This window comes from Streptomyces sp. NPDC043870 (assembly GCF_056435785.1).
On the sequence record NZ_JBWKDT010000009.1, the window covers coordinates 93,483 to 208,513 of the forward strand.

The 115,031-nt window shown below is 70.5% G+C and carries 101 protein-coding genes and 4 pseudogenes (2 of these 105 cut by a window edge); 38 read left to right on the forward strand and 67 right to left on the reverse strand.

Annotation, left to right across the window (positions count from 1 at the left end; all coding sequences use genetic code 11):
* From AC0699_RS14360 to AC0699_RS14375, 4 genes are all read left to right on the forward strand, one after another.
* On the forward strand, positions 1-652 hold the final stretch of the coding sequence (locus AC0699_RS14360; RefSeq protein WP_478659706.1) for an amino acid adenylation domain-containing protein. The gene continues 6,572 nt to the left of window position 1, outside the view; 652 of the gene's 7,224 nt are visible here — the last part of the coding sequence; the start codon falls outside the window, past its left edge; the stop codon is at positions 650-652.
* A 58-nt stretch (positions 653-710) separates the two neighbouring features.
* Complete coding sequence (locus AC0699_RS14365; RefSeq protein ID WP_478659708.1) at positions 711-1,505, forward strand: thioesterase II family protein; 795 nt, start codon at positions 711-713, stop codon at positions 1,503-1,505.
* Positions 1,506-1,642: 137 nt separating this feature from the next.
* Positions 1,643-1,837: an MbtH family protein gene (locus AC0699_RS14370; RefSeq protein WP_478659710.1), complete on the forward strand. Its 195-nt coding sequence runs from the start codon at positions 1,643-1,645 to the stop codon at positions 1,835-1,837.
* On the forward strand, positions 1,834-2,589 hold the full coding sequence (locus AC0699_RS14375; protein WP_478659712.1) for an SDR family NAD(P)-dependent oxidoreductase: 756 nt from the start codon (positions 1,834-1,836) through the stop codon (positions 2,587-2,589). Before AC0699_RS14370 ends, AC0699_RS14375 begins: the two co-directional genes overlap by 4 nt.
* On the opposite strand, the gene AC0699_RS14380 is transcribed toward AC0699_RS14375, so the two are convergent.
* Positions 2,567-5,836: a non-ribosomal peptide synthetase gene (locus AC0699_RS14380; RefSeq protein WP_478659714.1), complete on the reverse strand. Its 3,270-nt coding sequence runs from the start codon at positions 5,834-5,836 to the stop codon at positions 2,567-2,569. The two genes, AC0699_RS14375 and AC0699_RS14380, sit on opposite strands and share 23 nt — an antisense overlap.
* A gap of 139 nt (positions 5,837-5,975) precedes the next feature.
* On the opposite strand from AC0699_RS14380, the gene AC0699_RS14385 reads away from it, so the two are divergent.
* Both AC0699_RS14385 and AC0699_RS14390 read left to right on the forward strand, forming a co-directional pair.
* A complete protein-coding gene (locus tag AC0699_RS14385) occupies positions 5,976-7,148 on the forward strand; it encodes an acyl-CoA dehydrogenase family protein (protein WP_478659715.1) in 1,173 nt (390 codons plus the stop codon).
* A gap of 1 nt (position 7,149) precedes the next feature.
* Positions 7,150-8,223, forward strand: a complete 1,074-nt coding sequence (locus AC0699_RS14390; RefSeq protein WP_478659717.1) for an acyl-CoA dehydrogenase family protein — start codon at positions 7,150-7,152, stop codon at positions 8,221-8,223.
* On the opposite strand, the gene AC0699_RS14395 is transcribed toward AC0699_RS14390, so the two are convergent.
* The 8 genes from AC0699_RS14395 to AC0699_RS14430 all read right to left on the reverse strand — a co-directional run bounded on the left by AC0699_RS14395 (position 8,220) and on the right by AC0699_RS14430 (position 15,756).
* Positions 8,220-9,101, reverse strand: a complete 882-nt coding sequence (locus tag AC0699_RS14395) for a [LysW]-aminoadipate kinase (protein ID WP_478659719.1) — start codon at positions 9,099-9,101, stop codon at positions 8,220-8,222. The two genes, AC0699_RS14390 and AC0699_RS14395, sit on opposite strands and share 4 nt — an antisense overlap.
* Positions 9,098-10,144 carry an N-acetyl-gamma-glutamyl-phosphate reductase gene (gene argC / locus AC0699_RS14400; RefSeq protein WP_469769694.1) on the reverse strand — a complete coding sequence of 349 codons (1,047 nt, stop codon included), beginning with the start codon at positions 10,142-10,144 and terminating at the stop codon, positions 9,098-9,100. Before argC ends, AC0699_RS14395 begins: the two co-directional genes overlap by 4 nt.
* Positions 10,137-10,313 (reverse strand): lysine biosynthesis protein LysW, encoded by a 177-nt coding sequence (locus tag AC0699_RS14405; RefSeq protein WP_469769695.1) that lies wholly within the window; start codon positions 10,311-10,313, stop codon positions 10,137-10,139. The genes argC and AC0699_RS14405 overlap by 8 nt, the downstream gene beginning before the upstream one ends.
* A 2-nt stretch (positions 10,314-10,315) precedes the next feature.
* Complete coding sequence (locus AC0699_RS14410; RefSeq protein WP_478659722.1) at positions 10,316-11,341, reverse strand: transketolase family protein; 1,026 nt, start codon at positions 11,339-11,341, stop codon at positions 10,316-10,318.
* 173 nt (positions 11,342-11,514) lie between these two features.
* Positions 11,515-12,372, reverse strand: a complete 858-nt coding sequence (locus AC0699_RS14415; RefSeq protein ID WP_478659724.1) for a transketolase — start codon at positions 12,370-12,372, stop codon at positions 11,515-11,517.
* Between the two features lie 86 nt (positions 12,373-12,458).
* Complete coding sequence (locus tag AC0699_RS14420) at positions 12,459-13,769, reverse strand: DegT/DnrJ/EryC1/StrS family aminotransferase (protein WP_478659726.1); 1,311 nt, start codon at positions 13,767-13,769, stop codon at positions 12,459-12,461.
* 5 nt (positions 13,770-13,774) lie between these two features.
* The gene (lysX, locus tag AC0699_RS14425) at positions 13,775-14,653 is read right to left on the reverse strand and encodes a lysine biosynthesis protein LysX (RefSeq protein WP_478659728.1); all 879 of its coding nucleotides are present in this window, start codon (positions 14,651-14,653) and stop codon (positions 13,775-13,777) included.
* Positions 14,650-15,756 (reverse strand): M20/M25/M40 family metallo-hydrolase, encoded by a 1,107-nt coding sequence (locus AC0699_RS14430; RefSeq protein ID WP_478659729.1) that lies wholly within the window; start codon positions 15,754-15,756, stop codon positions 14,650-14,652. The genes lysX and AC0699_RS14430 overlap by 4 nt, the downstream gene beginning before the upstream one ends.
* Before the next feature lie 554 nt (positions 15,757-16,310).
* Between AC0699_RS14430 and AC0699_RS14435 the strand changes: the two genes are divergently transcribed.
* From AC0699_RS14435 to AC0699_RS14445, 3 genes and pseudogenes are all read left to right on the forward strand, one after another.
* Positions 16,311-17,447: a PP2C family protein-serine/threonine phosphatase gene (locus tag AC0699_RS14435; RefSeq protein WP_478659731.1), complete on the forward strand. Its 1,137-nt coding sequence runs from the start codon at positions 16,311-16,313 to the stop codon at positions 17,445-17,447.
* A gap of 212 nt (positions 17,448-17,659) precedes the next feature.
* Positions 17,660-17,820: pseudogene (locus AC0699_RS14440) on the forward strand (helix-turn-helix domain-containing protein); the annotation flags it as partial.
* 233 nt (positions 17,821-18,053) lie between these two features.
* Positions 18,054-19,499 (forward strand): glyceraldehyde-3-phosphate dehydrogenase, encoded by a 1,446-nt coding sequence (locus AC0699_RS14445; RefSeq protein WP_478659733.1) that lies wholly within the window; start codon positions 18,054-18,056, stop codon positions 19,497-19,499.
* 306 nt (positions 19,500-19,805) lie between these two features.
* Here AC0699_RS14445 and AC0699_RS14450 read toward each other — a convergent pair whose 3' ends face one another.
* Both AC0699_RS14450 and AC0699_RS14455 read right to left on the reverse strand, forming a co-directional pair.
* Complete coding sequence (locus tag AC0699_RS14450; RefSeq protein WP_478659735.1) at positions 19,806-21,809, reverse strand: ABC transporter ATP-binding protein; 2,004 nt, start codon at positions 21,807-21,809, stop codon at positions 19,806-19,808.
* Positions 21,810-22,483: 674 nt separating this feature from the next.
* A complete protein-coding gene (locus AC0699_RS14455) occupies positions 22,484-23,050 on the reverse strand; it encodes a nucleoside deaminase (RefSeq protein WP_478659737.1) in 567 nt (188 codons plus the stop codon).
* A gap of 426 nt (positions 23,051-23,476) precedes the next feature.
* On the opposite strand from AC0699_RS14455, the gene AC0699_RS14460 reads away from it, so the two are divergent.
* The gene (locus AC0699_RS14460; RefSeq protein ID WP_478659739.1) at positions 23,477-23,707 is read left to right on the forward strand and encodes an Lrp/AsnC ligand binding domain-containing protein; all 231 of its coding nucleotides are present in this window, start codon (positions 23,477-23,479) and stop codon (positions 23,705-23,707) included.
* 395 nt (positions 23,708-24,102) lie between these two features.
* A complete protein-coding gene (locus AC0699_RS14465; protein ID WP_478659957.1) occupies positions 24,103-28,185 on the forward strand; it encodes a molybdopterin-dependent oxidoreductase in 4,083 nt (1,360 codons plus the stop codon).
* Between the two features lie 117 nt (positions 28,186-28,302).
* Here AC0699_RS14465 and AC0699_RS14470 read toward each other — a convergent pair whose 3' ends face one another.
* From AC0699_RS14470 to AC0699_RS14500, 7 genes and pseudogenes are all read right to left on the reverse strand, one after another.
* Positions 28,303-30,261 (reverse strand): ABC transporter permease, encoded by a 1,959-nt coding sequence (locus tag AC0699_RS14470; protein ID WP_478659741.1) that lies wholly within the window; start codon positions 30,259-30,261, stop codon positions 28,303-28,305.
* An 87-nt stretch (positions 30,262-30,348) separates the two neighbouring features.
* Entirely contained in the window at positions 30,349-31,158 is an 810-nt protein-coding gene (gene modA, locus AC0699_RS14475; RefSeq protein ID WP_478659743.1) for a molybdate ABC transporter substrate-binding protein, read from the reverse strand.
* 102 nt (positions 31,159-31,260) lie between these two features.
* Entirely contained in the window at positions 31,261-31,653 is a 393-nt protein-coding gene (locus AC0699_RS14480; RefSeq protein ID WP_453657605.1) for a TOBE domain-containing protein, read from the reverse strand.
* A gap of 177 nt (positions 31,654-31,830) precedes the next feature.
* Positions 31,831-32,340, reverse strand: a complete 510-nt coding sequence (locus AC0699_RS14485; protein ID WP_478659745.1) for a molybdopterin-dependent oxidoreductase — start codon at positions 32,338-32,340, stop codon at positions 31,831-31,833.
* A 147-nt stretch (positions 32,341-32,487) separates the two neighbouring features.
* Complete coding sequence (locus AC0699_RS14490; protein WP_478659959.1) at positions 32,488-32,868, reverse strand: molybdopterin cofactor-binding domain-containing protein; 381 nt, start codon at positions 32,866-32,868, stop codon at positions 32,488-32,490.
* Positions 32,860-33,729, reverse strand: a pseudogene (locus AC0699_RS14495) ((2Fe-2S)-binding protein); the annotation flags it as partial. The pseudogene AC0699_RS14495 and the gene AC0699_RS14490, both read right to left, overlap by 9 nt.
* Positions 33,726-34,559: an FAD binding domain-containing protein gene (locus AC0699_RS14500; protein ID WP_478659747.1), complete on the reverse strand. Its 834-nt coding sequence runs from the start codon at positions 34,557-34,559 to the stop codon at positions 33,726-33,728. The gene AC0699_RS14500 and the pseudogene AC0699_RS14495, both read right to left, overlap by 4 nt.
* A gap of 227 nt (positions 34,560-34,786) precedes the next feature.
* Between AC0699_RS14500 and AC0699_RS14505 the strand changes: the two genes are divergently transcribed.
* On the forward strand, positions 34,787-36,220 hold the full coding sequence (locus AC0699_RS14505) for a PucR family transcriptional regulator ligand-binding domain-containing protein (protein WP_478659749.1): 1,434 nt from the start codon (positions 34,787-34,789) through the stop codon (positions 36,218-36,220).
* Positions 36,221-36,233: 13 nt separating this feature from the next.
* On the opposite strand, the gene AC0699_RS14510 is transcribed toward AC0699_RS14505, so the two are convergent.
* Both AC0699_RS14510 and AC0699_RS14515 read right to left on the reverse strand, forming a co-directional pair.
* Positions 36,234-36,629, reverse strand: a complete 396-nt coding sequence (locus AC0699_RS14510; RefSeq protein WP_478659750.1) for a TOBE domain-containing protein — start codon at positions 36,627-36,629, stop codon at positions 36,234-36,236.
* A gap of 84 nt (positions 36,630-36,713) precedes the next feature.
* Entirely contained in the window at positions 36,714-37,643 is a 930-nt protein-coding gene (locus tag AC0699_RS14515) for an SDR family oxidoreductase (protein WP_478659751.1), read from the reverse strand.
* 122 nt (positions 37,644-37,765) lie between these two features.
* On the opposite strand from AC0699_RS14515, the gene AC0699_RS14520 reads away from it, so the two are divergent.
* Positions 37,766-38,332, forward strand: a complete 567-nt coding sequence (locus tag AC0699_RS14520; protein ID WP_478659752.1) for a TetR/AcrR family transcriptional regulator — start codon at positions 37,766-37,768, stop codon at positions 38,330-38,332.
* A 293-nt stretch (positions 38,333-38,625) separates the two neighbouring features.
* A pseudogene (locus AC0699_RS14525) lies at positions 38,626-38,850 on the forward strand (SbtR family transcriptional regulator); the annotation flags it as partial.
* Positions 38,851-38,867: 17 nt separating this feature from the next.
* Here AC0699_RS14525 and AC0699_RS14530 read toward each other — a convergent pair.
* Positions 38,868-40,028 carry a magnesium and cobalt transport protein CorA gene (locus tag AC0699_RS14530; RefSeq protein WP_478659753.1) on the reverse strand — a complete coding sequence of 387 codons (1,161 nt, stop codon included), beginning with the start codon at positions 40,026-40,028 and terminating at the stop codon, positions 38,868-38,870.
* Between the two features lie 166 nt (positions 40,029-40,194).
* On the opposite strand from AC0699_RS14530, the gene AC0699_RS14535 reads away from it, so the two are divergent.
* Complete coding sequence (locus tag AC0699_RS14535) at positions 40,195-41,316, forward strand: winged helix DNA-binding domain-containing protein (protein WP_478659755.1); 1,122 nt, start codon at positions 40,195-40,197, stop codon at positions 41,314-41,316.
* A 66-nt stretch (positions 41,317-41,382) separates the two neighbouring features.
* Here the strand turns inward: AC0699_RS14535 and AC0699_RS14540 are convergent, their stop codons facing one another.
* The 3 genes from AC0699_RS14540 to AC0699_RS14550 all read right to left on the reverse strand — a co-directional run bounded on the left by AC0699_RS14540 (position 41,383) and on the right by AC0699_RS14550 (position 43,894).
* Positions 41,383-41,925: a GNAT family N-acetyltransferase gene (locus tag AC0699_RS14540; protein ID WP_478659757.1), complete on the reverse strand. Its 543-nt coding sequence runs from the start codon at positions 41,923-41,925 to the stop codon at positions 41,383-41,385.
* 168 nt (positions 41,926-42,093) lie between these two features.
* Complete coding sequence (locus AC0699_RS14545; RefSeq protein ID WP_478659759.1) at positions 42,094-42,741, reverse strand: LysE family translocator; 648 nt, start codon at positions 42,739-42,741, stop codon at positions 42,094-42,096.
* A gap of 316 nt (positions 42,742-43,057) precedes the next feature.
* Positions 43,058-43,894, reverse strand: coding sequence for a helix-turn-helix transcriptional regulator (locus AC0699_RS14550; RefSeq protein ID WP_469769713.1), 837 nt, complete (start codon positions 43,892-43,894; stop codon positions 43,058-43,060).
* Positions 43,895-43,998: 104 nt separating this feature from the next.
* Between AC0699_RS14550 and AC0699_RS14555 the strand changes: the two genes are divergently transcribed.
* Together AC0699_RS14555 and AC0699_RS14560 are read left to right on the forward strand one after the other, a co-directional pair.
* The gene (locus tag AC0699_RS14555) at positions 43,999-45,687 is read left to right on the forward strand and encodes an AMP-binding protein (RefSeq protein WP_478659762.1); all 1,689 of its coding nucleotides are present in this window, start codon (positions 43,999-44,001) and stop codon (positions 45,685-45,687) included.
* Positions 45,684-47,285 carry an AMP-binding protein gene (locus tag AC0699_RS14560; RefSeq protein ID WP_478659764.1) on the forward strand — a complete coding sequence of 534 codons (1,602 nt, stop codon included), beginning with the start codon at positions 45,684-45,686 and terminating at the stop codon, positions 47,283-47,285. The genes AC0699_RS14555 and AC0699_RS14560 overlap by 4 nt, the downstream gene beginning before the upstream one ends.
* Here the strand turns inward: AC0699_RS14560 and AC0699_RS14565 are convergent.
* Together AC0699_RS14565 and AC0699_RS14570 are read right to left on the reverse strand one after the other, a co-directional pair.
* Entirely contained in the window at positions 47,276-47,791 is a 516-nt protein-coding gene (locus AC0699_RS14565; RefSeq protein WP_478659765.1) for a GNAT family N-acetyltransferase, read from the reverse strand. The genes AC0699_RS14560 and AC0699_RS14565 overlap by 10 nt on opposite strands.
* Positions 47,792-47,911: 120 nt before the next feature.
* Complete coding sequence (locus tag AC0699_RS14570) at positions 47,912-48,826, reverse strand: hypothetical protein (protein ID WP_478659767.1); 915 nt, start codon at positions 48,824-48,826, stop codon at positions 47,912-47,914.
* A 249-nt stretch (positions 48,827-49,075) separates the two neighbouring features.
* Between AC0699_RS14570 and gcl the strand changes: the two genes are divergently transcribed.
* The gene (gcl, locus tag AC0699_RS14575) at positions 49,076-50,863 is read left to right on the forward strand and encodes a glyoxylate carboligase (protein ID WP_478659769.1); all 1,788 of its coding nucleotides are present in this window, start codon (positions 49,076-49,078) and stop codon (positions 50,861-50,863) included.
* A gap of 78 nt (positions 50,864-50,941) precedes the next feature.
* On the opposite strand, the gene AC0699_RS14580 is transcribed toward gcl, so the two are convergent.
* Positions 50,942-52,573, reverse strand: a complete 1,632-nt coding sequence (locus AC0699_RS14580) for a phospholipase D-like domain-containing protein (RefSeq protein WP_478659771.1) — start codon at positions 52,571-52,573, stop codon at positions 50,942-50,944.
* A gap of 430 nt (positions 52,574-53,003) precedes the next feature.
* On the reverse strand, positions 53,004-53,153 hold the full coding sequence (locus tag AC0699_RS14585) for a hypothetical protein (RefSeq protein ID WP_478659772.1): 150 nt from the start codon (positions 53,151-53,153) through the stop codon (positions 53,004-53,006).
* Positions 53,154-53,618: 465 nt separating this feature from the next.
* Between AC0699_RS14585 and AC0699_RS14590 the strand changes: the two genes are divergently transcribed.
* Both AC0699_RS14590 and AC0699_RS14595 read left to right on the forward strand, forming a co-directional pair.
* Entirely contained in the window at positions 53,619-56,297 is a 2,679-nt protein-coding gene (locus tag AC0699_RS14590) for a SpoIIE family protein phosphatase (protein WP_478659774.1), read from the forward strand.
* A 229-nt stretch (positions 56,298-56,526) separates the two neighbouring features.
* Entirely contained in the window at positions 56,527-57,660 is a 1,134-nt protein-coding gene (locus AC0699_RS14595; protein ID WP_478659776.1) for an ABC transporter substrate-binding protein, read from the forward strand.
* Positions 57,661-57,690: 30 nt separating this feature from the next.
* Here the strand turns inward: AC0699_RS14595 and AC0699_RS14600 are convergent, their stop codons facing one another.
* The 3 genes from AC0699_RS14600 to AC0699_RS14610 form a co-directional block, all read right to left on the reverse strand.
* Positions 57,691-58,470 carry an immunity 49 family protein gene (locus tag AC0699_RS14600; RefSeq protein ID WP_478659778.1) on the reverse strand — a complete coding sequence of 260 codons (780 nt, stop codon included), beginning with the start codon at positions 58,468-58,470 and terminating at the stop codon, positions 57,691-57,693.
* 95 nt (positions 58,471-58,565) lie between these two features.
* Complete coding sequence (locus tag AC0699_RS14605; RefSeq protein WP_478659780.1) at positions 58,566-61,247, reverse strand: hypothetical protein; 2,682 nt, start codon at positions 61,245-61,247, stop codon at positions 58,566-58,568.
* Between the two features lie 272 nt (positions 61,248-61,519).
* On the reverse strand, positions 61,520-62,053 hold the full coding sequence (locus AC0699_RS14610) for a hypothetical protein (protein ID WP_478659782.1): 534 nt from the start codon (positions 62,051-62,053) through the stop codon (positions 61,520-61,522).
* A gap of 177 nt (positions 62,054-62,230) precedes the next feature.
* Between AC0699_RS14610 and AC0699_RS14615 the strand changes: the two genes are divergently transcribed.
* Positions 62,231-65,224 carry an AfsR/SARP family transcriptional regulator gene (locus AC0699_RS14615; protein ID WP_478659784.1) on the forward strand — a complete coding sequence of 998 codons (2,994 nt, stop codon included), beginning with the start codon at positions 62,231-62,233 and terminating at the stop codon, positions 65,222-65,224.
* Between the two features lie 75 nt (positions 65,225-65,299).
* Here AC0699_RS14615 and AC0699_RS14620 read toward each other — a convergent pair whose 3' ends face one another.
* Positions 65,300-65,755, reverse strand: a complete 456-nt coding sequence (locus AC0699_RS14620; RefSeq protein ID WP_478659786.1) for an N-acetyltransferase family protein — start codon at positions 65,753-65,755, stop codon at positions 65,300-65,302.
* 265 nt (positions 65,756-66,020) lie between these two features.
* Between AC0699_RS14620 and AC0699_RS14625 the strand changes: the two genes are divergently transcribed.
* Together AC0699_RS14625 and AC0699_RS14630 are read left to right on the forward strand one after the other, a co-directional pair.
* The gene (locus tag AC0699_RS14625) at positions 66,021-66,362 is read left to right on the forward strand and encodes a peptidoglycan-binding domain-containing protein (RefSeq protein ID WP_478659788.1); all 342 of its coding nucleotides are present in this window, start codon (positions 66,021-66,023) and stop codon (positions 66,360-66,362) included.
* A 197-nt stretch (positions 66,363-66,559) separates the two neighbouring features.
* Positions 66,560-66,991, forward strand: coding sequence for a hypothetical protein (locus AC0699_RS14630; protein WP_478659790.1), 432 nt, complete (start codon positions 66,560-66,562; stop codon positions 66,989-66,991).
* A gap of 62 nt (positions 66,992-67,053) precedes the next feature.
* Here the strand turns inward: AC0699_RS14630 and AC0699_RS14635 are convergent, their stop codons facing one another.
* The 11 genes and pseudogenes from AC0699_RS14635 to AC0699_RS14685 form a co-directional block, all read right to left on the reverse strand.
* Positions 67,054-67,230 carry a hypothetical protein gene (locus AC0699_RS14635; RefSeq protein WP_478659791.1) on the reverse strand — a complete coding sequence of 59 codons (177 nt, stop codon included), beginning with the start codon at positions 67,228-67,230 and terminating at the stop codon, positions 67,054-67,056.
* A 2-nt stretch (positions 67,231-67,232) separates the two neighbouring features.
* Positions 67,233-67,571 carry a DUF397 domain-containing protein gene (locus AC0699_RS14640; RefSeq protein WP_478659793.1) on the reverse strand — a complete coding sequence of 113 codons (339 nt, stop codon included), beginning with the start codon at positions 67,569-67,571 and terminating at the stop codon, positions 67,233-67,235.
* A 214-nt stretch (positions 67,572-67,785) separates the two neighbouring features.
* The gene (locus AC0699_RS14645) at positions 67,786-67,998 is read right to left on the reverse strand and encodes a hypothetical protein (protein WP_478659795.1); all 213 of its coding nucleotides are present in this window, start codon (positions 67,996-67,998) and stop codon (positions 67,786-67,788) included.
* Positions 67,999-68,428: 430 nt separating this feature from the next.
* On the reverse strand, positions 68,429-69,271 hold the full coding sequence (locus AC0699_RS14650; protein ID WP_478659797.1) for a helix-turn-helix domain-containing protein: 843 nt from the start codon (positions 69,269-69,271) through the stop codon (positions 68,429-68,431).
* Positions 69,268-69,801, reverse strand: a complete 534-nt coding sequence (locus AC0699_RS14655) for a DUF6879 family protein (RefSeq protein ID WP_478659799.1) — start codon at positions 69,799-69,801, stop codon at positions 69,268-69,270. The genes AC0699_RS14650 and AC0699_RS14655 overlap by 4 nt, the downstream gene beginning before the upstream one ends.
* Before the next feature lie 2 nt (positions 69,802-69,803).
* Positions 69,804-70,007, reverse strand: coding sequence for a hypothetical protein (locus AC0699_RS14660; RefSeq protein ID WP_478659801.1), 204 nt, complete (start codon positions 70,005-70,007; stop codon positions 69,804-69,806).
* 1,158 nt (positions 70,008-71,165) lie between these two features.
* Positions 71,166-71,420: a hypothetical protein gene (locus tag AC0699_RS14665; protein ID WP_478659803.1), complete on the reverse strand. Its 255-nt coding sequence runs from the start codon at positions 71,418-71,420 to the stop codon at positions 71,166-71,168.
* The gene (locus AC0699_RS14670) at positions 71,417-71,614 is read right to left on the reverse strand and encodes a hypothetical protein (protein WP_478659806.1); all 198 of its coding nucleotides are present in this window, start codon (positions 71,612-71,614) and stop codon (positions 71,417-71,419) included. The genes AC0699_RS14665 and AC0699_RS14670 overlap by 4 nt, the downstream gene beginning before the upstream one ends.
* A gap of 74 nt (positions 71,615-71,688) precedes the next feature.
* Positions 71,689-71,892 carry a hypothetical protein gene (locus AC0699_RS14675; protein WP_478659807.1) on the reverse strand — a complete coding sequence of 68 codons (204 nt, stop codon included), beginning with the start codon at positions 71,890-71,892 and terminating at the stop codon, positions 71,689-71,691.
* A 143-nt stretch (positions 71,893-72,035) separates the two neighbouring features.
* Positions 72,036-72,620, reverse strand: a pseudogene (locus AC0699_RS14680) (N-acetylmuramoyl-L-alanine amidase); the annotation flags it as partial.
* A 216-nt stretch (positions 72,621-72,836) separates the two neighbouring features.
* Positions 72,837-73,220 carry a hypothetical protein gene (locus tag AC0699_RS14685; protein ID WP_478659808.1) on the reverse strand — a complete coding sequence of 128 codons (384 nt, stop codon included), beginning with the start codon at positions 73,218-73,220 and terminating at the stop codon, positions 72,837-72,839.
* A gap of 220 nt (positions 73,221-73,440) precedes the next feature.
* Here AC0699_RS14685 and AC0699_RS14690 point away from each other — a divergent pair, with 220 nt between their 5' ends.
* The 3 genes from AC0699_RS14690 to AC0699_RS14700 all read left to right on the forward strand — a co-directional run bounded on the left by AC0699_RS14690 (position 73,441) and on the right by AC0699_RS14700 (position 75,562).
* Entirely contained in the window at positions 73,441-74,148 is a 708-nt protein-coding gene (locus AC0699_RS14690; RefSeq protein ID WP_478659810.1) for a hypothetical protein, read from the forward strand.
* A gap of 546 nt (positions 74,149-74,694) precedes the next feature.
* Positions 74,695-74,826, forward strand: coding sequence for a hypothetical protein (locus AC0699_RS14695; RefSeq protein ID WP_478659812.1), 132 nt, complete (start codon positions 74,695-74,697; stop codon positions 74,824-74,826).
* Positions 74,827-74,899: 73 nt separating this feature from the next.
* Positions 74,900-75,562 carry a phosphotransferase gene (locus AC0699_RS14700; protein ID WP_478659814.1) on the forward strand — a complete coding sequence of 221 codons (663 nt, stop codon included), beginning with the start codon at positions 74,900-74,902 and terminating at the stop codon, positions 75,560-75,562.
* 181 nt (positions 75,563-75,743) lie between these two features.
* Here the strand turns inward: AC0699_RS14700 and AC0699_RS14705 are convergent, their stop codons facing one another.
* The 17 genes from AC0699_RS14705 to AC0699_RS14785 form a co-directional block, all read right to left on the reverse strand.
* Positions 75,744-75,920 (reverse strand): hypothetical protein, encoded by a 177-nt coding sequence (locus AC0699_RS14705; protein WP_478659975.1) that lies wholly within the window; start codon positions 75,918-75,920, stop codon positions 75,744-75,746.
* An 877-nt stretch (positions 75,921-76,797) separates the two neighbouring features.
* Positions 76,798-78,264, reverse strand: coding sequence for a catalase (locus AC0699_RS14710; protein WP_478659816.1), 1,467 nt, complete (start codon positions 78,262-78,264; stop codon positions 76,798-76,800).
* Between the two features lie 215 nt (positions 78,265-78,479).
* Positions 78,480-79,373: a 2-hydroxy-3-oxopropionate reductase gene (locus AC0699_RS14715; RefSeq protein ID WP_478659819.1), complete on the reverse strand. Its 894-nt coding sequence runs from the start codon at positions 79,371-79,373 to the stop codon at positions 78,480-78,482.
* Positions 79,374-79,413: 40 nt separating this feature from the next.
* Positions 79,414-80,271 carry a TIM barrel protein gene (locus AC0699_RS14720; protein ID WP_478659821.1) on the reverse strand — a complete coding sequence of 286 codons (858 nt, stop codon included), beginning with the start codon at positions 80,269-80,271 and terminating at the stop codon, positions 79,414-79,416.
* Positions 80,272-80,508: 237 nt separating this feature from the next.
* A complete protein-coding gene (locus tag AC0699_RS14725; protein ID WP_478659823.1) occupies positions 80,509-81,396 on the reverse strand; it encodes a hypothetical protein in 888 nt (295 codons plus the stop codon).
* A 60-nt stretch (positions 81,397-81,456) separates the two neighbouring features.
* Complete coding sequence (locus AC0699_RS14730) at positions 81,457-82,008, reverse strand: hypothetical protein (RefSeq protein WP_478659825.1); 552 nt, start codon at positions 82,006-82,008, stop codon at positions 81,457-81,459.
* On the reverse strand, positions 82,005-83,285 hold the full coding sequence (locus AC0699_RS14735) for an MCE family protein (protein WP_478659827.1): 1,281 nt from the start codon (positions 83,283-83,285) through the stop codon (positions 82,005-82,007). The genes AC0699_RS14730 and AC0699_RS14735 overlap by 4 nt, the downstream gene beginning before the upstream one ends.
* Positions 83,282-84,586, reverse strand: a complete 1,305-nt coding sequence (locus tag AC0699_RS14740; RefSeq protein ID WP_478659829.1) for an MCE family protein — start codon at positions 84,584-84,586, stop codon at positions 83,282-83,284. Before AC0699_RS14740 ends, AC0699_RS14735 begins: the two co-directional genes overlap by 4 nt.
* Positions 84,583-85,716, reverse strand: coding sequence for an MCE family protein (locus AC0699_RS14745; RefSeq protein ID WP_478659831.1), 1,134 nt, complete (start codon positions 85,714-85,716; stop codon positions 84,583-84,585). Before AC0699_RS14745 ends, AC0699_RS14740 begins: the two co-directional genes overlap by 4 nt.
* Positions 85,717-85,787: 71 nt before the next feature.
* The gene (locus AC0699_RS14750) at positions 85,788-86,780 is read right to left on the reverse strand and encodes an MCE family protein (RefSeq protein WP_478659833.1); all 993 of its coding nucleotides are present in this window, start codon (positions 86,778-86,780) and stop codon (positions 85,788-85,790) included.
* On the reverse strand, positions 86,777-87,820 hold the full coding sequence (locus AC0699_RS14755; RefSeq protein WP_478659835.1) for an MCE family protein: 1,044 nt from the start codon (positions 87,818-87,820) through the stop codon (positions 86,777-86,779). Before AC0699_RS14755 ends, AC0699_RS14750 begins: the two co-directional genes overlap by 4 nt.
* Positions 87,817-89,064, reverse strand: coding sequence for an MCE family protein (locus tag AC0699_RS14760; protein ID WP_478659837.1), 1,248 nt, complete (start codon positions 89,062-89,064; stop codon positions 87,817-87,819). The genes AC0699_RS14755 and AC0699_RS14760 overlap by 4 nt, the downstream gene beginning before the upstream one ends.
* 5 nt (positions 89,065-89,069) lie before the next feature.
* The gene (locus tag AC0699_RS14765; RefSeq protein ID WP_478659839.1) at positions 89,070-89,897 is read right to left on the reverse strand and encodes an MlaE family ABC transporter permease; all 828 of its coding nucleotides are present in this window, start codon (positions 89,895-89,897) and stop codon (positions 89,070-89,072) included.
* A gap of 2 nt (positions 89,898-89,899) precedes the next feature.
* Positions 89,900-90,670, reverse strand: coding sequence for an MlaE family ABC transporter permease (locus AC0699_RS14770; RefSeq protein WP_478659841.1), 771 nt, complete (start codon positions 90,668-90,670; stop codon positions 89,900-89,902).
* On the reverse strand, positions 90,667-91,599 hold the full coding sequence (locus AC0699_RS14775; RefSeq protein ID WP_478659843.1) for an ABC transporter ATP-binding protein: 933 nt from the start codon (positions 91,597-91,599) through the stop codon (positions 90,667-90,669). The genes AC0699_RS14770 and AC0699_RS14775 overlap by 4 nt, the downstream gene beginning before the upstream one ends.
* 177 nt (positions 91,600-91,776) lie before the next feature.
* Positions 91,777-92,799, reverse strand: coding sequence for an RNA polymerase sigma factor (locus AC0699_RS14780; protein WP_478659845.1), 1,023 nt, complete (start codon positions 92,797-92,799; stop codon positions 91,777-91,779).
* 52 nt (positions 92,800-92,851) lie between these two features.
* Positions 92,852-93,931, reverse strand: coding sequence for a lytic transglycosylase domain-containing protein (locus tag AC0699_RS14785; RefSeq protein WP_478659847.1), 1,080 nt, complete (start codon positions 93,929-93,931; stop codon positions 92,852-92,854).
* Positions 93,932-94,145: 214 nt separating this feature from the next.
* Between AC0699_RS14785 and AC0699_RS14790 the strand changes: the two genes are divergently transcribed.
* The 7 genes from AC0699_RS14790 to AC0699_RS14820 all read left to right on the forward strand — a co-directional run bounded on the left by AC0699_RS14790 (position 94,146) and on the right by AC0699_RS14820 (position 100,050).
* On the forward strand, positions 94,146-94,397 hold the full coding sequence (locus AC0699_RS14790) for a YkoF family thiamine-binding protein (protein WP_453668054.1): 252 nt from the start codon (positions 94,146-94,148) through the stop codon (positions 94,395-94,397).
* Positions 94,394-94,771: a helix-turn-helix domain-containing protein gene (locus AC0699_RS14795; protein WP_478659849.1), complete on the forward strand. Its 378-nt coding sequence runs from the start codon at positions 94,394-94,396 to the stop codon at positions 94,769-94,771. Before AC0699_RS14790 ends, AC0699_RS14795 begins: the two co-directional genes overlap by 4 nt.
* A 155-nt stretch (positions 94,772-94,926) precedes the next feature.
* A complete protein-coding gene (uraD, locus tag AC0699_RS14800; protein WP_478659851.1) occupies positions 94,927-95,439 on the forward strand; it encodes a 2-oxo-4-hydroxy-4-carboxy-5-ureidoimidazoline decarboxylase in 513 nt (170 codons plus the stop codon).
* On the forward strand, positions 95,436-95,846 hold the full coding sequence (gene uraH, locus AC0699_RS14805; protein ID WP_478659853.1) for a hydroxyisourate hydrolase: 411 nt from the start codon (positions 95,436-95,438) through the stop codon (positions 95,844-95,846). The genes uraD and uraH overlap by 4 nt, the downstream gene beginning before the upstream one ends.
* Positions 95,847-95,851: 5 nt before the next feature.
* Positions 95,852-96,775: a factor-independent urate hydroxylase gene (gene pucL / locus AC0699_RS14810; protein WP_478659855.1), complete on the forward strand. Its 924-nt coding sequence runs from the start codon at positions 95,852-95,854 to the stop codon at positions 96,773-96,775.
* A 243-nt stretch (positions 96,776-97,018) separates the two neighbouring features.
* Positions 97,019-98,410 carry an 8-oxoguanine deaminase gene (locus tag AC0699_RS14815; RefSeq protein ID WP_478659857.1) on the forward strand — a complete coding sequence of 464 codons (1,392 nt, stop codon included), beginning with the start codon at positions 97,019-97,021 and terminating at the stop codon, positions 98,408-98,410.
* A gap of 242 nt (positions 98,411-98,652) precedes the next feature.
* On the forward strand, positions 98,653-100,050 hold the full coding sequence (locus AC0699_RS14820; protein WP_478659859.1) for a nucleobase:cation symporter-2 family protein: 1,398 nt from the start codon (positions 98,653-98,655) through the stop codon (positions 100,048-100,050).
* Between the two features lie 49 nt (positions 100,051-100,099).
* Here AC0699_RS14820 and AC0699_RS14825 read toward each other — a convergent pair whose 3' ends face one another.
* Entirely contained in the window at positions 100,100-100,900 is an 801-nt protein-coding gene (locus tag AC0699_RS14825) for a chitosanase (RefSeq protein ID WP_478659961.1), read from the reverse strand.
* Positions 100,901-101,248: 348 nt separating this feature from the next.
* Here AC0699_RS14825 and AC0699_RS14830 point away from each other — a divergent pair, with 348 nt between their 5' ends.
* Positions 101,249-102,970, forward strand: coding sequence for a peroxidase family protein (locus tag AC0699_RS14830; protein ID WP_478659861.1), 1,722 nt, complete (start codon positions 101,249-101,251; stop codon positions 102,968-102,970).
* A gap of 75 nt (positions 102,971-103,045) precedes the next feature.
* Here the strand turns inward: AC0699_RS14830 and AC0699_RS14835 are convergent, their stop codons facing one another.
* The 3 genes from AC0699_RS14835 to AC0699_RS14845 all read right to left on the reverse strand — a co-directional run bounded on the left by AC0699_RS14835 (position 103,046) and on the right by AC0699_RS14845 (position 105,918).
* Positions 103,046-104,146 carry a catalase family protein gene (locus tag AC0699_RS14835; protein WP_478659863.1) on the reverse strand — a complete coding sequence of 367 codons (1,101 nt, stop codon included), beginning with the start codon at positions 104,144-104,146 and terminating at the stop codon, positions 103,046-103,048.
* Between the two features lie 162 nt (positions 104,147-104,308).
* Complete coding sequence (locus AC0699_RS14840; protein ID WP_478659865.1) at positions 104,309-105,103, reverse strand: hypothetical protein; 795 nt, start codon at positions 105,101-105,103, stop codon at positions 104,309-104,311.
* A gap of 194 nt (positions 105,104-105,297) precedes the next feature.
* Positions 105,298-105,918, reverse strand: coding sequence for a TIGR03086 family metal-binding protein (locus AC0699_RS14845; RefSeq protein ID WP_478659867.1), 621 nt, complete (start codon positions 105,916-105,918; stop codon positions 105,298-105,300).
* Between the two features lie 146 nt (positions 105,919-106,064).
* Between AC0699_RS14845 and AC0699_RS14850 the strand changes: the two genes are divergently transcribed.
* The 3 genes from AC0699_RS14850 (at position 106,065) to AC0699_RS14860 (ending at position 110,017) form a co-directional block, all read left to right on the forward strand.
* Positions 106,065-108,221 carry a hypothetical protein gene (locus AC0699_RS14850; RefSeq protein WP_478659869.1) on the forward strand — a complete coding sequence of 719 codons (2,157 nt, stop codon included), beginning with the start codon at positions 106,065-106,067 and terminating at the stop codon, positions 108,219-108,221.
* Positions 108,222-108,354: 133 nt separating this feature from the next.
* A complete protein-coding gene (locus AC0699_RS14855) occupies positions 108,355-108,948 on the forward strand; it encodes an NAD(P)H-dependent oxidoreductase (protein ID WP_478659871.1) in 594 nt (197 codons plus the stop codon).
* A 136-nt stretch (positions 108,949-109,084) separates the two neighbouring features.
* On the forward strand, positions 109,085-110,017 hold the full coding sequence (locus AC0699_RS14860; protein WP_478659873.1) for a fibronectin type III domain-containing protein: 933 nt from the start codon (positions 109,085-109,087) through the stop codon (positions 110,015-110,017).
* Between the two features lie 446 nt (positions 110,018-110,463).
* Here AC0699_RS14860 and AC0699_RS14865 read toward each other — a convergent pair whose 3' ends face one another.
* The 3 genes from AC0699_RS14865 to AC0699_RS14875 form a co-directional block, all read right to left on the reverse strand.
* Positions 110,464-111,579, reverse strand: coding sequence for an NADAR family protein (locus AC0699_RS14865; RefSeq protein ID WP_478659964.1), 1,116 nt, complete (start codon positions 111,577-111,579; stop codon positions 110,464-110,466).
* A 17-nt stretch (positions 111,580-111,596) separates the two neighbouring features.
* On the reverse strand, positions 111,597-113,228 hold the full coding sequence (gene aceB / locus AC0699_RS14870) for a malate synthase A (RefSeq protein WP_478659875.1): 1,632 nt from the start codon (positions 113,226-113,228) through the stop codon (positions 111,597-111,599).
* 235 nt (positions 113,229-113,463) lie between these two features.
* Positions 113,464-114,075 (reverse strand): nucleotidyltransferase family protein, encoded by a 612-nt coding sequence (locus tag AC0699_RS14875; RefSeq protein WP_478659877.1) that lies wholly within the window; start codon positions 114,073-114,075, stop codon positions 113,464-113,466.
* A 663-nt stretch (positions 114,076-114,738) separates the two neighbouring features.
* Here AC0699_RS14875 and AC0699_RS14880 point away from each other — a divergent pair.
* A protein-coding gene (locus AC0699_RS14880; protein ID WP_478659879.1) for a DUF5955 family protein crosses the window boundary here: on the forward strand, positions 114,739-115,031 show its 5' portion. 46 nt of this gene lie beyond the right edge of the window; 293 of the gene's 339 nt are visible here — the first part of the coding sequence; its start codon is at positions 114,739-114,741; the stop codon falls past the right edge of the window.

The window sequence follows — 115,031 nt, forward strand, 5'->3', positions numbered from 1 at the left end:
GCTGAGCGCGGTCGCACGGGCCCACGGCGCGACGGAGTTCATGGTCCTGCTCGCCGCCGTGCAGACCGTCCTCGGCCGGACCGGCGAACAGGACGACTTCGGCGTCGGCACGCCGGTCTCCCAGCGGACACGGCCCGAACTGGCGCCCCTGATCGGCTTCTTCGTCAACACCATAGTGCTGCGCGCCGACCTCTCCGGCGACCCGACCTTCGCCGAGCTGCTGACGCGGACCCGCGACATCGCCCTGGCCGGGTACGCCCACCAGGAGGTGCCGTTCGACCGGTTGGTCGAGGAACTGCTGCCGGCCCGCACCCCGGGGCGCAATCCGCTCTTCGACGTGGTCTTCCACGTGGACGACGCCTCCGGCACGGTGCCGGCGCTGCCCGGGCTCGACGTGCACCTGACCGATGTCGACACGGGCACCGCGAAGTTCGACCTCGATATCGCCGTGGTCCCCCGAGACGGGGTCCTGACCTGCACGGTGGAGTTCAGCACCGACCTGTTCACCACGCCCACGGTGACACGGCTGGTGGCCGGGCTGCGGGAAACGCTGGGCGCGGCATTGGCCGATCCAGGACGGCGACTGTCCGAGCTGCCCGGGCCGACGGCACTCCCCGGGCGTTCTGGGGATTCCGGGCCGGACGGCGGATGACCAGCACCAGAGTGAGCCCGCACAGCGACGAGACGGATTCGATCATGGGGGTGGGAGGATGAGCGCCGGCGTCGACAAGACCGGTGTATCCGACGACGTGGACCGCTGGTTCCTCGGCGGACTCGGGCGGTCGTGGCGCGGGACCCAGCTGCTGTGCCTGCCGCACAGCGCCGGCAACGCATCGAGCTACCGCACCTGGCTGGCCCCGGTCGAGGCCGATGCGGGCGCCGACGCGGGCATCGACGTGGTCCCCGTACAGCTCCCGGGCCGGGAAACCCGGCTCTTCGAACCGCCGTTCACGGATCAGCCGACGCTGATCACCGCGCTGGCCAGCGTTGTCGAGCGGTCCGGCTTCCGGCGCATCGCGCTGTTCGGACACAGCATGGGCGCCGTGCTGGCCATCAATCTGTGCCGCGCGCTGGAGGCGGCGGGCACCCCGGTCGCCCATGTCTTCGTCTCCGGCCACGCCGGTCCGGCCCAGCGGCCGACGGCCGCCTTCCCGACCGACGTCTCCGACGAGACCGTCATGGAAGCCCTCGGCGCCGCCGGCTCACCGAGCCATCAGATGCTGCTGAACCACCCCGAACTGAGGGAGCTGGTGATTCCCGTCATGCGGGCCGACCTCCAGCTGGTCATGACCGGTATCGCCGCAGGGTCGCCGGTGCAGGCGCCGATCACCGCACTGAACGGCGGGGACGACGACTCGCTGGACGGGCGGGATCCCAGCGGATGGGCCGCCCTCACCACAGGGCGATGCGTGTCGCATCGCCTGCCCGGAAACCACTTCTACCTGGCGGAGCAGGGCGACGAGGTCGCCCGCATCGTCCAGGGCGTCCTGGCGGACGGGGCCTAGACCCTGTCCGGGCGGTCTGCGATGGGCCCGGGCGGATGGACGGCCGGCCGGGCTCCGTTGCAGTCGTCCGGACAGGACCTGGGCCGTGTGTTCCGCACCTCCACCGTCTCACCACCTCCACCACTGAGAGGATCCACATGTCGTCGTACACCGTCGTCGTCAACGACGAGGAGCAGTACTCGATCTGGTCGGCGGACCGCGAGATCCCGGCCGGATGGCGGGAGACCGGTATGCGCGGATCGAAGGAGGAGTGCCTGGCCCACATCGACGAGGTCTGGACCGACATGCGCCCGCTGAGCCTGCGTCTGCGGATGGAGTCGACGAGCCGATGACATCCTCACGTGTCGCAGTCGTCACCGGCGCCGGGCGCGGCATCGGTGCAGCCACCGCCCTTCGGCTGGCCGCCGACGGTGCGGCCGTCGGTGTCCTCGACATCGACGAGGACACCGCGGCGGACACCGCCGACCGCATCCGTGCGGCCGGTGGCACCGCCGTCCACGTCGTCGCCGACGTCGGCGATCCCGATCAGGCCGGCGCCGCGCTGGCCACCGTGGCCGCCCAACTCGGTCCCCCGGTGATCCTCGTCAACAACGCCGGCGTCATCAGGGACCGGCCGCTGCAGGACCTGACACTCGACGACTGGAACACCGTCATCGACGTGAACCTCCGCGGCGCGTTCCTGATGTGCCAGGCGATCCGGCCCCATCTCGTCGCGCAGCGCTGGGGACGCATCGTCAACCTGTCCAGCTCCTCCGCGCTGGGCAACCGCGACCAGGCCAACTACTCGGCCGCGAAAGCCGGCATCGACGGTCTGACCCGGACGCTCGCGATCGAACTGGGATCGCACGGGGTGACGGTGAACGCCGTGGCCCCCGGCTACATCGTCACCGACATGACCGCCGGAACGGCCGCGCGCATGGGCGTGGACTTCGAGAAGCTCCAGCGCATGGTGGCCGCGCAGACACCGGTGCAGCGGGTGGGCCGGCCGGCCGATGTGGCGAACGCCGTCGCGTTCCTGGTCGGGGAGGACTCCGGCTTCATCTCCGGCCACATGCTGTACGTCACCGGGGGCCCGATGCGCTGACCGTGTCCGCAGCCGCCAGCGCCGCTGCGAGCTCCGCCACCGTACGGTGCTGGAACAGCATCAGCGGCGGCACCTCGGCACCGCACCGCTCGGCGAGGGCGGCGGCCACATGGAGGGTGTCGAGGGACGTGCCGCCGAGGGCGAAGAAGTCGTCGGTCACGCCGGCCGGCGACCGGCCGAGGACGGCGGTCCAGACGTCGCTGACCGCGGCCTCCCACCCGGTGCGGGGAGCCCGGTCGCCCGACGCGGCGTCGCGTCGGCGTACGGGGTCCGGCAGCGCGCGCCGGTCGACCTTTCCGTTGCCGGTCAGCGGCAGCCGGTCCAGCGACACGAACGCCCCGGGGATCAGCGGTTCGGGCAGCCGCTCCCGAAGATGGGCGCGCAGCGCCGCGCCGTCCACATCGTCCACACCGTCCGCCACCACGTACGCCACGAGTCCGGCCGCCATTCCGCTGCCCCGGACGGTCACGAACGCGTCGCGCACGCCCGGATGCCCCACCAGCGCCGCCCGGACCTCACCTGGTTCGATACGGAAACCACGCAGCTTGACCTGATCGTCGATGCGCCCGGCGAACTCGATGGTGCCGTCGGGAAGCCGGCGGGCCAGATCTCCGGTTCGGTACAGCCGGCCGCCCGGCGGCCCGAACGGGTCGGGCACGAACCGTTCCGCGGTCAGCGCCGGCCTCCCCAGATAGCCCCGGGCCACACCGGCCCCGCCGATGAGCAACTCGCCGAGGACGCCCACCGGCACCGGATTGCCGTCGGCGTCCACGACGTAGGCACGGGTGCCGCCGATGGGCCGGCCCACCGGAACCGGGAGCCCCGTGTCGAGCTGATCCAGGGCGACCGGATGTGTGGTGGCGAAGGTCGTCGTCTCGGTCGGCCCGTAGCCGTTGACGATCCGCAGCCCGGGCACCGCCTCCAGCAGGGTGCGCAGATGCGGGACCGACAATGCCTCGCCGCCCACCACCAGGGTGCGCACCGACGCCAGGGCCTGTGGGTGGACGTCCGCGACCAGATTCGCCAGCTGCGCGGTCAGCCACAGTACGGTGACGCCCAGCCGGTCCAGCTCCGCGCCCAGCTCGCGTGGACCGACGGGCCCGGGCGGATGGACGGCCAGCCGGGCTCCGTTGCAGAGCGCGTTCCACATCTCGAACGTGGACGCGTCGAACGCGGTGGGGGCGAGCATCAGCAGGGTGTCCCGTGGGCCGGTCTCGACCTGGTCGAGACCGCACACGAGCCGTACGACGCAACGGTGGGTGACCGCGACCCCTTTGGGGACGCCCGTGGAGCCCGATGTGTAGATGACGTACGCGAGATGGTCCGGCGCGATGTGAACCGCCGGCGGATCCGACGACTGCCGTTCGGCACCGGGCGGCGGCACGTCGATGAGCAGTCGCTCCAACTCGATGGGATACCGGCCGGACAGCTCCTGATCGGTCACCAGCAGACGTACCGAGCTGTCGTGGTGGACGAACGCGATCCGCTGCGGGGGATGGGCCGGATCGACCGGTACGTACGCACCGCCTGCCTTGAGCACCGCCAGCAGCGCCACGACCTGCTCCGGCCCGCGCGGCAGCAGCACCGCGACCCGGTCGTCCGGGCGGATGCCGAGGGCGACGAGGCGGTTCGCCAACCGGTTGGCCTCGGCGTCGAGTTCGGCGTACGACCGCTCATACGGCGGGCTCCACAGGGCCGTGGCGCCGGGGGAGGCGGTCACCTGCCGGGCGAAGAGGTCGACCACCGTCGCCGCCGGTGTGTCCGCCGTCCGGTTGACGGCCTCGACGACGTCCTGCCGCTCCGCCTCGCCGAGCATGTCCAGTCCGGACAGCGGCCGGTCGGGGTGGGCGAGCGCGTGGACGAGCAGTCGCTGGAAGTGGCCTGCCATGCGCTCCGCCGCGTCCGCGCTGAACAGGTCGGCGTTGCAGGTGAACGCTACGGGGTACGCGTCGTCGTCGCCGCTGTCGACGACGGTGACCGCCACATCGAACACCGAACGCGGCTGCGCGGCGACGGCCGGCCGCAGGCAGTGCGACCCCTGCTCGTCCCGTGCTTCCTGCTCGTCCCGCGTTTCCTGCTCGTCCCCGGCCGGTGCCGTCCTCGGCCATACGTCAAGGGCGACCTGGGCGATCGGATGCCGGCTCAGGTCCCGATCAGGTGCGACGGCCCCGACGAGCCGCTGGAACGGCAGACCGCCGTGGTCGACCGCGGCCCGGGTGGCCTCGCCTGCCCGGTCGACCAGTGCCCGCAGCGAGGGCGTGCCGGACCCGTCGATCCGCAGCACCAGCAGATTGGACAGGTACCCGACCACCTGCTCGGCCCCGGCGGGCCTGGCGCCCGGCGTCTGCGTGGCGAACACGACGTCACGCGAGCGCGAGTAGCGCGCGAGAAGTGCGGCGAGCGCGGCAGCGAAGACCGTGAACGGCGTCGTACCGTCGGCGGTTTGTGTGCACAGCTCCCGCACGGGCCGGCGGGGAACGGTGACGACGACGGTGCGGCCGCGCTGGGTGTGCACCGGCGGCCGGAGCCGGTCGCCGGGCAGCTCGGCCCCGGCGGGCAGATCCCTCAACCCGGCCTGCCAGAAAGCAAGCTGGTCGTCCTGGTCGCCCGGTCGGGGCCGCTGCACAGGGACGGCCGGGGGTGACGCCACGGAGTGCGGCGTGCCGGTGACGGCCGACCGGTACAGCGCGGTGAGATCGGCCGACAGCAGTCCGGCGGAGTGGGGGTCGCAGACGATCCGGGGCACCGCGACCGTCAGAAGATGTTCGTCGGTGCCGTGTTCGGTCACGTTTCTCGTCACGATGGCGCGCAGGAGCGGACCGCGGCGGAGGTCGAACGGCTGACGCGTCACGTCGTCCACGGTGCCGACGACGGCTGCGGCGTCCGCGGCTTCCACGGCGTCCGCGGCGTCCAGGGTGGTCGTTCGGTCGCGGCCCTCGGGTTCATCGGTGGCCAGGGTCAGTTCGTAGTCGTCCGCGGTCGCCGTCGACTGCCGTGGTACGACCTCGTCGGAAGTGAAACGCGTCCGCAGCGCCGGGTGGCGCCGCACCAGTGCCGTCAGCGCCGCGCGCAGCGCCGTAGGGTCGGGGCGGCCGCATATCCGCCACGCCAGAACGACGTTGTCCGCGGGACCGGACAGGCACCGCTCGGCGATCCATTGCCGCTTCTGCGCATCGGACAGCGGTGCCCGGTCCCGGCCGGCCGAGCCGGCTGCCTCGGTGTCGACCGGTGCGGCGCCCGCCGTCACTGCGCCCTCCTCCTGGGTCGGGACATTCGATCACCGTAGCAGCCGAGATCGAACTGGACGGTGACTTTCGAACCGGTGCACTAGGCTTCGTCGGAGCGCGCTCGCAGGGAACCGGAAGGCTCTGAATACGGGGGGACATATGGAATTCGGCCATTCCGCCGATGAATGGGAGTTCCGCGACCGGGTCCATACCGAACTGGAATCCGTGGAACTCGTCGCCGAACTGGCGCGGTTGCGTTGCAGCGACGAACGGGAGTCGGACGAACGGGAGTTGTACCGGCTACTCGGCGAGCGGGGACTGCTCGGAGTCGACTGGCCCCGCGGTTATGGCGGACAGGGACGCAGCACCGTGCACGCCGCCATCGCCGTGGAGGAGATGATGCGGGCCGGAGTGCCCGACACGCTGTATGTCAACGGTATTCAGACCGTGGGAAATCTGATCCTGCTCACCGGCAGCGAGGAACAGAAGCAGCGCGTTCTGCCGTTGCTGGCGAGCGGCCGGGGCTTCGCGAGCGTTCTCTACACCGAGCCCGGCGTCGGTTCGGATCTGAGTGCCCTGACGACCCGGGCGGTCGCGGTCGACGACGGCTTCCGCATCGACGGCGTCAAGATCTTCAACCTCAAGAGCGGCATCACCGATTTCGGGCTCTGTGCGGCACGTACCTCCACCGAGGTGTCGCGGTACGAAGGCATCACGCTGTTCCTGCTCGACATGCGCGCACCCGGGGTCCACGTCGAACGCCTGGACACCATGGCCGACGAGCAGTTCCACCGGGTCGAGCTGGACGGTGTCCTCGTCACCGAAGCCGATGTCGTCGGTGGGATCGGCAACGGCTGGGCGGCGCTGGCCGAGGCACTGCCGCTGGAACGCACGGGATTCGACTTCGCCCTGCGCGCCGAACGGTGGTACCGGGCCGGCTGCTCGGGACTCACCGGCGCGGACGCCGCGCCGGAACCCGGACCCAGCGCCGACTGGCTGGCGGAAGTCGGACGGCACGGGGCCGCCGCCACGGCGGCACGCCTGCTGGCCTGGCGCTGCGTCGGGGCGGCCGACGCCGACCGGTACGACGAGGTCCGGACGTCGGCGGCAAAGTGGTACGCGAGCGAGCAGGCGGCGGCGATCGCCCGCTGGGCCGCGGTGCGCCACGGGTTCGACGCGCCGCCGGAACTGGCGGCACTGCTCGACAGCGCCTATCGGGAGGCGCCGGGCCTGACTCTCTCCGGCGGCACATCGGAGATGATGCTGCAGACTCTCGCCGGTTTCCTGCTCGCCGGTGAGCCGTCGGCTCCCGGCCGCCCGGCGGTGGTCTGACATGCGGCTCGAAATCGACGACGTACAGCGTGACATGGCGTTGGCCGTGCGCGCCGGGCTCGAACCGGTGGCCGGTCCCACGGGGGAGCTCGATCCCGCCGACGTACACGCCTGTCTCGCAGGCCTGGAGCTCTTCGCGCTGGAACTGCCGGCCGAGGCCGGCGGGCTGGAGTTCGGACCCGCCGACGCGGTACCGGTCTGCGAGGAACTGGGGCGTTGGGCCGCCCCCGACGCGTACCGGACGAACACGCTCTTCGCCGACCTCGTCACGTCGGCCGGAGCAGGCGTGGAGGGCAGCGGGCACGGGTCACCCCTCAGGAGCGACCTGCTCGCCGCGGTCGCTGCCGGAAAGGTCACCGTGAGCCAGGCCGCCGGCGCCGGCGTGACCGCGGCAGCGGTGCCCGACGGTCTCCGGCTCACCGGGGAATGCGCGCTGCCGGACCCACTGCCGGACCCGGGCTTCCACCTCGTTCCGGCCGGCCGTGACGGAACGGCCGTGCTCGCCGCGGTCGCCGCCGACGACCCCGGCATCACCACCCGGGCCACCCGGCGCGACGGGGTGCGCCGCCTGTGCCTGACGGGCGCCACGGCGCTCACACTGTCCGGGCCGCTGCACGCCACGGACGGCGTACCCGCACCTCTGCTCGTACGCGCTCGCCTCCGGCAGGCCGCCTACCTGCTGGGGCTCGCGGCCGGCGCGCATCGGCTCGCGGTCGCCCGGGCGGCGAGCCGGCAGCAGTTCGGGCGCGGCATCGGTGAGAACCAGGCAGTCGCCTTCCCCCTGGCCGAGCAGTTCGCGCACCTCGAGGCGGTGCGACTCCTGGTGCACCAGGCGGGCCGGGCCGACGGCCGGGACGCGGCGCTCGGCGCCACACAGTCGCTCGCGTACGCGGCGGAACTCGCCCTGCGGGTCACCGCTCACGCGGTGCACGTCCACGGCGCGGCCGGCATCACCCGGGACTCCCCGGTCCAACGGCACTACCGGGCCGCAGCCATCGAGGCGACCCGATGGGGCGCACCCGCCTCGTTGTGGCGCGAGGCCGGAACGCTCCGGCTGACCCCGGACAGGCCCTAGGCGGACGGCGGCTGAGCCGGCGGCGGAGGTCCGGGCAGTGTCACGCGGGTGCCGGGACCTCCGCCGGACGCGGTCCCCGGCGCACTCGCCGAGAGGCCGTCCGCGATCCGCACCTGCGCCACACCGCCGGCGAGCGCCTCGCGGGCCGCGACGAGTTTGATGGTCATGCCGTCCGTCACCCAGGCCGGCGCCGCGGCACCCGCCGGCGGCAGACGGTACGTGTCGAGCACGCTCGCCGGATCGCCGGGGTCGCGGAGCACGCCGGGCGCACCGGTCAGGAAGACCAGGCTGCGGGCCCGGAGCGCGACCGCGACGGCGGCCGCGGCGCGGTCGGCGTTGGTGTTGACCGGCTCCCCGTCCTCGGCGAGCGCCGGGGGCGACACGACAGGCACCACGCCCGCGGCGAGAAGGCCGTGCAGCAGCCCGGCGTTGACGTCGACGATGCGGCCGCCGCGGTCGTCGCGCACAACGGTGAGCCGCCCCTCCACGACGGCGCGCACGGCGGCCCTGCGGCGGGCTCGCAGCAGCCCCGCGTCGAGGCCGGTGAGCCCCACCCCGAGGACGCCGTGCCGGGCCAGGGCGGCGACCAGGGCGGGCTTGACCCGGCCCGCCAGCGCCAGCGTCAGCACATCAAGGGTCGCCGTGTCGGTGTAGCGGGTCACCACACCGTCGGGTGCGGTGAGGTGCCGCAGCCGCACGCCGAGCTGCCCCGCGAGCCGCTCCATCTCCGCGGACCCGCCGTGGACCAGCACCACCTTCTCGCCCGCCGCGGTCAGCCGGGCGACGTCCGCGCAGAGCCGGGACACGTCCACGGCGCCGCTGCCCCCGCACTTGACCACCAGGATCCCCGGCTCCGGGCCGGACGGGTCAGTGCTCACAGCGGGTGCAGTCCGGCGAACTCCAGACCCAGCCGCTCCGGCCAGCCCTGGCGGATGTTGACGCACTGCACCGCGTTGCCGGCCGCACCCTTCATCAGGTTGTCCAGCGCCGCCACGGCAACCACCTGCCCGTTGTCCTCGTCGAGGGCGAAACCGACGTCGCAGAAGTTCGAGCCGCTGAGCATCTTCGGCTCGGGGAGCCGGTACAGCCCCCTGCGCTGGGCGACGACCCGCACGAAGGGCTCGGTGCCGTAGCAGTCGCGGTACACCCGGCGCAGATCCGGCTCGCGCACCTCTGTGACCAGCGAGGCACGGCACAGGACCTGTGCGCCGCGCACCGCCTCCACCCCGGTCGCGCTCATGCTCACGCTCAGGCCGGTGGCCTGCGCCACCTCCGCCTCGTGCCGGTGTCCGGCGGGTGCGAACACCCGCATGGCGCCGCTGCGTTCCGCGTGCAGATTCATCCGCCCCGCGCCGGAGCCCGAGCCGCTGGACCCGATCCGGCCGTCGACCGTCACGCGCGCGTCGACCAGGCCGGCCGCCGCCAGCGGATACAGGGCGAGAATCGCCGCGGTGGCCATGCAGCCGGGGACACTGATGCGGTCGGCATCCGCGAGTTCCTTGCGATGCCGCTCCGGCAGTCCGGTGACGAAGTCCGGCAGCAGCCCGGGGGCGGTGTGCGCGGCACCGTAGTACCGCTCGTACACCTCCGGGTCGCGCAGCCGGAAATCGGCGCTGAGGTCGACCAGGCAATCGGCCCGGTCCTTCCACTGCGCCATCATGTGCATCGTCTCGCGGTGCGGGGTCGCCAGGAACAGCACGTCGCACCGGGGCGCGTCGTCCCAGCCGACGAACGTCAGGTCGGTCAGGCCCCGCAGGTTGGGGTGCGCACCGTCCACCCGCTTCCCCGCCAGACCGCGGGAGACCGGCGCGACCAGATCGAGGAAGGGGTGGCCGAGCAGCAGCCGGCACAGCTCCCCTCCGATGTATCCGCTCGCGCCGACGACTCCCGCCCGCAGGACACGGCCGTCCGCGTCACTCACCCCAGTCCTCTTCCACCTCCGGCGCCAGCGCCAGCAGGACCGGCTCCACGCTGAGGATCTCCAGCTCGCTGCGGCACTCGGGGCACTCGACGATCTCGTTCTGCCGGGGCGCGGCGTCGAGCGCGACGCCGCCCTCACAGCTGGGGCACAGGGCCGTGGTCGTGGGCATGGTCAGACTCTCCTTGTGTCGGTGTGGTCGGTATGGTCCGTGTGGTGTGTGTGGTCGGTGTGATGGGTGGTACGGGGATCGACCAGGGTCAGCGCCTCCGCCACGATGCGTTCCACCGTGACGCCGGAGTCCTCGAGCAGCTCTCGTTCGCTGCCGACGATCTCGACACGGCTCTCCGCGACCCCGACCCGGCGCACCCGGCACGGGTGATCGGCGGTCACCACCTCGCTCACCGCGCCGCCGAGGCCGCCCACGACGACGTGGTCCTCGACCGTGACGATGCCGGCGGATTCGCGCGCCGCGCGCCGCACCGCCGCCTCGTCGAGCGGCTTGACCGTGTGCATGTTCAGCACCCGGGCCGCCACTCCCGAAGCCGCGAGCCGGTCCCGGGCGGCGAGCGCGAGGTGGACCGGCAGCGGTCCCGTCGCGATGAGGGTCACGTCGTCGCCTGTGGCCAGTTCCGCCGCGGTGCCGATGCGGAAGTCGTACGGCTCGCGATACACCTGCGGCGTCTCGGTGCGGCCGAGCCGGATGTACACCGGCCCCGGGTGATGGGCGGCGGCTCGCACGGCCAGGGCCGTCTCGGCGGCGTCGGCCGGCACGATGACCGTCAGATGCGGCATCGTCCGGGCGATAGCCAGATCCTCCAGGGCGTGGTGCGAGGGGCCGTAGTGCCCGGCGGACAGCCCGCCGTGCGTGGCGACCACCCTGACCGGCAGGTTGTTGCCCGCCACGTCGAGCTTCAGCTGCTCGCAGGCCCGGGTGGTGGCGAAGGTGCTCATCGTGTTGGCGAACGGAATCATCCCGGCGGCGGCGAGCCCGGCGGACGTCCCGAGCAGGTTCGCCTCGGCGATGCCGACGTTGACGTACTGGCCGGGCAGTTCGGCGGCGAAGCCGTCCTCGAACCCGCCCATGTCGGTGTCGACGCAGAAGATACGGTCGTCGGCGCGGGCCAGCTCCAGCAGCGTACGGCGGTAGACGTCCCGGGTCGCGCCGGTGTACTGCGCCGCCCAGGTGTCCGTGAGCACCGGCACCTGCTCGCCCGCACCCGTGGCTGCCGTGCCCGCCGGATCCCTACCCGCAGTTCCCGTACCCGCAGTTCGCGTACCCGCAGTTCCCCTACCCGCAGTTCCCCTACCCGCAGTTCCCGTACCCGTTGCTCCTTCACCCGCTGCTCCGGCCCTCGCCGCCGCGGCCCCGGTCATCGCTGGTTCCTGTGCCGTGCTCGCAGCCCTGCTTCCGCCCGTTCGTACAGTCGCGGCGAGAGCCGGACGTAATGGCTCGCCTTGCGGTCCTCGAAGATCGGCACCCCGCGGCCTTTCGTGGTTCGGGCTATGACGACGGTCGGCCGTCCCGGTGCGGCCGGCAGTGAACCGAACGCCGCCCGCAGCGCGTCGAGATCGTGGCCGTCCACGTCGAGAACGGACCAGCCGAAGCTGCGCCAGCGGTCGGCCAGCGGCTCCAGCGCGACGCAGTCCTCGGTGCGGCCGCTGATCTGCCAGCCGTTGCGGTCGACGACGGCGGTCAGGTTGTCCAGACCCAGTTGGGCCGCCGACATGACGGCCTCCCAGTTCGAGCCCTCCTGAAGTTCACCGTCGCCGAGCAGGACGAACGCCCGGTTGCCGCGGCCGGCGCGGGCGGCGGCCAGCGCCACGCCGCAGGCGAGCGACAGCCCGTGGCCGAGTGAACCCGTCGGGAACTCCACCCCGGGCAGCCGGCGCATCGGGTGGCCGGCCAGCCGGCTGCCGCGCTGACCGTAGCTGTGGCACTCCTCGGTCGGAAAGTAGCCGTGCTCGGCGAGCACCGCGTACAGCGCGGCGCTCGCATGGCCCTTGCTGAGGACGAACCAGTCCCGGCCGGTCCACTGCGGCTGGTCGGGCCGGACCCGCAGCACGGCCCCGTAGAGCACCGTCAGGATGTCCACGGCCGACAGGCTGCCGCCGACATGCGTGCCGTGCTCGGTCGCGCCCATCGCGAGCACCGAACGGCGGGCCCGGTAGGCGCGCTCCGCCAGCTCCTCGGTGCTGACCGGCACGCCGGTCATGTTCGCACCAGTCATGTTCGCACCAGGCGTATCCGCACCAGTCATGCTTGCACCAGGTGTATCCGCACCGGTGATGTCCGCATCAGTCATGTCCACGCCGGTCATGTCTGCGCCACGGCCTGACCGGCCTCCTGCCACAGCGGCCGGTACGCCATCGCCCGGGCCGGCGGCACCAGCAGTCCGCGCTGCTCCCACACCTTCTCGAACGCGTCCGCGCAGCTGTCGAGCAGCGGTCCCGAGGCCGGGTTGAGGTGCCACCGCTGCATCGTCAACGAGTCCTCGATCACCGCCAGGGTGACCGGGTGGTCCTCGGGGTGGTACGTCGCTCCTTGCGGCGCCGCCGCGCGCAGTGCCGGCTGGGCGGGCAGCGGCAGCGACTGGTACGGCCGCACCGGCACTCCCTCCGCCCGCAGCGCGCGCTGCAGCATCGTCCGCAGGGCGCCGGGGGCCACATCCGGGCATCCCATCCGCACGGGGTCGAAGCGCAGCCGCAACTGGAACCAGGCGTGCGTACGGTCGGCCGGGCAGTGCGGCGTCACGAGCCCGTCGAGTGCGGCCAGCCGGCCGAGGAAGCGGCGTACGTTGCGGTCGCGTTCCTCGTGCCGCTCGTCCAGCCGGGCGAGCTGACACCGTGTGAAAGCCGCCTGAACGCTGCTGAGCTTGGCGTTCCCGGCGATCACCTGCGAGACGTAGGCACGATCGCCGCGACCCGACAGGTCCTCGCCGAACTGGCGGCGCAGCACCACACGTTCATGGATGTCCGCGTCATCGGTGGTGAGCAGACCGCCCTCGCCACTGGTGGGCAGGTTCTTGGACGCGTTGAGACTGAACGCTCCCACATGACCGAGCGCGCCCGTGCGCCGCCCGCGATAGGACGCGCCGTGCGCCTGGGCGGCGTCCTCGATGAGGACGAGGCCGTGACGGTCGGCGAGGCCACGCAGTTCGGCCATGTCGCACGGCAGCCCGTGCAGGTGCACCGCGAGGATCGCCTGCGTCCGCGGGGTGATCGCGAGCGCCGCGGCGGCCGGGTCGATGGTGTAGGTGACCGGGTCCACATCGACGAAAACGGGTACGAGTCCCCGCATCACCGGGGCGGCCGCGGTGGCGATGAACGACAGCGCGGGAACGAGGACTTCGGCACCGGGCTCCAGAGTGGTGGCGGCCAGTGCCAGCTCGATCGCCGCGGTCCCGGACGAGACGGCGGCGCAGTGCCGGACACCCGTGAAGCCGGCCCACTCCTGTTCCAGGAGTTGCACCTCACCCTTTTCGACGGAGGTGAACCGGCCGCTGTCGAGCACGCCCAGCACCGCTTCGCGCTCGGCCTCGGTGACGATCGGCCAGGCCGCGGCGGGGGAGGTACGGGCGCCGGCGTCAACGGTCCGGGGGCCGCCGAACATTGCCAGCCGTGGCATGACCATCAGCTCCTCACCAATTGCTGTACGAGGTAGTCCACGTAGCGGCCGGCCAGGTCGGTGTCGAGCACTTCGGCGGCGCCACGGAACTGCGGGGTGTGGTTGATCTCGTTGACGAGGAGCCGCCCGTCGCGGTCCTCCAGGACGTCGATTCCGTAGACTCCGGGGCCGATCGCATCGGCGGCGGCCGACAGCAGGCCCTCGAGCTCCGGAGACAGCGGGCAGGGCAGGGTACGCGCGTCGCGCGCCGTGTTCGTACGCCATGACGAGGACGTCCGGTACACCGCACCGGCGACCTCGGTGCCGAACACCAGCCCGCGGATGTCACGCCCCGGCTTGTCGACGTACTCCTGCAGATAGGTGATGCGCTGCTGCGGGTCGGGCAGCGCCGCCCGGAGCTCGAGCACCGCCTCCGCCGAGTCACGGTCGCTCAGCCGGGCGACCATCCTCCCCCAGGAACCGGTCAGTGGCTTGACCACCGCCGGATAGCCGAAGTCGTCGAGAGCGTCGACCGCCGCCTCGGGGGTCAGCGTGACCGCACATCGTGGGACGGGCAGGCCGGCCGCCTGCAGCGCGAGGGTGGTCCGCAGCTTGTCGCCGCACACCGCGATCGCCTCGGCGCTGTTGACCGTGGTCACACCCAGGTGTTCGAGGATGCGCGCCGCCGTCAGGCCGCGGTGGTGCGACACCTCGCGCACGACGGCCGTCGACCAGACCGTCCGCGGCCGGTCGAGACGGAACACGGCCGTGCGCGGGTCCAGGACGTCGTACGGGACACGGCGGCGGTCCAGCTCGTCGAGGAGACGTTTCTCCTCGAAAGCGACACGGGAAGCGACCACGGCCAGTCGCGGGGGCAGCTCCGCCCCACTGCCGTTCTGGTTCACCTGAGCGTCTCCGGGGCGTTGCCGTGCCGGTGAGCGCCGGCACGCGGCCGCCGACCGCCGGCCAGCGCGGCGGCCAGTTCCTCGACGCCGGTGGTCAGGACGTCGATCGCGGTCAGGTACTCGCCCAGATCCAGATGTTCCTCGTCGGTGTGGTCCAGCCGGGAGTCGCCCGGCCCGTAGGCGGCCATCGGCACGTGCCACACCGGGCCGACGACGTTCATGTCGGAGGTGCCGAGCTTCACCTTCTCCGTGGGCGCCCCGGCGTGCCGCCGGATACCCGCACGCAGAGCGCCGACCACGACATCGGTCCGGCGCGACCGGACGGCCGGAAGGCTCTCGACGACGGTCAGCCGGTCGGGAGTCACCAGCTCACGGAGCCAGGTCAGGAATCCGTCCCGGTCGAAGCCGAGCGGTACCCGGCAGGAGATCTCGACGCGGGCGTGCAGCGGGTCGCCGTTGAGACCCACCAGCGCGGGGCTCGGCCTGTTGAAGGCCGAGCCAGAGGTGCCAACCTGAAAGGGGCCCTGCGGAGCACCGTGTGATGCGCCGTCGGCACCGAGCCGCTGAGCGACGGCCGACCAGTAACCGGCCGCGACCTCGACGGCCCTGGGGCCCGGCGAACTCGTATGCGAGCCGGCGCGCGAAACGTCGACGGCGAAACGGATGATGCCCTTGTAGCCGAGCACCACATTGCTGACGCCACTGGGTTCACCGATGACGACCGCGTCCGGCCGAATCGTACGGCTCAGATGGTGTGCACCCGGCGAGGAGCCCTCCTCGCCGACCGCGCCGACCACCATGAGACGGGCCCGGCCTTGGGCGGCGGCACGGCGGGCCGCCCACACCATCGTCGCGAGCGGGCCCTTGGCGTCGACCGTCCCGCGGCCGTACAGCTTGCCGTCGCGTTCGTGGACGGGCAGGTCGCCCGGGACCGTGTCGAGGTGGCCGAGCAGCAGGATGAGCGGCCCACCAGGGTCTCCGATCTCACCGACCGCATTGCCGGCTTCGTCGCGACGGGCGCGGAAACCTAACTCCTTCAACTCGCCGACGAGACAGTCGGCGAGGGCGTCCTCGTCACCGGTCACCGAAGGAATATCCACCATGCGGCGGAGCAGTCCCACTTCGTCGATACCGACCACGCTTCAGCCCTGAGCCGCGGTGCATGCGTGAGGAGCCGCTTCCCGCGGACAACCACGCGGACAGCCCGGTCGTACCTGGCTGTGGTCACCGTGCCGGCGCCGATGCGGCACGGACCTTCCGGCAGCCGGCCGATACCGGCTCCGACGGTCGTTCATTGGTCTTCCCCCCGTGTTGTCCGCACTCGACCCGGCCCGCGTGTTTCCTCGCGGGCCCGCACGAGTGCGTCACCTTCTACCGCGACGCTAGATGTGCATCGTCGCGATGGTCAAGGGGTGATCGTCGGGCCGGCGCCGTGACGGCCGCGGCGGCCAACTCGTCTGCCTGGACGTCGAATTGCCGAGATGTGCCGCGCGACGGCGCTCCTCTCGCCCGGGGCGACCCGCGGCCCGGCCGTTCTCCGCGCCCTCCGGGACCGGGCCGCCGGGCACGCGGCCTTCCTCACCCGCCCGCCCGGCACCCGGCCCTAGGGCCTGCATGGCTGCACGATCACCGGGCCCGGCTGGTGTATCCAAAGGGGATGGACCCTCGGAGCCTGCGCGAGGACCAGCGATGGTCATGGCTGCCGAGCCATGCGCTGCTCGTGGTGCCGCTCGCGCTGATCGTCATCGTCACGGTCGTCGACGTCCTGGCTCCGGCCGAAGTGCACCTGGGACCGTTCCTGGTCGCGGCCCCTGCGATCGCGGCGTCGTTCGCCGGGCCCAGAATCACCGCTTTCGTCGGCGCGGTCGCCGTCCTGGCCCAGGCCGTCGTCGCGATTGCGCGTACCACCCTGATGGACTTGAACCATCTGTTCCAGATCACCGCACTGATCTTGATCTCTGCGATCGTGACCTTCTTCTCGTATCTCAGGGAGCGGCACGAGAAGGAGCTGACGCAGCTGCGCACGGTCGCCGAAGCCACCCAGGCGGTGGTGCTGCGACCTCTGCCGCAGCAGGTGGGGCCGCTGAGGATCGCCTCCGTCTACCTGGCGGCCGAGGCCGAGGCCCAGATCGGCGGTGACCTGTACGCGGCCGTACGCACCGATCGCGGCACCCGGTTCATGATCGGGGATGTCCGCGGCAAGGGGCTGCCGGCCATCGGTGACGCCGCGCTGCTCCTGGGCGCCTTCCGGGCGGCCGCACATCGCCAGGCCGAGCTGCCGATGCTGGTCGCCTATCTGGAAGGGACCGTCACCTCGGAGCTCGACGACCCCACCGCCGGCGGGGCGGAACAGGAGGGCGCGGGCGAAGCGTTCACCACCGCGGCCGTACTCGACGTCCCCGACGCGGAGCCGTTGCTTCACCTGATCAGCTGCGGGCATCCGCCGCCTCTGCTCCTGCACGAAGGCGAGGTCATCGCACTGGAGGCGAGCAGTCCAAGCCTTCCGCTGGGCCTCGCCGCCTTCGGGGAGCCGTCGTACGTCGCGGACACCTTCGGCTTCACGGCCGGGGACACACTCGTTCTCTACACCGACGGCGTCGTCGAAGCCCGCGACGCGCACGGCGAGTTCTACCCACTGGCCGAACACGTTGCCGCCTGGCGGGGCGAAGACCCGCAGACGTTCCTGGGGCACCTGTGTGCGGACCTCATCGACCACGTCGGCGGCTTTCTGGGAGACGACGCCGCCGTGGTGGTGATCCAACGGCTCCCCGCGCCGGCCGCTGCCACCGCATGATCTGCCGGGCAGGCTCGTTCCGCATGGTGCGGGGCCGGACGACAGCCCTCCGATCCCGCGCACCGGACGCAGGGCGCCCGGCGACAGCCGGGCGCCCTGCGTCCGGCGCGGTCGCGCTCAGCTCGCGGGATGGAGTGCCGTCCGGGGCCTGGTCACCAGTGATGGCCGCTTCCGCGGCATGCGTGCCGCGCAGGGCGTTGAGCATCATGGAGTGCGCTCGGGAGCTGGCCCGCGGAGGACGGAGCGCTCCGACCGTCTCGGCCGTGGCCCAGCGCTGGGGGTTCGTCAACCCTGCCCACTTCAGCCGCGCGTCAAGGCCGCGTACGGCGCCACCCCACGGGAATGGCGGCAGCAGCGCACCGCCGTGACCTGAACCGGGACGACTCGGCGACCGAGCGACCGACCGGCCGACCGAGCGACCGACCGGCCGACGCACGTGCATGCACGAGGTGACCCGAGACGGAGATCCAGCTGTCCGGATCAGCCCATTTCTCTCCTTTGGTGGCTATTGGTTCGATTGCGGCGCCCCGCTCAGGTGTACCGCTTGAATGATCAAATTGGCGGCGGGTTAGCATGTGAGCGCCGCCTAGCTCGAAAGATAAACCTGTGACTGTCAATGACGACTCGTTCACCAATTGGAAGAACCGCGAGGAGATCGCGGAGTCGATGATCCCCATCATCGGGAAGCTGCACCGGGAGCGGGACGTCACGGTCCTGCTGCACAGCCGCTCCTTGGTGAACAAGTCGGTGGTCAGCATCCTCAAGACCCACCGATTCGCCCGGCAGATCGCCGGTGAGGAACTCTCGGTCACCGAGACGCTGCCGTTCCTGCAGGCGCTCACCACGCTCGATCTCGGCCCTTCCCAGATCGACATCGGCATGCTCGCCGCGACGTACAGGACCGACGACCGCGGACTGTCGGTGGAGGCGTTCACCGCCGAGGCCGTCGCCGGCGCCACCGGTGCCAACAAGATCGAGCGCGGCGAGGGCCGCGACGTCGTCCTGTACGGCTTCGGCCGCATCGGCCGCCTCGTCGCCCGCCTGCTGATCGAGAAGTCCGGCTCCGGCAACGGCCTGCGCCTGCGCGCCATCGTCGTCCGCGGGGGCGGCGAGGCCGACCTGGTCAAGCGCGCCTCGCTGCTGCGCCGCGACTCCATCCACGGCCAGTTCCAGGGCACGATCACGGTCGACGAGGCGAACAGCACGATCATCGCCAACGGCAACGCGATCCGCGTGATCTACGCCAACGACCCCTCCGAGGTCGACTACACGGCGTACGGCATCAAGGACGCCATCCTCATCGACAACACCGGCAAGTGGCGCGACCGCGAGGGCCTCTCCAAGCACCTGCGCCCCGGCATCGACAAGGTCGTCCTGACGGCCCCGGGCAAGGGCGACGTCCCGAACATCGTCCACGGTGTCAACCACGACACGATCAAGCCGGACGAGCAGATCCTGTCCTGCGCCTCCTGCACCACCAACGCCATCGTCCCGCCGCTGAAGGCCATGGACGACGAGTACGGTGTGCTGCGCGGTCACGTGGAGACCGTCCACTCGTTCACCAACGACCAGAACCTGCTGGACAACTACCACAAGGCCGACCGCCGCGGCCGCTCCGCGCCGCTCAACATGGTGATCACCGAGACCGGTGCCGCGTCCGCCGTCGCCAAGGCGCTGCCGGACCTCAAGGCCCCGATCACCGGCAGCTCGATCCGCGTCCCCGTCCCGGACGTCTCGATCGCCATCCTCAGCCTGCGCCTGGGCCGCGAGACCACCCGCGAGGAGGTCCTCGACTACCTCCGCAACGTCTCGCTGCACTCGCCGCTGAAGCGCCAGATCGACTTCACCACCGCCCCCGACGCCGTCTCCATGGACTTCGTCGGCTCGCGCCACGCCTCCATCGTGGACGCCGGTGCCACCAAGGTCGACGGCGACAACGCGATCCTGTACCTGTGGTACGACAACGAGTTCGGCTACTCCTGCCAGGTCATCCGCGTCGTCCAGCACGTCTCCGGCGTGGAGTACCCGACCTACCCGGCCCCGGTGGTCTGACCCCGGCGCACTGTCCGATCCGGTGTCCCGGCAGGCGGGGCGGCGGTGGGGCGGCAGCCGGTCCGATGGGCATCCGGTCGCTCCCCCACCGCCACCCGCCGGCCGCCGCCGGCAGCGCAATGACCCGGCATGCCCCGCCGGACCGGCGTCAGGTCCAGCCGATCTCGCTGTTGGTGGTTGCGGGCATGTGCAGACCGCCTTCGGGTCGGTGGGCTCGGGAAACAGCGGGGCCGGGGACAGCCGCGGGCCGGGGCGCGAGCGGCAGGGAGCGGCGATTGTCGTGATCCCCGCCTCCGCCCGGGGGACTCACGCGAGTCCTCCGGCCCGCTCGTCGTCCATGGCCCCGTCGTTCTGGGCGGGGACGGTGTGCTGGTAGGCGCGGGACTGCAGCAGGTAGGCGTCGCGGAACGCCCCCGTGCCGGTGCGTGGGTGCATGAGCTCGTCGAAGGTACCGGCTTCGACCACCCGCCCGTGGTCAAGGACGTAGATCAGGTCGGCGTGGCGCACGGAGTGGAGCCGGTGCGTGATCAGGACGATCGTCTGGCCCTCGCCGGCGAGGTCGCGGATCTGGTCGAACACCCGCTGTTCGGCGACCGCGTCCAGGGCACTGGTGGGCTCGTCCACGATCAGCACGTCGGCGTTGCGGTAGCGGGCGCGGGCGATGCCCAGGCGCTGCCACTGGCCGCCGGAGATCTGGTGCCCGCCCCGGTAGCCGCGGGCCAGCAGTGTGCTCAGGCCGCGCGGCAGCTTTTCGAGGACCTGGTCCGCGCCGGCATAGGCGGCGGCCGCTTCGATGCCCACGTCGTCGAGCGGTTCGCCGGAACGGCCGATGCCGATGTTGACCCGCGCGGTGAACGGCCAGCGGTAGAAGTCCTGCGCGACCATGGCCACGCGCCCGAAGATCTGGGACCGGTCCGCCTCGGCCGCATCCACCCCGTCCCACAGGATCCGGCCGCCGCCGGGATCCGGACGGTAGAGCCCGCTCAGCAGCTTGACCAGTGTCGACTTCCCGCTCCCGTTGCTCCCGACCAAGGCGATGATCTTTCCTGCCGGGATGGTGATGTCCACCTCGCGCAAGGACGGCTCCGGCTGGGTGCTGCCGGGATAGGTGAACGTGACCTTCTCGAAGCGGATCTCGTCGACACGTTCGGGCAGGTCGAGACCCGTCGTGGGAATGGCGCGCTGGACCGCTTCCTGGCACAGCGTCTCGAAGTCGGCGACGAACAGGGCCTCTTGATGAAGGTCGGTGATCTGCAGCACGAGCTGGTCAAGGCTGGCGGAACCGGTGCGGATGGCCAGGACCGCGGTGCCTGCCACCGACAGTTCCATGCTGCCGGACCACAGCAGAACCCCCAGCACGCCATAGGTGACGATCGTGGCGAGGCCGGTGGCACCGTCCGCGATCAGCCCCTTGCGGGCGGCCGAGCGGGCCAGCCGGGTCTGCTCCCGCTCGCTGGTCTCGGCCATGCCCCGGAAGTGGGCCAGCAGGAACGGGCCGACGTCGTGAACACGAACCTCGGCGGCGGCCTGCTGGTCGATCAGCAGCCGGCCGAGCAACTGGCCTGCCCTTGCGTGCTGCACGAACTGGTGGAAGGAGATGTAGCGCATCTTGGCGATCGTCAGCGAGCTCCAGGCGCTCGGCAGCGTCATCGCCACCAGCAGCGGCAGCAGCAGGGGGTGCAGGACGGTCAGCACACCGGCTGCTGCCACCAGCGAGATGAGCGAGTTGAGCACCGCCGTGCAGTACTTGACCATCCGCCGGGCCGAATCGGCGCCGTATCCCGCGGAGTCCAGCAGCCGGTGGAAGTCGTCGTCCTCGATCGCGGACAGTTCCACCCGGGCGACCAGCGACAGATACCGCTCGGTCGCCACCCTCTGCACCTTCGGCTCCAGAGCCCCTGTGGCCGCCGTCGACACCGACCGCAGCAGCGACCCGAGCAACGCGGCAACCGCCACCACCGCCAGTGCGGGCACCGCCCTCGACAGCCGCTCGGTCGACGTCCCGTCGGCGAGCAGATGCCCCAGGACCGAGTTGACCGCCACCAGCCCGACGGCCTGCACGATGCCCCGTCCCACCTCTGAGATCCAGACCCTGCGCAGCGCCCGCGCGTCGGCCTGGTGAGCCAGCCGCACCGCGGTGCCGATCAGCTTCGGCAGCGTGCGGGCCATCGCCCACAAGTCCAGGCCCAGCCATGCTCCCTGGTGCCGGGACCAGCCGATGTCGTACGCCAGCTCGCCCCCGAACAACAGCCGCTCCGACTCCGACACCTCTTCGGGCGAGGCGGTCTGCAGCTCCGTTTCCTGCGTCATGCCCCCCACCTCGTATCCGGTCGTGATGAGCGGCGGACACCGCGGGCGACAGCGTCAACACTGCGTCCGAACGGGCGTGGGGACAGGTCGACCGCCCGGTGCTGTTCGAACGCGGCGGGGTCATTCACGGGTATGGGCACGGGATTCACGACAACTCCAGAAGGGTGGGCGATGAGTACACGTGCTCTAAGAACGGCCCCCATTGCGCCCCGTAACGGGTGAAGAGGAGGCAGATCGTGGACGTATGTTCCAGTGGTCAGGGGAGGGCAACGGGTGGCTGGCCGGTGGGCGCCGGGGGACACTCGAACAGATCGGATCACACCATCGAGGTATTGCGCTGGTCCGGCCGGGAATGAGCGCCTCCCACCAGGACGGCACCCATACGGGACGTGACTACGCCCGGTCGCCCGTGTCCCCGAACCCGATCCTGCGGTTCACGGCCATGGCGCTCGGTGGTCAGGGGCTGTCGGCCCGCCGACGGGACTGCGGACTCAGCGCGTTCGCCAGGCCGCGGATCGCTCCTCCGGGGGGCGAAGACTCACACGCCGTCATGCGAACGGCGCGGCAGACGATGTCTGCCGCGCCGCGTTCAGAAGGGTTCGGGTTGCGCCGCACCGCCGGCGCCGCGGTCCGCTTCCACGGAGGGGCGCGCCGTCAGGTGTCCGTACGTCCCCTCAGTACGGGTGCCGGTCGGGCTTGTTCGTCCACGCCGAGTACGCCTTCGCGCCCAACTCCGGGTAGAGCTGCTCGACGTGGATGCGTCGCTGGTCCATCGGCTTCTGGAAGTCCTCGTACTGATAGGCGTCGTCGAAGCCGATCTCCCGGGTGGCATCGAGGTCGCTGGCGAAGTAGACGGCGTCGATGCGCGACCAGTAGATGGCGCTCATGCACATCGGGCACGGAGCGCCACTGATGTAGATCGAGCATCCCTGGAGCATCCGGGCTCGCTCGCTCACCGGGTCGGGAGAGCAGTCGGGGCGGGGTACGTACTCAAGGGTGCTCTCGTTCTGGTGATCCTCCGAAATGGAGGGGGCTTCGGGGTTGAGGCGCGCGATCGCCTTGCGAATGGTTTCCACTTCGGCGTGCGCGGTGGGGTCTCCGGTGAGGAGTACGCGGTTCTGGCCGCGCGCGAGTATCTCGCCGTCCTGGGTGATCACGGCGCCGAACGGCCCGCCCCAGCCTTTGTCGACCGACTCGATGGCCAGCCGCACCGCCTCTTCCACAAACTCCCTGTGCCCCATGGCGAAACCTCCGCTCGGAGACGGATGGGTAATTTCCCCCAGATTGGCCCGTAAGTCCGTTTGTAATTACGCTACTCCATGCGGGTGTCGGTGCAAGCCGTGGCTCCGATGGGGCCGAAGCCGTCGTGTTCCCGGCTGCGGTCCCGGTCTCGGCGAGGATCTGCCGGGCCGCGCGGACGAGGGTCTGACCGGTCTCGGCGCGGCGTCGCTCGAACCCCGGAATCATCAGCAGGCCGACGCCGACGCCGACGCCGACGCCGGCTCCCGGCGGTCCGGCCTCGGAAACCAGGGTTCAGAGGGCATTGACGAGGGCGACGTAGAGCGCCGTACCGATGCCGACGCTCAAGATCGCGCGGCGGCCGAAGGTCAGGTGGACACCGGCGGAAATGTTGCTTGAGAGACCGTCTCTGGTGCAACCTTCTTGCCATGGATGCCACAGACCGGGCAATCATTGCCGAGCTGGAGCAGGACGGACGGGAGGCCGAGGAGGTCCGGGAGCTGCGCCGGCTGTTCGGCAGCCCGGACTACTTCGTGCGCGTGGCAGTCGCCGACCTGGCCGCCTACGAGGCTTTCCTCAGCACGCGCGTCATGACCGTCCCGCGCATCAAGAACGTCACCTCGCACTTCACGATGAAGATCGTGAAGTCGGCTTCCTGACGGCGGCGGGCGCGCTCCTCGTGGAGGGGGCGGCGCGGTCGGAGCCAAGGTCGTCTTCGTCACCGACGAACTCAGCGAGCCGACCACGGGCCGGAGGGCGGCGCGCGTCGGCAACCCGTCGTTGTCGTACGCCGGCATCAGCCGCGTCGTACGCCGACATCAGCCCGCCCCATGGCGCATGCGTGACTCTGCTGATCCTCACATCGCCGCTCCAGGGGGTGTGTGACGAGCGTTACCACCCACGAGCGGCCGGGGTCACATCGACGTAATGGGTGTTTCATACCGTCGAGGGCACGTTCGATCGACAGAGAGGCCATCCGGTGCCCCCACAGGACTCGCCGACGGCCGTATCCCAGGTGCGGACGGTCTGCTCGTACTGCGGTGTGGGCTGCGGGATGGTGCTCGACATCGCGTCCGGTCCGGACGGACGCCGCAAGGTCCTCAAAGCATCGGGGGACAAGGCCCACCCCGCCAATTCCGGCCGACTGTGCACCAAGGGCGCGACGACGGCGGACATGCTCGCCGCCCCGGGCCGACTGACCACCGCACTGATGCGGCCCGAGCGCGGCGCCGAGCCCGTACCCGTCGGTGCGGACGAGGCGATCACGCGGACGGCCCGGCGGCTGCGGGCGATCATCGACGAGCACGGCCCGGACGCCGTCGCGCTCTACGTGTCCGGGCAGATGAGCCTGGAGGCCCAGTACCTGGCGAACAAGCTGGCCAAAGGCTTCATCCGCACCAACCAGATCGAGTCCAACTCCCGGCTGTGCATGGCCAGCGCCGGCACCGGCTACAAACTGTCCCTGGGCGCCGACGGCCCGCCCGGTTCGTACCAGGACTTCGAGCACGCGGACGTCTTCTTCGTCATCGGCTCCAACATGGCCGACTGCCACCCGATCCTGTTCCTGCGTTTGATGGAACGGGTGAAGGCCGGGGCCAGGCTGATCGTCGTCGACCCGCGGCGCAGCGCCACCGCCGACAAGGCCGACCTCTTTCTGCAGATCAAGCCGGGGACCGACCTGGCTCTGCTGAACGGCCTGCTGCATCTGCTGGTGGAGAACGGGTGCACGGACAGCGGCTTCATCGCGGAGCGCACCGAAGGCTGGGAGGGGATGCGGGAGTTCGTCGCGGACTACCCGCCCTCGACCGTCGCCGAGATCACCGGCATCCCGGAGGCCGACATCCGCCGCGCGGCGGAGTGGATCGGCGGTGCGGGGGAGTGGATGAGCTGCTGGACCATGGGTCTCAACCAGTCCACCCACGGCACCTGGAACACCAACGCACTGATCAATCTGCATCTGGCGACCGGCGCGATCTGCCGCCCGGGCAGCGGCCCGTTCTCGCTCACCGGCCAGCCCAACGCCATGGGCGGCCGCGAGATGGGCTACATGGGGCCCGGCCTGCCCGGACAGCGGTCGGTGCTCGTGGACGAGGACCGTGCCTTCGTCGAGGAGCTGTGGGGACTGGAGCCCGGCACCGTACGCAAGGACGGATCCGGCAAGGGCACCGTCGAGATGTTCCAGCGCATGACGGACGGCGAGATCAGGGCGTGCTGGATCATCTGCACGAACCCGGTCGCCTCGGTGGCCAATCGCAAGACGGTCATCGAGGGTCTGGAGGCGGCGGAACTCGTCATCACCCAGGACGTGTTCGCCGAGACCGAGACCAATGCCTACGCCGACGTCGTGCTCCCCGGCGCCCTGTGGACCGAGTCCGAAGGCGTGCTGATCAACAGCGAGCGCAACCTCACCCTCGCCCAGCCTGCCGTGGATCCGCCGGGGGAGGCGCTCGCGGACTGGCGGATCATCGCCCGTGTCGCCTGCGAGATGGGCTACGAGCACGCCTTCTCCTACGGCAGCGCCGAGGAGGTCTTCGAGGAGATCAAGCGCGCCGCGAACCCGAAGACCGGATACGACCTGCGGGGCGTGACCTACGAGCGCTTGCGCGGGACGCCCGTCCAGTGGCCGGCCGCCAGCGCCGACGGCCCGGACCGCAACCCCGTCCGCTACCTGGGCGACGACGGCGGGCCGGTGTTCCCGACGGCGAGCGGACGCGCGGTCTTCTTCCCCCGCCCGCACATCCCCGCCGCGGAAATGCCCGACGACGACTACCCGTTCGTCCTCAACACGGGTCGGCTCCAGCACCAGTGGCACACCCTCACCAAGACCGGAAAGGTCCCCAGACTCAACAAGCTCAACCCGGCGCCCTTCGTCGAGCTCCACCCGGACGACGCGCAGCGGCTGGGGATCGCGGAGGGCGACTCGGTGGAGGTCGCCTCCCGGCGCGGCCGGGCCGTGCTGCCCGGCGTCATCACCGACCGGGTGCGCCCGGGTTGCTGCTTCGCGCCGTTCCACTGGAACGACCTGTTCGGCGAGTACCTGAGTATCAACGCCGTGACCAGCGACGCCGTGGATCCGATCTCCTTCCAGCCCGAGTTCAAGGTGTGCGCGGTGACACTGGCGAAGGCCGCCGCTCCGGCCGCCGGGACGTCCGTGCCCGTCGTCGCTCCCGCCGAGGAGCCGGCGACCGCCGTGGAGCCGGCGACCGCCGTGGAGCCGGCGACCGTCGACGAGCCGGCGACCGCCGTGGAGCCGACGGCCGTCGTGCCGACCGCCGTCACCCCGGGCGCCGCAGGAGTGTTCGGGCTGGCGAGCACGCCGCCGCCGGTGCTCGCCGAACACGAACGCCAGTACCTCGTCGGCTTCCTCGCCGGGCTGGAATCGGGCGCGCCCGGTGTTCCCGTCCTGCCGCCCGGTGCGCCGTTCAGCGAGGAGCACGCGCGATGGGTGAACGGTGTGCTCGCCGGCATGTACTCCAGGGCCCCGCGGACCACCGAGGAATCCACGGCTCCAGCCATTTCCCCCGGTCGTGAAGTGGTCGTGCTGTGGGCCTCGCAGACCGGCAACGCCGAGGAGTTCGCCGCTGCCACCGCCGACCGGCTCTCCGCGGCCGGGCACCGGCCCGCGCTCATCGGCATGGACGACACGGACCCTCGCGCTCTGCCCGCCACGGCCGACCTGCTGCTGATCACCAGTACGTTCGGCGACGGCGACGCCCCCGACAACGGCTCCGGGTTCTGGGACGCCTTGTCCGCGCCCGACACACCGCGCCTGGACGGCCGGCGCTATGCCGTGCTCGCCTTCGGCGATTCCTCGTACGACGACTTCTGCGGCCACGGTCGCCGGCTGGACCGGCGCCTGGACGAGCTGGGGGGCGTACGTCTGGCTCCTCGCACGGACTGCGAACCCGACTACGAGCCCTCTGCCCACGCCTGGCTGGAGCAGGTCCTCACCAACCTCACCGGACAGCCGGCGAGCGGTGCGGCTCCCGCCCCGGCTGCCGCACCCGTCCGCAGGTCGAAGCCGGCCCCGGCCGCCGGCCGTCTGACCGGCAACCGGCTCCTCAGCCTCCCGGGGTCGGGCAAGGAGGTCCGACGGTTCACGTTCGACACCCGGGACAGCGGGACTCCGCTCGTCTACGAGGCCGGCGACGCACTCGGCGTGCTCCCCGTCAACTGTCCCGACCTCGTGACCGAATGGCTGGCCGTCACGGGACTCGACCCCTCCGCCCCCGTCGGCGTCGACGACATCGGCGAGGTCGGGCTGGCCGACGCCCTGCACCGCCACCTGGACATCACCAAGCTCACTCCCGCCCTCCTGGGATTCATCACCGAGCGCACCGGCGACCGCGATCTGAAGAAGCTGCTGCGCCCCGACAACAAGGGGGAGCTCGCCCGGTGGTCCTGGGGCCGCCAGGCCGTCGACGTCATCGCCGAGCATCCGGTCCGTGCCACGGCACAGGAGTGGGCCGGAATCCTGGGACGCCTGCAGCCTCGCCTGTACTCGATATCGTCCAGCCCGCTCACCGACCCCCGACAGGTGTCGCTGACGGTCTCCGTCGTCCGCTACGACAACGTCCACGGCCGTCCCCGCAAGGGCGTGTGCTCGCCGTTCCTCGCGGACGCCGTGCCCGACGCCGCGGTGCCGGTCTTCGTCCAGCGCTCCCCCCACTTCCGGCCTCCTGCGGACCCCGGGACGCCGATGGTGATGGTCGGCCCGGGGACAGGGGTGGCACCCTTCGTCGGCTTCCTCGAAGAGCGCCGGGCCCGCGGCCACCGCGCCCCCAACTGGCTCTTCTTCGGCGAACAGCACCGTGCCTCCGACTTCTACTACGAGGACGAACTGACCGCTTTCCTCGCCGAGGGCACTCTGACCCGGCTCGACACCGCCTTCTCGCGCGACCAGCGAGCCAAGGTCTATGTGCAGGACCGGATGCGCGAACACGGCCCCCAGCTCTGGGCCTGGCTCCAGGACGGCGCCCATTTCTACGTCTGCGGCGATGCCGCGCGGATGGCCAAGGACGTCGACCGGGCGCTGCGCGACATCGCCGTCACGCACGGCGGCCTCGATGAGGACCGAGCGGCTCTGTACGTCAAGCAGCTCGCCGCCGACAAGCGGTACGTTCGCGACGTCTACTGATCCGCTGCCGACCCGCGTCGGTCCATCGGGAGCGCGCGGCCGGCGGCGGCCAGGGCGTCCGGGTCCCGCTGGTCCCGCTGGTCACCGTCCGCCCGGCTCGCGTCCGACGGGACCGGCTCAGAGGGCCACCGCGGTCGCCTCGGTCGCCTTGACGCTCGTCCAGACGGGAGCGCCGTCGGTGAGGCCGAGTTCGGCGAGAGCGTGCGGGGTGATCTCGGCGACGAGGTCCGGGGCCTGGTCCGAGGTGATCAGGATGCGCAGCCGGCTTCCACTGCCGGTGATCTCGCGCACGGTGCCGGGCCAGACGTTGCGGGGGCTGCCGGCGGGCTTGTCGCGATGCACGGCGACGGCTTCCGGCGCGATGATCGCGAGGGCGTTCGTGCCGACCGGGAGCGGCTCGGCGACGATGAGCGTTCCGCCGCCGGTGAGTTGGATGCCGTCGGCGGTGGCGGTGCCGGGCCAGGCGTTGCGGCCGAGCATCCGGGCGACCCAGGGGGAGCGGGGGTGCCGGGTCACCTCGGTGGGTGGGTCGTCCTGCAGGGCACGTCCGTCGTCGAGGACGAGGACCCGGTCGGCGAGCGCGACGGCCTCGACGGGGTCGTGGGTGACGATCAGGCAGACGCCGCCGAAGCCGTCGAGATGACGGCGGAGGGTGTGCCGGACATGGGCGCGGGTGGTCTGGTCCAGTGCGGCGAGCGGCTCGTCGAGCAGCAGGAGCCTGGGGCGTGCGGCCAGCGCGCGGGCGAGCGCGACGCGCTGTGCCTGACCGCCGGAGACCTGGGCCGGTCTGCGGTGCGCGAGGTGTCCGACGCCGAGCCGGTCCAGCCACTCCTGGGCGCTGCGGCGGGCCTCGGCGCGCGGGACTCCGTGGGCGCGCAGCCCGTATGCGGTGTTGGCCAGGGCGTTCATGTGCGGGAAGAGGGCGCCGTCCTGCGGGACCCAGGCCACATGGCGGCGGTGCGGCGGCAGGTCGGTGACGTCGCTGTCGCCGAGCCGGAGTTCGGCGTGGGCGCGTGGGGTGAGTCCGAGGAGTGCGCGGAGCAGCGTGGTCTTGCCTGCGCCGTTCGGACCGACGACGGCGACGGTGGTGCCCGGTTCGGCATCCAGTGTGAGCCGGTTGAACCCGGTGACGTCGGCGTGCAGGGACCAGCGCTCCTGCGCAACGGCATCGTGTGTGTCGGTGTGCTCGGGGACGAGGACGGGGACGGGTGCCCGGGTCACACCCGGTTCGGCCTCGTCGGCCGGGGGCACGGGTACGTGCGAGCGGGCAGCGGGTGCGACGCCCCAGCGGCCACGCAGGGCGACGAGGACGAGCATCGCGATGGCGAGCAGCAGGAGGGAGACCGACGTCGCCGCCTCGGGCTGTTCCTGGAGCAGCAGGTAGACCTGCAGGGGCAGCGTCTGTGTGGTGCCGGGGAGGTTGCCGGCGAACGTGATGGTGGCGCCGAACTCGCCCAGCGCGCGTGCCCAGGTGAGGGCCGCGCCGGCCAGGAGGCCCGGGGCGACCATGGGCAGGGTGACGGTGAAGAAGACCCGGACCGGCGAGGCGCCCAGGGACGCGGCGGTCTCCTCGTAGCGGGGGCGCAGTCCGCCCAGCGCGCCTTCGAGGCTGATGACGAGGAACGGCATCGCGACGAAGGTCGCGGCGAGGACGGCACCAGAGGTGTGGAACGGCAGGGTGATCCCGAAGGTGTCCTCCAGCCAGGGGCCGAGCAGACCCCGCCGGCCGAAGGCGAGCAGCAGCGCGACTCCGCCGACGGTGGGCGGCAGGACCATCGGCAGCAGTACGAGGGACCGGACGAACGCCTTGCCGGGGAACGGGACGCGCGCCAGCAGCCACGCGAGCGGCACGCCGAGGAGCAGCGACAGGCCGAGTGCCCAGAACGAGACCAGCAGGGAGAGCCGCAGCGCCTGGGTGGTCCCGGGGGTCGTGAGATGGTCCGCGAGTTCGCCCCACTGTGTCCGTACCAGGATTCCGATCAGCGGCAGCAGCAGGAACGCCACCGCCAGCAGGGCGGGGATCGCCAGGGTGACCGGGGTGCGGGGGCCCGGTGTGCGACGGCGGGTTCGTTTCAACGGGGCATCCCTGGGACGCGGGTGACGGACGGGGAAGGGCTGCCCGTTCCCCGGGAACGGGCAGCCCCCTCAGGGCAGTCGCCGGGACTACGGCTGCTGGAAGCCCGCGTCCTGGAGGATCTTCTGTGCCTCGGGCGAGGACAGCCAGGCAACGAACGCGGCGGCCGCTTCCGCGTTCTTGGACTGCTTCAGCGTGGCGGCCGGGTATGCGGCGATGGCGTTCTGCGCGTCCGGGATCTCGACGGCGTCGACCTTGTCCGTGGCGGACTGCGCGTCGGTCTTGTAGACGAGACCCGCGTCGGCCTCACCGAGTTCGACCTTGCTCAGCACGGCGCGGACGTTCGGCTCCTGGGAGACCGGCTTCACCGTGATCTTCTGGGCGTCGAGGATCTTCTTGCTGTACTTGCCGGCCGGCACCTCGGGGGCGGCGAGCACGACCTTCAGCTTCGTGTCCGCGAGGTCCTTGAGCTCGTCGACCTTGTGCGGGTTGCCTTCGACGGTGGCGATGACGAGGCGGTTCCTGGCGATGACGGCCGGGGTGCCCGTGTCCGTCCTCACGCTGTCCATGCTCTTGGTGTCCGCGGTGACGAGCGCGTCGGCCGGGGCGCCCTGCTTGACCTGGGCGACCAGCTCCTGCGACCCGGCGAAGGAGAACGTGATCTTCGTGCCTGGGTGCTTCGCCTCGTACGCGGCGCCGGCGGTCTTGAAGACGTCGGTCAGTGAAGCGGCCGCCAGCACCGTCAGGTCGGCCTTGGAAGCTCCGGCCGCGGACTCGGTCGTCTTTGCGTCGGCACCGTCCTTCTTGGAGTCGTCGCTGCCGCAGGCGGCAAGCGGGACGAGGAGGGCGGCGGTCAGTACGGCAGCGGCGGCGCGGCGTCTGGTGAAGGTGCGGGACATGAGGGTGGGACTCCTTGGGGACATGGCCGGCTTGGCGCCGTCCGAGCGGGATGGTGATGAGCCGCGCCGGTGACGGGCGACGCCGCTTGGTTGTGCAAGGGGTCAGGTGCGGTCGATGTGCACGCTGGTCGACTTCACGCGGGCGGTGGCCTGCATGCCGACTTCGAGGCCCAGTTCCTCCACGGCCTCCCTGGTCAGCAGCGAGACGAGCCGGTGCGGGCCTGCCTGGATCTCGACCTGGGCCGCGACGTCGCCGAGCTTGACCGCGGTGACGATGCCCGGGAAGGCGTTGCGCGCCGACGTGTAGGAGGCGTCGTCCTCGCCGCCGCCCTGGGCGACCTCGATGGAGAAGGCGGCCAGGTCCCGGCCGTCGATGAGGCGGCGACCGCTGTCGTCGCGATGGGTCGCGACCCGGCCGGCGTCCGCCCAGCGGCGCGCGGTGTCGGGACTGACGCCCAGCAACCGTGCCGCCTGTCCGATGGTGTAGGACTGCATACGCGCCACGCTAGAGCCATTGACCTGGCATCTGCAACTCTAGGTGTGATTATCCATCGCAGATGCCAGTCCAGTAGGAGGAAGGTCCAGCTGATCTGTGTGCTGGTGTCGCTGCGGTGCACAGGCGGGAGGCCGCGCTTCGAACCGGACGGAGCCGGAATCCGCGAGCGGCCGGACTCAGGAGTCCCGGCGCGTGTCCACGACCGCGTCGGGCAGGCGGCAGGTGCCGATCCAGATGCTGGTGACCGCGCTGATGTAGCGCGCGCCGCAGCGGTCGGAGGGTACGACGAGCTGGGTGCCCTCGACGTCGAGGTCTTCGCCGTCCAGGCGGGTCGCCAGCAGCACGGGCGAGTTTCCGAAATCGGCGTCGATCTCCCCCCACGACAGCACTGCGTGGTGGCCGTCGTCGCCGCTGACGGAAAGCAGGAAGCGGGAGCGGTCCTTGCGCCGCCGGGGGTCGAAGGCCGGGCGCGCGTCGCTCACGACCTCGCGCAGCAGGGGGCCCCGGAACGTGTGGTGCTGCGGCCCGCTGGTGGCGCAGTCGAAGATCACATCGGCCCGGTGCTGCTCCCAGTTCCGCCGCAGGTCCGCGACGGTCAGCGTGGCCGGCTCCGCCACGTCGCCGCACACGGCGAAGGATCTGGTCCGGGCGGCACGTGCATCGGCCGGGGCGCTGAGTCGACTCATCGGATTCCCCTTCGGGCGGTCGGTGCGGCATGACTGCGCCCAGTGATACCCGACCGTCGGTCCGGAGAATCGTGTTTGCGGGCCCCGAGGCCCGTATCCCCTTGCGATTGTGAGCTTGCTACGAATGACGGGGGGCATCTTCCAGGTCTATGCGCCAAGGCTCCGGTCCTCCGTGGCCGAGGCACGGGCACGGCGATCGAGGGCGAGCCAGAGATGGTCCCGGGTGACGGGCAGTTCGGTGAAGCGGATCCCGGTGGCGTCGCGCAGGGCGTTGGCGAAGGCCGGGGCGACGGGGTTGAAGGGGCTCTCGCTCATCGACTTGGCGCCGAGCGGGCCGATGGCGTCCGCGGTCTCCATGAAATGGACCTCGGTGCGCGGGATGTCGGCGTACTGCGGGAGCCGGTAGCGGCGGAAGGCCGCCGTGGTGACCTCGCCACGCTCGTCGACGCGTACGTTCTCGAAGAGGGTGGCGCCCAGCGCCTGGGCGACGCCGCCCTCGACCTGGCCCCGGCACTGCATCGGGTTCATGACGTACGTGACCCCGATGCGCCGGCAGCCTTCCTCGGCGGCCTGCTCGCTCTCGGCGACGACGGCGGCGACGCGCTGGCCGACGTAGCGGACGGTGCTGTCGAGGACCCGGGTGTCGTCGGGGTCCTCGGTGGGGTGTTCGTGACGGGCGGAGGAGTACAGGCGCTCAGGGGCGTCCTCGTGGGTGAGGACGGCGTGCACCCCCGGTACCCGGAGCGCGGCGGAGACGTCGATGGCGACGATGCGGGCATGCGCGTGAGGGGAGCGCAGCAGCTTCATGTGCAGCAGCCCGGGGACCTCGATGTCGAACGTGTAGCGGGCGGTGCCCGTGACGACCTGAGGGCCGGCCGGGGCGCCGAGGCTCTTGCCGACCGCCTTGCCGGCGCACGGCCGTTCGGTGTGCTTGACGCCGCGCACCGCGTCCTCGATCGCGCGGTAGCCCGTGCAGCGGCAGATGTTGCCCTTGAAAGCCCGGGGAAGGTCGTCGAGTTTGCCGTCGTCGTGGTCGGTGCCCTGCTCGGCCTCGAGGGCCGCGGTCGTCATCAGGAAACCGGCGGTGCAGAAGCCGCATTGGAAGCCCTGGGCATCGAGGAACTTCTGCTGGACGGGGTGGAGTTCCCCCTCCGGTGAGGCGAGGCCCTCGACGGTGGTGACGCTGCGGCCCTCGGCCCGTAGCGCCGGATAGAGGCAACTGTGCACGGGCTCGCCGTCCACGTGGACGGTGCAGGCCCCGCAGTCCCCGGCGTCGCGGCCCTTCTTCACACCGAACCAGCCGCGCTCGCGCAGATATGTGCGCAGACACTGGCCCGGGCGCGGTTCGGCGTCGAAGGGCTGGTCGTTGACCTGGAGATGGAAGTTCATCGCGCACCGTCCTGGGGAAGCCGGGTGAGTTCGCGCCGGACCTCCTCGGCGAAGAGGAAGCCCATGTGCCGGCGCCATTCGGGCAGTCCGTGGATGTCGTCGAACCAGTCGTCGTCGCCGACGGCCGACTCGATCGCGCTCCGCAGTTCCCCTTCGTCCGGAGGCAGCGGGAACCAGAGACGGAAAGGTCGTACCGTCGCCGCGGTGAGGGTCACCGCCATCGAGCCGTCCACCGGATCGAGGGCGCCGATGACCAGCACACCCGAGCGGCCGAGCCCGTACAGCGACGCCTGCCGGAATGCCGTACGGCAACCCAGCGACCGGGCCGGCAGGGTGACGGACCGGAGCAGCTCGCCCTCGCCGAGGTCCTTGCGGCCCGCGCCGGTGATGAAGTCGGTGACCTTGACTCCCCGCCGGGATCCGTCCTGGGCCTGCAGCAGGCACTCCCCGTCGAGCGCGGCGGTCAGCGAGATCATCGGTCCGGCCGGCAGGCCGTTGCAGAGATTCCCCCCGACCGTCGCCATGTTCCAGATCTTGAAAGACGCCAGGAAGGCCCTGCAGCACTGCTCGACCAACGGCGCCGCCTCGGCCCGGAGCGTCCGGCCGAAGCGGGACAGCTGGGCGATGGTGCAGGTCGCCGCGATCTCCAGCGCTCCGTCCTCCCGGTGCCCGATCGGCTCCCAGCCCATGCGGTTCAGATCCACCAGGCGCCGCAGCTGCGGCTGCGGCTCGGAGAACAGATACGTCCCCCCGCCCAGCCATGCGTCGCCCGGTCGCCAAGGCTCACGACGACGCGCGTCGAGCACGTCCGTAACCGTGTTCAGGTCCATGTCTCCCCATGCCTCTCGGCCACTGCTTCCCCGTCAGTGAAGCCCGCGGAGGGGGCCGAGGACGACTGGTCCGGCGCACGGAAATCCTCCACCGCGGTCACCTGTGAGCTGGAGGATCAGCCAAGAGGATTTCAGTGGAAAGTCCTGTGCATCTACGATGTGCTGGCTCGCAATCGCCTAGTGAATGTGAGATGCGGGGTGGTCCCGCAGCGCGCAAGGAGCACCGTATGCACATCGAAGATCTCCTCCGGCTCGACAGCCTCGACATCGCTCTGGTCTGGGCCGACGAGCCCCTGCTCGGCCGGGAGATCAGCGGAGTCACCGCCACGGACCTGGAGGACCCGGCCAGATTTCTGCAGCCGGGCGAGATCGTCCTCAGCGGACTGGTGTGGTGGACCCCGGACGACAGCCGCGCCAAGATCGATCGCTTCGTCTCCGCGCTGCGCACCGCCGGCGTGGCCGCACTCCTCGCGGGCGAGGAAACGCACGGCACGGTCCCCGGGCATCTCGTCGACTCCTGCCGCCGGCAGCGGATACCGCTGCTCGCCGTGCCCGCGCAGACCAGCTTCCGGGCCATCACCGAGTCCGTCTATCTACGCCGGTGGGGCGACCTCAGCCGCCGCCCCGCGCCCCACTACGCGCTGCCGGAGAATGTGCGCAGCGAACTCGGCCGGCTGCTCGAGCGCGGTGCGGCACCGGCCGAGCTGCTGGACCGTGCCTTCGCCCACCTCGGTACGCCGCCCTGCTACCTCCTCAGCAGCAGCGGACGCACCGTCGCCGGCACCGTCTCCGCCCCGGTGCTCACCGCCCAACAGGCCGCGAAGAGCCTGCACGGTACGTCCGGCACGACGCTGCGCATCCAGGCCGACGGCACCCCCTACGACGCCTGGCACCTCCACCTTCCAGGAGCTGACGAGGCCCCGCCGCGCGTCCTTCACGAGATCGCCGAAGTCATCGCTCAGCACCGCCACCATCACGACCGGCGTCAGGCTGGGGGCCGGAAGGCACTCGACGACCTCATCGCCCTGATCGGCGCCTCGGCACCGGACACGAACGCCGTGGACAACGCGCTGCGCTCGTGCGGCCTCCCGAGCCAAGGGCCCTACCGCGTCGTCGTCGCAAGGACGGAGGCCGACGGGCACCGTGAGAGCGGCGCCGCACTCACGGAGGCGTTGAGCCACCTCCCCTCCGTGTCCTTCGCGGTCGGGCAGGGCCCTGACGGCGAGGCGACCGGGGTCGTCCGCGCCGATGCCGACGACGACATGATGGCCCGACTGCGCGCGGCGTGGACCCTGCTCCATGACTGCCGCCCGTGCCACAGCGCCGCACACCGCCCGTGCGACGGCTGTCGAGGACCTCTCCACCCTGGAGTCACTCCTCGCGGGCGTCCCCGGCGACGTGCGTGCGGCGTACGTCAGCAGGAACTTGGGCCCGCTGCTGCAGGGTGGACGCGCTCCGCACGGCATGCTGCTGGAAACGCTCGAGGTCTTCCTCGCGCACAACTGTTCCTGGGCCAGGACCGCCGCGGCCCTCCATCTGCACGTGAACACCGTTCACTACCGCATCCAGCGCGTCGAAGCCCTGACCGGACGCGACCTCTCCCACCTCGACGACAGACTCGACCTGCGTGCCGCGATGCTCTGCCGCTGATACGCCCCTGATACGCCCCGTCGTTCACGGCAGGTCGATGTGGACGTTCGTGGACTTCACCCTCGCCGTGACGGTGACTCCGACGGCGATGGCGAGTTCGTCGACGGACTCCCGGGTCACCAGTGAGACCAGCCGGTGCGGACCGGACTGGATCTCCACCTGCGCGGCCACGTCGCCGACATGGACGGCGGTCACGATCCCGGTGAACGAGTTGCGCACGGAGGTGGACACCGAGTCCGGTACCGGATGCATGCCCGCAGCCCGCTCCTTCGCGAACGCCGCCAGGCTCACCCCGTCGATCATCCGGTTCCCCGAGCCGTCCCGGTCCATGTGCAGCCGTCCGCCGTCCGCCCACCGGCGAACGGTCTCCGAACTCACACCCAGCAGCCCTGCTGCCTGACCAATGCTGTACGACGGCACATCCGCACTCTAAGCCAGGGCCCCACGCCTGCCCGCCCGGGCATCGGTGCACGGTGGACGGTACGTAACCATCAGGTGCGTCGATCAGGCGGACGGGCCGTGGCAGTAGTGGCCCTTGTCGAGATCGTGGATGAGTCCCGGCTGTGCCGGCTGCCATCCCATCAGCTCGCGGGTCAGGGCACTGGAGGCCGGCTGGTCGCCCGCGAGGATGGCGGTCAGCCAGGTGAAGTGCTCGCCTGCGTCCGTGGGAGAGACGGAGACCACCGGCAGGTTCAGATGGCGGCCGATGACCTCGGCGATGTCACGGATGGGCACGCCCTCGTCTGCGACGGCGTGCAGCGTCGATCCCGCCGGGGCCTTCTCCAGTGCGAGGTGGAAGAGGTGTGCGGCATCGAGGCGGTGTACAGCGGGCCAGCGGTTGGTCCCGTCGCCGATGTAGCCGGAGACGCCCTTGTCGCGGGCGATGCGGACCAGGGCCGCGATGAAGCCGTGGTCTCCTTCGCCGTGAACGGTCCGAGGCAGCCGTACAGCGGACGAACGGACGCCACGGTAAGCGAGGGAGAGCGCCCAGCCGGAGGTGGCGGCCCGGGTCTGCGGGCCGTCACCCTGGGCCGCCGTGGCCGGGAGGCTGTGCCCGTCGCGTTCGGTCGCCGAACGCCCGGGTTCCACAGGTGTCCCGGAGGCGATCACGAACGGCCGGTCAGAACCCGCAAGTACCTCGCCGATCGCCTCGACGGCGCGGCGGTCGGCGTCGGCGGCGCCCTCGAAGTCCCCCGAGAAAGCGATGTCGTGCTTGAACGCGAGGTGGATCACGCCGTCCGATGCGGCCGCCGCGCGCCGCTGGGTTTCGAGATCGTCGAGAGTGCCGCGGACCGGCTCGGCCCCTGCCGAGGCCAGGGCGGCGGCTGAGGCATCCGAACGGGCGAGCCCGACGACCTGATGACCCGCGCCGATGAGCTCGGGGACGACGGCGGAGCCGATCCAGCCGGACGCGCCGGTGACGAAAACGCGCATGCGAAGACCTCCATGTGAGTCAACCGTCAGGGCGCTGGGTGCGCGACGGTCGACTGATGTCAGTGACTGACATCGACGTTAACATGCGATGTCAGTCATTGTCATCGCGTAGGATCAGGGGCATGGGTCGGTGGGAACCAAACGCGCACGGTCGGCTGGAACAGGCGGCGCTGGAGCTCTACAGCGAGCGCGGGTTCGAACAGACCACCGTGAAGGAGATCGCCGAGCGGGCGGGACTCACGGAGCGAACGTTCTTCCGGCACTTCGCCGACAAACGCGAGGTCCTGTTCCCTCACGCCAGCCCCCTGCAGGAATCCCTCGTCGCAGCACTCGCCGCCGCCCCTGATGCGGCGGCGCCGATCGACGCGGTGGCCGCGGCCCTGGAGGCCGCCTCTGATCTGTTCCGGGAGCGCCGTGAGCTCTCCAGGCGGCGCCAGGCCGTCATCGCCGCCAACTCGGAGCTTCAGGAACGCGAGCTGATCAAGCTGGCGTCACTCGCCTCGGCGATGGCCGATGCATTGCGCCGACGCGGCGTCACCGACCCGACCGCGAGCCTGGCCGCCGAGGTCGGGGTGGCCGCCTTCAAGATTGCGTACGCACGTTGGATCGGCGAGGCCGGGCAACGGGACATGTCGGAACTCGTCCGGGATTCGCTCGACGAACTCAAAGCCGTGACCGCAGGCAAGTGATCATCGGCCGCCCTGGCGCGCGGCGGACGCCGCTCGGATCGTCCCGGCCGCTGCTGTGCCCCGTCAGGCACTCTGTGGAGAGATGAACTCCCTCGTGAAACGTGGGGATCTGACCGATGCTCAGCGTGCCCGGCTGGAGGCACTGTTGCCAACGTGCAGGGAAGCGTGTCTTCGCCGAACCGCAGTGGTGTGCCGGGTCGAGCGGTGGTTCGCCGAGAAGGCACGGCTCAGTCCGACGTGCTGATGAGCTCGTCGGTGACCCACCGTGCGACGTCGGCGGGGTAGGGCGCCGGCAGTCCGAGGACGATGGGGCCGAAGCCGGTGTCGATCGCGCCGCCGATCGCGTTCTGCAACTGCTCGAAGCCGCGGCCGGTTCCGGCGAGATTCGATCCGACCTGGACGCCTACGAACTCATGCGCGGCGTCGGGAACCTCTGCATCGGCGCGGACAGCGATCCCCGCTACGACGCACGTCGACTGGTCGAGTTCCTCATCGCAGGACTGCGCCGGCCGCACTGAGCGTCCGGCTGCACCGACTACAGCCAGTCCCGCCGTTTGAAGACGAAGTACAGGCTGACGCAGACGACGCCCATCAGGCCGATTGCCAGGGGGTAGCCGAAGCCCCAGTGCAGCTCCGGCATGTTGTCGAAGTTCATGCCGTAGATCGTTCCCACGAGTGTGGGCGCGAACAGGATGGCGGCCCAGGCCGAGATCTTCTTGATCTCCTCGTTCTGCTCGAACCCCGCCTCCGCCAGCGCCCGCATCTCCGCGTTCTGCTGCTGTGTCACCAGGGTCGTGTTGACCGTCAGGATGTCGGCGAGGGCCTGGCGGAAGCCGTCGACGCGCTCGCTGGTGTGGGTGACGTGGTCGGCGACGTCGCGGAGGTAGCGCTGGAGCTCCTCGTCCGTGCCGTATTTGGCGAATCCCGCCATCAGGCCGTGGAGCATGCCCACCAGGGGACGGGTGGCGCGCTGGAACTCGACCATTTCGCGGGCGAGTTCGTAGATACGGCGGGACACGGCGGGGTCGCCGCCGAAGACCTCGGTCTCGATCTCGTCGATGTCGTTCTGTACGCCCGCGACGACCGGGGCGTAGCCGTCGACGACCGCGTCGAGGATGGCGTAGAGGACCGCCTCCGGGCCGAGCGCCAGCAGCTCGGGGGTGCCCTCCATGCGGCGGCGGACCGCCGAAAGATCAGGGGCGGCGCCGTGGCGGACCGTGATCAGGAAGTCGCGGCCGACGAAGACGTGGAGCTCGCCGAAGTCGACCTCCTCCGGGGCGTCGAGGTAGCGGGCGGCACGCAGGACGACGAAGAGCGTTTCGCCGTAACGTTCCAGCTTCGGGCGCTGGTGGGCCTCCAACGCGTCCTCGACGGCCAGCTCGTGGAGGTCGAATTCCTCGGCCAGCGAGAGCAGCTCGGATTCGGACGGCCGGTGCAGACCTATCCAGGCCATCCCGGCCGGCTCCTCGCGCAGCTGGCGGAACGTCTCGGCGAGCGACGCGGGCGCCGAGACGCGGCGGCCGTCGCGGTAGAGCGCGGCCTGGACGATGCTGCCCTGGTCCTTCTGTACGGGGGCCGAGGCGGGCGGCTGCGCGGCGGGTCCCGGCGGCCGGGGCGGGGCCGCGGCGGGGGCCGTCCGGCGACGCCAGGCAGGCTTCTTCGGGATCGGAACGGGGCGCGCTCGTCGGTCGGACATCCTGAGGTCACCTCCCACGCGACGTACGCGGCGCCGTACGCGCTGCGTACAGGCCTCCCTGACCGGCCACGGAGCAGGATATACGGGCTGAATCGCACCGGCATGGCGGCGCCGGGAACACTATTGCGGACAGAAAGTGTCCGCAAGGGTCGGTAGCGTGCCGGTCATGGTCTCGAAGACACTCCCCGTGCTCGGTCCCAGGGCGCTGGGCCGCGCCACGCTGGAGCGCCAGCTGCTGCTGCGCCGTGACCCGGAGAACCGGCCGACCGTCAAGGCCGCCGTACAGCACCTCGTCGGCCTCCAGGCGCAGAACGTCAAGCCCCCGTACTACGCACTCGCCGCCCGGCTGCACGGATTCCGCCCGCAGGAGCTCTCCGGGCTGATGGAGTCGCGGGAGGTCGCGCGGCTCGTCACGATGCGGTCCACCATCCATACGCACACCGCGGGCGACTGCCTCACCCTCCGCCCGTTCGCCCAGGCAGGAGGCCCCGACCGGGAGCTGAAGATGTTTGTCAAGCGGCTGAACGGCGTCGACCTCGACCGCCTCGCCGCGCTCAGCCGGGAACTGGTCGAGGAACGCCCCCGCCCGGTCAAGGAGCTCCGGGAGGCGCTGTTCACGCGCTGGCCCGACGCGGACCCTCTCGCCCTCACCGTCGCCGCGCGCTGTCTGCTGCCGCTGGTGCAGGTCACCCCGCGCGGACTCTGGGGCAGCGGCGGCCAGGTCATGCTGACCACCGCCGAGCAGTGGTTCGGCGGGCCGGTCGAGCCCGCGCCGGAGCCCGAAGCGGTCGTACGGCGCTACCTCGCCGCGTTCGGGCCCGCCTCGGTGAAGGACATGCAGACCTGGTCCGGGCTGACCCGGATGCGGAGCGCCTTCGAGCGGCTGCGCCCCGAGCTTCTCACCTTCCAGGACGAGAACGGCGTGGAGCTGTTCGACCTCCCGGACGCGCCCCGTCCGGACGCCGGCACCCCAGCCCCGCCGCGCTTCCTTGCCGAGTACGACAACCTGCTGCTCTCGCACGCCGATCGCTCCCGCTTCGTCCCGGAGGAGTTCAGGCTACGCACCTGGAAGGGGAACCAGCCCTACTGCGTCTTCCTCGTCGACGGAGTCCTCGCCGGGATCTGGCGGCTGGAGGAGGCCGGGGACGCGGCCACGCTGTCCGTCCAGCCCTTCGAGAACCTGACGCGGACGCAGCGCGCGGCCGTGGCCGAGGAGGGCGAACGGATGCTCACCACGATGACTTCGGCCACGACCCGCGATGTGCGGTTCGGGGTGTTCGCGGACTGACCGGCGCATCGACCAGCGCACTACCGGCGCACCGACGAGCGGACTGAGTGATCCTCCGGGCGCAACCTAGCCCTGCGAGTCCGGCTTCCAGTCCTGGACGAGGAGCCCGAGCAGCACCTCGTCAAGAAACTCGCCCATCACCCAGGCCGAGGAGCGCAGCACGCCCTCGCGGACGAAACCGTTGCGCTCGGCTGAGCGCAGCATCGCGGCGTTGTCCGACAGCGTCTCGATCTGCAGCCGCTGCAAGCCGCGCACGACGAAACCGTAGTGGCACAGCGCCGCGACCACGTCGGTGCCGTAGCCCTTGCCGCGGGCGGACGGCAGCAGTCCGAGGCCGATGTGCGCGGACCGGTTGTGGTTGTCGATGCCCCACAGCGTCGCGGTGCCGACCAGCGTGCCGCCGTCCAACTCCACCACGGAGAACGGGACGTGCCCTTGCTCCTTGTCGTCCACCACGAGCCGCGAGTCCTTCGAGCCGGGCGTGATCGGCCGCCACGGCCGGCCTTCGGCCCGCGAGGCGTTGACCACGTCGTCGTAGAGCTCTGCCCGCAGGATCGGGATGTCGTCCTCGTGTCGGGCCCTGAGCCCGACCTTGCTGCCCCTTAGCATGCGATCTTCCTATCCGGCCGGGCTCGCCGACGGCAAACCAGTAAGGCAGCTGCATTGGCACCTTCCGGGCCCCAGGGCCTGGAAGCGCGTCGCCGGGCCCCGGAAGATCCGTCGGCATCGGCCGCTCGGTCCGCGCCGGTCCGCCGGGTCAGCCGGCATTCATCCGCTTCAGTCCGCGCGACCCGTCGCCGCGACCGTCACCCCGAGCCCGATCATCGCGAAGCCGCCCGCTCCGCCGACGAGGGAGAGCCGCCGCTCCGAGCGGGCGAACCAGTTCCGCGCGGCCGCGGCGCCGAGCCCCCACAGGGTGTCCGTGACCAGTCCGATCGCGATCGGGACCAGACCCAGCACCAGCATCTGCGCGGGAACGCTGCCCTGGGAGTGGTCCACGAACTGGGGGAGTACGGCGGCGAAGAAGACGATCCCCTTGGGGTTGGTGACCCCGACGACCATCCCGTCGAGGACCGTGCGCAGATCACCGTGCGCCGGGCTCGCCGGTGCGGCCGCGATGGCCGAGGCATTCAGCTCCTTGCGGTGCCTGAACGCCTGGACGCCCAGAAGGACCAGATACGCGGCGCCGGCGAGCTTCACCACGAGGAACACGGTCACGGAGCTCTCCACGAGCGAGCCGACACCGAACGCGACGGCGACCACGAGGACATACGAGCCGAAGACATTGCCGATCACCGTCGCCAGCGCGGTACGCCGGCCATGGGCCAGTGCACGCCCGATCACGAACAGCACGCTCGGCCCCGGGATCACGATCACCAGGAGTGACATCGCCGCGAACGCGAGCACCCGATCCGCCGACACCATGCCGTACACCTCCGTCGTCCGCCGCCGCGACCACTTCGCGTCTCGGCGCGCCCGCACACGGTCTCACGTGCGGACCTCGCCCGGGGCGCCATCGGCCTTGCACGGCGGCGGCCGGGGCACGCCCCCGCCGCCCCCGCCCCGCATCCCACGTCTAGGCCCTGTCCGGGCGATCTTCGAGGAACAGGCCGCGGCGTCAGATGCGGTGCATCGCAAGGCGGAGGATCGCCCTTGTGCTGGACGTACTTGGGCGACTCCGACAACGCAGCGCGGTGCCGTAGCTGTCGTCGCGGCCCCGACAAGATCGCCCGGACAGGGCCTAGGGCAGCAGCCCCGCCCGCCGGGCCGCCACCACCGCCTCCAGGCGCGTGTGCGCACCCAGCTTGCGCATCGCGGCGCGGAGGTAGCCCTTGACCGTCTCCGGGCGCAGCCCCAGGCGGTCGGCCGCGGCCGCGTTGGTCGAGCCGCCGGCGACGCAGGCGAGGACGTCCAGCTCGCGCGGCGCGAGTGCGACGCCCGGGACACGGGCGGCCGAAGGGCCCGTGGCGGCGAGCCGCCCGCATACGGAGAGCAGGTCCTCGCGCAGCGACGCGTCGGCGATCCGTGGTGCCAGGGCGCGCAGTTCGCGGTGGACCTCGCGGACCTCCTCCCAGGCGTGCCGGCCACCGGGGCCGGGATCCGGTTCGCGCGCCACGGCCAGCAGCCGCTGCACCTCGTCCTGGACGGCCAGCGTCTGCTCCACGTCCCGCGCGGCGGCCACCGCGGCGTCCAGCGTGCGCTCGCCCAGCGGCAGCGGCGTACGCAGCGCCCCGTACAGCACGCCCCGTACCTTCCGGCGTACGACCACGGGCACCGCGACCACCGACCGCAGCCCCTCGGCCGCCACCGCCGTGTCGTACTCGTGGCTGATGTGCCGGGCCGCGGGATAGTCGGTCACCGCACACGGCCGAGACAGCGCGATCGCCTTTCCGCCAAGACCGTTGCCCGACCAGATCGCCAGCCCGCGCAGCGCGCCCGTCAGCGCCCCGTTCAGCTCGGCGATCCGCATCTGCCGCGGCTCGTGCAGCAGTCCGCCGAAGGCGATCTGCAGTCCGGTGGCGCGGCGGAGCCGCAGCAGTGCCGCCCGTATCTCGACCGCCTCCGCCACTGAGGTCATGTGTTCCGGTCCTCCCGACAGCACAGCACCCCCGTACGGGGGTAGTGAGACCTGCGTCACCGATTACACGATGCCACTGACGGGTCCCGCAACGAGGAGGGCACATGACGGCAGGCAGCGAGACCGAGAGGTTCCGGGCGGCCCGGGATTTCCTGCTGCAGCACAGGGAGGACTACGCGGCGGCGTACGAAGGATTCAGCTGGCCCCGTTTCGAGCGGTTCAACTGGGCCCTGGACTGGTTCGACGCGATCGCCGCCGGTAACGACCGGACCGCGCTGCACATTGTCGAGGAGGACGGCCCGGCCACCCGGCTCACCTTCGCCGAGATGTCCGCGCGGTCGAACCGGGCGGCGAACTGGCTGCGGGAGCAGGGCGTCCGCGCGGGAGACCGGATCCTCGTGATGCTCGCCAACCAGGCCGAGCTGTGGGAGACCGCGCTCGCCGCGATGAAGCTGCGCGCCGTGGTCATCCCCGCGACGCCGCTGCTGGGCCCGGTCGATCTGCGGGACCGGATCGAACGGGGCCAGGTCCGGCACGCGATCGTCCGGGCCGAGGACACCGCCAAGTTCGCCGACGTGCCGGGGGAGTACACCCGCATCGTCGTCGGGGAGCGCGGGGAGCGCGCGGCGGACGGATGGCTCGCCTACGAGCAGGCGTACGACGCGTCCGAGAACTTCGAGCCCGGCGGGCCCACCCGCGCCGACGACCCGCTGATGCTGTACTTCACCTCCGGCACGACCGCCCACCCCAAGCTCGTCGAGCACACCCATGTCTCCTACCCCGTCGGCCATCTGGCCACGATGTACTGGATCGGGCTCCAGCCGGGCGACGTCCATCTCAACATCTCGTCACCCGGCTGGGCCAAGCACGCCTGGTCGAACCTCTTCGCGCCGTGGAACGCGGAGGCGACCGTCTTCATCCACAACTACACCCGCTTCGACCCGGCCCGGCTGATGGCGGAGATGGACGACGCGGGCGTCACCAGCTTCTGCGCCCCGCCCACCGTGTGGCGGATGCTGATCCAGGCGGACCTGAGCCGGCTGCGGACACCCCCGAGGGAGGTCGTCGCGGCCGGAGAGCCGCTCAACCCCGAAGTGATCGAGACGGTACGCCGCGCATGGGGTGTGACCATCCGGGACGGCTTCGGACAGACCGAGACGGCGGTCCAGGTCTCCAACAGCCCCGGCCAGCTGCTGAAAGCGGGCTCGATGGGCCGCCCGAGCCCAGGCTTCCGCGTTGAACTCATCGACCCCGTCAGCGGGAAGCCGGGCGCCGAGGAGGGCGAGATCTCCCTCGATCTGTCGGACCGGCCGGTGGGCCTGATGACCGGCTACCACGGCGACGCCGAGCGTACGGCGGAGGCGATGGCGGGCGGCTACTACCGCACCGGCGACATCGGCTCGCGCGACGCCGACGGGTACATCACCTACGTGGGCCGCGCCGACGACGTCTTCAAGGCGTCCGACTACAAGATCTCGCCGTTCGAGCTGGAGAGCGCGCTCCTGGAGCACGAGGCGGTGGCGGAGGCCGCGGTGGTGCCCGCGCCGGACCCGCTGCGCCTCGCCGTCCCCAAGGCGTACGTGGTGCTCGCGGCAGGCTGGGACCCGGGACCCGGGACGGCGAAGGAGATCTTCGCGCATTCGCGCGCGGTGCTGGCGCCGTACAAGCGCGTCCGCAAGCTGGAGTTCGGCGAGCTGCCGAAGACCGTCTCCGGGAAGATCCGCCGTATCGAGCTGCGCGAGGCCACCGCCGCCGGCTCGGCGGCCGAGTACGACGAGGGGGACCTGCGATGACTCTGTCGTACGCGCACGGTGTCAGCGGCACGGAGCTGCTCGGCGACACGATCGGCGCGAACCTGGACCGGGCGATCGCGGCACACGGCGAGCGCGAGGCGCTGGTCGACGTACCGTCCGGGCGCCGCTGGACGTACGCGGAGTTCGGCGCGGACGTCGACGAGCTGGCGAGGGCGCTGCTCGCGCGCGGGATCGCCGACGGGGACCGGGTCGGCATCTGGGCGGTGAACTGTCCGGAGTGGGTCCTCGTGCAGTACGCCACAGCCCGCATCGGCGCGATCATGGTGAACATCAACCCGGCGTACCGCGCCCACGAGGTGGAGTACGTACTGAACCAGGCCGGGATCTCGCTGCTCTTCGCCTCTCTCGCCCACAAGACGAGCGACTACCGGGCGATCGTCGAGCAGGTGCGCGGGAACTGCCCGGGGCTGCGGGAGGCCGTGTACATCGGCGACGACAGCTGGACGGAGCTCCTGTCGGCGGCGGCGTCCGTGGGGCCGGACGAACTCGCCGCGCGCGAGGCGCAGTTGTCCTGCGACGACGCGGTCAACATCCAGTACACCTCCGGCACCACCGGATTCCCCAAGGGCGCGACCCTCTCCCACCACAACATCCTCAACAACGGCTATTTCGTCGGGGAGATGATCGGCTACACCGAGCAGGACCGGGTCTGTCTTCCGGTGCCCTTCTACCACTGCTTCGGCATGGTCATGGGCAATCTGGGCGCCACGTCGCACGGTGCGTGCATCGTCATCCCGGGGCCGTCCTTCGATCCTGCCGCCACGCTGCGGGCCGTGCAGCAGGAGCGCTGCACGTCGCTCTACGGCGTCCCGACGATGTTCATCGCGGAGCTGAACCTCCCCGGCTTCGGGACGTACGACCTGAGTTCGCTCCGTACCGGGATCATGGCGGGCTCGCCCTGCCCGGTGGAGGTGATGAAGCGCGTCGTCGCCGAGATGAACATGGCGGAGGTGTCGATCTGTTACGGCATGACGGAGACCTCCCCGGTCTCCACCCAGACCCGGCGCGACGACGACCTGGAGCGCCGCACCGGCACGGTCGGCCGGGTGCTCCCGCACGTCGAGGTCAAGGTCACCGACCCGGCCACCGGCGTCACCCTCCCGCGCGGTGAGGCGGGCGAGCTGTGCACCCGCGGCTACAGCGTGATGCTCGGCTACTGGAACGAGCCGGAGAAGACCGCCGAGGCCATCGACCCCGGCCGCTGGATGCACACGGGCGACCTCGCGGTGATCCGTGACGACGGCTGCGTCCAGATCGTCGGTCGCATCAAGGACATGATCATCCGTGGTGGCGAGAACGTGTATCCACGCGAGATCGAGGAGTTCCTGTACGGGCACCCGAAGATCGCTGACGTCCAGGTGGTCGGCGTGCCGGACGAGAAGTACGGCGAGGAGATCCTGGCCTGCGTGGTCCCCCGCGACCCGGACGATCCGCCGACGTTGGCCGACCTCGCCGCGTTCTGCCGCGAACAGCTCGCGCACTACAAGATCCCCCGGCGGCTGGAGATCCTCGACGCCTTCCCGATGACGGTGAGCGGCAAGGTGCGGAAGGTGGAGCTGCGGGAGCGCTACGGCTGAACCACGTCCCGGCGCATGCACACCCGGGGCCAGCGGTCCAGGCCGTGTTCGGCCTCCGCGTGCCGGATCTCCCGCAGACCCTGGGTGAGTTCGCCGTCGCCCAGCGTCCGGAAGCCGAGGCGCGCGTAGTACGGCGCGTTCCACGGGACCTCGGTGAACGTCGTCAGCGTGAGGGCGGTCAGGCCCTCGGCCGCGGCCACCGCCGCCAGATGGTCGATCAGGCCGCGGCCCAGACCGCGCCGGGCGACGGCCGGGTGGACCGACAACTGCTCGATGTGGGCGGCCCCGTCGACCGGGTCGCAGAGCAGATACGCGACGGGAAGGCCGTCCCCGTCCGCCGTCACCCAGGCGTGGCCGCCTTGGCGGTACTGCTCCAGGACGTCGAGCGCCGGCGGCTCGTCGTCGGCGATCGACGCCATGCCGAGGGCGCGGAAGGGTTCCCCGGCGGCCCTTTCGATGTCCTGGAGGAGCGGAAGTTCGGCGCGGGCGGCCGGTCGGATGCGCATACGGCGAGTATCGCTCAGGGACCGCCCGGCCGGGCCGCCGCCGTCACCACGAACCGCCGCGCGACAGCCGCCCGGCACGACCGCTGTCCGTGTCGTACGGGATGCCGCGGACGTCCACCGTCAGGCGCCGGCCGACAGAAGCTCGTCCGCGGGACCGTTCACCGGCTGTGGGGTGCCGGTGAGGTCCATGACGAACAGCGGGACGCCGAGATCGTCGGCGCGGGCCCGGGCGTCCGCCGCGTACCCCGCGAGGGAGAAGAAGACGCTGACCGAGGACGCGCTCAGCCCGTTCAGCCACAGGCATTCGACGGCGCGCAGGGTGGCCGGGCGGGTGGTGGGGTCCACCTGGGCGACCAGACCGGGTCCGCGCAGATCGATCCCGCTGGTGGACCGCTCCTCCGGCTGGACGACCTCATGGAATCCCAGCCAGCGCAGATACAGCGCGGCGGCGGTCACCGCGTCGCGCGCGGTGCGGATCGTGACCGGGTGGAAGGTCGGGCGCGGCACGGAGGTCGTGCGGGGCAGCGGGATGGGCGAGGGCCGGCCCGTCGCGCCGTCGCTCGCCTCCGAGCCGGAGTCCGCGGTGGACGAGGCGGGAGATCCCGGCGCCGGGGTGGGAGACGGTGCGGACGGGGAGGCGGCGCCGGACCCCGGGCCGCCGGATCCGGGTGTGCCTGACCCCGGCCCGCCCGGCACCGGTCCCGCCGCGCCCGAGGCGGCGGAAGCGGCCCGTGGTGACGCTGCCGCCCCCGCGGACGACGTCGGGGCGGCCGTCACCGGCCGGACCGGGACGCGCAGGACCGTGCCGCACGGGCAGCCCAGCTCCGGCTGCGGCCACTGGTCCTGCCGCCCGCACGCCTGACACCGGACGGTGACCCAGTCGTCGGTCCATGTGCGGCGCCGTATCGGCTCACAGGGGGCGCCCCGGAGCAGTGGCGGGGCGAGCGGCGCCCCGCAGGCGCACGGATAGACGGGCGACGCGAACGTGTGCGTACGGCGGCAGACCGGGCAGCGCACCGGTACGTGATCTCCCATGGCTGTCCCCCTTCGGCGCTGTCGGCCACGCCTCGTGGTCCATCGTCCACCAACCGAGACGCCTTGGGGAGGGACTTCGGCCATCGCTGCCAGGCCCCTCCCTTGACGCCGTCCGGGAGGCGGCCTAAATTGATTCCGGATAGTAGAAACACACTTCCGCATCGCGGAAAAGCACGGAACAAGCTCGGAATCGACGCTCTCAGGTGGCGCGACAGAGCCCGATCCGCCAGGCCGAAGCAGGAGCACTCCATGCCCCGTATGACCGCCGCCCGAGCGGCAGTTGAGATCCTCAAGCGCGAAGGCGTCACCAACGCGTTCGGTGTGCCGGGCGCGGCGATCAACCCCTTCTACAAGGCCCTCGAAGAGGGCGGCGGCATCGACCACACCCTCGCCCGCCATGTCGAGGGCGCCTCGCACATGGCCGAGGGCTACACCCGGACCAGCCCCGGGAACATCGGTGTCTGCATCGGTACGTCCGGCCCCGCCGGCACCGACATGATCACCGGCCTCTACTCCGCCATCGGTGACTCGATTCCGATCCTCTGCATCACCGGCCAGGCGCCGACCTCCGTGATCCACAAGGAGGACTTCCAGGCCGTCGACATCGCGTCGATCGCCAAGCCGGTCACCAAGGCCGCCACGACCGTCCTGGAGGCCGCGCAGGTCCCGGGCGTCTTCCAGCAGGCCTTCCACCTGATGCGCTCCGGGCGCCCCGGCCCGGTCCTCATCGACCTGCCGATCGACGTCCAGCTCACCGAGATCGAGTTCGACCCGGAGACGTACGAGCCGCTGCCGGTCTACAAGCCCGCCGCGACCCGCGCCCAGATCGAGAAGGCGATCTCCTTCCTGCTGGAGTCTGAGCGCCCGCTGATCGTCGCCGGCGGCGGCATCATCAGCGCCGACGCCACCGATCTGCTGGTCGAGTTCGCCGAGATCACCGGCACGCCGGTCATCCCCACCCTGATGGGCTGGGGCACCCTGCCCGACGACCACGAGCTGAACGCCGGCATGGTCGGCGTCCAGACCTCGCACCGCTACGGCAACGCGAACTTCCTGGAGTCCGACTTCGTCCTCGGCATCGGCAACCGCTGGGCCAACCGCCACACCGGCTACAAGCTCGACGTCTACACCAAGGGCCGCAAGTTCGTCCACGTGGACATCGAGCCCACCCAGATCGGCAAGATCTTCGCCCCGGACTACGGCATCGCCTCGGACGCGAAGGCCGCGCTGGAGCTCTTCGTCGAGGTCGCCAAGGAGCTGAAGGCCGCCGGCAAGCTGCCCGACCGCAGCGAGTGGATCGCCTCCACGCAGGAGCGCAAGGCCACCCTGCAGCGCCGTACGCACTTCGACAACGTGCCGCTCAAGCCGCAGCGCGTGTACGAGGAGATGAACAAGGCCTTCGGCCCGGAGACGCGCTACGTCACCACCATCGGCCTCTCCCAGATCGCCGGCGCCCAGATGCTGCATGTCTACAAGCCGCGCCACTGGATCAACTGCGGCCAGGCGGGCCCGCTCGGCTGGACCATCCCGGCCGCGCTCGGTGTCGCCACCGCCGACCCGGAGGCCCAGGTCGTCGCGCTCTCCGGCGACTACGACTTCCAGTTCATGATCGAGGAGCTGGCGGTCGGCGCCCAGCACCGCATCCCGTACGTCCACGTCCTCGTGAACAACTCCTACCTGGGCCTGATCCGTCAGGCGCAGATGGGCCTGGACATCAACTTCCAGGTCAACCTGGAGTTCGAGAACATCAACGCGCCGGAGCTCGGCGTCTACGGCGTCGACCACGTCAAGGTCGCCGAGGGCCTGGGCTGCAAGGCCATCCGCGTCACCGAGCCGGACCAGCTGCTGCCCGCCTTCGAGGAGGCGAAGAAGCTCGCCGCCGAGTACCGGGTGCCGGTCGTCGTCGAGGCGATCCTGGAGCGGATCACCAACATCTCGATGAGCCGCACCATGGACATCAGCGACATCTCCGAGTTCGAGGAGCTCGCGACCGAGCCGGGCCACGCACCCACGGCCGTCAAGGCGCTCAAGGTCTGACGGCAAGGCTGCGGAAGCGACGGCCCCGCCCGGCGACTGCCGGGCGGGGCCGCTTCGTGTGCCGGGTCCACCGCCACGTCAGCCCTGGCAGATCCCCCGGGCGTAGTCGAAGGTGGCGGTCGCCTGCGCGTACTTCCACTGCGGGGCCAGCAGCTCGGCGGAGAGCTGTCCTGCAGCCTCCGGGCTCTCCACGATGTAGCCGAAGTCCTGCAGCCAGGCGGGGTAGAGGTTCTTCGATCCGATGTAGAAGGCCGATCCGTCCACCGAAACCAGCTTGTGGTGCTGCGCGTACGGCTTGCCGTCGGCCCAGGCGGCGGCGTCGGAGTGACGACCGGCGGCCAGCTGCAGGCTGCTGCACATCGCCGCCGTCGCCTGCTGCCCGCCACCGGTGATCAGAGCGAGGCGGCTCCGCAGCACATCGCGGATCTCGTTCAGCGACTTGATCTGCGAGTAGCCGCCGCTGCCGACCGCACCGCGGTTGGCGGGATCGCTGACCACGATGCGGACCTTCACACCGGCAGCCAGCTTCGCCGCGAGGGCGTCGTACAGGCGGATGTCGTACCGCGGCAGCGGAGGACATGTGGCGTTGAGGTCCTGCTGGGAGATCTCGATGTGGCTGCTCGCGCTGTCGATCAGCGCCCGCAGGGCACTCTCCTCCGGATTGACCGTGTCGTAGTCGCGGTCGGCGTTGGTGCGGTCGGGCAGGCCGACGACGCACTTGGTGTCGGACGCGGTCGGCAGCGCCGGCCGGAACGCCGACAGCGGGTCGGAGTCCCTGATTCCGACACCGAGGCCGCCGACGGCGATCACCGGGACCGTTCCGGTCGCGGGGGCCTGCGCGGGGTTGGAGTCCTTCTCCATCGCCGGCATGCAGTCCGCGCCGGGGGACGAGGCGAACCAGACCTTGGCGAAATTGCCCTTGTTCCGGCACGTCCAGGCCCAGAGTTCGTCCAGGTACCTGCCGGCGGATCCCGCGGCGGGACCGGTGAGCGCGAGGTCGACGTCGGACACCGGGTGAGTGGTGTCGATGTAGTCGTTCTTCCAGCTGTTGATGCCGCCGGTGATCACCGACTGGCCGTCCACCACAAGGAGCTTCGAGTGGTTCCACGAGAACGCGGTCTTGGAGGTCGTCATCGACGCGACGTTCAGGGTGATGCCGTCGGCGGCCTTGCCCAGTTCGGACCGCAGCTCGTCGCGGTACTTCGACGGAACCACGTTCATGTGGTAGATCGGCGCGGCCCCGACGAGAACGCGCACCTTGAGCTTGTTGCCGGCCCCGGCCGAGCTCTTGAGGCCCGCGACGATCGCATCCTGGAACGCCCCGTCCGGAAACGGCGCCAGGGTGGATATGTCGACCGTACGCGTTGCCTTCGAGATGTTCTCGGTCATCTTCGCCAGCAGCCGCTCGGTACCGGAACGCCCGGCACAGGTGGCGTCGCCCCAGCAGCCGGGGGTCTGCAGCAGCCAGTCCGAGGAGTTGCCCGAGGAACCCTCCAGCTTGTTACCGCTCGTGCGCTCCCACACATGGCCTTCGAGTCCTGGTGACACCTGCCGCAGGGTCCGCTCGACGGCGTCGAGGTGCGGCGTGGACGACTCGGCGAGCGCCGGGGTGGCGGGCAGTACGGAGGCGGCGAGGGCGAAGACCGCAGCGGTCCCCGCGAGGCGGGATAAACGGTTGAGCCGGAAGCGGGTCAATTCGGCATCCTTCACGAGTGGTCAGGGTGTTCCTGGCGTGCTGATCAGGCGCGGCACGGCAGGGCAGCGCGCAGTGGTCCACAGGCCGGCGGGGCCACGGTGGATGATCAACTCGATGAAGTTACCAGGCAGTCGGAAAGCGGTGCGCACCGCGGAGCCGTCACTCGAGCCGTGCTGTTTCCGAGCCGTACGAGGTCGCCGTCCCCTGCGCACGTGCGGCCATCCGCGCCCTCGGCCGTTGCCGTCACCAGCACGGGTGGATCGGTCGGCGTGGCGCACGGAGTCACTCGACGACGCCCGAGAAGCAGGCGGTGCAGCCGGCGAGGGCGATCACCAAGCTCGCGGCCGGAGAGGAAGTGCGTTGAGAGCGTTGGCCGTTGTCCCTTTCTGACGGGGACAGGTCCAGGGCCTGTCCGGTGGATCGGGCTCAGGGGAGGCGGTTCGCTCACGCGCGGGCGCGGGCGCGGGCGGCGAGCAGGGTGGCCAGGGCGCACGGCGCAGGCCCCTGCCGACGGCCGCGACGACCATGGCCGGTGCGGCGGTGCGGCGGTGCGGCGGTGCGGCGGTGCGGCGGTGCGGCGGTGAGCTCGGGCATCGCGGGAAGCGTTCGGGCGGCCGCGATCGCGACCGCCGCCGCCGGCATCGGTGCACCGGCCGCGACCACGCGCCGGGTGGGGGCAGCGCTCCCGCAGGGATGTCGCGGGAATTGCCGCTCAGGCGGACTCTTCGAGCAACGCGCCCGGGGCTGGTCTCGACCCGTCCGGGCCCCCGACGCTCGGCGGCGGGACGGCCGGCATCACCCTGCGGTTCCACCGCGGCCTGCTTCCGCCCTGACCGTCCTGTGATCGGCACCTCAAAGCGATAGAAATTACCTATGCGCGGAGTTTTGGGTCAAATCAGGCGGAAATTGTTTAATTCGCCTAGTGGTATTCATGTGCCCGGCCGACAGCCCCATCGCCCCGGACACGGCCGTCAAGAGCACCACGACCAGGAACAGGACCAGCCGCAGCGTCGCGGAACGGCGGGGCGTGTGGTGCGGCGCCTGCGTTCCCTGCTGAGTGTGCGCAGCCTCGCGGGCCAGGTGTTCCTCCTGCAACTGGCGGTCGTCGTGCTGGTCGTCGCCGCCGCGCTGGTGGCTCTCGTCGTGCAGGCGAGGCGCGACAGCATGGCGGATGCCCGGCACCGGACTCTCACCGCGGCCCAGAGCTTCGCGAACTCACCGGGACTCCTGACGGCATTGGACAGTCCCGACCCGACCGCAATGCTGCAGCCGAGCGCCGAGGCGGTCCGCAAAGCCGCCGGCGTCGATGCCGTCATCGTGTACAGGCCGGACGGCATCACCCTCACCCACAGTGACCCGAAACAGATCGGGAAATACGTCATCGGCCCCTACGCCGAGGCGGCGTCCGGAAAGGCGTTCACCAAAACCTTCCAGGGGGCCCTGGGGCTCTCCGTGATCTCGGCGGTCCCCGTCAAGGACGCCGGCGGCTCGGTCGTGGCCATCGTCTCCGCCGTGGTCACGGTGGGGAAGGTGCAGGACAGGGTGAACCAGCAGCTCCCCGTCCTGGTCGGGGTCGTGGCCGGGGCGCTCGCCCTGGCCGCGGCCGGGTCGGCACTGGTGAGCCGGCGGTTGCAGCGGCAGACCCACGGTCTGGGCCCGGCCGAGATGACCCGGATGTACGAGCACCACGACGCGGTCCTGCACGCGGTGCGGGAGGGAGTGCTGATCATCGGGGGTGACGGCCGGCTGCTGCTGGCCAATGACGAGGCCCGGCGGTTGCTGAACCTTCCGGCGGACGCGGAGCACCGTCATGTCACCGCTCTGGGGCTGGAGGCGGACCTCGCCGAGCTGCTGACGTCCGAGCGACCGGCCAGCGATGAGGTGCACCTGGCAGCCGACCGGCTGCTTGCCGTCAACAAGCGGTTCACCGCCTCCCGTGGGCCGGCCAGCAGTGTGGTGACGCTGCGCGACACCACTGAGCTGCAGGCTCTCGCCGGCCGGGCCGAGACGGCCCGCGAACGGTTGCAGCTGCTCTACGACGCCGGGGTGCGGATCGGGACCACCCTGGATGTCACACGCACCGCCGAGGAACTCGCGGAGGTCGCGGTCCCCCGGTTCGCCGACATCGTCACCGTCGAGCTCCTGGACCCGGTGCTGCGCGGCGAGGAGCCGTCCGGTGTGAGCACCGTGATGCGCCGCACCGCCGTCGTCGGCCTGGAGGGGGACCATCCCCTCTACCCGGTCGGCGAGTCGATCCGGTTCGTCGCCTCCCACCCCATGGCCGCAGGCGCGGCCGACGGCCGAGCGGTACTGGTGGGAGACCTGAGCACCTCCGAAGGCTGGCGGGCCCAGGACCCCCCACGCGCCCGGAGAGTCCTGGACCACGGCATCCACTCCCTGATCGTGGTCCCGCTGCGGGCCCGGGGGGTGGTGCTCGGAGCGGCGCACTACTGGCGGGCGGACGCCTCCCCGCCGTTCGAGGAGGAGGACGTGTCCTTCGCCGAGGAGCTGGGCGCCCGGGCAGCGGTGTGCATCGACAATGCCCGCCGCTACACCCGCGAGCACACCATGGCCGTCACCCTGCAGCGCAGCCTGCTGCCGCGCGGACTGCCCGAGCAGACAGCCCTCGAGGTGGCCTATCGCTACCTGCCGGCCCAGGCCGGGGTGGGCGGGGACTGGTTCGACGTCATCCCGCTGTCCGGTGCCCGGGTGGCCCTGGTGGTCGGCGATGTCGTCGGCCACGGCCTGCACGCGGCGGCCACCATGGGCCGGCTGCGCACCGCCGTTCACAACTTCTCCGTCCTGGACATGCCTCCGGAGGAACTGCTGGGCCGTCTGGACGATCTGGTGAGCCAGATCGACACCGGCGAGGACGTCGCCGAGGGGGACGGGCAGGGGATCAGCGGGGCCACCTGTCTGTACGCCGTCTACGATCCCGCATCCGGGCAGATGGCGGTCGCCACCGCCGGCCATCCGGGGCCGGCGGTGGTCCACCCCGAGGGCACCGTGGCCTTCCCCCCGCTGCCGATCTCCCCGCCGCTGGGCCTGGGAGCCGGCCTGCCCAGTGAGAGCGCCGAACTGATCGTGCCCGAGGGTTCCCGGCTGGTGCTCTACACCGACGGACTGATCGAGGACCGCGACCGGGACCTGGACGCCGGCCTGGCGTCCCTCAGCGACACCCTGGCAGGGCCCGACCGCACCCCGGAGGCCACCTGCGCCGCGGTGATCGAAGCCATGATGCCCGCTCAGCCCAGAGACGACATCGCGCTGCTGGTGGCCCGCACGCGCCGGCTCGACCCCGCGCAGGTCGCCGAGTGGCACGTGCTGCGTGACCCGGCGGCGGTGGCTCCGGTCCGCACCGCCTGCGTCCGCCGGCTCGCGGAGTGGGGGCTGGAGGAGATCGCGTTCGCCGCCGAACTCGTCCTCAGCGAGCTGATCACCAACGCCATCCGCTACGGCTCCGAGCCCATCACCCTCCGGCTGCTCCGCGACCGCGCGCTGATCTGCGAGGTCTCCGACGGTAGCAGCACCTCGCCCCGCCTGCGGCGGGCCAAGGTCACCGATGAGGGCGGCCGCGGACTCTTCCTGGTCGCCCAGTTCGCCGAACGCTGGGGCACCCGCTACACCCCCACGGGCAAGGTCATCTGGGCCGAACTGTCCCTCCGTGACGGAACCACCCCGTCGGCGGAGAGCCTCGGCGAGATCCTGATCGACCATTGGGACGACACGGCATGGTGAGGGTGATCCCCGCAGTCGCCGCACGACCGGCCTCCTGGGGCGCCCTGCGGGCCCGGCCACGGCTTCCGGCCGGCGATCGTTTTCCTGGTCACAGCGGGTGGTACACCGCTCCCGGAAGGTGATCGCCCGGCATCCGGCCGTCGAGTCGGCCGGGTACCCTGGCCTCGATGACCGGTTCGTCGCCCCCGTACTCGTGACAACCGCTCGTTCCTGAGCCCCCGGAGTCATCGTGCCTGCAGCCCGTGCCCGAACAGCGGCCGCCTGCGCCTGCCTCACCCTCGCGGTCCTGAGCGCATGCGGTGAGACACCGGCCCCCGCCCCCGAGAAGCCGTCGGTTGCCACCTCCGCCGAGAACATGGGCGGCATGGATGCGCTGATCGCCGCGGCGAAGGCCGAGGGCACGCTCAACGCCATCGCGATTCCGCGTGACTGGGCCAACTACGGCGGCCTGATCGACGGATTCGAGAAGAAGTACGGAATCAAGGTCACGGTCGACGATCCGCAGGGCTCGAGCCAGGACGAGATCGACGCCATGAAGAAGACCAGGGGCCGGGCCAACGCGCCCGACGTGGTCGACGTAGGGGATACGTTCGCGCGGGCAGCGGCCCGGCAGAACCTGCTGGCGCCGTACAACGTCGCCGCGTTCGACTCGATCCCGGACAACCAGAAAGCCCCAGGGGCCCGCTGGTACAACAACTACGGCGGCTACATCTCCATCGGCTGCGACGCCAATCGGGTCAAGCCCTGCCCCCGGACCTTCGCCGATCTGCTGAAACCCGAGTACAAGGGCAAGGTCTCGCTCGACGGCAACCCCACACGGTCCAGTACCGCCTTCGCCGGCGTGTACGCGGCCGCCCTGGCGAACAACGGGTCGTTCGACGACATCCGGCCCGGTCTCGACTTCTTCGCCGAGCTCAGCAAGAAGGGCAACTTCAACCCCGTCGAGTCCACCTCGGCCGCGGTCGAGAGCGGCAGAACGCCCATCAGCATCGACTGGGACTATGTCAACCTCGACTACGCCGACCGGTTCCGCAGCAAAGGCGTGGACTGGCAGGTCGCGATCCCCTTCGACGGCAGCTTCGCCCAGTACTACGCGCTGGCCGTCAACAAGCACGCCCCGCACCCGGCGGCTGCCCGCCTGTGGCAGGAGTACCTCTTCAGCGTCGAGGGCCAGAACCTCCGGCTCGACGGCTATGCCCGCCCGGTCCTGATGGACGTGATGGCCGAGAACGGCACGCTCGACACAGCCGCCGCCGCGAAGCTGCCGACGGTCGAGGGGACGCCGCAGTTCCCCACGGATGAGCAGACGGAGCGGGCGAGGGAGACGGTCGCCCGGGGCTGGGCGAAGGCCGTCTCCGGCTGACACGCCCACCTGCGCTGGGCACGGCAGGGTTCAGGTGTCGATCTCGCCGCCCCAGGCGAACTCCAGGAGCGCCTTGGGCAGGTACTCGGACTCGACGTCGATGGGGAAGCCGGCGTCGCGGGCGAGGCAGGCGACGGCGAGCGGGCCGAGGGCGACGAGACCGTCAGTGCTCATGGCCCGGTCCTCGGTCGCGGTCCAGTACTCCTTGTGCCACCGCAGCGCGTCGGCGAGCGCGATGGTGAATTCCTCGTGGTCTCGCCGGAGATAGCGGTAGAAGAGGATGACCGGCGGATGAAGGATCTTCGACATCAGCTCCGTGTCGGCGTACCGGGCCGCCTCCGGGCTGGTGCCGTCGACCGCGGCGACCAGCTTGTCGCCCACGTCCTGCCGGCCGAGCCGGAAACTCTGCAGGGTCTCCACCCAGGAGTAGATGTACTCGTCGAAGACCGCCCCGGACTCACGCAGCAGGGGGACGGGCACCTGGGCCAGCTTCTTGAGGCGCTCGTTCTCGCGGCAGACCATGGCCAGGAAGAAGGAGGTGGCCCAGGTTCCGGGGTTCAGGTGGGACCGAGGGCCGGTCGCGGGCAGAGCCCTGTCCCGGCCCTCGATCCGGACGGTCACCGTGCTGCCCGCGCCCGCAGTGACCGCGGAGAACAACGCGGATCCGGTCTGCATGGCCGTGACCCAGGCTTCCCAGGTCTCGAACTTCGTCGCCTCCGGATCCTTCGCGCAGTGCGCCTTCGCGCGAGTCAGCGTGGTGCTCAGCACCTGGGCACGCACGGTGTCCGAGCCCTCGAGCTCGCCGAGCATCCACGTGACGGCCTCATCGAGGGCCTTGAGGGCTTCGGGTACGTCGTCCGTGGAATATCCATGGCGGGGAACTGTCGTGGCCACCGGCCGTCTCCTTAATCGATCTTGAAGTGTTCCAGCACGGCCCCGGCGTAGGTGCCCGTGTTCTCACTGGCCTTGACCATGACGTACTGGACTTTCTTCTTGTTCAGCGCCCGGAGCAGGTCGGTCGCGATGGTGATGTCCTTCGAGGAGCGTCCCATCATCTCGGCGATGATCGTCTGGATGTACTGCTTGGTGCCCTGCTTGACCATCATGCCCTCTGCGTCTCCGGCGCCTTTGCGCCACTGGAGATCGCTCTTCGGGGCCTTCGCCTCGACGATGAGGTAGCTGCCGTCGTCGAGCTTGTACAACTGGTCGAACATGTTGGCGCCGTTGGGCGTCTTCGGGAACTTGATCGGCTTGGCGCCCGGGAACTTCTCAGGGACGACGTGGTACGTGGCCGCGTCCTCGCCGAGCCGCTCGGACACCGAGCTGTTGTTGGGCCGGTCGCCGAGCCGCTTGTGGTACGCCTTCTGCGCGTCCTCCAGGGCACGCCGCGTCTTGGTGGTCAGGTCCTTCTCGTATGCACGCTCCGCGTTGCCGAGGTCCACGCCCACTCTGCGGTTCATCGCCGAAGTGTCGAGGCGCGTGATGTTCTTGTGCGGTGCCGAGTTGCGGTCGAGGTACGTCGGGTTGAACCGGATCTCGGAGGGTCCGGCCGGCAGAGAGTCCCTGGAGGTCCAGTTGCCGTTGCCGTCCTTGGCCAGCACGGGCAGCAAGACGCCGTTCTCCAAGGCCTTGGCGTCGTTGCGGTGCCCGTCGACGCGGTAGTTCTTCTTGAACCACGCCGGATCGTTGTTGGCCTTCCAGATCTGCTCGTCGACGAGCTGCTTCCGCCCTTCCGCGGTGGCCTCGGACTGCTCTTCCGCGGGCGGCTGGGCCCGCAGCGCGGCGCAGGTGAACACATGCGCCGCGGGTGTCGGCGCGCCGGCTGGCCCAGGAAGATGGTTGGTGATCACGACCCGGTCGACCAGCGGTTTGCCGGCGGGCGCGCAGTGCCGCTCCAGGTCGAGTTTGCGCAGCTCCTTCAGCAGGTCGGCCCGGGACATACCGGCCAGGGGGGTGGTCGCGTTCGGTTCGATGTTGATCCGCGCGACCTTGTCGAAGCCGGGCGGGGCGCTCCCACCGGTCTCCCCCTTGAACTCCTTCACCACCTCCTTGAACGCGTCCCCGACCGCGTCCGTACCGCCGGTGACGGTCCTCTCCCGGAAGGCCTGCCGTGTCGTCAGATCCAGGATGTCGGCCTTGTAGCCCTCTGGCGCGCCGGCAGGGCGGTACGTGATGCCCCACGTGACCTTGTGACCGGCTCGCGCGAGGTCGGCTGCGTGCTGTAGCACCCTGACGTCCTGAGGAGAGGAGAGCCGAGCGGTGTTCTCCCTCATCTCGCTGAAGTTGACCAGGGGGTCCGTGACCGTCAAGTTGTCGGTCATGACGACCAGTTCATGGAACGGCACGAACGCCCGTTGCCTGATCACGTTGGCGATCGTGCTCGTGACGTTGTTGATCCGGTCGACCCGCCGCCCATGGGGGGTGTTCGGATCGATGTCGGGGGTCATGGCGTCCAGCGTCTGCAGGATGGCCTTGCCATTGGATTGTTCGCTGATGACCGACTTGTTGAGGTTGAATCCCCGGCCGGCGAGCCGAGTGACGAGCGCCGGATCGTTCCCCATGACGGCGGGGTTGTAGAGGACCGCCGTCCACGTCACGGGCATCACCGTGTTGGGCGGTGCCGTGTTGGTCGCTGTCGCGGTGTAGGGCACGCTCGCTCCGCGGGGCACCGAGACGGTGGTATTCAGTGCCGACTGACCCGCGACGGTCACCATCAACGTGCCGTTGGCCGTACCCGGGCCCGCATTGGTGACCGTCACCATGGCCGAGCACATCGGCGTGCTGCAGGAGTTCGACGACATGCTGCGGAGATGCACGGACACATCCGGCTGAACCGTGATGCGCTCGTCGAGCTGCGCCGGCTTCGCCTGCGTCTCACCGAGCCGCTCCACGGCCGCGGCCGTGCTCTGCACCTGCGAATCGCTGGCCTCGCTGACGGCGGACGACAGGCCGGTGGGCGGCGCGGCGTCACCCGATCCCGTGTTCACAGCCCGCGCGACGCCGCGTGGTTCGCTGTAGTGGATCGAGGTGAGTACACCCGGGGTGCCCCGTGACGGCGACGGTGACGGTGACGGTGACGGTGTGGCGCGGTGGCCGGACGAGCCGGATACCGGAAGGCCGATCGACAGCAGCCTGTGCGGGGACGCGGCGGCCACCAGGATCCGTTGCGTACCGTTGGTCAGCACCCGTGCCGGATGACCGCTCACCGATGCGGTTCCGGCTTGCGTCCAACTCACGGCGCCTGTGTCAAAGACCGCTCCGGCCAGCGCGGCAGGAGTGAGCCGCGATGCCGGAACCAGGCCGGTCACGCTTTGCGGAGGATTCGCTATCCAGGTGTTGGCCAGCGAGTCTGCGCTGCTCGGCTTGTCCCCGAGCCACCACTGCCTGTTGCCACGCATCAGCGTTCGGCCCGGACTGACGGCTATCTGCGCCATTGCGCCGAAGTCACGGCTCAGCGTGCCGTACGCCGTGCCGTCGCTTGCCACCGTCATGCGGACACGGGTGATCACGCCATCGCCGTCCACGGCAGCGCCGGCATAGTTGACGCCGTGCCAGGCGCGCAGGCTCTGTGCCGCCACTGACGCCATTTGTCCAGGCGACTGGTGTCGCGGCCAGACGAGGAATGTCGTCAACCCGGCAACAAGTGCCACGACCAGCGCGAGTACGCTCCAGCGCCGACGCCGGGAGCTCATCACCCGTACGCGGCTCCGCCAGGCTTTCTGACGACGAGGCCGTGGCTGCCCGCAGGACACAGCCGGCGCTGCGGCGCCCTCCCCATGGTGTGCCGCCCGGTCCACGGCGCCGGCCGGGCGGCTCAGCCACTCTTCCGGCCGGCCGGAGCCGGACCCGCTCGACGCCATCAGTCGGCCCGTACGAAGCTGAGCAGCACACCGGTGCCGAGCCACGGCTCGATTCCACAGCACTTCCAGCCCGCGCCCTCAACGGCTCGGATCGCTTCATCGACCCCGCGGTCCGCCCGCCTCACGGCCCGTTTCCCGTACACCGGCCGGTTGAGGTAGAGCTGCACCGTGTGCGTCATCTCCCCCGCTTCCCGCGCCCTGCGGGCTTCTCGGGCCAGGCTCCACAGGTGGCGCCGCTTCATGCTCGTCATCTGATACCTCCGTGTCGTCTCCGCGGGCCGGACCCGTACCAGGTCCTCCCACTCGGCGTGATCGGCGACCGCGCACACCGCCGCGCTCCGGCTGGGCAGGTCGGTGGCGACCAGGACCTGACAGCCGTCGTGCCGCCGCGCCCAGGCGCTCCAGGCGCCCGCGCCGCCTTCCACCCGGCCGACCACCGGGCCGCCGGCAACGCAGATCCGGCAGCCGCCGTCGTCCAGGCCGTACAGAACGAGGCCGCAGCGACCCAGGAGCAGCGCAACCTCAGGGGTCATGTCGCCTCCCGCGGGTCGGGCGCGCGCGGCGCCGGGTTGCAGGCGACGGCGCCGTGCCGCCCCCCGTACGGCACCGCGACCGCCGCGGGTCCTGCGCTGACTTGCCAACTGTGGTGCCCGCCGCTGCAATAGCGATGAAGTTCTGATGATCCGTGATGACCCAGGGGAGGGGCCCGGATGGAAACGGGGGCGCCGGAGGACCTGCACATCGCATTACTCGGCCCCGTGCAGGCATGGCGGGGCGACCAGGAAGCGGCAATCGGCCCGGCCCGCCGGCAGGCGGTGCTGGCGGCACTGGTGCTGCGCGGCGGCCGGCTGGTCAGCCACGAGCAACTGATCGACGGAGTGTGGGGCGACCAGCCGCCGCCGACGGGCCGGCGCGTCCTGCCGAGTTACGCATACGCGCTGCGGCGGGCCCTCGACGTGCCGGGTGCGGGGCAGGACAGATCGGTGATCCGTGTCGGGCCGGGCGGCTACCGGTTTGCCGCACCGGTCCGCCTCGACACAGCACGCCTCACCGAACTCTCCGCGGGGACGGGCCGGCTGCTGGCCGCCGGTGACACCTCGGCGGCGCTGGCCGCCGCCGAGCAGGGCCTGCGCCTGTTCCGCGGGGAGCCGCTGGCGGGGCTGCCCGGGCCGTACGCGCTCGGGAAACGGCAGCGGCTGCTGATCGAGCGCCGGTCCTTGCAGCAACAGCGGCTGGAGTGTCTGCTGCAGCTCAGCCGCGGCAGCGAGGTCCTCGCGGACCTGGCCTCCCTGGAGGCCGCCCATCCGCTGGACGAGTCGCTCATGGCGCTGAGGATCCGGGCGCTGTACGGCATGGGCCGGCACGGCGAGGCGCTCGCCGCGTACGAGGGGCTGCGGCGGCGGCTGCGAGACGAGTTGGGGGCCGCACCGTCCGCGGTGCTGCGGGACCTGCACGCGGCAGTGCTCCGTCACGACGACACGGCCGTCCTCCGCGGCTCGGCCACCGCCGACGGCCCTGTCCTCCCCGGCGCGACACCCGCCTCGAAGGCCCCCGCGGCAGTCGCCTCGCCGCGTCCCCGGTCATCCCTTCCGCCGGTGCCGGCACAAACCCGGCCGCTCCGCACGGTGAACGAACTCCCCGGAAACGCAGGCAAGTTGATCGGCCGCGCCGCAGAGGTCGCCGCACTGACCGCGCCCGGCCCCGACGATGCCGTCACCGTCGCGACGGTGGACGGGCCCGCCGGGGTCGGCAAGACATCGCTGCTGGTGCATGCGGCCTGGACGCTCCGCCCCCAGCACCCGGACGGTGTCCTCTTCCTCGATCTGCGCACGCACCACTCACCGGCGGGCGACCGGCCCTTGACGAAGCGACTGCTCCAGCGGCTGCTGCGCACGCTCGGCACGGCCGACGCGGACGTACCCCAGGACCGCGACGATCTGATCGCCGCATGGCGCGACGCCACCAGCGGGCTGCGGCTGCTGCTCGTTCTCGACGACGTCGGAAGCGCCGAGCAGGTGAGGCCGCTGCTGCCTGCCGGTCCGGGCAGCCGCGTGCTGGTGGCGGGACGGCGCAGGCTGACCGGACTGGACACGGACCGGTGCGTGACCCTGGAGCCCCTGCCGGCCACCGACTCGATCGGGCTGCTGCGCCGCCTGATCGGCGAGGCGCGCACCGACGCCGACCCCGAGGGAGTCACCGACCTGGCTCGGCTGTGCGGGGGCCTGCCGCTGGCCCTGCGGATCGCGGGCGCGCGGCTGCAGCACCGGCCGTCGTGGTCGCCGGCCCACCTGGCGGCGCGGATGGCGCGGGACGAGCGGCGACTGGGCGAGCTGAGCGCCGGGGACCGCAGCGTGGAGGCCGCCTTCCACATGTCCTACGAGCAGCTGAGTGAGGCCCGGCAGCGGGCGTTCCGGCTGTTGGGACATGCGCCGACGCCGGAGTTCGACGCGTGGACTCCGGCGGCGATGCTCGGGGTGGGTGTCGACGAGGCGGAGATCGTGCTGGAGGAGCTGTACGACGCAAGCCTGGTGCTGCAGCCGGGCCCGGGCCGGTACCGCCTCCACGACCTCGTGCGGGTCCACGCCCGGAAGCTGGCCGACGCCCGGCCCGAGGAGACGGCGCAGGCCCGCCGGCAGGCACTGGAGCTGTACGTCCAGGTGGGCCGGCTCACCAGTGACGACGGCCGGGCATCGGACGGGGATCCGCAGCGGTTCGACTCCACGCGGGACGCGGCGCGTTGGCTGGACGAGGCGGGGGCGGACCTGGCGGACGTGCCGAGGTACGCGGCGGCGCACGGCGAGGACGTTCTCACGGTGCAGCTGGGTGTGGCGCTGCGGGACTACTTCCTCCACCACGATCGCTACGACGAGGGCCGCACGGCGCTGACGACGGCGCTGCAGGCCGCGGAGCGGACCGGGGACCCTGCGCTGCGGGTCCTGGTGGCGGCGTCGCTCGGGCTGCTGGACTACCAGCAGGGCCGGAACGCGCAGGGTGGCGACTGGTTCCGGAAGGCGCTGGAGTGCGCCCGCGAGAGCGGCGACGAGACGTTGGCGGCGCAGCCTCTGCTCGGTCTGGCCATCCAGGACTTCCTGCCGGGGCGGTACGACACGGTCGCGGCCACCATCGACGAGGTGCTGCCGGTCCTGGAACGGGCCGACGACGAGTGGGGGGTGTCGCTGGCGCTGGCGATGCGGTCGATGAGCCGGTTCATGCGAGGCGACGTACAAGCAGCGTTCGCCGACGCGCGGGCGGCGCTCGCCGCGGCGGAGCGCAACGGCCGCCCGGTACCGATCAGCCAGCGCCTCCTCTCCCTTGCGGACGGGCACGCGGCGCTCGGCGAACGGGCGGAGGCGCGGGCGGTACTGCTGCGTGGTGAGGCACTGCTGCGGGAGGCCGGCGACCCGTTGCTGCTGGCGCTGACCTTGACACGGCTGGGGTCGGTCGCGGAGGACCTCGCGGACGCGGAACGCCACCATCGCCAGGCGCTGGCGCTGCACGCAGGCATCTCGCGGCGTTCGGAGCCGCACCGCACACGGCTCGAGATGGAGATCCGGCGCCGCATGGGTGAGTCGTACGCGGCGGCGGGAGCGCGGGCGCGGGCACGACAGGAGTTCCGTACGGCACTGGCCGTGGAGCGAGCGGCGGAACACCCGGAGCTGCAGGAGAAGTTGCGGGCTTCACTGGCGGAGGTGGACGGGGAGTGAGCCGGCGCCACCGGCGGCCTCGGCGACACGTGCGGCCGACGGCTCTGGCTCAGGGCGTGAACCACCGGTCCGGATCTAGGGCAGTGGGTAGTCGTAGCGGATGAACCCGTGGAAGCTCGCCACCCTGTCGTACAGGGCGCGGGCGGGGGTGTTGTCCTGCTTGGTGGTCCAGTACAAGCGCGAAGCGCCCCGGTCGCGCGACACCCCGGCCACCCGCTCGATCAGCGCCCGCGCCACGCCCTGGCCGCGCGCTGCCTCGTCGACGAACAAGTCCTGGAGGTAGCAGCTGTCCGCCGACCAGAACGTGGGATGGAACAGATAGTGGGCGATGCCGACCAGCTTTCCGTCCGACCGCGCGCCGATACCGTGCAACTCCGCATCACCCAGCAGCCGTTGCCAGGTCTCCTCATACCCGTGGTCGGGCACCGAGGTGCGGTAGAAACTCTTGTAGCCGCGCGCCAGTACTTCCCAGGCGGCGCGGTCCTCAGGGCGCAATGAGTCGGTGACGATCACGGTTGCCCATCCTTGCACGCGACGCTTCTGACGGGTCCGGAGATGTGCCGGACCCGCCTCGCGGCCCGCCTGGGGGAGGAGGGAATCCGCGAGGGCCGCATATGGAATCGGGGCGTGCGGTAGTCCTTCTGGCACGCGCCCGGGGAATGGGGTGGTGACGAAATGCGCCGTCGTGGGTGACGAAAAGGCGGGGAGTCGCGTCTGGTCCGGCGTGGTGATCCCTCGCTGGCAGGCGTAACCGGTCTCGTACCCTCCGAGTTGGTTGATCATGAGTATTCGACGCATGACCTACCTGCTCGGCGCAGTCGTCGGCGCCGCTGTGATCGCGGCCTCCTCACTCCCGGCCGCCGCCTACGCAGCAGCCCCGGCCACCATTGCCACCACGGCCGCAGCCTACTGCGGCTACTACGACGGCAACGCGACAACCAGGCTCGGCGACAGGGGCGACCGGGTCAGGGAAATCCAGTGCATCATCAACATCTGGGCCGGTGGCGAGGCGCTGGCTGTGGACGGCAACTTCGGGCCACGTACGGAGAGTTGGGTTGTCCATTTTCAGGACGTGAACGGGCTGAGGGTGGACGGCATCGTCGGCCCCGAGACATGGTCCGCCCTTCGGGCGGTCTGAACGCCACTCCGGCGCACCTCGCTGCGCCCGGGCCAGCGAGTACCCGAGCGTCACCGGGAGCCACCCGTGAACGTCGTATCCCGGTGAGCGAGAGGCCCCCTGCCTGCGGTTTTGTCTAGGCAGGGGGCTTGATCGTTGCTACTGTCCCGACCGATCGATGCATCGACATGTCGATGGGTTTTGGGGTTGGGGGCAAGGTGCAGAAGAAGCACAGGGTGGGGCTGGCCGCGGCTGCGGCGGTGCTTGTGGCGGTGCCGGGCGGGCTGGTGGTGAAGAGCCAGGTCTCGGCGGCGGAGCGGGAGGCGGAACGGAAGTCTCTCGAGCTGGCTGCCGAGGAGTTCTTCCAGCGGCGCGCGGACAGACCTGAGGCGGAGTGGCGGCGGCACGCCCCGCCGGCCGGCATGGTCTGGAATCAGGCCGACGCCAGAGCCGTCCTGGACGAGGTGAAGAGAAAAGGCCGCCAATTCATTGTGGACGTCGATGAGATCACCACTCCGTACACCTCCGACTCGTACGGAAGGAAGCTGAGTCCGAACACGCCATGGGGTTCGTCCCAGCGGCTCGTCTTCGAGCGGGACGGGGACGGCTGGCGTCTCGTCCAGGACCTGTCGGACCAGATAGGGAAGTAGTGCCGGGGTGACGCCCCGGCCGGCCGACGGGGGACGGCGGGCCGGGGCGGTCTCGGGGCGGGTCAGCGCTGCACGAGCTGGCCCTTGCGGGTGGCTCCTCCGCAGTCCTCGCACGAGACGACGACCGCACACTCGCAGATCAGGGCGAAGGTGTTGCGGCCTTGGCACTCCCGGCACGGGGTGCGGTTGTACTGCCTCTGTACGTGCGCGAATGCTGCGTTGACCTGCTGGGCGTTCATGGTCAGACAGCCACGGCGGCAGCTCGCTCCATCTCCGCGTCGGTGGCCATGAGGTCGTCGAACTCGCCGGCCTTCACCCCCTCGAAGAACTTCCGGATCTCGGCACGGGTGAAGTACAGGACCGGACTGGCGGGGTCCTTGTCGTCGGACAGGGCGACCATGCGGGTCCCGTCCACGATGTTGGGGTGGGGGTGGTCCTTCGCGTCAGGCGCTGCGGCGACGATGACGCAGTCCTTCAGGATGGGGTCGAGGTCGGTCCGGCTGGCCTTGCGCCAGTCCAGGCCCGTGGCGTTCAGGTTCTCGTACGCCATGGTGCTGCGTCCGTTGCTGATGGTTCCCACAGGTCTGCCTCTCTGGTAATTGCTCTGGTTGGGACCCGGCCCCGCACTCGGCCTGTCCAGGGTTGGGGGTGCGGGGTCGGGGTCTTGCAAATCCGCCCTCGGTTGGTTCATACGGTTCTGGCCGGGGCGGGCGTTCACGGGGTGCGACCCTTGACCCGGTGCGGTCGCCACGGGTGGCCTGCGCGCTGCGTGTCGGTCGGCAGCGGACGGGAGTTCAGGGGCAGGCCCACACCTCGGTGTCAAGGACATGGGCTCCCTGCTTGCCGCGGGCGACGCCGCACCAGATGGCGCTGGTCGTGAGCGGCTTGCCGCAGGTGAAGCAGGCGCGGCCGGCGTACTGCTCGTAGTTGAGCGCCTGTGCGGCGGGCACGGGCGCCTCCCGGCAGCTGGTGTGCGTGGTCGTCTTCTCGGCGGCGGGCGCGGTCACTGGGGCTCCGGGCCGCGGTTCGGCCAACGAGCCGGTGTGTAGTGATCCTCGTGGTCGCCCTTGTGCCCCGGGTCGCGGATGCAGCGCGCACGGCCGCCCTGGAACGAGGCCCAGCAGTAGCCGTTCCACGACTTACCGGTCGTGTTGGGGCGCGGCTTCACGACGGGTCCCGGAGCGGTTTGAGGCCGCGCTGCTCGCGGCACGGCGCGCACGCGTACAGCGACACCGGCGGGCCGGATTGGCGCTCGCCGTACTCCACAAACTGGGCCGTTTCAGATGGGCCCTTGTGCCAGTGACACCACGTCTCAGTTGTGGCCCCGAGGGGTTGGATTCCCGTCTCCATGCTCAGGACCGTAGGAGCGGCCGCCGCACCCTGGCGCGCCGATTGCGCGGGATTGCGCGAGGCGCAGGGCGGCTTGTCTCCGTTTGCTCAGGCAGGCGACAGTTGTGCGCGTGCCCGGGCGATCAGCCGGTGCGCCTTCGGCCCGTACGCCGCCGCCTCAGCGAGCCGGTCCCACACCCGCCCGTACAGCGCGAGATCGTCGGGAGAGTCGTAGCGCAGCTCCGTGTTGATGGTCTCCACAATCACGCGCTCCTCGTCAAAGATCCAGAAGCCATGTTTCGGCGTCAACGTGAGCGACGCCCCTAGCGGGACGATCCCGAGCTCCACGGTGCTCATGCCGATCAGACCGACGAGCCGGTCCAACTGGCCGGCCATGACGTCCTGCGGACAGATGAGCGCGTGCAGAGCGCCCTCCCACACCAACACTCGGAACAGTCGTCCCGCCTCGTACAGGACCTCTTGGCGCCGCATCCGGGCAGCTACAGCCTCGTCGGTATCGCGCGGAGAACCCATCAGGTCGGCGTTCTGGATGAGCAGGTGATGGGCATAGCCAGGCGTCTGGAACAGGCCCGGTACGACGGTGGCCTCGTACCCGCGGGTGGTCGTGGTGCGCTGATACTCCACGACGTACCGGTCCTGGACCGGCCGGTGCCCGGCGGCCAGCTGTCGGCGCCACGATCGCTGTTGGGACTCCAGGCCGCGCAATCGGCTCTTCAGGTCTGATGCCTGCCCGGGCGCGCCAGCGGCCGTGGCCCATGCCTCCACATCGGCCTCGGTTGCGGTCTGCTTGCCGTTCTCCAGCCGCGAGACCTTCGAGGGCTGCCAGCCGAGCCGTTCGCCGAGGGCCTTGCCGTTGAGCCCTGCCTCGGTGCGCAGTTCACGCAGCCGCGCACCGAGGGCCACCCTGGCGGTCTGGTAGTCCGTGCTCACACGGACGAACGTACCTGTGCCCAGACCTCAGCAGTAGGGATTGCAAGAGGCCAGGCGGCATCCCGGGCGCGGCAGACGGCGAGCACCTGCGCCGGGTCGTCGACCAGCTCGACACCGACCGTGGTTTCTGTGTCGTCGATGTGCATACGGGCGAGGGTGCGTGAGTCGAACAGCCAGAAGTCCCAGTCCGGCAGGGCGAGCCGTTCGGCTTCCGCGCGGGTGACGATGCGGATGTCCTCGCCCGCGTCCACGTTCCCGGCCGCGGTCGCCATGAGGAACCGCTGCCCGTCCGTGGGTGGCTCGTCGATGATCCGAACCCTGGAGAACTGGGCCCCGGCCGCCGTCTTGTCCCGCACGTTGACGTTCCATGGGTGCTCCGGCTCGGGGGTCGGGTCTATGCCGCGGATGAACGCTTGGAAGCGAGCGCCTTCCCGGTCGGACGCGTAGCCGCGGCGGGTCTCCAGCCGGAACGCGGTGTGCTCGAACTCGCCGAACAGGTGGGTGATCTCCTCGAAGGGGATCAGGGGCACGGTTACTCCTTGGGGGCGAAGCGGGTGAGCAGCTCGCGCGGGATGACCACGAACGTCTCATGCTCGCCGACGTCGCGGAGCTGGGCGAGGTGCTCGGGGTCGGTGAGCTGGTCGCCCTGGACGACGATGTCTCCGGTCTCTTCGATCTCGTACAGAGTGGGGCAGTTGCCGTGCTCGGACGTGGTGCCGATGAACCTGAGCGTCATGTGGGCCTCCGTCGCGGCGGGTTGGGGCTTCAGCATGCGATGCCGGGCGGTGGTGCGGTGGGCGATTGTGGCGGATTGCTCGGCCTGGTCATGAGCCCGTTCGTTGCGCGCAACCGGGACATGACGAAAGGCGCCCTCCCGCGCACGCAGCGCGAGAGGGGGCAACGGTTCGGCACGCTGAGCGACGGATCGCTGAACAGCGGCTTGTAGTTAGCCACGACCACGCGTCGATGACCATGCCCTTGGCGCGGGTGAAGACACGCACAGAGTTCCCTCCGCACCAGGCTCCGCGCCTTGTGATCAGCGTACGGGTGGTGGGCCGGATTGGTGCCCGTGGTCCTTCATGGCGGGGAGCCGCTGCTGAAAGCGATTCCACTTTCACTCGTATGGGTGACGGCCTGTCGACGGACGGATACATTTCCCGCCCCACATATGACGGTTGGCCCGAGATGCGCCTTTGCAAGGTTCTTATGCGGTGTTCCGGAGGACGTAGACTTTCGTCCGGACGTTCACCGCCAACTCCTGGCGTTCACCCCCGGATCACATGTGCCGGGGGACCCGCTCCGGCACGACCGGAAACAGGAGGAATGGATGGAGAACGAGCCGCCGAACTGGGACTTTTTGTGCTTCGTCGTTACCGTACTCGCGTGCCTGCTTGACGTGATGACGCAGCAGTAGGCCCCAGTCCGGCTTCCGCAAGGGGCCGTCTCCCAGCCAGGGGGGCGGCTTCTTGTCGTTCGTTCTGTCTTTCTCTTCCTGGTACACCTCAACGAACCGGGTAGTGCGTTGGTGGTGCTACCCCAATGTACATTCACGAACCGAGATTTATAAATCTCGTGTCTCATCCCGGTCTGGTTCGTCTCCCGGGAGTGTTCGTGGCTCAGATCGCCGTACAGGCCCCTTCGCGGGCCTGTTTCGAGGCTGCTGTCCGCTTCGGCTGCCGGCGTTGCGCCACCCTTGCCGTCATAGCGGCCGTGAGAGTGGATCTGACATGATCACTTTGCCGAGATGGGGCAGATTCTCGCGTCACCTCCGTCCGGACAGGCGCCGGTCGGTGTACGTGTCCGTCCCCACCGCTACTGCGGCCGGATCGGCGACTTCGGTGAGAGCGTGCGCAGCGGCGTCCATGCGGTCGGGGAGTCCATGCCGGGGTCGTATTCAGCGGGCGACGATCGTGTACAGGCTGGCGCCCAGCGCGCCGAGACTCACCAGCGCAGCGAGCGACGGGAGCGGCCACCGCGCCTTCTCCAAAGCGCCCACGCGCACCTCCAGGTCCTCGATGTCCTTCTCGGTCTGCGAGGTCCGTTGGAGCGCCGTGTCGAGCCTGCCGTCGAGCGTGGCAAATCCGGTCTCCACCGAGCCACGTAGCCGCTCCAACTCGACGGCCAACTGTGTGGACTCGGACGGCGTCATCGGCCACTCCAGTACTCCGGCGGCCGAGCCCAGCCGAGCAGCACGCCGGCCAGAAGCCGCAGGGGCTCCCACTGGAGCCGCGCCGCGTACTGCTCGACGAGCCGAAGCACGACGTAGTACGCGGTGGACACGGCCGCAGTGACGCCCCCGGCGACGGCCGTGGAGTCCACCTTGATGCCGAGGGCGCCGGTCACGGTGAGGACCCCCCGGCGAGCAGCGGCACCACCGTGCGCAGGACAGATACGAACAGATTCATCACGAGCTCCGATCAGGGGGTGACGGTGAAGCCGCGGCGGGCGCCCAGCTTCGAGAGAGAGGTGGCGCCGGGGATGCCGTCGGCGTCTTTGCCCGAGTAGCCGCACCGGCGCTGCCAGCTGGCGTACGCCGTGCGGGTCGCGGTACCGAAGTGCCCGTCCGCGAGGGACGGTGCGAGGAGCCCCTCGCGGACGAGGGCCTGCTCCACGGTCTTCACGCCGTAGTACGAGACCGGGGTGCCGCGCTTCGGCGGATCGGCCTTCGCCGCAGCGGCCACCTTCGAGACGTCCACCACCGGCTTCGACGAGGCTTCGCGGCCGGCGGCTTCGCCGGGGGCTTCTCCGCCTCCGCTTCCTCGGCGAGCCGGTCTGCGATCCGGTCCCGCATCGCGTCCATCTCGAAGCCCCTGGGGTCGACCTTCCCCGGCTGCCACTCCCTGTGCCCGATCACCGGCCGTGGACCCCAGCCGTGTGCCCGGCAGATCGCCGCGGACACGCGCTCGATCGCCTCCAGCTTCACGGTCGGCCACGGGTCCTGGCCGTCGCCGAGGTTCTCGCACTCGAAGCCGTAGAAGTGGGCGCTGCCGTCGGTGTTGGCCTCGTCGGCCGTCGGCGGCACGGTCTCGTTCCTCACCGCGGTGAGGACGTCGTCGTGGCCCGATCCCGCGTGGTTCGTGCGGCCGTAGCCGACCAGATGCACGGTGCCGTCCTTCGCGATGACGCCGTGGCACATCGGACCCGGCAAGCTCGCGTATCCGTCGCGGCAGATCCGGACTGTGTGCTCGGTGCCCCGGGCGACGGGGTGATGGATCACCACGCCGTGCACCGGACCGAACGGGCCCTTGTGGTTGCGGTTGTGGGTGCGCCAGTTGCCGACTTCCACGACCTTGAGGCCCTCGGCGCGTAGTGCGGCCAGGAACGTGGTCGCGGACAGGGGGTTGGCCACGATGCCTCCAGTCATGAGGAAGGCCCCGGCCAGGCGGCGCGGGGCGTAGCGGGTAAGCAGGTCAGGATGTTGCGGGCGCGGGTCTGGGAGCTCCACCCACCGCATGGCGTACTGATCGGGCGTGAATGCCTCGCGGAACGTTTCGTCGATGGGGACGGCCGACGTGCGGACACCCGCCGCTTTCCGCAGCACGGCCAGGATGATCCGACCAGCGTGTCATCTGCCCCGTAGTCGAACCCGGTTGTCCGCAGCACCGGAACCCCGGCGATCGGGCTGTACGCCTGCATGGCGCTCTGCTGCTCCTCCATAGGCCAGTACGCCACGCACGAGGGCTCGCACGGGATCCGCCGCCGCCGCAGCGTGCTCGCGAGCGGCGTCAGTCCACGCCGGGACCTCCAGGACGCAGCGCGTGCGCCGATCGGTGATGCTGGCGCCGCCCGCTACGGTCCATGTCCGGCCCGCGGAGTCCGCGAAGCTGGTCGTGCCGGGCGCCTGCGCGGTGAAGTCCGGGGCGGCGACGATCGTGCCGCCGATTCCGGAGCGGACCTCGGCCGCATAGATCCGGCGCGCCACGTTCGCGAACCCGAGGTGCTGAGCCATCTACCTGAACCAGTCCTCAGCCCGCTTTCACTCGATCGGCGGACAGGGTGCTGTTGCTCCTGGTGGTAGGGGAATCGTTGTGAGCTCTCAACCGCCCTCCGTGCCACCGTCCGGACCTCCGACCGGTCCAGTTTCCCCTACGCCGCCGCCGGGGCCCGTCCCACCTCCCCGTGACGCCAGACAGGGCTCGTCGAGGTGGCGTTCGCGTCGGTTCCTGGCGATGGTCGTCGCTGGCGTGGTAGTCGTGTCGGGGGGCGTGCTGGGGTTGCTGCTGATGAGGGGTGGCGGTTCTAAGGTCATGTCGATCGCAGAAGCACGCGAACTCGTGTCAAATGTGCCTGCGAAAGCCGAGGAATGGGGAACCGGCTTCGCTGAAGTCGGCGAATTGGATCCCGCTGGGGAAGTGGTGGCACGGAAGGACTGCGAGCTGATCAATAAGGCCGACCGGCCCGGCACGCTCGCATCCTTGCAGCGCGACGCCGAAGGTAAGGAACCCGTCATCTATGCCGTCTCTAGCGCGCGTGTATTCGAGAACGCGGCTATGGCAGAGGCGTACGTGGATGATGTCGAAGATTCGTTCCATCGATGCCCGTCTCAGCGGACGCTCAACCGGCGCTTCGAGGGCATCCGCGAGGGTGCGGCTCCGCAGGTGTCCGGTTTTGACGAGGTGGTGTCCGAGGTGGCGAGGCAAGTTACCGACGATGACGGCAATAAAGTCGATTTCCCCTACCTCACCCTGAATGCTCGCAAAAACGAAATTATCCTGTACCTCCAAGTTGTCGGGACGCCCGGATCAGAGGCCGAGCTTGATCGGCTTGCGGGCAAGGTGCTGCGGCAGATGCAGCGGCGGCTGGATGAGCAGGAGGCAGCCGCGTTGCCTGGCAGCCGTCGTCCTTCTCTTCACGGACTGGGTGCATGGCGCACATAACCCCTTCTGGGGACTACCACTCTCGCGACTTTGCCTGTCTCACCTGCGACAACGTCAGCGAGAGTGGCCGCCCCTTCCGGTGGGGGAGTGGTGGACGAAACGGACTCCCGGCGGGCGGTGTACAGCCAGGCGCTGACAAGCAGCCACATCAACGCCGGGGCGGCGAGCAGGATCCCGCCGGCCACCCACGCGACCGCGAATGCGCCCGCACACCGGCCCGCAGCGCCCTTCAAGGTGCCGGGCAACAGCCAGGCAGCCGGGCCGGCACATCTGGCTGATCCGCGAAGGCGAGGCCACCGAGCAGTGCGTCCGCGAGATGGGCGAGCTGCTCATGGCTCTCGTGACCTACGGGGTCTGGATCCAGCGCGGGACCCGACAGCGGCCGGGCCCAGCGCGCCCAACTGACCTACCCCACCGACCGCAGCGAGCCTCGAGGAGAGGGAATACCCATGGCGGCCTCGACGGCGGCAGTGATGTCGCCGTCAAGGTCCCGCACCAGATGCCCGTAGCGATCCACGGTCGTCGTGATCGACTTATGCACGCGTTTTGGCGCAGCAGTTCGCCGTCCGCAACGGCGGCGTGACCTCCAACGAGGCCTGGACGATGGAGAACAGGATGCCGTGCCGGTTCGCGATGCTCTTCGGGTTCGCGGGCCGGCGCACCCACTTCTCGGGGTAGGAAGGACTTGGGCGCAACTCGACAGCAAGTTTGATCTGGCACCACCCGGCCTGCTCCAACTAGGTTCTTCGGCATGAAGATCGGCGAGTTGGTGGGGGCGGGCCGGACGGCGGATGTGTTTGCGCTGGACGACGGGCGGGTGCTGCGTCGTTACCGGGGCGGTGATGACGCCACAGGTGAGGTAGCTGTGATGGCGTACCTGGCGGAACGCGGGTTTCCGGTTCCCGCCGTCTGGCCCGGGACGGCCGCAGGTGAGCTGGTGATGCAGCGGCTGTCCGGAATGACGATGGTGGAGGCCCTGGTCAACGACGCGATGTCGGCCGAACAGGCGGGCGAGATGCTGGCGGAGCTGCTGCGGCGTCTGCACGCCATCCCGGCGCGCCTCTCCGCAGACCCCGGGCATCGTATCCTGCACCTGGACTTCCATCCCGAGAACGTCGTGCTGACACCGCAGGGACCGATGGTGATCGACTGGGCCACCGCGACGGAGGGTCCGCCCGGCCTGGACTCGGCGATGGCCGCGCTGATCCTGGCGCAGGCCGCCCTCACCATGCCCGCCGTCTCCGTGGTGGCCCGAGCCGTGCTCTCCTCGCTGCTACGGCATCTCGACGGCATCGAGGAGGAACACCTTGCGGATGCCAGGATGCGGCGGGCCGCCAACCCGACGCTCAGCCCGGATGAGGTCGGCAAGCTCGACGAGGCGGTGGCCCTGATCACCGAGATAGCTGGTTCCTGACGCACCCCGGTATGGCCAGGGAGGAGCGCGCCCACGTTCGACGGCGGAACCACATCACCGCTGGTCGCAACCCCGGTGGTGTGATCGTCCGCGTGCTCCAACGGATCCTCGCGCTGACCGTCGGCGTCTGGCACAACCAACACACCGGCCAGCCCGTCAGGCGGTCACTGACCCCTTGGAATCAATCATCTAGGGCCGTGATGTTGCAGATCGTCACGGGGTGGACCTGACCGTACTGTTCGGTGTGGCGAAGCAACGGCAGATGCCGACGCAACTCCCGACGGTGGTCGAACCGCGTCCGCTCTTCGATGCCCGTGAGCCTGTCGACGTACTGCTCGGCCCACTTGGTGCACGGCATGCCGCCGTCCTGCGCGTCGGGTTCGACGAAGCCACGTCCTCGGCCAGCCGTGGGGCCACTTGTTGCCGTGCGCTTCCACCAGCTTCTTGAACGGCTCGGCCTGTTTCGTCGCCGAACTCCTCGTCCTGCCGCGACCCGTCGCGTCCGCCTTCGAGCCAGCGGACTTGGTGTGTGGCGGAGCCGTCCTTCCTCTCGCGCTCCTGATGCGCGCCATGGCGGGGACTGTACGCCTCGCCAGAGGACCGTGTTTGGCCACGGTTTGGCCAGATCTGGAAACACGATCGGCCTGTGACCTCTGTGCGAAGGTCACAGGCCGATCGCTCGGGAACGCAGTGCGGGACCGTAAACCGCACTGTGCGCCCTGGCATTTGGAGCCGTGGAGCCGTGAAGCGGTGAGCGGTGAAGCTCCGACGTTGTTGCCGCCCGACGGTGCGAGGCTGGCGCGACAGGACGTTCGCGCCGCCGGGCGGAGTCTTTGTTGTCTCACGGTCGGTCCCGGCTCCGGAGCCGACGGACGGAGTCCGGCGCAGCCGTCCGAAGCCGGTGAGGCCCCCTGGGGCCGAGCAGCGCGAGGGCGGCGTGAGGGACTGGTCGTTCCGCGCCGCCGGGCGGAGTTCTTCGGTGTCCCACATCGGGGTGCCCCGGTCAGGGGGTCTCAGGGACCGCGGCGGGGCGATGGGCTCTCCGGCCGGCCCTTCCTTCAGGTCAAGAAGGGGGCTGGGCGGCCCGTACCACCGCACTGGCTCGCACGCCGCCGCGGTCCTCAAGCTGTCCTCACCGCTGACCACCCCTCATCCGGGCCGGCGGTTCGGACGGCGTACGGGAGGCAGACCTCCAGTCAACTCCCGTACGCGGTCTGGGTGTTACCGGGACGAGCTCAGTCCTCGCGCAGGGCGCGGACCGCCTCCTCGACGCGCTTGCCGTAGTCCGGGTCGGCGGCGTGGAAGTGGGCGAGGTTCTTCTCGATCACGTCGTCGCGGGAGACCTGGGACAGGCTGCCGGCGATGTTCGCGACCAGACGCTGCTTCTCCTCCTCCGACATCAGCCGGTACAGCTCACCGGCCTGGAAGAAGTCGTCGTCCTTGGAGTGCAGCGGGGCCTCGTGCGTGCCCGTCCAGCCGTGGATGGCCAGCGGGGCCGACAGGGCCGTGTCCGTCTGGGCCGGACCGGCGTACGAGTTGGGCTCGTAGTTCTTGTCGTGGCGCGAGCCGTTGCGGGTGGCCATGAAGCCGTCGCGGCCGTAGTTGTCCGCGGACCCCCCGGAAACAGCCTTGGGCGCGTTCACCGGCAGCTGGGTGTGGTTGACGCCCAGGCGGTAGCGGTGGGCGTCCGCGTAGGCGAACAGCCGGCCCTGGAGCATCTTGTCCGGCGAGGGGCCGATGCCCGGAACGAAGTTGTTCGGGGAGAACGCGGCCTGCTCGACCTCGGCGAAGACGTTGTCCGGGTTGCGGTCGAGGACCAGGCGGCCGACCCGCTGCAGCGGGTAGTCGCTGTGCGGCCACACCTTGGTCAGGTCGAACGGGTTGAACTTGTAGTCCGCCGCCTCGGCCGCCGGCATGATCTGCACGAACAGCGTCCAGGACGGGTTCACGCCGCGCTCGATCGCCTGCAGCAGGTCGGTCTGGTGGCTGTTGGCGTCCTTGCCCACGACCTCGGCGGCCTGCTCGGACGACAGGCTGCGGATGCCCTGGTTCGTCTTGAAGTGGTACTTGACGAAGAAGGCCTCGCCCTCGGCGTTGGTCCACTGGTAGGTGTGGGAGCCGTAGCCGTTCATGTGGCGGTACGAGGCGGGGATGCCGCGGTCACCCATCAGCCAGGTGATCTGGTGCGTGGCTTCGGGGGCGTGCGCCCAGAAGTCCCAGACGTTGTCCGGCTCCTGCTTGCCCGTGAACGGGTCGCGCTTCTGGGAGTGGATGAAGTCGGGGAACTTGATGGGGTCCTTGATGAAGAACACCGGGGTGTTGTTGCCGACGAGGTCGTAGTTGCCCTCTTCGGTGTAGAACTTCAGCGCGAAGCCGCGCGGGTCACGGACGGCGTCCGCGCCACCGAGCGAGTCGGCCACGGTCGAGAAACGCAGGAACGTCTCGGTCCGCTTGCCCACCTCGGAGAGGAAGGCGGCCTTGGTGAAGCCGGTGACGTCGTCGGTCACCTCGAAGTAGCCGTAGGCGCCGGACCCGCGGGCGTGCACCACGCGCTCCGGGATGCGCTCGCGGTTGAACCGGGCGAGCTTCTCCAGCAGGTGCTGGTCCTGGAGGAGGAGCGGGCCACCGACGCCGGCGGTGGCGGAGTTCTGGTTGTCGGCGACCGGAGCGCCGGACTCGGTCGTAAGCACACGCTGCGTCATGGGTGGCGGGGGTGACCTTCCGTGCGGGAGCTGCTGAGAGTGCCTGGAGCGTAAATTCACTCCGGCGAAAACGTCAACAGTTTGTTGAAATGAAGGTGATGGATCCGGGCCGTGGCTGCACTTGGGCGCGACAGGACAGGTGTCAGCGCAGCCACGGCCCGGATGTCGGGGGAGGCCGTCAGGCCCTTGGGGGAGCTCTTTGGGGCTCCGGTGGATCAGGCGACCGGCCGGCCCGAGAGGCGCTCGACGGCGCGCAGCAGGGCCGAGTGGTCCAGGCCGCCGTCGCCCTGCGCGCGCAGGGACGCGACCAGCTGGGCGACCACGGCGCCGACCGGCAGTGCGGCACCGACATTGCGGGCGGCGTCGGTGACGATGCCCATGTCCTTGTGGTGCAGGTCGATGCGGAAGCCCGGCTTGAAGTCCCGGTTCAGGAAGTTGTCCTTCTTGCGGGTCAGGACCGTGGAGCCGGCCAGGCCGCCGTTCAGGACGTCCAGGGCGGCCTGGAGGTTCACGCCGGACTTCTCGAGGAAGACGACGGCCTCGGCGCAGGCCTGGATGTTGACGGCGACGATCAGCTGGTTGGCGGCCTTCACCGTCTGGCCGGAGCCGTGCGGGCCGCACAGGACGATGGTCTTGCCGAGGACCTCGAGGATCGGGAGGGCCGCGTCGAAGTCGGCCTGCTCGCCACCCACCATGATCGACAGTACGGCCTCGATGGCGCCGGCCTCGCCGCCGGACACCGGGGCGTCGATGACGCGGATGCCCTTCTCGGCCGCGTTCTTGGCCAGGTCGACCGACGTCTGCGGGGTGATCGAGGACATGTCGATCAGCAGCGCGCCCTGCTTCGCGTTCTCCAGGATGCCATCAGGGCCGTACGAGATGGCCTCGACCTGCGGCGATGCCGGCACCATCGTGATGACGACGTCCGCGTCCTCGACGGCCTCGGCGATGGACCCGGCTGCGGTGCCGCCGGCCGCGGTCAGGCGGTCCAGCTTGTCCTGCTCCAGGGTGAAGCCGGTGACGGAGTAACCGGCCTTGATCAGGTTCTCGGACATGGGGGAGCCCATGATGCCGAGGCCGATCCATGCGATCTTGGGAAGAGTGCTCATGGTGAGGGTGCCTCTCGAAAACTGGTGGTACGGGAAGAAGTCAGCGGGCCGCGCGGGCCTCGGCCGGGAGCCAGTCGAAGGACTCGGCGCTCGGGCGGTCGCCGGCCTTGTACTCCAGGCCGACCCAGCCGTCGTAACCGGCCTTCTTCAGCTCGTCGAGGAGCTGTTCCAGCGGCAGCGAGCCGGTGCCCGGCGCGCCGCGGCCCGGGTTGTCGGCGATCTGCACGTGGCCGGTCTTGTCCGCGTAGGCCTCGATGACCTGGCTGACGTCCTCGCCGTTCATCGACAGGTGGTAGATGTCGAGCAGGAACTTGGCGTTGCCGAGGCCGGTCGCCGCGTTGACCTTGTCCACGACCTCGATCGCGGAAGGCGCACTCACCAGCGGGTAGAGCGGGGACTCCGGCTTGTTCAGGGTCTCGATCAGGAGGATCGCCCCGACCCGGTCGGCCGCACGGGCCGCCAGGACCAGGTTCTCCAGAGCGAGCTCGTCCTGGACGGCGGGGTCGACGCCCTCGACGCGGTTGCCGTACAGCGCGTTGAGCGCCTTGCAGCCGACCGAGGCGGCGAAGTCCGCCGCGATGTCGATGTTGGCGCGGAAGCGCTCCGACTCCTCACCGGGTACGGAGAGGGCGCCGCGGTCGGGGCCGGGCAGCTGCCCGGCGTAGAAGTTCAGGCCCACCAGCTGGGTGCCGGCATCCTCCAGGGCCTTCTTCAGCGCGTCGAGCTCGCTCTGGTCGGGCGTGGGGGTCTCGATCCAGGGCCACCACAGCTCGACCGCCGTGAAGCCCGCCGCGGCGGCGGCCGCGGGACGCTCCAGGAGCGGGAGTTCCGTGAAGAGGATCGACAGGTTCACATCGAAGCGCTGGTCCGTGACTGCGCCTTCTGAGAAGCGGGCCATGAGGGGCGGCGCTCCTTCCGTATTGCGGAAGTTCGTTTCTGCTTAATGGAAGATTGCCTGGGGTGGGGGAGGGCTGTCAAGAGCGGTCCGCAAAAGGCCTGCGCAAAGGCCCGCGGAAAGGCGTGCAAAAGGGCATGCAGAAGGGCGCCTCCCGAGCGTGCGACGGAGACCGTGTCCGGTCTTCTCTCGTCGCGGCCCGGGAGGCGCCATGGCGTCCCGCTGCGGACTGCAGCGTGTCTACAGCGCGTCTACGGCGCTCACCTTCCACCCACCGGAAGTCAGCGTGAGCTCCATCCGCACCCGGTTCAGATCGACGCGCGGTCCCTCGACCTGAGTGCTCCGCGTCACCTGGTTCACGAAGAGGAGCACGACGGCCTTGTCCGGCGAGGCCGACACCACCGAGGCCGCGGGTTCACCACCGTCCGGCGGTGTCACCACCGTGGCCGTGACCACCCCCTGGTACTTCTTCGCGGTGGGCGCCACCACCGTGGTGGTCGTCCTGCGGTACTCGTCACGGAAGGATCCGGTGAGATGGCCGCGGGCCGCGGCGAAGTCCCGGTCCAGGTGTCGGTGGTCGTACGACAGGACAACGGGAGCCGCCTTCCGCGCGGCCGCCAGCGCCTGGACCCGCGCCTGGTCCGTCCGCCTGCCGTCCAGATACCGCGGGCCGAGCACGGCGACGGCGATCAGGCCGGCCAGGGTCAGCACCGCGAGCACGGCGCTGACCCGCCCGCGCCGCCGACCGCGCGCCCGGCCGGCGGCGTCCTCCTCCGGCTCGTCCAGCTCGTCCAGCTCCTCCGGCTCCTCCGGCTCGTCCAGCTTTTTCGGTTCTTCCGGTTCTTCCGGTTCTTCCGGCTCCGCCAGGGCCGCCGCCACGCGCGGCGCGGCCGGCTCCGGCTCCTCCCAGTCCGGTGCCTCCCAGTCCGGCTCGGCCGAGTCCGGCTCCTGGTCCTCCGCGCGCAGGGTGCGTCCGGCCACCACCCCGAGCCGGTCCGGTCCCTTCCCGGGGGCGTCCTCGCCCGGAACGGCCCGCTCGGCGCGCTTGGCAGCCGCTCGGGCCGCCGCGGTCATGGAGCGGCGGGCGGGGGAGCCGACGACCCGGCCCCGGGTGCTCGTGTTCGCCACGGGTTCTCTCCTTACTGGTCGTCACTGGTCGTCACTGGTCGTCCTGCGGGACGGGCACGGTCAGCCGACGAACTCGACGTCGGACGTCAGCCAGCGACCGCCCTCGAGTACGAGGTCGAGCTGGAGCCGGTAGGTACGGGAGCGGCCCTCCGGCGCGGCGGTATTGGTCACCTTGCTGTCGGCGACGACCAGGACGCGCGCGGTGCGCTCGTCGGCCCGGGTGATGCCGGCTTCGAGCACGCGTCCCTCGGAGACCGACTTGTTCGCGGCGACCAGCTTGGTCAGCTCCGCGGTCTGTGCCGCGAACTGTTCCTTGAAGTCGCCGGCGGCACCCTTCAGCACGTTCCCGCTGTCCCGCCCGTAGTGCCGGTAGTCGAGCGACGTGAAGTTCAGCGCCGACTGACGGGCCGCGGCCAGGATGTCCTGGTGCCGCTGCTCCTCGGCGCGCTGCTCGTACGCCTGGAGGCCCAGCCACACCGACAGGGGCGCCGTCACGGCGGTCGCCACCGCGAGTGCCGCGGGCATCGCCCGGCCGCGCCGGGCGGCCTCCGTCGCCGCGGCGCCCAGGCGGCGCAGCCGCCGTATCACCTGCGCGAGGGGCCCCGCGCTCATGCCATCGGTCCCACGAGCAGCCATTGCCACGAGTCCTTTCCGAACACACTCTGTTCACCGCCCGTCGAGCCGATCTCGACGAGCGCTCCGTCCGGTCCGGCTGCCGCGCCGGTCTCCGGGTCGTACGGGGTGATGTAGGCGGCCGGGTCCGTGCCGCCGGAACCCGGGCGCACCGAGGCACCCGGGACGTTCTGTGCGCCGCGGACCGAGGTGGGACCGCCCCGCGGGGCTGAGCAGTGCGCTCCGGTGTTCGCCGGCCGCTCGCTCGTGTCCGCCGGGTCGCGCCGCTGCGTCCCGTACCCCTCCCGGCACGCCGGCGGATCGTCGGCGTTGACGACCAGGCCGAAGTGGGTGGTGCCGTCGCCCGGGATCACGGTGTAGCTGCCCGACACCACCACGGGGAAGGTGACCAGGGCCTGTTCCACACCGGGCAGCCGCGCCACCGTGATCTGCCCGCCGCTGATCAGATTCGCCAGCAGGACCGGCAGATGGGGCCGGTTGGCCCTCAGCAGCGAGTTCACCTCCTGAGCGGCGGGCGCACCGGAGCCGATCAGCCTGCGGATGTCACCGTCACTGGACTTCAACTCTGCGGTGAGGGCCGCCAGGTCGCGGGAGAACGACCTGATGGCCGAGCCCTTGTCGGCCTGCGTCTTCAGGACCTTCCGGGAGTCCTCGATGAGCGCGACCGTCTGCGGCAGCGAGTCGGACGCCGACTCGACCAGCCTGTTTCCCGAGTCCACCAGCCGGCTCAGCTCCGGGCCGGTGCCCGCGAAGGCCTTGCCCAGTTCGTCGACCGTGATCCGCAGATCCTCCTTGCCGACGGAGTTCACCAGCCGGTCCAGGCTGAGGACCATGTCCGTGGTGGGCAGCGGCACGCGCGTGTCGCGCCGGGCGATGGTGCTGCCGTCCCGCAGATACGGGCCGCCCGCGTTCCGCGGCTGCAGATCGACGTACTGCTCGCCGACCGCCGAACGGTTCGCCACCACCGCCACGGTGTCCGCCGGGATCCTCGCCCCGTCCTCGATGTCGAGGCGCACCGTCACCCCGTCCGGGCCGGTCAGCCGCAGCTCCCCGACACGGCCCACCGGTACGCCGCGATAAGTGACTTCGGCGCCGGGGAAGACGCCCCCGGAGTCGGCGAAGTCGGCCCGCACGGTGTAACCGCGGTCCAGGAGGGCGTCGGTCAGCCCCGTGTAGCGGGCGCCGACGTACGACACACCGACGGCGGTGACCGTGGCGAAGGCGAGCAACTGGGCCTTGACCGTACGTGTGATCACGGCTGCATCCCCTTCAGCATGAGCTCCGCGAGGGCGAGATCGATCCCCGGCGGGTGTTCGTCGGCGCCGTCGTTCCCGTACGACGCGTAACTGCCGGTGCACACCGGCGGGCACAGCGCACCGCCGCCGCCCGGGGGAGCCGGTGGCGCCGACGGGGAGCCGGACGCGCCCGGGGCACCGGGCGGCTGCGGCAGTGCCGTCGGCAGGGGCACGCCGGGGACCGAAGGGCCCCCGGGGAGGCTGGGGAGGCCGGGAAGTCCGGGCGTCCCGGGGAGCGCCGGGTCGGCCGGCTTCCCGGGTTTCCCGTCGAGGTTGCCGTAGATGGCCGCCAGATCGAGATCGGCGGTGATCCTGAGATTGACGTAGTCGCCCTTGATGGCGTCCACGGCATTGCGTGGGAACGGATACGTCGTCATCAGTTCCAGGGCGTTCGGCAGATCGTCACCCGCCTTGTTCAGCTGTTCCAGGATCGGCCGCAGACTCGTCAGATTGGCGACCACGTCGTCCCGCGACGCCGTGATCACCTGCGTGCCGCTCTCTCCCAGCTTCGACAGGGACGTGAGCATCGACGTCAGCTTGCGCCGCTGGTCGGCCAGCACCTTCAACGCGGGCGGCACGGTGTCGACGGCGTCGGCGATCGTCTTCTTCTCCTGGCGCAGCCGCTTGGCGAGCCGGTCGATGCCGTTCAGCGCGCGGACGATCTCCTTGCGCTGGGTGTCGAGCCCGCCGAGGAAGGTGTCCAGCTCCGCCAGCAGGGACTTGACCCGGTTCTCCCGGCCTTCCAGAGCCTTGTTGAGCTCCGTGGTGATCGTCTTGAGCTGGGCCACCCCACCGCCGTTGAGGAGCGCGGACAGCGCGGACAGCACCTCTTCGATCTCCGGATTGCGGCCGCTGCGGGACAGCGGGATCCTGGCGCCGTCCTCGAGCCTGCCCGTCGGCGCCGTGTCCACGGGGGCGGACAGCGCCACGTACTTCTCGCCGAGCATGCTGGTCTGCCGCAGCTCGGCGACCGCATTGCCGGGCAGCTTCACCGAATCCGAGATACGCAGCCGCACCCGGGCGTGCCAGCCGTTCAGCTCCACCTTCTCCACCGCGCCCACGGTGACGTCGTTGACCTTCACCGCGGACTGCGGCACCAGATCGAGGACGTCCCTGAACTCGACCGTGACCCGGTAGGCGTTGCCGTCCGCGGCCGCGCCGCCCGGCAGCCCGACGTCGTAGAGACCGTTGAACTCACAGCCGGTCAGCAGCAGCGAGCCGGCCGCCGCCCACACCGCCGTGCTTCTGCGCAGTGCGCTCATGCGCGGGCCTCCAGGATTCCGCCCAGCGTCCGGTCGACCGAGCCGGTGCCGGAGACGGGCAGACCGCCGCCCGGCCGCAGTTCCGGCAGGGAGCCGAACAGTTTCTCCAGGTCCTTGCAGTCCGCCGGCTTCGCCTCCCCGGTGGTCCTGAGCAGCGAGCAGAGCAGCGCCGCCGGATCCTGTGGCCCGTCAGGGTTGTTGCGGGTGTCGAGGGTCCCGGCGGACGGGTTGTAGGCGTTCTGCAGGTTCGACAGCCCTGCCGGGGCGACCTCCAGCAGCTCCGCGAGCGCGGCGCGCTGCGTCACCAGCACCTTGGTGACCTTGCTGAGTCCCTCCACGTTGGACGTCAGCGACTTCTTGTTCTTCCTGACGAAGTCGGTCACATCGGCGAGCGCCACTCCCAGATGACGCAGCGCGGCCGCGAGGTCCTCACGCTCCCCGGCGAGCTGGCCGGCCGCCTTCGCCAGGCTGTCGTTGAACGACCGCACGTTCTTGTCGTCGGCGGCCAGGGCCGCCGTGAACACCTGGAGACTGCGGATGGTGGAGAACAGGTCCTTCCTGCCGTCGGACAGCGTGGTCACGGCGAGCGAGAGATCCTCCACCGTCCGGTGCAGATTCTCGCCCTGACCTTCCAGGTTGTCCGCGCTCACGCCGAGCAGCCGCGACAGTGAGCCGTCCTTGTTGGCGCCGCGCGGACCCAGCGCCTCCGACGTCGTGTGCAGACTGTCGAAGATGCGGTCCAGCTCGACCGGTACGGCCGTACGGCTCTCCGGGATGACATCGCCGCTCGCCAGCGTCGGACCGCTCCGGTACACCGGCAGCAGCTGTACGTAACGATCGCTGACCACCGAGGAGTTGATGATCGCCGCCTGGGCGCCGGCGGGGACCTTCCGCCCGGCGTCGTACTCGAGCACCACCCGTACCCGGCGGCCCTCCGGGGTGATCTCCTTGACCTCACCGATCCGGACGCCCAGGACCCGTACGTCGGAGCCGGGATAGATGCCGACCGTCCGCGGGAAGTACGCCGTGACCCGGACCGGGTCCGTCCGCGGCCACAGCACCACGGCACCCGCGGCCACCACCGCCAGAGCGGTGATCAGCGCCGCCCGGCGCAGCAGACGCGTGCGCACGAGGCGTATGGGCACGAGCCGTGCACGTACGAGCCGTGCACGTACGAGGCCTATCGGCACAAGGCGCGGTTTCACGACGAACCTCCCGTCCGCGGGACCACCGGAGCGGCGACCATGTTCTGGATGTAGCTGTCGAACCAGCGGCCGTTGCCGAGGGTGTTGGTGAAGACCCGCACATAGGGCGCGAGCAGCTTGACGCTGCGGTCGAGGCTCGCCTGATTGCGTTCGAGCATCCCGACCACCTGATTCAGGCCTTCGAGCGCCGGGCCGATCTCCTCGCGGTTGTCCTTGACCAGGCCGGACAGCTGAACGCCCAGCGCGGCCGAGCTCTTGAGCAGCGCGTGGATCGCGGCCCGCCGCCGGGAGATCTCCTTGAACAGCTGGTCGCCGTCCCTGACCATCGCGGAGAACTCGCCGGAGCGCTCGGCGAGCACACCGCTCACCCCGCTCGCGTGGTCGAGGAGTTCACGCAGCGCCTGGTCGCGGGACGCGACCGTACGGGAGATCTTCGACAGGCCTTCGATGGAGGCCCGTACTTCGGCAGGGGAGTCCTCGAAGGTGGTGGAGATGGTGTCCAGGGCCGTCGCCAGCTGCTGCGTGTCGACCTTCTCCGTCGTGGTGGTGAGATCACTGAACGCCGCCACGACGTCGTACGCGGGCGTCGTCCGGGCCAGCGGGATCTCGCTGCCCGGCCTCAGCTGCCCGGGCCCCTTCGGCTGCAGCGCGAGGTACTTCGCCCCCAGGATCGTCTTGACGCGGATGGCGGCGCCCGTCCTGGTGCCGAACTCCGGGTCACCCTTCACCCGGAAGACCACCTTGACGTGGTCGCCGTCCAGGTCCACCTCGTCGACCTTGCCGACCTTCACCCCGGCGATACGGACCTCGTCGCCGGGCTTCAGACCGCCCGCCTCCGAGAACGCCGCGCTGTACGTCTCCCCGTCGCCGATCAGCGGCAGGCTGTCGGCGTTGAACGCGGCGACGGTCAGCAGAGCGAGCGTGGTGAGGCCGACCGCCCCGATCACCACGGGGTTCCTCTCGCGGAACGGCATCATGCGGATCCTCATGCGCACCTCGCCCGGGCGACATGGAGCTCGGGAGTGAGCACCTCGTTGGTCTTCGGAAGCACGATCCGGCCGTCGAAGTCACAGAGATAGAAGTTGAACCAGGAACCGTACGAGGCGGTCCCCGTGAGCTTGTCGAGCTTGTTCGGCAGCCGCTTCAGCACGCCCTCCACGGTCTTCTCGTTCTTGTTCAGCGTCCCGGTGAGTTCCGTCAGCTCGGCGATGTCGTCACGCAGCGGCGGGCGGGCCTCCTCCAGCAGGCCCGATGTGGCCTCCGTCAGGTGGCCGATGTTCACCAGCGAGTCCCCGATGGGCTTGCGGTCGGCGGAGAGACCGGAGATCACCCGCTGGAGCTGCTCGATCAGTCCGGAGAACCGGGCGCTGCGGTTGTCCAGCGTCGCCAGCACCGTGTTCAGGTTGTCGATCACCGAGCCGATGAGTTCATCGCGGTCGGCGAGCGTGGTGGTGAGCGAAGCCGTGTGCGCGAGCAGGCTGTTCACCGTTCCGCCCTCGCCCTGCAGCGTCTTGATGATCTCGGTCGCGAGCCGGTTCACATCGTTCGGGCTGAGCGCCGCGAACAGCGGCTTGAACCCGTTCAGCAGTGCGTTCAGATCGAGCGCGGGCTGCGTACGGGACAGCGGGATCCGGCCGTCGGGCGGCAGCTTCGTGCCGTCGCCGGCGCCCTCCGTCAGGGCGATGTACCGCTGCCCGACCAGGTTGCGGTAGCGGATGACCGCGCCGGTGCTGGTGAACAGCGGACGGTCGCGGCTCACGGTGAAGGTGACCTCGGCCAGCGTCCGGTCCTTGAGCCTGATGTCCTCGACCTCGCCGACCCGTACCCCGGCCACCCGGATGTCGTCGCCCTCCTCCAGGCCGGTGACATCGCTGAACACCGCGCGGTACGTGTGCTCGGGAGTGAAGGAGATGTTGACGATGGTCGCCGCGAGCAGCGCGGTCGCCAGCACCGTCACCACCGCGAAGAGGCTGAACTTGATCAGCGGCGACGCGGTCTCCCCGGCGCGCCTGACGCGTGGGAACCTCATGCGACGCTCACCGCCGTTCCCCGGGCCATCGGACCGAACAGCAGGGTCGCCACCGCGGGCACCTCATCGACCGGCACGCCCAGGACGGGCGCCACGAGCGAGCCGACGGCACGCTGCTCGGCCTCGGTCGCGACCACCGTCATGGGGGTGCCGCCCGACGGGCTTGCGGACGTACCGTCGTCGAGCCGGGTGTCCGGTGCCGGGACCCGGGGGTGGGGCATACCGTGGCAGTCGGGCCCCGATCGCTCCGCATAGCGTGGCTCCTCGCCGGGCTCGTACGCCGGCTGCGGACGGACGACTTCCAGGGTGATGCGCATTTCTCCGCCTCTGAAGGTCTGTTCTGCCGCGGCCTCCTGCCTCACCAGGCCTTCGAGGAGGCACGGGTACTCCGGCGCGTAGCGGGCGAACAGCGCCAGCGTGGGACGGGAGACGCGGCCCAGGGTGATGAGCCGTCCGCCGTTCTCGTCCAGGAACGCGTCCGCGGTACCGGCGGCGGTGGCCGTGGAGGTGAACAGGGCGGCCAGCTGATCCTGCTTCTCGACGACGGTGCGGCTCGTGGTGACGGTGTTCCGCAGGATCCTCATCAGATCGGGCGCGGCATCGCCGTACACCTCGGCCACGTCGGCGAACCGCGAGATGTCCTCCTTGATCGACGGCATATGGGGGTTGAGCCGGCTCAGATAGCCCTCGACACGGACGAGATTGGCGCCGACCCGGTCGCCGCGGCCGTCGAGCGCGGTGGCGAACGCCGACAGGGTCGCGTTGAGTTCGGCCGGGCGCACCGTCCGCAGCAGCGGCAGCAGGTCGTTCATGAGCTGCTGCACCTCGATGCCGACTCTGGTGCGGTCCTGGGTGATGACGTCCCCGGCGCGGATGGGCCGGCCGGCCGGGCCACGGGGCGCCACGAGATCGACGTACTTCTCCCCGAACAGCGTCTTGGGCAGCAGCCTGGCCTGCACGTCGGACGGGATACGGGAGACGTGCTCCGGCCTGAGAGCCAGGTCGAGTGTCGCCTTGTCGCCGTCGGCCCGCACCTCGCGCACCTCGCCGACCAGCAGTCCGCGCAGTTTGACGTCGGCGCGCGGCTCCACCTGGTTGCCGAGCCTGTCGGCCTCCAGCGTGACCCGTACGACGGAGGTGAACACCTGCTGGTAGACGGCGACGGACAGCGACAGCAGCAACGCGAGGACCGCGACGAACACGATGCCGTACACCCTCAGCCTGACGACGTTGACGGTCCGCATCGGCACTACCCCGCAATCCGTACGGTCGTGCTGGCGCCCCAGATCGCCAGGCTGAGGAAGAAGTCCAGGACGTTGATGGCGACGATCGAGGTACGCACCGCACGGCCGACCGCGACCCCGACACCGGCCGGGCCGCCGCTCGCGTAGTAGCCGTAGTAGCAGTGCACCAGGATGATCACGACGGCGAAGACGATCACCTTGCCGAAGGACCACAGCACATCGACCGGCGGCAGGTACTGCTGGAAGTAGTGGTCGTACGTGCCGGCCGACTGCCCGTAGTAGCCGGTGGTGATGGTCCGGGCGGCGAAGTACGAGGACAGCAGCCCGACCACGTACAGCGGGATCACGGCGACGAAACCGGCGATCATCCGCGTGGTCACGAGGAACGGCAGCGAGGGAACGCCCATCACCTCCAGGGCGTCGGTCTCCTCACTGATCCGCATCGCGCCCAGCTGGGCGGTGAACCCGGCTCCGACCGTCGCGGACAGCGCGAGCCCGGCCACCAGCGGTGCGATCTCGCGGGTGTTGAAGTACGCCGACAGGAACGCGACGAAGTTGGACGTGCCCAGCTGATTGAGCGCCGCGTACCCCTGCAGTCCCACCTCGGTGCCGGTGAAGAACGAGAGGAAGGCGATCACGCCGACGGTGCCGCCGACGACGGCCAGCGCGCCGCGGCCGAAGCTCACCTCGGCCAGCAGCCGCAGGACCTCCTTCTTGTAGCGGCGCAGGGTGCGGCCGGTCCAGGCCAGCGAGCGCCCGTAGAAGGACAGTTGGGTGCCCAGCTCCTCCAGGGAGCGGAGCGGACGCCCGGCGAAACGGTTGATCAGCGCCACGGTCAGCCCCTCTGCGGAACGACTTGGAAGTACACGGCGGTCATCACGAAGTTCGTCACGAACAGCAACATGAAGGTGATCACCACCGACTGGTTCACCGCGTCGCCCACGCCCTTCGGCCCGCCCTTGGCGGTCAGCCCCTTGTACGAGGCGACGATGGCGGCGATCGCACCGAACACCAGGGCCTTCAGCTCCGCCGCCCACAGATCGGACAGCTGGGCGAGGGTGGTGAAGGAAGCCAGATACGCGCCGGGCGTGCCGTTCTGCAGGACGACGTTGAAGAAGTAGCCACCGGCCACTCCGACCACCGACACCAGGCCGTTGAGCAGCACCGCGACCACCATCGAGGCCAGCACCCGGGGTACGACCAGCCGGTGGATCGGATCGATGCCCAGCACCTGCATCGCGTCGATCTCCTCGCGGATCTTGCGCGCCCCGAGATCCGCGCAGATCGCCGTGCCGCCCGCCCCGGCGATCAGCAGCGCGGTCACGATCGGCGAGGCCTCCCGCAGCACCGCGAGCACCGAGGCCGCGCCCGCGAACGACTGGGCGCCGAGCTGCCGGGTGAGGCTCCCGATCTGCAGCGCGATGACCGCCCCGAAGGGGATGGAGACCAGTGCGGTGGGCAGGATCGTGACGCTCGCGATGAACCAGGCCTGCTGGATGAACTCCCGTACCTGGAAGGGCCGTCTGGGCAGCGTCCGCAAGACATCCAGCGCCATCGCGAACAGGCTGCCCGACTGCCGGAGCGCTCCTGCCGGGGAGAGACTCATGCGCCCGCCACCTCCTTGTGCTTGTGGAGCGCTGCCTCGCGTTTGACGATGGCCTCCCAGCGGGGCGGCCGGGTGATGCCGGGGCTCGGCAGCAGACGGGGCGTCATGTCCGGGACGGCGCTGCCTTCGTCGATCTGTGCCAGCTCCTGCTCGACCTGGGCGGCGTCCTTCTCCTCCGCCATGCCGATCGGTCCCTGCATCCGGCCGTTCAGGAACTGCCGTACGACCGGCTCGTCGCTGGTCAGCAACTGTTCGCGAGGGCCGAACATCACCAGTTCGCGCCGGAAGAGCAGGCCGATGTTGTCCGGGACCTGGCGGGCCGAGGCGATGTCGTGCGTGACGATCAGGAAGGTCGCGTCGATCTGCGCGTTGAGATCGACGATCAGCTGGTTGAGGTAGGCCACCCGCACCGGGTCGAGACCCGAGTCCGGCTCGTCGAAGAGAATGATCTCCGGATCGAGCACCAGGGCCCGGGCGAGCCCGGCCCGCTTGCGCATACCGCCGGATATCTCGCCGGGCAGCTTCTCCTCGGCCCCGATCAGTCCGACCATGTCCATCTTCTCGAGGACGATGCGCCGGATCTCGCTCTCCCCTTTCCGGGTGTGCTCGCGCAACGGGAAGGCGATGTTGTCGTACAGGTTCATCGACCCGAACAGCGCGCCGTCCTGGAAGAGGACGCCGAACAGCTTCCGGACCTCGTACAGGTCGTGCTCGCGGAGCCTGGTGATGTCCCTGTCCGCGATCCTGATCGACCCGCGGTCCGGCCTGAGCAGTCCGACGAGGGTCTTGAGGAACACCGACTTGCCCGTGCCGGACGGGCCGAGCATGACCGAGATCTCCCCGGCGGGCAGCGTCAGTGACACGTCCTGCCAGATGACCTGGTGGCCGAAGGACTTGGTCAGCCCTTCCACACAGATCTCGACACCCATCCGGTTCACCCTTCAGCCGTTGAGCAGCTCCGACATCTGCTCTACGGGGAGGGGCGGCGCGTCCGTCGCGCCGAGGACGGGAAATTTTTACGGGCGCGAGATCAGGGGTTCACGCGGGTGTGTTCACCAGGGGATTCAAGCCCGTCCGGCGTTTGAGGACGGACACACCGGGTGCCTTCACGGCAACGGCACGTCCACAGGGGCCGACGGCGTCGCGCTCACGGGTGGCTCCGGCACCGGTGGTACAGCGGGCACGACCGGCCCGGAGGGCACGTCGGGTACTGCCGGGACCGCCGGTACGTCCGCGCTGGGCAGCGGCAGCGGCAATGGCAGCGGTGGCAGCGATGCGTCCGGGACGACGCCCGGCACCTTCGGGACACCGGGTACGGCCAGGGAGGGCAGCGGCACCGGGACATCCGGCAGCAGCGACGGCAGCAGCGACGGCTCGAAGCCGGGCGCCCCGGGCGACGCCGCCGGGCTCGCGGCGGGGGCGGGCGCCGGTGGGGGCGCCCCGTCCGCGTCTGCCACGTGCACCTCCGCGGTGTCCGACGTGGCCGGCGAGGGGGCGGGCCCGTTCCCGCCGCCGCCGTACGGCAGGACGAACCCCGCGACGACCAGCGTCGCCGCCGCGGCCGAGGCCACAGCCACCGTCTGCGCGTTGCCCACGGCTCGAGGCCGACAGCGGTCGCACAGCCACACGGCGAGCCCCAGCGTTCCGGCCAGCGAGGCGCGCAGTGTCCGCCGGGCCCGCGCCAGCAGCGATTCGACCGTCCGGTAGCTGAGCCCCATCTTCACGGCGACCTGCCCGACGTCGAGATCCTCGGACTTCAGCCAGAGCGCCTCCGCCTGCCGGGCGGGCAGTTCCCCGCTCCGTACGGCCAGCCACTTCGCCTCGGCCCGGTCGCACACCACCTCGTCGACGGGCGCCGGGCCCGGCGTGATCAGCGTCGGGCTGCTGCGCACCTCGGCCTCGCGGTTGACCTGCCGGTACCGGTCGACACACAGACGCATGGTCACCGTCGTCAGCCAGGCACCCAGCCGCTCGTCGTCGAGGTGCGGATTCTCCGCGGCACGCAGCATCGCCTCGTGCACGGCGTCCTCGGCGTCCTCGACGCTCATGGATCTGCGGCGGGCCACCTTAAGCAGCTGCTCCCGGTGGCTCCACGCGCGCTGCCACCGGTCCTGAGACGTTTCCGCCATGAGGGCCCCTTCGCACTCACCGCCGGTCCCTGCCGCCCGGCGGGAGGCGACATTACCGCTGGGTATCCGCAGTTGTGGAGGGGGTGGAAGCCATCGAATCCGTACCGTTGCCGACCAGCGGAATCGCCCCGGGCGGCACTGTGCCGCCGGGTACCTCAACCCCCGTTCCGGGGACGGGAATCACAGGCACCAGCGGCTTCTCCGTCCCGCCCGCGGGAGGGGCCCCGGCGGATTGCGAGGGCGAGGGGGCCGGGGAAGACTGCGCAGCCGGCCCGTCGTCCGGCCGGACCGGCCGCGCCGCGGCGGCCGGGGCCGACGACCGCGGCGGCACCGGGCGGGAGGACTCCGGCCCGGGGCGGGGACCGGATCCGGCACCGGGATGGTCCGGCACCACGCGGTGGCCTTCGAGGAAGTACGCGAACCAGGCCCTGACCGTACGGAGGTAGGCCGTCGAGTGGTTGTAGCCGAGGATCGCGCGGTCCAGGTCGTACGGGTCGGAGAGGTCCCGCCCGCCCGCGCACAGGTAGCGGCCTGCCGCGAGCGCCGCGTCGTGGACGTTCTGCGGGTCGGCCGCGCCGTCCCCGTTGCCGTCGGCGCCCCAGACGGCCCAGGTCGACGGGATGAACTGCATGGGGCCGACCGCCCGGTCGTACAGGGTGTCCCCGTCGTACCTCCCGCCGTCGGTGTCGCCGATCACGGCGAACCCGTTGCCGTCCAGCCGCGGCCCCAGGATCGGCGGACGAGCCGTGCCGTCCGGGGTCACCCGCCCGCCGCCTGCCTGCCCGGACTCGACCTGGCCGATCGCGGCCAGCAGCTGCCAGCGCAGGGCGCAGCCGGGTGCGCCGGCCGCGAGCGTCGACTCCGCCCGCCGGTACGCGGCGAGGACCGTGGCCGGCAGTGCGCCCGCGGCGGTCACGGCTGAGCCGTCCGACGCGCGGGCCGCGCCGCCCCCGCTCCCGCCCTCGCCCGCCACGCCGCGTGCCCGCAGCGGCGGCAGCTCGGCGCGGTACGCGGAGTCGCCGGAGACGCTCGGCCGCGCGGGTGCGGTGGGCGCCGTCTCCCCGGCGGAAGGGGATGCCTGTGCCCCCGGGGCCTGGGAGGCGGTCAGTGCCGCCATCGCCGCAGCCGCCATGGCCGTACCCCTGACACCCCTGCTGACACCTCTGCCCTTGTGCCGTGTCATTCCGCAGACCCCTCCCTGTCCTGGGCCGCACCGGAGATGAGGGCCGGTACGGCTTCCGTCACCGGCTCTACGCGGGCAGGAGGCGGGTCCGTCGCCCGGAACCGACGGAATTTCCGGCCTGGCGACGGACGGCGGCGCGGGCAGGCTTAACGTGGGGGGCATGCTGCGATTGCGAGTGGAGTTCACCACCGAACCCTTCGACCTGGACGAAGCCCCGGCCCATGCGCTCGTGGCACGCGAGGTCATCCAGGCGGCCGATCTGGACGCCGTGGACGTCGGACCGTTCGGCAACACGGCGGAGGGCGCGGCGGACGCGGTGCTCACCGCGGTCGACTCGCTGCTGCGCCAGGCTCTGGGTGCGGGCGCCACCAGGGTCTCGTTGCAGGTGAACGTGATCGGGGAGGAGGAGAAGTGACCGAGCCGGGAGATCACCCCCTGATCACCGCGGTCAAGCCGCTGGTGGACGCCATGGGCGCCGAGATGCTGCTGCCCGAGCAGGCCGGGCGCGACGACGTGGTCCTGGCCTGGGAGGGCGTCGAGGTGGTTGCCGTACGGCTGCCGCAGCTCTCCGAATCGCTGGACCACATTCTGGTCGCGCTGGAACGCCGCCACGGCATGCCGCTGTCCGCGCTGGACCGCAAGACCAAGCAGTCGGTCGTCCGGCTCCTGGAGGCACGCGGTGCCTTCTCGGTGCGGCACGGGGTGGAGACGGTGGCGAGTGCCCTGGGTGTCAGCCGCTTCACTGTGTACAACTACCTGAACAGGGAAAACGCCGCGAAAAGTGAGTAGGGTCTGACTCCGCGTACACGGCCGCCGTCCATATGTCGGGACGGCGGCTTTTATGGCCACGAAGTTTCAACAAAGTGTTGACGGGGTGTTGGGGGAAGGCGTTAGCTATCCGCAGCCCGTCCGACGCACCTTGCAAAACAGCCACGGAGGCTCCCGTGACTTCGACTTCCGTACCGGGCCTCGCCCGGTTCAACACCTCGGCGGACAGCGAGGCCCAGGCCGCGCTGCACGAGGTGTGTGCCAGCTCGGCGTGGGGAAGCAGACTGCTCGCCCAGCGCCCGTACGCCACTGTGGACGCCCTCTTCGCCGCCAGCGACGCCGCCATGGCCGAGCTGACCGCCGCTGATCTGGCCGAAGCGATGGCAGGGCACCCGCCGATCGGCCGGCCGAAGCCCGGTGACCCGACCTCCTCCCGCGAACAGAGCGGGATGGCCGGCGCCTCCGAGGACCTGAAGGCCGAGATGCTGGAACTGAACCTGGCCTACCAGGACAAGTTCGGCCACGTCTTCCTGATCTGCGCCACCGGCCGGACCGGTGAGCAGATGAGGGACGCCGTCCGCGAGCGGATCGACAACTCGCCCGAGCAGGAGCGGGAAATCGTCCGCACCGAGCTGGGCAAGATCAACCGCATCCGGCTGAGCCGTCTCGTAGAGGAAGAGAGCGCATGAGTACGCACACCACGGCGTCGGTGTCCACGCACATCCTGGACACCAGCATCGGCCGGCCCGCCGAGGGCGTCGTCATCCGCCTGTCGGCCCGTGGGTCCGCCCGCGACGGCTCCGGCGCCCAGTGGGTGGCACTCGGCGGATCCGCGACCGACGCGGACGGGCGCTGCAAGAACCTGCCGGCGCTGCCGGAGGGCACCACCCATGTACGACTGGACTTCGAGACCGAGTCCTATTTTCTCGAAGTCGCGAAGAAGCAAGCCGATGCGCAGCAGGACGCCCCCGCGAATCGGGACAGCGGTGCGTTCTTCCCGGAGGTGGCGATCACGTTCGCCGTCGAACCGGGCGAGCACTACCACGTACCGCTGCTGCTCAACCCGTTCGGCTACTCCGTTTACCGAGGGAGCTAGCAGACATGCCCACGATTCTGGGACAGAACCAGTACGGCAAGGCTGAGAACCGTGTCGTCAAGATCACGCGGGACGGCGACACCCACCACATCAAGGACCTGAACGTCTCGGTCGCCCTCTCCGGCGACATGGACGAGGTCCACTACTCCGGCTCGAACGCCAACTGCCTGCCGACGGACACCACCAAGAACACGGTGTACGCGTTCGCCAAGGAGTACGGCATCGAGTCCGCCGAGCAGTTCGGCATCCACCTCGCCCGTCACTTCGTGACCTCGCAGGAGCCGATCCACCGGGCGCGTATCCGCATCGAGGAGTACGCCTGGGAGCGCATCGCGACCTCCGACGCCAACTCGAAGTTCATCGGCGCCGACGAGGTCAAGCACTCCTTCGTCCGCAAGGGCCAGGAGACCCGGGTCACCCAGATCACCTACGACGGTGACTCGTGGGAGGTCATCTCCGGCCTCAAGGACCTGGTCGTGATGAACTCGACGAACTCCGAGTTCTGGGGTTACGTCAAGGACCAGTACACGACGCTCCAGGAGGCGTACGACCGCATCCTCGCCACCCAGGTGTCCGGTCGCTGGCGGTTCAACTGGACCGACGACGAGCAGCGCATGCCGAACTGGGAGAAGTCCTACGAGCAGGTCAAGAAGCACATGCTCCAGGCCTTCGCGGAGACGTACTCCCTCTCGCTGCAGCAGACGCTGTACCAGATGGGCTCGCGGATCATCAACAACCGCTCGGAGATCGACGAGGTCCGCTTCTCCCTGCCGAACAAGCACCACTTCCTCGTCGACCTGGAGCCCTTCGGGCTCAAGAACGACAACGAGGTCTACTTCGCCGCCGACCGCCCCTACGGCCTGATCGAGGCCACGATCCTTCGGGACGGCGTCGAGCCGCGGATCCCCGTCGACATGACCAACCTCTGACGCGGGACCGATCATGGCCCCGCCCGCCCCTGACCTGGGCGGGGCCGTACCGGACAGGAGGGAACAGGTGGTTTCCTTGACACGTGTACGCAAGGCGGGAGCGCCCGCGGCGGTCCTGCCCGGCCTGTCCTTCCACCGTCCTTCCACCCTCTCGGCACCCACAGCCGCGCGGCTGTGGCACTCAAATCCTCCCAGGGTCCTGCCGTGCCCACACCGCCACTGAAAGACAAAGGACGCACCGCCATGGCAGCACCGGCAGCAGCCCCGCGCATCGTCATCGAGAACTGTGCGATCGCGACCGTGGACGCCGACGACACCGAGTACGCCTCCGGCCACATCGTCGTCGCCGGCAACCGGATCGAGTCGATCGGCGCGGGCAAGGCCCCCGAGAACCTGGAGAACGTGGTCCGCCGCATCGACGGCACCGGCCACCTGGTCACCCCGGGCCTGGTCAACACGCACCACCACTTCTACCAGTGGATCACCCGTGGTCTGGCCACCGACCACAACCTCTTCAACTGGCTGGTCGCGCTGTACCCGACGTGGGCGCGGATCGACGAGCAGATGGCGTACTCCGCCGCCCAGGGCTCGCTCGCGATGATGGCCCGCGGCGGCGTCACCACCGCGATGGACCACCACTACGTCTTCCCGAAGAACTCCGGTGACCTGTCCGGCGCGATCATCCGCGCCGCGTCCGAGACGGGCGTCCGCTTCACCCTCGCCCGCGGCTCCATGGACCGCAGCGAGAAGGACGGCGGCCTGCCCCCGGACTTCGCCGTCGAGACCCTCGAAGGCGCCCTGGCCGGCACTGAGGAGACCATCGACAAGCACCACGACGCCTCCTTCGACGCGATGACGCAGGTCGCCGTCGCGCCCTGCTCGCCCTTCTCCGTCTCCACCGAACTGATGCAGCAGGGCGCCGAGCTGGCCCGCCGCAAGGGCGTGCGGATGCACACCCACGGCTCGGAGACCGTGGAGGAGGAGAAGTTCTGCCACGAGCTCTTCGGCATGGGGCCGACCGACTACTTCGAGTCGACCGGCTGGCTCGGCGAGGACGTGTGGATGGCGCACTGCGTCCACATGAACGACTCCGACATCGCGGCCTTCGCCCGGACGAAGACCGGCGTCGCCCACTGCCCGTCCTCCAACGCCCGACTCGCCGCCGGGATCGCCCGCGTACCGGACATGCTCGCCGCCGGTGTGCCGGTCGGGCTGGGCGTCGACGGCACCGCCTCCAACGAGTCGGGTGAGCTGCACACCGAGCTGCGCAACGCCCTGCTGATCAACCGCCTCAGCACCGTGCACCGCGAGCGTGCGCTCAACGCGCGCCAGGCCCTGCGTCTGGGTACGTACGGCGGCGCCCAGGTACTGGGCCGCGCCTCGCAGATCGGGTCGCTGGAGCCCGGCAAGCTCGCCGACCTGGTGCTCTGGAAGCTGGACACGCTGGCCCACTCCTCCATCGCCGACCCGGTGACCGCCCTCGTCTTCGGCGCGGCGGCCCCGGTCACCCTCTCCCTCGTCAACGGCAGGCCGGTCGTCGAGGACAGCCACCTGCTGCACGTCGACGAGGACGCCATCGCCCGCTCCACGCGGGACGAGGCCCAGCGCCTCGCGCGGATCGCCGCGCAGGCCTGACACCCCCGGTAGTCCGGCCGAGGGGGACGGCCCTCGGCCGGCAGCCATGGACCCGAGCGGGGCCCGTGGCAGCCGTCACCGGGGGGTGCGTGCGCCAAAGGTACGCACCCCCCGGGGACGGTGAATCGAGTCGGCATCCCACCGGCATCGCTTTCTTGGGCGCACGCATCACTCGCATCACCCGCACCACCTCCCTGACACCCACGTCTGAGCCGACGTGTTAACCGACCGGAGGAACCGCTGTGGCAGCCAAGCCCAGGTTTCACAACGACGCAGATGCCGCCCCCGACGACCAGAAGCATCAGGTCGACGCGACACTCCCGCCCTTCAAGATGGTCACCAGCGGTCTGCAGCATGTGGCCGCCATGTACGCGGGGGTGGTGGCCCCGCCGATGATCGTGGGTCCCGCCGTCGGCCTCAGCGCCAAGGACACCGCGTTCCTGATGGGCGCCAGTCTCTTCACCGCGGGCATCGCCACCCTGCTCCAGACCCTCGGGTTCTGGAAGGTCGGCGCCCGACTCCCGTTCGTCAACGGCGTCTCGTTCGCCGGAGTGACCCCGATGATCGCCATCGGGAAGGACCGTGGCTACGACGGCATCGCCGTCGTGTTCGGCGCGATCATCGTCGCGAGTGTGCTGGGCTTCGTCCTGACCCCGTACTTCTCCAAACTCGTACGGTTCTTTCCCCCCGTCGTCACCGGCACCGTCATCACCCTGATCGGTGTCTCCCTGCTTCCCGTCGCCTTCCGCTGGGCCCGGGGCGGCAACGCGGGGGCACCGGACTTCGGCTCGATGAAGAACATCGGCATGGCGGCACTCACCTTGGTGATCGTGCTCGCGCTGAGGAAGCTGCTGCGCGGCTTCCTGCAGCAGATCGCCATCCTGCTCGGCCTGGTGGCCGGCACGCTCATCGCGATCCCGATGGGCATGACGAGCTTCGAGGCCATGCGCAACGCGGACCTGGTCGGTTTCCCGACCCCGTTCCACTTCGGCGCCCCGCAGTTCGAGATCGCCGCGATCGTCTCCATGTGCATCGTGATGCTCGTCTGCATGACCGAGTCAACCGCCGACATGCTCGCCCTCGGCAAGATCGTGGACCGGCCCGCCGACGAGCGGATCATCGAGGGCGGACTGCGCGCCGACACCCTCGGCAGCGCGATCAGCCCGCTCTTCAACGGCTTCATGTGCAGTGCGTTCGCCCAGAACATCGGCCTGGTCGCCATGACGAAGGTGCGCAGCCGCTTCGTCGTCGCGGCCGGAGGCGGCATCCTGATCCTGCTCGGTCTGTGCCCGGTCGCCGCCTCCGTCATCGCCCTCGTCCCCCTGCCGGTCCTCGGCGGCGCGGGCATCGTCCTCTTCGGCTCGGTCGCCGCGAGCGGCATCCAGACCCTGGCCACCGCCGCGCTGGAGAAGGGCGAGAACGCGCTGATCGTGGCGGCCGCCGTGGGCATCGGGCTGATCCCGATCGCGGCGCCGGAGTTCTACCACGCCTTCCCCAAGGATCTGCTGGTGGTGCTCGACTCGGGTATCTCCACGGGGTGCGTGGTGGCGATCGTGCTGAACCTGCTCTTCAACCACCTGGGCACCAAGGCCCGTTCGCCCGAGAAGCAGGCGGAGCCGGAGCCGGTCCCGGTTCACTGACGCGCGTACGGCGACGGCGTTGTACGACGCCGTCGCCGTACGGCTGTGTTCAGTCGATGTGGAAGCTCTCGCCGTAGACCTTCCAGTCCAGCGGTGTGTTCAGGTTCAGATTGCGCTTGTTGAGGAAGACCCGCTGCGCGGTGTCCACGCGGCTGGTGTCCTCGTGGGCCTCTTCCTGCTTCATCGCCCAAACACGGGCGTCGAGGAAGGCGTGGAGGTACGTGACCTCGTCACCGCCCTGAGCCGGCGGCCTGGCCTTGGTCAGGGCCCGCTTGCGGATGTTGCTGAAGCTGGTGCTGTCGCCGCCGTCGCCGTGCATGACGATGGCGTCGTAGTAGATGAACTGGCCCAGGACGCCGATGCCGTCGCTCTTGCCGCGCTTGACCGCCGGGTTGAAGTAGACCCGGTCGCGCTCGTCGTTCTGGGCCTTCCTGAACTCGGCGTCCCGGGCGGCCCTCTTCCAGTCCCGGGTGAAGTCCGGATCGAGGCCCGCGTGCGAGTCGGTGCCGTCGACCCTGCGCAGAGCGGGGAGGTACGGGGCGAGGACGTTGTCCGGCTTGCGGTCGGTGTAGAGCTCGACCAGATCGAGCATGTCGCCCGTGCCGGAGCAGAATCCGATGATGCCGGCCGTGTAGCCGCGGCCGTCGCCGATGTCCTCGATGTACTTGTACTGGGCCTTCCAGTCCAGCGAGGAGTTCTCCGCGCTGGACACCAGCTTCATGGCGATTTCCTTCTTCGCCGGGTCGTCGAGCCCGGCGGCACGTACGTCCTGCGCCGCACCTGCCGTGCCCGGCAGAGCCGTGACAGCGAGCCCGAGCAGGGCGGTGGCGAGGGCCGTACGTCGTGCGATGGTGCTTCGGTGGGGGGGCGTGCACCTGTGACCTCCAAGGGGAGTTCATCGCTTCGGTGTTCTGGGTGTTCTCGGGGTTTCTCTCGGTGTTCTGGTGTTCTGGGTGTTCTGGATGTGCTGGGTGTTGCTGCTGCTCCAGTGCTCCGGTGTTCCTGTGCTCTGTTAGGAAGCTTTCCTATCAGAGCGTCGGGAGGCCCGTACACCCCTGCCGTACGGCGGAATTCGGCCGTACTCGACGGACCCTTCAACCGATCCCAGACGTATGACGTCGTACAGGGCAGACAGGACGCATGGCCGCCACGCGGGAGGAACCGCGCGTGGTAGGGGGGACAGAACAGGGGGCACGGCGTGCACCGTCACCACCGTGAGAGCTACTACGTCGTCAACGAGAACCGCGTGCTTGAACCGTCGGACGCAGGAGGGGGCGAATCGCGCGCCCCGACTCCCGACGAGCGGCAACGCGCCTTCCGCTTCTCCCGGCTCAGCGCGGAGAAGGGCGTTCAGATCAGCGAGGAGACAAGGGCCCTGCTCGCCGAGGCGATGACCACCGCCGCGGCAGGACCCGACCCCGACTCCGACGCCGCCGGCGCACCGGGGATTCCTTCCGGATTCACCTATCTCGGTCAGTTCGTCGACCACGACCTGACACTCGACAACACTCGGGCCGCGCTCGGCGAGCAGGTCCCCGTCGATGACCTGCTCCAGGGGCGCTCACCCGCCCTCGACCTCGACTCGGTGTACGGCATCGGCCCCGACCACCGCGGCAGCGCCCGTTTCTACGAGCCCGACGGACGGCTGAGGACGGGTACCTCGCTCGGGGTGCCCTTCCCGCCGGACCTCCCGCCGGCCAACAGCGACATGAAGGGCTTCGACCTGCCGCGCGCCGGCGAAGGCGCCGGCGGCACGCGCGCCGACCAGCGTGCCGCACTCATCCCCGACGCCCGCAACGACGAGAACCTGGCCGTCGGCCAGCTCCATCTCGCGTTCATCCGCTTCCACAACCAGGTGCACCGGCACCTCGCCACGAGCGGCGTGCCCGAGCCGCTGCTCTTCAGGGCCGCCCGCGACACGGTCGTCAAGCACTACCAGTGGATGCTGCGCACCGACTTCCTGCCGCGGATCGTCGACCCGGAGATCGTGGCGCGCGTCTTCACGTACGGGCGCCGCTTCTTCGACCCGCAGGGGGAGTACCGGCCTGGCGCCCGGCCGACCATGCCGATCGAGTTCTCTGTCGCGGCCTACCGGCTCGGCCACAGCATGATCCGGGACGGCTACGAGTGGAACCGGGTCTTCCGTACGGGCGGCCCCGGCGGCCCCGCCTCCCTCGGACTGCTGTTCCGCTTCAGCGGTACAGCAGGGAACCTCAGCCCGGGCCCCGACGACCTCAGCGACCTCGACGACCCGCAGTCCGGCGAGAATCTCCGCCTCCCCAGCAACTGGGTCGCCGATTTCCGCCGACTGTTCGACTTTGCCGAAGCGGGCCGCGACGATCTGGCCGTACCGGCGGGGGACTTCAACCTCGCCAAGCGCATCGACACCCGCCTCGTCGACCCGCTCACCACCCTGCCCGCCGGCACCTTCGCAGGCCGCGGACAGCCCGCTCCGCTCGCCCTCCACCGCAATCTGGCCTTCCGTAACCTGGCTCGCGCGGCGATGGTCGAACTCGCCACCGGCCCCCAACTGGCCGCCGAAATGGGCATCGAGCCGCTCGGCGCCGACCAGATCCTGAACGGAACGGGCAGTGGCGCGGATCTGACCGGACTGACGGCGGACCAGCGCGCGGAGCTGGTCGCGCACACCCCGCTCTGGTTCTACATCCTCCGCGAGGCCGAGACGAACCGGCGCCATCCGGGCCGGCTGACCGGCGTCGGCGGCCATCTGGTCGCCGAGGTCTTCCACCGCGCGATGGAGGGCAGCCGCAGCTCGATCGTGAAGCACCCGGGCTGGCGGCCGTCCCTGCCTGCTGTCCGCCATGGTGCGTTCACCATGGCCGATCTGCTGCTCTTCGCGTTCGAGGGGGAGGCGGACCAGCTCAACCCGCTGGGGGACGGGCCGATCCCGACGCCCTGAAGAGGGCTGCCCGGAGCGGGAGTTCAGCCCGGGAGTTCAAACCAGATGCCCAGCCCGGGAGCCCAGCCCGGGAGCTCAGCCCAGGAGCTCGGCGCTGCTCGCCGGCTCCTGGCGCGGCTGCCCGTTGAGGCGGTGGCGCTCGATCGAGGAGCGCCGGTAGACCTCCTCGCGCACGCGCTGGATCTCACCGATGGGCCGGTGATCCTCGCGGGTGCGCCATGGGGTGATCGATGTGCCGTCGGCGGCGGTGAGGTTCTCCTCACCGCCGATGGCCTGGCGGGGAATGTCGATCCGGGCGACCGTCACCCAGGGAGAGAGCTGCTCCGGCCACTCCACCGACGTGTTGTCCACGGGCATCCGCGCGAGGTCGGCGTTGAGCTGCACCTGCAGCTCGAAGGCGTGGTCCCGCTCTGCCGTCTCGGCCACGAGCGTGTTGCGGAAGGCCTCGCCATCGGCCTGCACATCCACGTCGAGGTGGGTGACGGGGGAGACGGGGACCGTGCGGATCTTGGCGATGTGGTCGCCGTACCGGAAGGCTCCCATGCTGTTGTACGTGTACGAGAGCAGGTTCCGGCGCGGGACCTGGGTGAACGACAGCATCGCGAACAGTTCGTCCCACAGCCACTCGTCCGAGGTCGCCAGTGTCCCGCGCCGGGTCAGGAACTCACCCATCCACGACTTCCGCCGTGCCGGGTTCACCAGGGCGTCGGGGAGTTCGGCGAAGAGCTCCTCGATGACCATGTAGTCGTAGGCGGTGTTGGCGAAGAAGACCTTGTTGTTGATCAGGTTGAGGTCGAAGGTGGTGGCCTCCGCCTCGTCCGCCAGCAGGGAGTCGCCGGGCACTCCGAACATCTTGATGCCCATGCCGCAGGCCGCCCCGAGCAGGGAGTCCGCGCGCAGATGCCCGAGTCCGTTGGAGTAGCGCACGACCGCGTCGTACGTGGCCGGCCCGGCGAAGACCCCCTGGGCGTACGGCTCCGGGACCTCACCCACCGTGACCGATGCCTTGACGAGGCCGTACGTCTTGCCGTGCGCCGTACGGACCGCCCGCCCCACGCCCTGCCGCTCGACCGACTCACGGGTGCGGCGTCCGACATTGCGCACTACCTCGTCCAGCTCCTGCTGGTACCTGGGGCGTTCGACGGGGTTGTAGGCCTCGTACCGGCTGAAATCCATCGCAGGCTCTCCTTCTCGCTCGCTGTTCCCGACAAGAAAGCTAGTACCCAATTAGATTGTGTACAACTTAATGGAGGGTGAGGATCCCCACTCGATTGCCTCCTGGGTCAGCTCACTGGTCCGGGGTGCCGGATCCCAGCCCGCTCACAGACCGGACGGAACCTAGCGGCCCAGGGCCGACCGCAGGGTCACGCCGTACCGACTGCGCAGCCGTCGTGCCTCCCACACCGAGAGGGCGGTCACCGACAGCGGACCGCCGAGCAGGAAGGTGTAGAGCACCTCGGGTGGCGCCGCCACGTCGGCATCGTCGAAGAGCTGAAGGGCGAAGAGCGACCACACCAGCAGCGGGGAGAGCAGGGCCGGCAGCAGCTCGTGGACGTCCGCGGTCCGGAAACAGGAGTTCAGTCCGTTGACGGCGGCCGCCAGCGTGAAGCCCGCCGCCGCGAGGAGGACGACGGCGCAGACCACGGCCGCCGCGACGAACAGCAGCGCGATCACGAGGCCGCTGATCAGCGTGCCGGCGGTGTCGCCGAACAGGCCGAAGAAGAAGTCGTGCCGGCCCACGTCCGAGGTCGTGACGACGTCGCCGCCCAGCGCGGCCGTCATCAGCCAGCAGACGCCCGCTCCCAGAGGGATCGCGGCCAGCGCGCGCAGCGGGCCGCCGACGCGGCTCGCGTACATGCGGCCGAGAGGCGGCCGGGCCGAGAAGACGAAGGCGCCGACGCCGATGATTCCGGCCATCAGCACGATGCCGCAGCCGATGACCAGCTCCTCCAGCTTGCCGAGGACGAACTCCTCACGACCCTTGCGCAACGGGTAGGAGAGGAGCAGCCATCCCATGGCCACCAGGCCAAGCGCCGTGCGGCCGTGCTGCAGCCGGGTGATGACCGGGTCGTGAATGCGGTCGGGGCGGGAGGGGCGCGTCAGTACGGCAGCCGCGGCGAGAGGACTGGGCATCGTACGTATGCGAGTGATCAGGCGCTGACGGGTGGTCAACGTGGCCAACTGGGTCCCCCGGAACGTATTCATGTGTGCTGCTGTGCGCTCGGCTCGGCAACAGCCGCCCGTCACCTTAGCCGATCATGTTCGCGTCACGGCCGAGCGGCCGTATGCGGCGCCAAGGGCGATGCCGAGCGCGGGCCCACGTCGGCTCAGGCCGCCCCGGGCGTCCAGTCCGGTCGCCGTCCGCTGAGCCCGATGACCCGGTCGAGCAGCGGTGCGTCGTCCGGCACCGGTACGACCGGGCCGAACATGCCGCCGCGGCCCGGGTCGTCCGCGGCCGGGGCCATCAGGGCGTACGACACCTGGACGCCGGCCTCCTCCGGGGCGTAGTCCTGGCCCGTGGCGCGGGCCAGGTCCCAGCCGTGGACGAGGAGCTCGTTGAGGGCGACCCGGCCCGCGATCGCGGCCGGGAAGGTGATCCCACCGGCCTGGGTGTCGCCGTCCCAGGCGCCGGGGTCGCGCCAGGCCGTCACGAGCTCCTCCAGAACGCGCGGCAGCTTCGTACGCCAGTCGTCGTCCAGAACCCACTCGACCGTGCCCGGGTCGGTGCCGGTCGTCGGGCCGAAGTCCTTGCGCGCGGCATCGCGGAAGGCCACGGACAGCCCCACCACATGGGCGAGCAGTTCCCGTACGGCGTACTTCGGACAGGGGGTCGGGTCCCCGAGCCGGGCGTCGTCGATGCCCCGCGCGATCCGGTCCACGCCCGCGGCGACCGGTCCCAGGTCCGGGGCGCTCCTCGTGTTCATCTTGTTCCTCTCGTCCGTTTCCATGACTGGCAGACCTTCCCGCGCGCGCAAACTCATCGCCGGCCGCTCCGCCGTCCGGCATACGGCCGGCGACCAGAGGTTTCCTCCGATCGGGCTATCCGCTCGCGCCAGGGCGGGCAGCGCCCCGCGCTCGCCCGTACGCTCCCCGGGTGACGCGTACGACTGTCCTGAACACCGGCCTCGACGACTTCCTCGCCTGGGCGCGGACGGAGCGGGGAGCCGCTCTGCCCGTACGCCCTGCGGACGCCGTGCTCGCCCTGCTCGCCCTGCGCGGTGCGGACCGGAGGGCGGGCGTGCCCGAGCCGACGCCGGAGCTGCTGCGGCGCGTGCTCCATGAGGACGTGCCGCTCCTGCTGTGGGCCGCCCCGCCCGAGCTCGCCGCAGTCCGCGACGTCCTCACGGCTCTCGCGGACTACGTACGCGCGGCGGGCCGGCTCAATGCCAAGCGCCACGCCCGCTTGCTGGCGGCCGTCGACGAGGCCCTGCCGGAGTTCGAACGGGCGATGTCCGACCCGCGGAACCTCACCTGGCACCGCTGGTACGCGTCACTGCTGCGGGCGGACGGTGTCGATGCCGACGATGCCGAGGCCGTCCGGACCTGGCTCGCCGCGCTGGACGCCGCACCGCGTGCCGACCGCCCGGAACTCCCCGATCCGCTGCACCGCTCCGACATCACGGCGTGCACGTTCGCGTCCCGCGTCCGGCTGACCGAGGCGCTGCTTGCCGCATTCGCCCACGACATGGAACGACCGCCACCGGCCGGGCCCCTGCTGCCCGCCACGCCCGCCCTCTCGGCCGACCGGCCGGAAGAGGCGCTCACGGCCGAGCTGGAGGACCTCGCGGCCGCCCTGACCGACCACTGGACCGCCGCGGGGCTCAGCGCCGCGCTGGCGGGACCGTACGAGGCTCTGGCCCCCGGCCCGGAGGCGCTGCCCCATGTCGTCCTGGCCGACCGTTTCCTCGACGAGCATCTCGACTACTACGGCGACTCCGCCGTCCCGCTGCCGCCGCCGTCCGCACTGCCCGCCCCCGACGAGATCAAGGCACTGCTGCACGCCGCCCCGCTGCCCGCGTCGCTCGCCTCGGGCGCCGACGAGGTGCGCGACCTCGCCGAACAGTGCGGATTCCCCGGCCCGGCCAGCGCCGTCTGGACCGATGGAACCCCTCAGGAACTGACCGAACTCGGCGCGGACATCCTGGCCGTTGCCGTCGATCGCATCGCCGCCGGCCCCGGGCCGGGCGAGGAGCTGCGCGAGGAGCCGGGCGAGGAGCCGGGCGAGGTGTACGCCCTCGACGCGGCGCATGTGCTCTACGCGCTGTACGAGCGCGGCTGCACCCCCGACTCCGTGGCGCGGAAGGCTTCCGACCACGCCGACTGGAAGATCTCCCCGGAGCTGGAGGACGCCCCCGTCCCGGTCCCCGACACCGCGCCCGCCGCGTACACGACGCCGCCGCTCGACGAACTCGCGGCCCTCCTCGGCCTGCCCGAACTGACCGAGGCCGACCGCTCGGAGCTCGAAGAACACGCCCGCGCCCTGGCCGGCGTCGTCGACCAACTGGCCGGCACCGGCTGTGTCTTCCGTACCGGTGACGCGTACGGCCTCACGCCGCTCGGCAGCGCCGTCGTGCGCCACGTCCTGGCCGTGGGCCATGTCGCGGCGCCCGACATCCAGTCCGTCGCCGCCTGGGACGCCGCGCAGACCGTTGCGGCCGTCCAGTACTGGCCCCCGGCGATCGCCGCCGCGGCCCTGTCCTCGTGGACCACGGCCCGCGGAGCCACGGACGCGCCCTGGGGCGAACTGCTGGCCGCCGTCTCGGCCGGTTCCCCCGGCCTGTCCCTGTCCGCGCTCTTCGCCGCGCTCGACCTCGCCGGCATCCCCGCAGGCGTGCTCCGCCCGGCCCTCACCGACCCGGCCTCCGGCGCCCACGCCCGCCTCGTCCTCCTCAACAGAGGGGAGCCCGCCTCGGAGGACATGGTCCCCCTCAGCGCCCGGGCGGCACTGCTCCTGGAAGACCTGGACCTCCACTGGAGCGAGGACATGCGCGCCTCCGTCGCCTCCGCAGCCGAGGAACGCAAGCCAGAGGTGCCCCCGGCGGCCCTCCTCGACGCCTTCGACGAAGCCGCGTCCACCTGGCCGGGCGGCGCCGCGTCCCTCATTCCGGCCCTGGCCACCACCGATCCGTCGTTGTCCCTCCGCGTCCTGGAGGGCCTGCGCGACCGCCACCCGGACAGCGTGGTCAGGGACTTGGCGGCGCATGCGGTGAAGACGGTGAGAGGGGCGGGGCGGGGGAGGACGCACCGATAATTCGCAGGCCGGAATCCCACCGCATCCCGTAACGTGCCGGACCGGCCCCGAAGGGCCTGAAGCGCCTGAAGGGCCTGAACGGGAGAGGCAGCGGCGCATCGACTACGTACCTGTAGCGATCAGGGAGCGAACCATGCGTGTAGGCGTCTACCTCGCACACCCACGGCCGGGCAGCTTCAACCACGCTCTGTTCGATGCCGTGGTGGACGAGCTGCACGGGCGAGGGGCGCAGGTCGTCGCGCACGACCTCTGTGCCGAGGGTTTCGTTCCGCTCCTGTCCGCCGAGGAGACGGACACGGTCCGGTCGGCATCCCTCGCGCACGACCCGCACCTGGCTCTGCACCGGGCCGAGGTGGCCACCCTCGACGCCATGGTGTTCGTCCACCCGAACTGGTGGGGTATGCCGCCGGCCGTCCTCACGGGTTGGGTTCAGCGCGTGTTCGTGCCGGGTGTCGCCTACAAGCTGGGGACCGCGGACGGGGAGCCGGCCGGGCTCCTGAAGGCGGGCCGGGCGCTCGTGCTGAACACCTCGGACACGCCGGCCGAGCGTGAGGAGAGCGAATTCGGGGACCCGCTGCAGGCGGTCTGGTCGGCATGTGTGCTGCCGTACACGGGAGTTGCCGACGTCCGCCGGGTCGTCTTCCGTACCGTCACCGACTCGACCGACGAGCAGCGCGCGCTCTGGCTGCACCAGGCACGCCAGGAGGCCGCCGCGCTCACGGTGTGACCGCCACTGGTGGTCGACCGCGCACGCTCGGGCGTGCGCGGGCTCTTGCCGGGCGTTGCCCGACTGTGCCATACAGGTCTGGACCAATGCTCCGTCGGACGGAGGCAGTCCGGTGCAACGCCCCCTGGGATCCCCCTTGTTGATATGCGCGGCGGCGCTGCTGCTCGCCGCCTGTGGCGGTGAACAGCAAGCCAAGGACACCCGCGGCCCGTCCGCGCCGGGCGGTGTCACGGCACAGGCCGGCAGCGCCACTTCCGTGCACGTCATGTGGGAAGGGTCCGCTGATGACCGCGGGGTCACCACATACGAAGTCTTCCGCACCGGTACCAAGGTGAAATCCGTCCCCGCCACCAAGCACATGATCGACGTCGACGGCCTGACGCCGTCCTCCGCCTACACCTTCACGGTCCGCGCCCTCGACGCCGCCGGCAACGCCTCGCCGCACAGCGCGTCGGTCCCCGTGACGACCCTCGCCCCGGCAGCCGAGGACAGCCGCCCCCCGAGCACCCCAGGCCCCCCGAAGGGGAGGGCCGAGGGAGCCCGCTCGGTCACCCTGACCTGGGGCGCGTCCAGCGACGACACGGCCGTCACGTCGTACGACATCTACCAGGCCGACTCCCGCATCCACACCGTCCCCGCCACGACGACCACCGCCCGCATCCTCGGCCTGCGCCCCGGCACCGTCTACACCTTCACGGTCCGGGCACGCGACGCGGCGGACAACTCCTCCCCGGACAGCGCGACGCTCGACCTCACGACCGCCCCCGCCCGGGGGGACCACCCGAGCACCGCGCCGACCGGTCTGAAGGCCACGATCCGCAAGGGCGCCGTGGACCTGACCTGGACCCCACCGAAGACGGGCGCCCCGGTCAGGGAGCACCAGCTCTTCCTCAACGGCACACTCGCCACGACCATCGTCTGGGGCGGCGCCCCGCCCTCCGGGACGGCGACATACACGATGACGGTCACCGAAAAGCCCGGCACGCGCTACAGCATCAAACTCAGGGCGAAGCTGCGGGACGGCACTTGGGGTGACTTCTCGGCCCAACGCACAGTCGTGGTGGGCTAGGCAGTGCCCTGTGGATCAGCTCATCGTTCGATCGGATGTGGAGTCCAGGAGCGGGTCGAGCGATACAGGATGGGGGATCCGGCTTCTCGCGCCTCCGAACCCGCCCCGGGGCGGCCGGTGGCGGGAGCACCGTCTGATGGCGAGGCGGTGGCCTGGTACGCGGCGCTGGGCCGGGAGCCTGAAATCCGACGGCCCGCGGGCCCATGACGTCCCGGTCGGGTGCAGCGCGGGCGAGTGGATCAAGGCGATCGTGCCCGACGGAGTCGGCATCGTCGACGTCCGCGTCACCAACCGGCTCGGCACGTCGCCGGCCGTCCCGCTGGGGCGGTTCGCCTACGACGGGCCCGCGCCCGTTGTGGTCAGCGACGTCAACCCGCATCACGGGACGGCCTTCACGAAGATCACCATTACGGGCTCGGGCTTCGCCTCGGGCGCGGCCGTGCGGTTCAAGGGCAACCTCGTGCGTGCAGTTCGGAGCGGACGAGTTCGAGGAGGCGACCGGTCCAGTTCCTGCCGCGGCCGGCGTTGTCGCCCCAGTAGCCGGAGTCGGCGTCGTCGTAGACGAGGGTCGCGTCGCCCGTCGCGAGCAGGATCTCGGCCAGGTTGGCGTGCTGGGTGTACTTGGCCCGCAGCAGGCCGGTCATGACAGCGGCCCGGGCCTGCTCCCAGCCGTCGCGGCGGCGGGCGTCCGTGGCCGGCCCATGGGCGTCGGCGGCTGTGTCCGCGTCCGCGTCCGTGATCGTGGCCCGGGCGTCGGGGTCGGCGGCGGAGAGCGCCCGGTACGCGCTGCTGACGGAGGGATAGGTGACGCCGTCGACGTCGATGGGCGCGGGGTAGTCGTTGCGCAGGGCCTGCGTGCCCGGATCGTCCGACGGCCTCAGCGGATACGACTGGTACAGATGGATCGCGGGCGCGACCGGGTTCGCCGGTCCGTCCGCCGGGACCCGCGAGGGCCGTTCGGCGATCCACTTCGCCCGGTCCTCGAAGTAGGCGACTGCCCTCTCGTAGGCCTCCTGCGTGACGGGCTCGTCCGGCCAGGCCTCCATATGTCCGCCCGGCCCGGTCACCAGGACCCGGAGCGGCCAGTCCTTCCGGTCCATGTCGCCGAGCGCGTAGCGGCGCTGGGTGCTGGGGATGGCGAGGTAGGCGGCGCGAGCCGCGGCCCGTTTCTCCTCGGTCCGGTCGGCGAGGAACGCGTCAACGGCCGCAAGGCACCGCTCCGTCGAGTCGGGGCGGCGGTTCAGCTGGTCGATGGTGTCCCGCACCTCGGCGAGCAGCAGCTCGGGGGTGTGCCAGGTGCGCGGCTCGCTGAACGTCCAGCCGGCCAGCTCGTGATCCGACGCCCTGCCGCCGTCCGGGAGTTCGGTGGCGACCCAGCCTCGGCGCAGCTTCTCCTCGAACTCTTCGAGGGTGACCAGGCCCCAGCAGTCGATGAGGCCGTCCGCGTAGATGAACAGGTCGGTGAGATGGTAGTCGCCGTTGCGGATGAAGCCCCCGGCCCGGGCCGCCTCCGGGACGGCGCGCCGCCCCCCGGTGCTGTGCGATACCGGGGGCGGCGGCAGGGCAACGGAACGACGGGTCAGCCGACCAGCTGTTCGTACGCCGGAAGCGTCAGGAAGTCGGCGTAGTCCGCGTCCAGCGAGACGTGCAGCAGCAGGTCGTGGGCCTGCTGCCACTTGCCTGCCGTGAAGGCCTCGTCGCCCAGTTCGGCGCGGATCGCGGCCAGCTCCTGCGCCGCGACCTCGCGGGCCAGCTCCGGGGTCGCGGTCACGGTCTTTCCGTCGTGCTCGAATTCCACGCCCGCGTTGATCCACTGCCAGATCTGGGAGCGGGAGATCTCGGCGGTGGCGGCGTCCTCCATCAGGTTGAAGATGGCGACGGCGCCGAGGCCGCGGAGCCAGGCCTCGATGTAGCGGATGCCGACCTGGACGGCGTTGCGCAGGCCTTCGTAGGTGGGGTGGGCGTCCAGGGAGGCGATGTCGATGAGTTCGGGAGCCGTGACGTGCACGTCCTCGCGGAGGCGGTCCTTCTGGTTGGGCTTGTCGCCCAGGACGGCGTCGAAGGAGGCCATGGCGATCGGGACCAGGTCGGGGTGGGCGACCCAGGAGCCGTCGAAGCCGTCGCCGGCCTCGCGGTCCTTGTCGGCCTTGACCTTTTCGAAGGCCACGCGATTGACCTCGGGGTCCTTGCGCGAGGGGATGAAGGCCGCCATACCGCCGATCGCGTGGGCGCCCCGCTTGTGGCAGGTACGGACGAGAAGCTCGGTGTACGCGCGCATGAAGGGCGCCGTCATCGTCACCGCGTTGCGGTCCGGGAGGACGAACTTGGCGCCGCCGTCGCGGAAGTTCTTGACGATGGAGAACAGGTAGTCCCAGCGGCCGGCGTTCAGCCCGGCGGCGTGGTCGCGGAGCTCGTAGAGGATCTCCTCCATCTCGTACGCGGCCGTGATCGTCTCGATCAGGACGGTGGCGCGGACGGTGCCCTGGGGGATGCCGACGTAGTCCTGGGCGAAGACGAAGACGTCGTTCCAGAGGCGGGCCTCCAGGTGCGACTCCGTCTTCGGGAGGTAGAAGTAGGGGCCCTTGCCGAGGTCGATCAGGCGCTTCGCGTTGTGGAAGAAGTACAGACCGAAGTCGACCAGCGCGCCCGGGACCGGGCGGCCCTCGAAGCGCAGGTGGCGCTCCTCCAGGTGCCAGCCGCGGGGGCGCATCACGACGGTGGCGAGTTCCTCGGCCGGCCGCAGGGCGTACGACTTGCCCGAGCGGTCATCGGTGAAGTCGATGCGGCGCTCGTAGGCGTCGATCAGATTGAGCTGGCCGAGGACGACGTTCTCCCAGGTGGGTGCGGAGGCGTCCTCGAAGTCGGCGAGCCAGACCTTCGCGCCCGAGTTCAGGGCGTTGATGGTCATCTTGCGGTCGGTCGGGCCGGTGATCTCGACGCGGCGGTCGTTGAGCGCGGCCGGGGCCGGGGCGACCTTCCAGCTTTCGTCCTCGCGGATCTGTGCGGTCTCCGGGAGGAAGTCGAGGCTGCTGGTACGGGCGATCTCGGCACGGCGCCCGGCGCGGCGGGCGAGGAGCTCGTCACGCCGGGGCGTGAACCGCCGGTGCAGCTCGGCCACGAAGGCGAGGGCCGCGTCGGTGAGGACCTCCTCCTGCCGGGGCAGCGGCTCGGCTTCGACGATGGCCAGCGGCGACGGCGCTGGTGCGGACATGAGCTGTCACTTCCTTCAGCGAGCTTCACGGGCAGTGCCTGGCGGCCGCGGGTTCATGAATGTGGCACTCAGTGCCAGAGCTCCGAGATACGGTCGTCGGCGCCGTCCGGGGTGTTGGGCGCTTCTGATCAGTGGATAGTAGTTATCGCATGGTGGAAGTTCAATGGTTTGTTGATGTCGAGATTCTCTGGGTCGACACATCGTGGCGCTCGGTGCCACACCGCTCACTGGGTGCTCATTCAAGGTGCGCCAGATCTTCCGGTGTGTCGATGTCGTACGGCTCCGCCACGTCACCGCACTCGACCAGTGTGATCTCCTTCTCGTGCTCCGTGAGGTAGTCCCGCGCCCCGCGGTCGCCCGACGCACGCGCCGCGACTGCCTCCCACCGGCTGACGCCGAACAGGACCGGATGACCGCGCCTGCCGTCGTACGCGGCCGAGACCAGGGCCGAGGGGGAGTCGCAGGCGGCCACCACCCGGGCGACGGCCGCCGCGCCGATCCCGGGCTGGTCCACCAGCGAGACGAGCACCGCTTCCCGGTCCCCGCCCGCGGTGATCAGCGACGCGAGACCGGTACGGAGCGAGGAGCCCATGCCCTCCTCCCAGTCCGGGTTGACGGACACGACGCAGCCCGCCAGCTCGGCCCGCCGCAGCACCTCGTCCGCCGCCGCACCCAGCACGACGTGCACGGACCGGCAGCCGCCCGCCCGCAGAACGCGCACCGCGTTCTCCACCAGGGGCCGGCCGCGGTGCTCCAGCAACGCCTTGGGGCGGCCGCCCAGCCGACGCCCCCCGCCCGCTGCCAGAACCAGCCCTGCGACCTGCGGATTGTCTGAAGTGTGAGCCATGCACCCCTGCATACCTCATCGGGCGGCGGGATGGCGGGAGGGCGCCGCGACTTGGACAAGGTGCCGTTCCGATAACGCAGTTCACCAACGGGGGCCTGAAAAGATGAGCAGTCGTCAGCCGGAACGGGACAGCCGTACGCGCCGACACAGCCCGGCCAGGGCCCCGTACCGCCGCCGCCGTACGGCCGGGGCCCGTACCCCGGCCCGCAGGGTCCCGCGCCCGCGGGCCGCACCGGCAGGCGCATCGATCTCGCCGTCGCCGGCGGGCTGGTCAAGCTTGACCTGACGGTCTGGCGCAAGGCGCTGGAAGTCGACACGTCCTGATGGTCCGCGCCGGTCGGTCCGCAGCCGGTTGGTTCGCGGCCGGTTGGTTCGCGGCTGGTCGGTCCGGCAATCGACCGGTCCGTGCAGGTCGGTCAGGCAGCCGGTCAGGCAGCCGGTCCGGTCGGCTGTTCGGTCGGCCGCTCGGTCGGCTGTTCGGCCGACAGTTCGACTCGCGGATCGGTGCAAGGAGCCGGCAGGCGACACGTCGAGCTGAATTTCGTACCGCGGAGTGGCGAAGCGCCTACGGAATGGCGTTAACTTGCCCGCGACCCCAGGCGTTTGACCATCGTCCGGCTGGTCTTGCACCGGGCAGCACAACGACGTGCGAGGGGGAGAGATTTGTTGCGGAGCGTGGGGCAGACGCGGGTGACAGGGAGCGACGAGGACCCGAGAGTCACGGCGCTGCGCGCCGCCGTCTCCCGGCTGCGACGCGAACTGGCCGGTCATCCGGCCGAGTTCGCCGACCGCGGGATCGCCGAGGACGAGCTGGCGGCGATCGACGCGATGGCGGTGAGCGGGGTGCCGGAGGTCCGGCGGCTGCGCCGCTCGCTCCTGCTGATCGCCGGGTCGATCGGGTCGGTGAGCGCGCTCGCCGGCGGACTGACGAACGTGCGGAACGCGGTGGAGCTGTT

Bases quoted from the DNA above. Each gene is read 5' to 3' on its own strand.
- AC0699_RS14665 (WP_478659803.1), bottom strand. From the start codon at position 71,420: ATGACGCCGTCCGAGTCCACACAGTTGGCCGTCGAGTTGGAGCGGCTA.
- AC0699_RS14660 (WP_478659801.1), bottom strand. From the start codon at position 70,007: ATGACGCTCAGGTTCATCGGCACCACGTCCGAGCACGGCAACTGCCCC.
- AC0699_RS14530 (WP_478659753.1), bottom strand. From the start codon at position 40,028: ATGTCCGACCGACGAGCGCGCCCCGTTCCGATCCCGAAGAAGCCTGCC.
- AC0699_RS14755 (WP_478659835.1), bottom strand. From the start codon at position 87,820: ATGAGGTTCCCACGCGTCAGGCGCGCCGGGGAGACCGCGTCGCCGCTG.
- AC0699_RS14685 (WP_478659808.1), bottom strand. From the start codon at position 73,220: ATGGCTCAGCACCTCGGGTTCGCGAACGTGGCGCGCCGGATCTATGCG.
- AC0699_RS14570 (WP_478659767.1), bottom strand. From the start codon at position 48,826: ATGGGAGATCACGTACCGGTGCGCTGCCCGGTCTGCCGCCGTACGCAC.
- AC0699_RS14845 (WP_478659867.1), bottom strand. From the start codon at position 105,918: ATGGAAACGGACGAGAGGAACAAGATGAACACGAGGAGCGCCCCGGAC.
- AC0699_RS14625 (WP_478659788.1), top strand. From the start codon at position 66,021: ATGACCTACCTGCTCGGCGCAGTCGTCGGCGCCGCTGTGATCGCGGCC.
- AC0699_RS14520 (WP_478659752.1), top strand. From the start codon at position 37,766: ATGGGTCGGTGGGAACCAAACGCGCACGGTCGGCTGGAACAGGCGGCG.
- AC0699_RS14365 (WP_478659708.1), top strand. From the start codon at position 711: ATGAGCGCCGGCGTCGACAAGACCGGTGTATCCGACGACGTGGACCGC.
- AC0699_RS14565 (WP_478659765.1), bottom strand. From the start codon at position 47,791: ATGCGCATCCGACCGGCCGCCCGCGCCGAACTTCCGCTCCTCCAGGAC.
- AC0699_RS14375 (WP_478659712.1), top strand. From the start codon at position 1,834: ATGACATCCTCACGTGTCGCAGTCGTCACCGGCGCCGGGCGCGGCATC.
- AC0699_RS14385 (WP_478659715.1), top strand. From the start codon at position 5,976: ATGGAATTCGGCCATTCCGCCGATGAATGGGAGTTCCGCGACCGGGTC.
- AC0699_RS14750 (WP_478659833.1), bottom strand. From the start codon at position 86,780: ATGAGGATCCGCATGATGCCGTTCCGCGAGAGGAACCCCGTGGTGATC.
- AC0699_RS14855 (WP_478659871.1), top strand. From the start codon at position 108,355: ATGCGTGTAGGCGTCTACCTCGCACACCCACGGCCGGGCAGCTTCAAC.
- AC0699_RS14430 (WP_478659729.1), bottom strand. From the start codon at position 15,756: ATGGTGGATATTCCTTCGGTGACCGGTGACGAGGACGCCCTCGCCGAC.
- AC0699_RS14500 (WP_478659747.1), bottom strand. From the start codon at position 34,559: ATGGACCTGAACACGGTTACGGACGTGCTCGACGCGCGTCGTCGTGAG.
- AC0699_RS14610 (WP_478659782.1), bottom strand. From the start codon at position 62,053: ATGACCCCTGAGGTTGCGCTGCTCCTGGGTCGCTGCGGCCTCGTTCTG.
- AC0699_RS14840 (WP_478659865.1), bottom strand. From the start codon at position 105,103: ATGCCCAGTCCTCTCGCCGCGGCTGCCGTACTGACGCGCCCCTCCCGC.
- AC0699_RS14760 (WP_478659837.1), bottom strand. From the start codon at position 89,064: ATGCGGACCGTCAACGTCGTCAGGCTGAGGGTGTACGGCATCGTGTTC.
- AC0699_RS14770 (WP_478659841.1), bottom strand. From the start codon at position 90,670: ATGAGTCTCTCCCCGGCAGGAGCGCTCCGGCAGTCGGGCAGCCTGTTC.
- AC0699_RS14435 (WP_478659731.1), top strand. From the start codon at position 16,311: ATGGACCCTCGGAGCCTGCGCGAGGACCAGCGATGGTCATGGCTGCCG.
- AC0699_RS14560 (WP_478659764.1), top strand. From the start codon at position 45,684: ATGACTCTGTCGTACGCGCACGGTGTCAGCGGCACGGAGCTGCTCGGC.
- AC0699_RS14715 (WP_478659819.1), bottom strand. From the start codon at position 79,373: ATGAGCACTCTTCCCAAGATCGCATGGATCGGCCTCGGCATCATGGGC.
- AC0699_RS14515 (WP_478659751.1), bottom strand. From the start codon at position 37,643: ATGCGCGTTTTCGTCACCGGCGCGTCCGGCTGGATCGGCTCCGCCGTC.
- AC0699_RS14875 (WP_478659877.1), bottom strand. From the start codon at position 114,075: ATGGCTCACACTTCAGACAATCCGCAGGTCGCAGGGCTGGTTCTGGCA.
- AC0699_RS14720 (WP_478659821.1), bottom strand. From the start codon at position 80,271: ATGGCCCGCTTCTCAGAAGGCGCAGTCACGGACCAGCGCTTCGATGTG.
- AC0699_RS14740 (WP_478659829.1), bottom strand. From the start codon at position 84,586: ATGAGCGCACTGCGCAGAAGCACGGCGGTGTGGGCGGCGGCCGGCTCG.
- AC0699_RS14455 (WP_478659737.1), bottom strand. From the start codon at position 23,050: ATGGGGCACAGGGAGTTTGTGGAAGAGGCGGTGCGGCTGGCCATCGAG.
- AC0699_RS14370 (WP_478659710.1), top strand. From the start codon at position 1,643: ATGTCGTCGTACACCGTCGTCGTCAACGACGAGGAGCAGTACTCGATC.
- AC0699_RS14415 (WP_478659724.1), bottom strand. From the start codon at position 12,372: ATGACTGGTGCGAACATGACCGGCGTGCCGGTCAGCACCGAGGAGCTG.
- AC0699_RS14405 (WP_469769695.1), bottom strand. From the start codon at position 10,313: ATGCCCACGACCACGGCCCTGTGCCCCAGCTGTGAGGGCGGCGTCGCG.
- AC0699_RS14490 (WP_478659959.1), bottom strand. From the start codon at position 32,868: ATGAACCCGATGCAGTGCCGGGGCCAGGTCGAGGGCGGCGTCGCCCAG.
- pucL (WP_478659855.1), top strand. From the start codon at position 95,852: ATGCCCACGATTCTGGGACAGAACCAGTACGGCAAGGCTGAGAACCGT.
- AC0699_RS14785 (WP_478659847.1), bottom strand. From the start codon at position 93,931: ATGGCGGCTGCGGCGATGGCGGCACTGACCGCCTCCCAGGCCCCGGGG.
- AC0699_RS14835 (WP_478659863.1), bottom strand. From the start codon at position 104,146: ATGGATTTCAGCCGGTACGAGGCCTACAACCCCGTCGAACGCCCCAGG.
- modA (WP_478659743.1), bottom strand. From the start codon at position 31,158: ATGTCCCGCACCTTCACCAGACGCCGCGCCGCCGCTGCCGTACTGACC.
- AC0699_RS14480 (WP_453657605.1), bottom strand. From the start codon at position 31,653: ATGCAGTCCTACACCATCGGACAGGCGGCACGGTTGCTGGGCGTCAGT.
- AC0699_RS14540 (WP_478659757.1), bottom strand. From the start codon at position 41,925: ATGCTAAGGGGCAGCAAGGTCGGGCTCAGGGCCCGACACGAGGACGAC.
- AC0699_RS14505 (WP_478659749.1), top strand. From the start codon at position 34,787: ATGCACATCGAAGATCTCCTCCGGCTCGACAGCCTCGACATCGCTCTG.
- uraH (WP_478659853.1), top strand. From the start codon at position 95,436: ATGAGTACGCACACCACGGCGTCGGTGTCCACGCACATCCTGGACACC.
- AC0699_RS14815 (WP_478659857.1), top strand. From the start codon at position 97,019: ATGGCAGCACCGGCAGCAGCCCCGCGCATCGTCATCGAGAACTGTGCG.
- AC0699_RS14545 (WP_478659759.1), bottom strand. From the start codon at position 42,741: ATGGTGTCGGCGGATCGGGTGCTCGCGTTCGCGGCGATGTCACTCCTG.
- AC0699_RS14730 (WP_478659825.1), bottom strand. From the start codon at position 82,008: ATGAGCGCGGGGCCCCTCGCGCAGGTGATACGGCGGCTGCGCCGCCTG.
- AC0699_RS14775 (WP_478659843.1), bottom strand. From the start codon at position 91,599: ATGGGTGTCGAGATCTGTGTGGAAGGGCTGACCAAGTCCTTCGGCCAC.
- AC0699_RS14635 (WP_478659791.1), bottom strand. From the start codon at position 67,230: ATGAACGCCCAGCAGGTCAACGCAGCATTCGCGCACGTACAGAGGCAG.
- AC0699_RS14705 (WP_478659975.1), bottom strand. From the start codon at position 75,920: ATGCCGTGCACCAAGTGGGCCGAGCAGTACGTCGACAGGCTCACGGGC.
- AC0699_RS14690 (WP_478659810.1), top strand. From the start codon at position 73,441: ATGGTCGTCGCTGGCGTGGTAGTCGTGTCGGGGGGCGTGCTGGGGTTG.
- AC0699_RS14710 (WP_478659816.1), bottom strand. From the start codon at position 78,264: ATGACGCAGCGTGTGCTTACGACCGAGTCCGGCGCTCCGGTCGCCGAC.
- AC0699_RS14460 (WP_478659739.1), top strand. From the start codon at position 23,477: ATGGATGCCACAGACCGGGCAATCATTGCCGAGCTGGAGCAGGACGGA.
- AC0699_RS14615 (WP_478659784.1), top strand. From the start codon at position 62,231: ATGGAAACGGGGGCGCCGGAGGACCTGCACATCGCATTACTCGGCCCC.
- AC0699_RS14780 (WP_478659845.1), bottom strand. From the start codon at position 92,799: ATGGCGGAAACGTCTCAGGACCGGTGGCAGCGCGCGTGGAGCCACCGG.
- aceB (WP_478659875.1), bottom strand. From the start codon at position 113,228: ATGTCCGCACCAGCGCCGTCGCCGCTGGCCATCGTCGAAGCCGAGCCG.
- gcl (WP_478659769.1), top strand. From the start codon at position 49,076: ATGCCCCGTATGACCGCCGCCCGAGCGGCAGTTGAGATCCTCAAGCGC.
- AC0699_RS14420 (WP_478659726.1), bottom strand. From the start codon at position 13,769: ATGCCACGGCTGGCAATGTTCGGCGGCCCCCGGACCGTTGACGCCGGC.
- AC0699_RS14555 (WP_478659762.1), top strand. From the start codon at position 43,999: ATGACGGCAGGCAGCGAGACCGAGAGGTTCCGGGCGGCCCGGGATTTC.
- AC0699_RS14550 (WP_469769713.1), bottom strand. From the start codon at position 43,894: ATGACCTCAGTGGCGGAGGCGGTCGAGATACGGGCGGCACTGCTGCGG.
- AC0699_RS14485 (WP_478659745.1), bottom strand. From the start codon at position 32,340: ATGAGTCGACTCAGCGCCCCGGCCGATGCACGTGCCGCCCGGACCAGA.
- AC0699_RS14585 (WP_478659772.1), bottom strand. From the start codon at position 53,153: ATGCCCGAGCTCACCGCCGCACCGCCGCACCGCCGCACCGCCGCACCG.
- AC0699_RS14700 (WP_478659814.1), top strand. From the start codon at position 74,900: ATGAAGATCGGCGAGTTGGTGGGGGCGGGCCGGACGGCGGATGTGTTT.
- AC0699_RS14465 (WP_478659957.1), top strand. From the start codon at position 24,103: ATGGTGCTCGACATCGCGTCCGGTCCGGACGGACGCCGCAAGGTCCTC.
- AC0699_RS14605 (WP_478659780.1), bottom strand. From the start codon at position 61,247: ATGGCGTCAGTGGCGGCACAGAGCCTGCGCGCCTGGCACGGCGTCAAC.
- AC0699_RS14600 (WP_478659778.1), bottom strand. From the start codon at position 58,470: ATGCTCGGCGAGCTCGAGGGCTCGGACACCGTGCGTGCCCAGGTGCTG.
- AC0699_RS14535 (WP_478659755.1), top strand. From the start codon at position 40,195: ATGGTCTCGAAGACACTCCCCGTGCTCGGTCCCAGGGCGCTGGGCCGC.
- AC0699_RS14390 (WP_478659717.1), top strand. From the start codon at position 7,150: ATGCGGCTCGAAATCGACGACGTACAGCGTGACATGGCGTTGGCCGTG.
- AC0699_RS14450 (WP_478659735.1), bottom strand. From the start codon at position 21,809: ATGACGCAGGAAACGGAGCTGCAGACCGCCTCGCCCGAAGAGGTGTCG.